This is a genomic window from Pseudoalteromonas sp. NC201 (assembly GCF_002850255.1).
Taxonomy (GTDB): Bacteria; Pseudomonadota; Gammaproteobacteria; order Enterobacterales; family Alteromonadaceae; genus Pseudoalteromonas.
Window position 1 is genome coordinate 573,872 of the sequence record NZ_CP022522.1, and the last position, 115,343, is coordinate 689,214.

The 115,343-nt window shown below is 42.4% G+C and carries 89 protein-coding genes, 1 tRNA gene and 1 pseudogene (2 of these 91 running past the window's edge); 75 read left to right on the plus strand and 16 right to left on the minus strand.

The window, feature by feature from the left end; all coding sequences use genetic code 11:
• The 6 genes from PNC201_RS02490 to PNC201_RS02515 form a co-directional block, all read right to left on the minus strand.
• Positions 1 to 48 carry the 5' end (the start) of a UTRA domain-containing protein gene (locus tag PNC201_RS02490; RefSeq protein ID WP_088531664.1) on the minus strand. Its footprint begins 645 nt before the window's first position, so 48 of the gene's 693 nt are visible here — the first part of the coding sequence; its start codon is at positions 46 to 48; its stop codon lies beyond the left edge, outside the window.
• A 92-nt stretch (positions 49 to 140) separates the two neighbouring features.
• The gene (locus tag PNC201_RS02495) at positions 141 to 689 is read right to left on the minus strand and encodes an HD domain-containing protein (RefSeq protein ID WP_102056067.1); all 549 of its coding nucleotides are present in this window, start codon (positions 687 to 689) and stop codon (positions 141 to 143) included.
• Positions 686 to 2,104 carry an FAD-dependent oxidoreductase gene (locus tag PNC201_RS02500; protein ID WP_102056068.1) on the minus strand — a complete coding sequence of 473 codons (1,419 nt, stop codon included), beginning with the start codon at positions 2,102 to 2,104 and terminating at the stop codon, positions 686 to 688. The genes PNC201_RS02495 and PNC201_RS02500 overlap by 4 nt, the downstream gene beginning before the upstream one ends.
• Entirely contained in the window at positions 2,104 to 2,913 is an 810-nt protein-coding gene (gene phnX, locus PNC201_RS02505; RefSeq protein ID WP_102056069.1) for a phosphonoacetaldehyde hydrolase, read from the minus strand. The genes PNC201_RS02500 and phnX overlap by 1 nt, the downstream gene beginning before the upstream one ends.
• 17 nt (positions 2,914 to 2,930) lie before the next feature.
• Entirely contained in the window at positions 2,931 to 4,277 is a 1,347-nt protein-coding gene (locus PNC201_RS02510) for a DUF5690 family protein (RefSeq protein ID WP_233525202.1), read from the minus strand.
• Between the two features lie 85 nt (positions 4,278 to 4,362).
• A complete protein-coding gene (locus PNC201_RS02515; protein WP_102056071.1) occupies positions 4,363 to 7,158 on the minus strand; it encodes a TonB-dependent receptor in 2,796 nt (931 codons plus the stop codon).
• Between the two features lie 242 nt (positions 7,159 to 7,400).
• Between PNC201_RS02515 and PNC201_RS02520 the strand changes: the two genes are divergently transcribed.
• Entirely contained in the window at positions 7,401 to 8,615 is a 1,215-nt protein-coding gene (locus PNC201_RS02520; RefSeq protein WP_010605810.1) for a cation:proton antiporter, read from the plus strand.
• Between the two features lie 175 nt (positions 8,616 to 8,790).
• Complete coding sequence (locus PNC201_RS02525; RefSeq protein ID WP_102056072.1) at positions 8,791 to 10,455, plus strand: alkaline phosphatase; 1,665 nt, start codon at positions 8,791 to 8,793, stop codon at positions 10,453 to 10,455.
• Positions 10,456 to 10,485: 30 nt separating this feature from the next.
• Here PNC201_RS02525 and PNC201_RS02530 read toward each other — a convergent pair whose 3' ends face one another.
• A complete protein-coding gene (locus tag PNC201_RS02530; protein WP_233525203.1) occupies positions 10,486 to 13,581 on the minus strand; it encodes a bifunctional diguanylate cyclase/phosphodiesterase in 3,096 nt (1,031 codons plus the stop codon).
• 327 nt (positions 13,582 to 13,908) lie between these two features.
• On the opposite strand from PNC201_RS02530, the gene mraZ reads away from it, so the two are divergent.
• The 16 genes from mraZ (at position 13,909) to lpxC (ending at position 31,573) form a co-directional block, all read left to right on the plus strand.
• On the plus strand, positions 13,909 to 14,367 hold the full coding sequence (gene mraZ / locus PNC201_RS02535) for a division/cell wall cluster transcriptional repressor MraZ (RefSeq protein WP_010368661.1): 459 nt from the start codon (positions 13,909 to 13,911) through the stop codon (positions 14,365 to 14,367).
• Positions 14,368 to 14,381: 14 nt separating this feature from the next.
• Complete coding sequence (gene rsmH, locus PNC201_RS02540; protein ID WP_039494187.1) at positions 14,382 to 15,314, plus strand: 16S rRNA (cytosine(1402)-N(4))-methyltransferase RsmH; 933 nt, start codon at positions 14,382 to 14,384, stop codon at positions 15,312 to 15,314.
• Positions 15,314 to 15,637, plus strand: a complete 324-nt coding sequence (gene ftsL, locus PNC201_RS02545; RefSeq protein WP_010368658.1) for a cell division protein FtsL — start codon at positions 15,314 to 15,316, stop codon at positions 15,635 to 15,637. Before rsmH ends, ftsL begins: the two co-directional genes overlap by 1 nt.
• Positions 15,634 to 17,448, plus strand: coding sequence for a peptidoglycan D,D-transpeptidase FtsI family protein (locus PNC201_RS02550; protein WP_102056074.1), 1,815 nt, complete (start codon positions 15,634 to 15,636; stop codon positions 17,446 to 17,448). The genes ftsL and PNC201_RS02550 overlap by 4 nt, the downstream gene beginning before the upstream one ends.
• Entirely contained in the window at positions 17,441 to 18,904 is a 1,464-nt protein-coding gene (gene murE / locus PNC201_RS02555) for a UDP-N-acetylmuramoyl-L-alanyl-D-glutamate--2,6-diaminopimelate ligase (protein WP_102056075.1), read from the plus strand. The genes PNC201_RS02550 and murE overlap by 8 nt, the downstream gene beginning before the upstream one ends.
• Positions 18,901 to 20,295 (plus strand): UDP-N-acetylmuramoyl-tripeptide--D-alanyl-D-alanine ligase, encoded by a 1,395-nt coding sequence (locus PNC201_RS02560; protein ID WP_102056076.1) that lies wholly within the window; start codon positions 18,901 to 18,903, stop codon positions 20,293 to 20,295. Before murE ends, PNC201_RS02560 begins: the two co-directional genes overlap by 4 nt.
• On the plus strand, positions 20,289 to 21,371 hold the full coding sequence (mraY, locus tag PNC201_RS02565; RefSeq protein WP_010368649.1) for a phospho-N-acetylmuramoyl-pentapeptide-transferase: 1,083 nt from the start codon (positions 20,289 to 20,291) through the stop codon (positions 21,369 to 21,371). The genes PNC201_RS02560 and mraY overlap by 7 nt, the downstream gene beginning before the upstream one ends.
• Positions 21,371 to 22,693, plus strand: a complete 1,323-nt coding sequence (murD, locus tag PNC201_RS02570) for a UDP-N-acetylmuramoyl-L-alanine--D-glutamate ligase (protein WP_102056077.1) — start codon at positions 21,371 to 21,373, stop codon at positions 22,691 to 22,693. The genes mraY and murD overlap by 1 nt, the downstream gene beginning before the upstream one ends.
• Positions 22,690 to 23,865, plus strand: a complete 1,176-nt coding sequence (gene ftsW / locus PNC201_RS02575; protein ID WP_010368646.1) for a cell division protein FtsW — start codon at positions 22,690 to 22,692, stop codon at positions 23,863 to 23,865. Before murD ends, ftsW begins: the two co-directional genes overlap by 4 nt.
• Positions 23,862 to 24,929, plus strand: coding sequence for an undecaprenyldiphospho-muramoylpentapeptide beta-N-acetylglucosaminyltransferase (gene murG, locus PNC201_RS02580; RefSeq protein WP_010605802.1), 1,068 nt, complete (start codon positions 23,862 to 23,864; stop codon positions 24,927 to 24,929). The genes ftsW and murG overlap by 4 nt, the downstream gene beginning before the upstream one ends.
• A gap of 8 nt (positions 24,930 to 24,937) precedes the next feature.
• Positions 24,938 to 26,371, plus strand: a complete 1,434-nt coding sequence (gene murC / locus PNC201_RS02585; RefSeq protein WP_102056078.1) for a UDP-N-acetylmuramate--L-alanine ligase — start codon at positions 24,938 to 24,940, stop codon at positions 26,369 to 26,371.
• Positions 26,368 to 27,279, plus strand: a complete 912-nt coding sequence (locus PNC201_RS02590) for a D-alanine--D-alanine ligase (RefSeq protein WP_102056079.1) — start codon at positions 26,368 to 26,370, stop codon at positions 27,277 to 27,279. Before murC ends, PNC201_RS02590 begins: the two co-directional genes overlap by 4 nt.
• A 1-nt stretch (position 27,280) precedes the next feature.
• The gene (locus PNC201_RS02595; RefSeq protein ID WP_010368642.1) at positions 27,281 to 28,066 is read left to right on the plus strand and encodes a cell division protein FtsQ/DivIB; all 786 of its coding nucleotides are present in this window, start codon (positions 27,281 to 27,283) and stop codon (positions 28,064 to 28,066) included.
• Complete coding sequence (ftsA, locus tag PNC201_RS02600) at positions 28,063 to 29,295, plus strand: cell division protein FtsA (protein WP_010605798.1); 1,233 nt, start codon at positions 28,063 to 28,065, stop codon at positions 29,293 to 29,295. Before PNC201_RS02595 ends, ftsA begins: the two co-directional genes overlap by 4 nt.
• A 21-nt stretch (positions 29,296 to 29,316) precedes the next feature.
• On the plus strand, positions 29,317 to 30,561 hold the full coding sequence (gene ftsZ / locus PNC201_RS02605; RefSeq protein ID WP_010605797.1) for a cell division protein FtsZ: 1,245 nt from the start codon (positions 29,317 to 29,319) through the stop codon (positions 30,559 to 30,561).
• A gap of 88 nt (positions 30,562 to 30,649) precedes the next feature.
• Positions 30,650 to 31,573, plus strand: a complete 924-nt coding sequence (gene lpxC / locus PNC201_RS02610; protein ID WP_010368639.1) for a UDP-3-O-acyl-N-acetylglucosamine deacetylase — start codon at positions 30,650 to 30,652, stop codon at positions 31,571 to 31,573.
• Positions 31,574 to 31,617: 44 nt separating this feature from the next.
• Here the strand turns inward: lpxC and PNC201_RS02615 are convergent, their stop codons facing one another.
• Complete coding sequence (locus PNC201_RS02615) at positions 31,618 to 32,103, minus strand: DUF721 domain-containing protein (RefSeq protein WP_227387496.1); 486 nt, start codon at positions 32,101 to 32,103, stop codon at positions 31,618 to 31,620.
• A 483-nt stretch (positions 32,104 to 32,586) separates the two neighbouring features.
• On the opposite strand from PNC201_RS02615, the gene secA reads away from it, so the two are divergent.
• The 5 genes from secA to nagP all read left to right on the plus strand — a co-directional run bounded on the left by secA (position 32,587) and on the right by nagP (position 42,506).
• The gene (gene secA / locus PNC201_RS02620) at positions 32,587 to 35,295 is read left to right on the plus strand and encodes a preprotein translocase subunit SecA (protein ID WP_102056081.1); all 2,709 of its coding nucleotides are present in this window, start codon (positions 32,587 to 32,589) and stop codon (positions 35,293 to 35,295) included.
• 63 nt (positions 35,296 to 35,358) lie between these two features.
• Positions 35,359 to 35,757 carry an 8-oxo-dGTP diphosphatase MutT gene (gene mutT / locus PNC201_RS02625; RefSeq protein ID WP_010605794.1) on the plus strand — a complete coding sequence of 133 codons (399 nt, stop codon included), beginning with the start codon at positions 35,359 to 35,361 and terminating at the stop codon, positions 35,755 to 35,757.
• Between the two features lie 271 nt (positions 35,758 to 36,028).
• The gene (locus PNC201_RS02630) at positions 36,029 to 38,101 is read left to right on the plus strand and encodes a M13 family metallopeptidase (RefSeq protein ID WP_102056082.1); all 2,073 of its coding nucleotides are present in this window, start codon (positions 36,029 to 36,031) and stop codon (positions 38,099 to 38,101) included.
• Between the two features lie 325 nt (positions 38,102 to 38,426).
• Entirely contained in the window at positions 38,427 to 41,018 is a 2,592-nt protein-coding gene (locus PNC201_RS02635) for a family 20 glycosylhydrolase (RefSeq protein WP_102056083.1), read from the plus strand.
• 198 nt (positions 41,019 to 41,216) lie between these two features.
• On the plus strand, positions 41,217 to 42,506 hold the full coding sequence (gene nagP / locus PNC201_RS02645) for an N-acetylglucosamine MFS transporter NagP (protein WP_353477787.1): 1,290 nt from the start codon (positions 41,217 to 41,219) through the stop codon (positions 42,504 to 42,506).
• A gap of 1,013 nt (positions 42,507 to 43,519) precedes the next feature.
• On the opposite strand, the gene PNC201_RS02650 is transcribed toward nagP, so the two are convergent.
• Positions 43,520 to 43,595 (minus strand) — tRNA-His (locus tag PNC201_RS02650).
• A 201-nt stretch (positions 43,596 to 43,796) separates the two neighbouring features.
• On the opposite strand from PNC201_RS02650, the gene PNC201_RS02655 reads away from it, so the two are divergent.
• The 17 genes and pseudogenes from PNC201_RS02655 (at position 43,797) to PNC201_RS02730 (ending at position 60,833) form a co-directional block, all read left to right on the plus strand.
• Entirely contained in the window at positions 43,797 to 44,615 is an 819-nt protein-coding gene (locus tag PNC201_RS02655) for a mechanosensitive ion channel family protein (protein ID WP_010605790.1), read from the plus strand.
• Positions 44,616 to 44,630: 15 nt separating this feature from the next.
• Positions 44,631 to 45,422 carry a DUF481 domain-containing protein gene (locus tag PNC201_RS02660; RefSeq protein WP_010605789.1) on the plus strand — a complete coding sequence of 264 codons (792 nt, stop codon included), beginning with the start codon at positions 44,631 to 44,633 and terminating at the stop codon, positions 45,420 to 45,422.
• A gap of 85 nt (positions 45,423 to 45,507) precedes the next feature.
• Complete coding sequence (locus tag PNC201_RS02665) at positions 45,508 to 48,180, plus strand: SLBB domain-containing protein (RefSeq protein ID WP_199539675.1); 2,673 nt, start codon at positions 45,508 to 45,510, stop codon at positions 48,178 to 48,180.
• 422 nt (positions 48,181 to 48,602) lie between these two features.
• Positions 48,603 to 50,420 (plus strand): hypothetical protein, encoded by a 1,818-nt coding sequence (locus PNC201_RS02670; protein ID WP_102056085.1) that lies wholly within the window; start codon positions 48,603 to 48,605, stop codon positions 50,418 to 50,420.
• Between the two features lie 65 nt (positions 50,421 to 50,485).
• Positions 50,486 to 51,202 carry a thioredoxin domain-containing protein gene (locus PNC201_RS02675; protein WP_010605786.1) on the plus strand — a complete coding sequence of 239 codons (717 nt, stop codon included), beginning with the start codon at positions 50,486 to 50,488 and terminating at the stop codon, positions 51,200 to 51,202.
• Between the two features lie 65 nt (positions 51,203 to 51,267).
• The gene (gene gspG / locus PNC201_RS02680; RefSeq protein WP_010605785.1) at positions 51,268 to 51,678 is read left to right on the plus strand and encodes a type II secretion system major pseudopilin GspG; all 411 of its coding nucleotides are present in this window, start codon (positions 51,268 to 51,270) and stop codon (positions 51,676 to 51,678) included.
• Positions 51,659 to 53,323 carry a GspE/PulE family protein gene (locus tag PNC201_RS02685; RefSeq protein WP_102056086.1) on the plus strand — a complete coding sequence of 555 codons (1,665 nt, stop codon included), beginning with the start codon at positions 51,659 to 51,661 and terminating at the stop codon, positions 53,321 to 53,323. Before gspG ends, PNC201_RS02685 begins: the two co-directional genes overlap by 20 nt.
• Positions 53,320 to 54,510, plus strand: coding sequence for a type II secretion system F family protein (locus PNC201_RS02690; RefSeq protein ID WP_010605783.1), 1,191 nt, complete (start codon positions 53,320 to 53,322; stop codon positions 54,508 to 54,510). Before PNC201_RS02685 ends, PNC201_RS02690 begins: the two co-directional genes overlap by 4 nt.
• Before the next feature lie 19 nt (positions 54,511 to 54,529).
• The gene (locus tag PNC201_RS02695) at positions 54,530 to 54,964 is read left to right on the plus strand and encodes a pilus assembly FimT family protein (protein WP_158299098.1); all 435 of its coding nucleotides are present in this window, start codon (positions 54,530 to 54,532) and stop codon (positions 54,962 to 54,964) included.
• A complete protein-coding gene (locus PNC201_RS02700; RefSeq protein WP_102056088.1) occupies positions 54,951 to 55,355 on the plus strand; it encodes a prepilin-type N-terminal cleavage/methylation domain-containing protein in 405 nt (134 codons plus the stop codon). Before PNC201_RS02695 ends, PNC201_RS02700 begins: the two co-directional genes overlap by 14 nt.
• Positions 55,336 to 55,398 (plus strand): annotated as a pseudogene (locus tag PNC201_RS23705) (type II secretion system protein); the annotation flags it as partial. The gene PNC201_RS02700 and the pseudogene PNC201_RS23705, both read left to right, overlap by 20 nt.
• Complete coding sequence (locus tag PNC201_RS02705; protein ID WP_233525204.1) at positions 55,399 to 56,037, plus strand: hypothetical protein; 639 nt, start codon at positions 55,399 to 55,401, stop codon at positions 56,035 to 56,037. It abuts the pseudogene before it with no gap.
• A complete protein-coding gene (locus PNC201_RS02710) occupies positions 56,021 to 56,860 on the plus strand; it encodes a type II secretion system protein GspK (RefSeq protein WP_102056089.1) in 840 nt (279 codons plus the stop codon). Before PNC201_RS02705 ends, PNC201_RS02710 begins: the two co-directional genes overlap by 17 nt.
• Before the next feature lie 2 nt (positions 56,861 to 56,862).
• Positions 56,863 to 57,819: a hypothetical protein gene (locus PNC201_RS02715; RefSeq protein ID WP_102056090.1), complete on the plus strand. Its 957-nt coding sequence runs from the start codon at positions 56,863 to 56,865 to the stop codon at positions 57,817 to 57,819.
• A 59-nt stretch (positions 57,820 to 57,878) separates the two neighbouring features.
• Positions 57,879 to 58,358, plus strand: a complete 480-nt coding sequence (locus tag PNC201_RS02720; protein ID WP_158299099.1) for a hypothetical protein — start codon at positions 57,879 to 57,881, stop codon at positions 58,356 to 58,358.
• Positions 58,355 to 58,834 (plus strand): hypothetical protein, encoded by a 480-nt coding sequence (locus tag PNC201_RS02725; protein WP_010605776.1) that lies wholly within the window; start codon positions 58,355 to 58,357, stop codon positions 58,832 to 58,834. The genes PNC201_RS02720 and PNC201_RS02725 overlap by 4 nt, the downstream gene beginning before the upstream one ends.
• A 1-nt stretch (position 58,835) precedes the next feature.
• Positions 58,836 to 60,833 carry a secretin N-terminal domain-containing protein gene (locus tag PNC201_RS02730; RefSeq protein WP_010605775.1) on the plus strand — a complete coding sequence of 666 codons (1,998 nt, stop codon included), beginning with the start codon at positions 58,836 to 58,838 and terminating at the stop codon, positions 60,831 to 60,833.
• A gap of 603 nt (positions 60,834 to 61,436) precedes the next feature.
• Here PNC201_RS02730 and PNC201_RS02740 read toward each other — a convergent pair.
• The 3 genes from PNC201_RS02740 to PNC201_RS02750 all read right to left on the minus strand — a co-directional run bounded on the left by PNC201_RS02740 (position 61,437) and on the right by PNC201_RS02750 (position 64,399).
• Positions 61,437 to 62,690, minus strand: coding sequence for an O-antigen ligase family protein (locus tag PNC201_RS02740; RefSeq protein ID WP_102056093.1), 1,254 nt, complete (start codon positions 62,688 to 62,690; stop codon positions 61,437 to 61,439).
• A gap of 3 nt (positions 62,691 to 62,693) precedes the next feature.
• Positions 62,694 to 63,407, minus strand: a complete 714-nt coding sequence (locus PNC201_RS02745) for a WecB/TagA/CpsF family glycosyltransferase (RefSeq protein WP_010605772.1) — start codon at positions 63,405 to 63,407, stop codon at positions 62,694 to 62,696.
• 164 nt (positions 63,408 to 63,571) lie between these two features.
• Positions 63,572 to 64,399, minus strand: a complete 828-nt coding sequence (locus PNC201_RS02750; RefSeq protein WP_158299100.1) for an LPS O-antigen length regulator — start codon at positions 64,397 to 64,399, stop codon at positions 63,572 to 63,574.
• 551 nt (positions 64,400 to 64,950) lie between these two features.
• On the opposite strand from PNC201_RS02750, the gene wecA reads away from it, so the two are divergent.
• From wecA to PNC201_RS02865, 23 genes are all read left to right on the plus strand, one after another.
• Complete coding sequence (gene wecA, locus PNC201_RS02755; RefSeq protein ID WP_039841210.1) at positions 64,951 to 65,988, plus strand: UDP-N-acetylglucosamine--undecaprenyl-phosphate N-acetylglucosaminephosphotransferase; 1,038 nt, start codon at positions 64,951 to 64,953, stop codon at positions 65,986 to 65,988.
• Positions 65,989 to 66,826: 838 nt separating this feature from the next.
• Positions 66,827 to 67,306 (plus strand): transcription/translation regulatory transformer protein RfaH, encoded by a 480-nt coding sequence (gene rfaH, locus PNC201_RS02760; protein ID WP_010605769.1) that lies wholly within the window; start codon positions 66,827 to 66,829, stop codon positions 67,304 to 67,306.
• A 753-nt stretch (positions 67,307 to 68,059) separates the two neighbouring features.
• On the plus strand, positions 68,060 to 69,175 hold the full coding sequence (locus PNC201_RS02765; RefSeq protein WP_010605768.1) for a polysaccharide export protein: 1,116 nt from the start codon (positions 68,060 to 68,062) through the stop codon (positions 69,173 to 69,175).
• A gap of 12 nt (positions 69,176 to 69,187) precedes the next feature.
• Positions 69,188 to 69,622, plus strand: coding sequence for a low molecular weight protein-tyrosine-phosphatase (locus PNC201_RS02770; RefSeq protein ID WP_010605767.1), 435 nt, complete (start codon positions 69,188 to 69,190; stop codon positions 69,620 to 69,622).
• A 14-nt stretch (positions 69,623 to 69,636) separates the two neighbouring features.
• Positions 69,637 to 71,871, plus strand: coding sequence for a polysaccharide biosynthesis tyrosine autokinase (locus PNC201_RS02775; RefSeq protein ID WP_102056095.1), 2,235 nt, complete (start codon positions 69,637 to 69,639; stop codon positions 71,869 to 71,871).
• Between the two features lie 697 nt (positions 71,872 to 72,568).
• Positions 72,569 to 73,843, plus strand: coding sequence for a Vi polysaccharide biosynthesis UDP-N-acetylglucosamine C-6 dehydrogenase TviB (tviB, locus tag PNC201_RS02780; RefSeq protein WP_199539676.1), 1,275 nt, complete (start codon positions 72,569 to 72,571; stop codon positions 73,841 to 73,843).
• A gap of 79 nt (positions 73,844 to 73,922) precedes the next feature.
• Complete coding sequence (locus PNC201_RS02785) at positions 73,923 to 74,945, plus strand: NAD-dependent epimerase/dehydratase family protein (RefSeq protein WP_102056097.1); 1,023 nt, start codon at positions 73,923 to 73,925, stop codon at positions 74,943 to 74,945.
• Positions 74,946 to 76,217, plus strand: coding sequence for a flippase (locus PNC201_RS02790; RefSeq protein ID WP_102056098.1), 1,272 nt, complete (start codon positions 74,946 to 74,948; stop codon positions 76,215 to 76,217).
• On the plus strand, positions 76,214 to 77,251 hold the full coding sequence (locus PNC201_RS02795) for an ATP-grasp domain-containing protein (protein WP_102056099.1): 1,038 nt from the start codon (positions 76,214 to 76,216) through the stop codon (positions 77,249 to 77,251). Before PNC201_RS02790 ends, PNC201_RS02795 begins: the two co-directional genes overlap by 4 nt.
• Complete coding sequence (locus tag PNC201_RS02800; RefSeq protein ID WP_158299101.1) at positions 77,241 to 78,440, plus strand: EpsG family protein; 1,200 nt, start codon at positions 77,241 to 77,243, stop codon at positions 78,438 to 78,440. The genes PNC201_RS02795 and PNC201_RS02800 overlap by 11 nt, the downstream gene beginning before the upstream one ends.
• A gap of 75 nt (positions 78,441 to 78,515) precedes the next feature.
• Positions 78,516 to 79,616, plus strand: coding sequence for a glycosyltransferase (locus PNC201_RS02805; RefSeq protein ID WP_102056101.1), 1,101 nt, complete (start codon positions 78,516 to 78,518; stop codon positions 79,614 to 79,616).
• 187 nt (positions 79,617 to 79,803) lie between these two features.
• A complete protein-coding gene (locus tag PNC201_RS02810) occupies positions 79,804 to 80,940 on the plus strand; it encodes a glycosyltransferase family 4 protein (RefSeq protein ID WP_102056102.1) in 1,137 nt (378 codons plus the stop codon).
• A 5-nt stretch (positions 80,941 to 80,945) separates the two neighbouring features.
• Entirely contained in the window at positions 80,946 to 81,509 is a 564-nt protein-coding gene (locus tag PNC201_RS02815) for an acyltransferase (RefSeq protein ID WP_199539677.1), read from the plus strand.
• Entirely contained in the window at positions 81,506 to 82,642 is a 1,137-nt protein-coding gene (locus PNC201_RS02820) for a glycosyltransferase (RefSeq protein ID WP_102056104.1), read from the plus strand. The genes PNC201_RS02815 and PNC201_RS02820 overlap by 4 nt, the downstream gene beginning before the upstream one ends.
• Positions 82,639 to 83,235, plus strand: a complete 597-nt coding sequence (locus tag PNC201_RS02825; RefSeq protein WP_102056105.1) for a sugar transferase — start codon at positions 82,639 to 82,641, stop codon at positions 83,233 to 83,235. Before PNC201_RS02820 ends, PNC201_RS02825 begins: the two co-directional genes overlap by 4 nt.
• Positions 83,232 to 83,867 (plus strand): acetyltransferase, encoded by a 636-nt coding sequence (locus PNC201_RS02830; RefSeq protein ID WP_102056106.1) that lies wholly within the window; start codon positions 83,232 to 83,234, stop codon positions 83,865 to 83,867. Before PNC201_RS02825 ends, PNC201_RS02830 begins: the two co-directional genes overlap by 4 nt.
• Positions 83,867 to 84,712, plus strand: coding sequence for a 3-hydroxyacyl-CoA dehydrogenase family protein (locus PNC201_RS02835; protein ID WP_102056107.1), 846 nt, complete (start codon positions 83,867 to 83,869; stop codon positions 84,710 to 84,712). The genes PNC201_RS02830 and PNC201_RS02835 overlap by 1 nt, the downstream gene beginning before the upstream one ends.
• Positions 84,713 to 84,715: 3 nt before the next feature.
• On the plus strand, positions 84,716 to 85,891 hold the full coding sequence (locus PNC201_RS02840) for a DegT/DnrJ/EryC1/StrS family aminotransferase (protein ID WP_102056108.1): 1,176 nt from the start codon (positions 84,716 to 84,718) through the stop codon (positions 85,889 to 85,891).
• 130 nt (positions 85,892 to 86,021) lie between these two features.
• On the plus strand, positions 86,022 to 87,983 hold the full coding sequence (locus PNC201_RS02845; RefSeq protein ID WP_102056109.1) for a polysaccharide biosynthesis protein: 1,962 nt from the start codon (positions 86,022 to 86,024) through the stop codon (positions 87,981 to 87,983).
• 824 nt (positions 87,984 to 88,807) lie between these two features.
• Positions 88,808 to 90,928: a YjbH domain-containing protein gene (locus PNC201_RS02850; RefSeq protein ID WP_199539678.1), complete on the plus strand. Its 2,121-nt coding sequence runs from the start codon at positions 88,808 to 88,810 to the stop codon at positions 90,926 to 90,928.
• A gap of 1,463 nt (positions 90,929 to 92,391) precedes the next feature.
• Entirely contained in the window at positions 92,392 to 94,002 is a 1,611-nt protein-coding gene (locus tag PNC201_RS02855) for a hypothetical protein (protein ID WP_010605746.1), read from the plus strand.
• Between the two features lie 322 nt (positions 94,003 to 94,324).
• Positions 94,325 to 95,938, plus strand: a complete 1,614-nt coding sequence (locus PNC201_RS02860; protein ID WP_010605745.1) for a hypothetical protein — start codon at positions 94,325 to 94,327, stop codon at positions 95,936 to 95,938.
• A gap of 632 nt (positions 95,939 to 96,570) precedes the next feature.
• Complete coding sequence (locus PNC201_RS02865; protein ID WP_174170382.1) at positions 96,571 to 97,248, plus strand: hypothetical protein; 678 nt, start codon at positions 96,571 to 96,573, stop codon at positions 97,246 to 97,248.
• 10 nt (positions 97,249 to 97,258) lie between these two features.
• Here the strand turns inward: PNC201_RS02865 and PNC201_RS02870 are convergent, their stop codons facing one another.
• Positions 97,259 to 97,549, minus strand: a complete 291-nt coding sequence (locus tag PNC201_RS02870; protein WP_102056111.1) for a ribbon-helix-helix domain-containing protein — start codon at positions 97,547 to 97,549, stop codon at positions 97,259 to 97,261.
• Between the two features lie 21 nt (positions 97,550 to 97,570).
• Between PNC201_RS02870 and PNC201_RS02875 the strand changes: the two genes are divergently transcribed.
• On the plus strand, positions 97,571 to 97,963 hold the full coding sequence (locus tag PNC201_RS02875) for a VOC family protein (protein WP_102056112.1): 393 nt from the start codon (positions 97,571 to 97,573) through the stop codon (positions 97,961 to 97,963).
• Positions 97,964 to 98,294: 331 nt separating this feature from the next.
• Positions 98,295 to 98,741, plus strand: a complete 447-nt coding sequence (locus tag PNC201_RS02880; RefSeq protein ID WP_102056113.1) for an REP-associated tyrosine transposase — start codon at positions 98,295 to 98,297, stop codon at positions 98,739 to 98,741.
• A 940-nt stretch (positions 98,742 to 99,681) separates the two neighbouring features.
• Here the strand turns inward: PNC201_RS02880 and galU are convergent.
• Together galU and PNC201_RS02895 are read right to left on the minus strand one after the other, a co-directional pair.
• Positions 99,682 to 100,578 (minus strand): UTP--glucose-1-phosphate uridylyltransferase GalU, encoded by an 897-nt coding sequence (gene galU, locus PNC201_RS02885; protein ID WP_102056114.1) that lies wholly within the window; start codon positions 100,576 to 100,578, stop codon positions 99,682 to 99,684.
• A 602-nt stretch (positions 100,579 to 101,180) separates the two neighbouring features.
• A complete protein-coding gene (locus tag PNC201_RS02895) occupies positions 101,181 to 103,679 on the minus strand; it encodes a S8 family serine peptidase (protein ID WP_325050967.1) in 2,499 nt (832 codons plus the stop codon).
• Positions 103,680 to 104,306: 627 nt separating this feature from the next.
• On the opposite strand from PNC201_RS02895, the gene PNC201_RS02900 reads away from it, so the two are divergent.
• The 9 genes from PNC201_RS02900 (at position 104,307) to trmB (ending at position 112,248) form a co-directional block, all read left to right on the plus strand.
• Complete coding sequence (locus tag PNC201_RS02900; protein ID WP_102056117.1) at positions 104,307 to 105,830, plus strand: curlin; 1,524 nt, start codon at positions 104,307 to 104,309, stop codon at positions 105,828 to 105,830.
• Positions 105,831 to 105,957: 127 nt separating this feature from the next.
• Positions 105,958 to 106,347 (plus strand): CsgE family curli-type amyloid fiber assembly protein, encoded by a 390-nt coding sequence (locus tag PNC201_RS02905; protein ID WP_029215819.1) that lies wholly within the window; start codon positions 105,958 to 105,960, stop codon positions 106,345 to 106,347.
• A 1-nt stretch (position 106,348) separates the two neighbouring features.
• A complete protein-coding gene (locus PNC201_RS02910) occupies positions 106,349 to 106,798 on the plus strand; it encodes a curli assembly protein CsgF (protein ID WP_010605736.1) in 450 nt (149 codons plus the stop codon).
• A complete protein-coding gene (locus PNC201_RS02915) occupies positions 106,799 to 107,584 on the plus strand; it encodes a CsgG/HfaB family protein (protein WP_010605735.1) in 786 nt (261 codons plus the stop codon). It begins immediately after the preceding gene.
• A 234-nt stretch (positions 107,585 to 107,818) separates the two neighbouring features.
• On the plus strand, positions 107,819 to 109,162 hold the full coding sequence (mpl, locus tag PNC201_RS02920) for a UDP-N-acetylmuramate:L-alanyl-gamma-D-glutamyl-meso-diaminopimelate ligase (protein ID WP_102056118.1): 1,344 nt from the start codon (positions 107,819 to 107,821) through the stop codon (positions 109,160 to 109,162).
• A 5-nt stretch (positions 109,163 to 109,167) separates the two neighbouring features.
• Positions 109,168 to 109,791 carry a flavin prenyltransferase UbiX gene (locus PNC201_RS02925; protein WP_010605733.1) on the plus strand — a complete coding sequence of 208 codons (624 nt, stop codon included), beginning with the start codon at positions 109,168 to 109,170 and terminating at the stop codon, positions 109,789 to 109,791.
• Between the two features lie 6 nt (positions 109,792 to 109,797).
• Entirely contained in the window at positions 109,798 to 110,718 is a 921-nt protein-coding gene (locus PNC201_RS02930) for an ABC transporter ATP-binding protein (protein WP_102056119.1), read from the plus strand.
• A gap of 2 nt (positions 110,719 to 110,720) precedes the next feature.
• Positions 110,721 to 111,488 carry an ABC transporter permease gene (locus PNC201_RS02935; RefSeq protein WP_010605731.1) on the plus strand — a complete coding sequence of 256 codons (768 nt, stop codon included), beginning with the start codon at positions 110,721 to 110,723 and terminating at the stop codon, positions 111,486 to 111,488.
• Positions 111,489 to 111,582: 94 nt separating this feature from the next.
• Entirely contained in the window at positions 111,583 to 112,248 is a 666-nt protein-coding gene (gene trmB, locus PNC201_RS02940) for a tRNA (guanine(46)-N(7))-methyltransferase TrmB (protein ID WP_102056120.1), read from the plus strand.
• A gap of 42 nt (positions 112,249 to 112,290) precedes the next feature.
• On the opposite strand, the gene PNC201_RS02945 is transcribed toward trmB, so the two are convergent.
• Positions 112,291 to 114,213: an EAL domain-containing protein gene (locus PNC201_RS02945; protein WP_102056121.1), complete on the minus strand. Its 1,923-nt coding sequence runs from the start codon at positions 114,211 to 114,213 to the stop codon at positions 112,291 to 112,293.
• Positions 114,214 to 114,672: 459 nt separating this feature from the next.
• On the opposite strand from PNC201_RS02945, the gene panP reads away from it, so the two are divergent.
• Positions 114,673 to 115,343, plus strand: the 5' end (the start) of a protein-coding gene (panP, locus tag PNC201_RS02950; RefSeq protein WP_102056122.1) for a pyridoxal-dependent aspartate 1-decarboxylase PanP. The gene runs 958 nt beyond the window's last position; 671 of the gene's 1,629 nt are visible here — the first part of the coding sequence; its start codon is at positions 114,673 to 114,675; the stop codon falls past the right edge of the window.

Below are 115,343 nucleotides of genomic sequence, written 5' to 3' on the forward strand. Positions count from 1 at the left end.
GGCTAGCAGCGCTTGGATATGGTTTCGAATACGTTGATAAAGCAGCATAATAGAGTCGATAAAACCTTTTGTGACAAGCTTACTATCGTTTTATGACAGGATAAATATTTATAATCATAGACTTGTAAACTCAGACTGGCCTAACTCGCCAAATAGGCTTCTATCTGGCTAAACCAATAGCTACTCGGCAAAACGGCTAAACTCGGATCTTTCCCTAAATCATCAAAACGACGCAGCGCGATAATAGCGTCCAATTCAGGTAGCTTGGAGAATGCCGCAAGTTCTACGCTGCTCATTTTTCCACCTTGTCTTGTTAGCGTTAATTGGCTGGCAGGAGAGAGCGTTTGGTAATACTCCTCATCAATACTGACCAGATAGCGTTTCGCATCTACGTGTTTGCGCACTAGCATTGTCACCGCGCGATCAAAGCCAAGCTGAGTTAAATGATCTGCCCCTAAATCGCCATGATTGCTATATCCTTGTGGGGTAAAGTCCGGGTTATTCTGAGATTGAGCAACAAAATGGCCAATATCATGTAAAAATGCAGCGATTTGAGTCGCTTGATCATAACCATTTTCTTTCGCGAGGGTGGCGCATTGCTCGGCATGATAAATTTGGCTGCATGCCTCGTCATAGGTGGCGTGACCATATTGCTCGAATAGCTGTTTTATTTGTGCAATGGCATTCACTTTATATACTCCTGCTTCACGTTCGGATCTAATTTTGCTGCGCTGCCACTAAGCTTGCTTAGCCAAACATCGAGTTTATGCGGTGGCGTGTTGTTATCCTCTGCGCTTTCTTTACGGCGAATGGCATTTCTCACCATTAAGGCCCCCGCGGTGCGAAATGGCTCGACGGGAAACTGTTTAAGCGTTTGGTTGACCAAGGCGCAGTGACGCCAGTCGTTATGTTGATTAAGCAGTAGACTCGCTAAGATTTGTCCACCTAAATAGGATTGCACCACGCCGTTGCCTGAGTAACCGCTGCCATAAAACACATTAGCTTGACCATTTAAATGACCAAAGAAAGGCATGCCAGAGACACTTCGGTCTGAGGGGCCGGTCCAAGTTCTGTCTATCTCGAGTTGGTGATGTGCAAAAAAATGGCTAAATGAGCGTTCAAGAATCGCTTGATAACGGCTAGCACGGTGAAAGGTGTTTCTCACTTGGTTATTGAAACTAAAATAATTCCCACCTTTGCCAAGCATTAATCGACCGCTTGAGGTGGTGCGGTAGTAATTCACAAAAATGCGTGCATCAATCACCGGAGCACCGTGGTTCAGCTTCATTGCTGCAAGCTTTTCAGGCGCTGGGGAGGTGATCGCCATATCGCTCGAAACCAACACCACGCTGCGAGAAAACTGCGGCAATAAGCTTGGTAGCCAAGCGTTAACGGCAAATACCAGCTGATTGGCTCTGATCTCGCCTTTGTCTGTGGTAATGGTTAGCGTGTCTTGGCCTTGGTGCTTTAGGTAGCGGGTGTGTTCAAATACTTTGACCCCAAGGGTTTTTGCCACCTTCATCAGTCCACGCACAAGCTTGGCGGGTTGAACACTACCGGCATGGGGGGAGTAAATTCCAGCAAGGTTGGCATTAGAGCCGGTTGCTTGCAACTGCGCTTCATCCAGTGTTTGCCACGCATTAAGCTGGTGTTGCTCGAGTAGGGTGGTAATGGGGCCAAAGGCATTACGCTGGCTGTGATTAGAAGCCGTATAGTAAGTACCATCAACGCGGCAATCACATTCAATCCCGTGTTTACTGGTAAAGGCTTTAATGTCATGAACGGCCTGCTCCGACTGGCGCACTAAAAAGCAGGCTTGTTCTAAGCCAAACTCTTTAATTAAGCTGGCAAACTTAGTCGACCATGTCAGCATAGCTCCGCCATTACGACCCGAAGCACCTTGTCCACAGAGGTCCTTTTCAATGATGGCGATATTCAGCTCAGGTTTTTGCTTTTTCAGCGTTATGGCTGTCCAAAGGCCAGTAAAGCCGCCACCTATGATACAAACTTGGGTATCTAACGCGCCATGAGACGGCGCGCTTGCTGCGGCTTCAATATCGGCTTGAGTGATTGCTTCATCAAACCAAAAAGGCTGAAAGCGCATTACGGGCGCTCTCCACGGGCAATACGAGCAGAAATATCCACCAAGACCATTTCGATGTCGGCTAGTGAGTCAATCACATAATGCGCACCGGCCTCGCCAAGCTGCTGATAAGCACTAAGGGAACGTGCACTTTGCTCTTCGTGACCGAGCGCAGTCCATTCTTCTTCGCTAAGCCCCACGGCATTACCCGTTAACGCAAGTCCTACGGTCCACATGCCGGCATTTAATCCCTCGCTAATTCCCGGCGCGGAATCATCGACTTTTACGCATCCTGACACGCGATTAATCCCAAGTCGTTGTACGTTTTCTAACGCCATCCAAGGGCCAGGGCGCGAACCTGCCGCACATTCATCACTGGCAACCACACTATCTGGCTGATAACCATAGTCGGCAGCGGCAGGCACTAGTACGTCCATCACAGGCTTGGGATACCCAGAACAACTACCAATCTTAACGCCTTGTTGTTGCAAGCGTTTGATCACCGCAAGCACGCCCGGAATGGGGGCTGCTCGGTCGGCGACTTTTGCCTGTTGAAGTGGCATAAAGGTTTGATAAATATGGTCAACATCTGCCGTACTCGGTGGCTGACCAAATTGGTTTATCCAGCGGGTGCGGACGCTGTCCATTTGTAGCAAGGTATTAATGTGATCCCATTTGCCCATTCCCATCGGGCCGCGCGCTTCAGCCAAGGAAATATCAAATTGATATGTTTGCTTAAATGCTTCAACAAAAATACTGGTAGGGGCAATCGAACCGTAGTCGACCACAGTACCAGCCCAATCCAAAATTAACGCTTCAATGTGTTTCATGTTGTTATGACTCCTAGCTAGGAAATATGTGATGAAAGTGCCGTGGCGCGTAGTTGCGTTGACGCCTTACGTGGTCGCTTTAATTTCACGGCAAAATAAATAATTGAACTCACTACGAGGGCGCTTGCGATAAACGCTACCCAATAGCAAGCCATGGTAAAGAAGTGCAGCCAGCTGAGCTCAGGTGTGGCAAAAGTTTTATAGAGCAAAATGCCAACTGAACCGATGTAGCCCGCCGAATCCGCCAGATAAATCAAAAACCCGGCGTTCGCAGTCGAACCAACCGCTGAGATCATGCGGTCAAACAAAAAGCAGTTATAGGGGATATAACTGATATAAAGACCAGCCCCGAGCAGTACCATCCAAGTTTTAGGATCGAGACTTTGGGTTTGGTATAAATACGTACTACCAGCCAGCAGTGAAGCCCCGAGTAAGACAAAGCCATGATTGGCAAAAAATGCGATGCGGTTATTTTTAATTAACACCAATGCGGCAAGCGCAATGAGTACGATAAAGGCGATGCGGATCCCGGCATAAGCAAAAATCGCGGGTTCTTGCCCATAACCTAAGGCCTGCCAGATCTCGGCTGAGAAGTTATCTCTAAAGTCACGAAAGCCGGTAAAGAGTAAAAAGCTAAGCACCAGTACGGTTATTCCAAACCAATACTGTTTAAAAAACGCTAGCCGTGCTTTGCCATCCATTGGCGCGCGCTTTTGTCGTAATTGTTCATCTTCTTGTGTAGGCTCAGGAATACTATTTAGACAAGCAACGCTAAGTACAAGCAGTGGTAGAAAAATCGCTCCGGTTGCCGCTGGCATCCACAGTTCAGGCACATTGAGTTCGGTTACCAGCCATTTGCCCACAGTTCTGACCAATCCAGAGGCAAGAATAAAAGTAACGCTGAGTACCGCACCTAAGATTTCGGTGGTTTTACGACCTTCTAAAAAGCTAAAAACCAAACCCCAGATCATGCCAAGGGAGAGGCCATTGGCAAACAGCCAAACCAGATTCCAGCCCGTAGGAGTGATGGCAAATAGCACCAGCGCGAGCTCGGCGGCTAAAATCATGGCCAAAATCGCACGACCGCGATAATGATGCTGCATTTCAGCAATCACTTTAACGCCGATAAATTTCGCGCATAGGTAGCCAAACACTTGCGAAAGGATCAGGGCAATTTTAAAGCTAACAACCCAGCTTGGGTCATCAAAGGCTTCATAGGTATTGACCGAAAATGGCTTACGAAAGGCGTACATACAAAAGTAAGTCATAAACGCACTGGTCGCGGCAAATAGTACAAAGCCGATACCTTGGGCGTCTTTTAGCCAGCGCGGGCGGGCGTTAAATAGGGTGATCTGCAACATCATAGGATCCTCGGTAATTCGAGGGCAATCCTTTGTGGATTGCCCGTCAACCGGTGTATACCAATCGGCTTAATCAAGTGAATTGGTATTAAAATTGGTAGTTAATGCCGACCATGCCGCGGATACCATAGTATTCCACCTGTAATGGACGACCCTGCTCACCTTGGTAGTACTGCAATGCTTCATTGGTGAGGTTACTTAGCTCTAGGTAAACTAACGTTTGTTCGTTAAGTTGGTATGACGTTGTAAAGTCCACGCTGGTATTGGCGCCATAGTAGCTATCCGATTGGCTATCGCCGCCGTGCTCTTCGATATAAGCACCTTTATGATTAAGTGCTATTCGAGCGGCAAAACGGGTGTCGTCGTAATACAGCGTAAAGTTGTAAAGCTCATTGGCCTGACGTGGAATGGCTACTTTTTCTGTGCGCTCTGGGATCTGCATTTCAGAGTCCATAAAGGTCGCATTGGTCATTACCCCAAAGTTGCTCAAACTGTCAGAAATAAAACCAAGGTCGCGGTTAAATGCCAGCTCAATGCCCGCAAGCCAAGCGCTATCGCCGTTTTCAGGACGGATGATGGTCACGCCTTGCTTGTTGTTGTAATTGCCAACGCTGGTGGCTTGGAAGATAGGGTCTTGGATATCTTTGTAGAATACCCCCGCAGAGACCAAGCCAACGCGGTCAAAATAATGTTCCACCATCAAGTCGAGATTATTTGAGTACGTAGGGTCGAGCGCTGGATTTCCTGAGTTAAGCTGATTGTCTTGCTCAAGGTAAGTTGCCCCTGGTGTTAATGAGCCAAAGTCAGGACGGGCAAAGGTGCGAGTTAGTGCAAGGCGATAATTGGTATCGTCATTGGCGCGATAGGTAACATGTAGTGCGGGTAATATTGACCAATAATCATTGCTGTTGGTGGTATCAACAACTTTGTCTTCGTCGGCTAAATAAGTGTAACCAGACACTTCGGTATCGGTGCGGGTAACGCGTAAGCCGCCTAATACTTCCCAGTTGTCGTTAGCTTGGTAAGTTGCCATACCGTAGAGCGAGGTGTGGGTTTCTTCAACATCGAAGTTTCTGCCCAGCGCTCCACCGTTGCTGATGAGTGCTGATTCACCCACATCTAGCTTGAACTTATTGCGATTTTGCGTCCAAAACTGGGCAAGAGCATCGGTGGAAGCCACCTGCGACAACTGCGTGCGATAATCAAACTTGGCTTCGCTTAAGTAATCGCTGCGACCGGGTTGATCGCTTAAGGCAAAGTCTGCAAGCGTTGGCGCTGCGCCATATTGTTCGCTGTCCCACGCGTAAAACTCGTCGGCAAAGTCAGCTTTACGGACTTTGTCACGGTATTTTGCCCCAAATTTAACGGCTAGCTGGTTATTGTATTGCCAGTCAAAGTCGGCATTGGCTACCAGTCTGTCTTTTTCGTTGACGTAGACTTTGTATAGCTCAACCCAAGACAAACCCATTTTGCTTGGATCGAGTGTAAAGCCCGAGGGGAAGTGATTGCTAATGGCGTTCCAAGGGTCACTGCCGCCGTCTACTTGGTTGTAGGCATAATTTTTACCGGTATCGCGGTCTTCAAGTCCAACATATCCAACCTCTTTTTGATCAAAACGGGCGACAAAATAGCTATTGTCTTCACTGTTGGGTTTGTCGCCATAGCGAAACTCATTTTCGTACGTGGCTAGTTGCCAAGAGAGCGTTTTATCAAAGCCAAAGTCATGTTCACCTGCAATTTCAAAGCCTTGCATTTCGGTGATGAGTTCGTTGCGAATATGCTGCAGCTCAGCACGGTCTTTATCAAAACGCAGCCTGTGCTTATAGTGGGTTTCATCATCAATCAGTGTGCCATATAGCGCGCTGGCGCTGAGCGTGCCGCTTTCAAGTTGATATTCCAGCGAGCCATTTAAGCCGTAAGTTTCACGGGTTCCGGTATAATCACGCAGCTCTAAACGGTAAATGCCTAAGCCATCGTTACCCCGGCGCGGCTCATAATTATCGGTTGCCCAATCACGCTGCCACGCTGTGGCGTTAATGATAAAACCTAGCTTGTCGTCGAGTAGACGGTCGCCATACACCACATTGGCAGAATAATTTGTACCATCGGCCAGTTCGTTTTGGCCCACAGCAAAGTTGGTTTTGAGGATAAAATCATCAGCGCCTTTTTTGGTCACGAAATTAACATTACCGCCAATCGCATCGCCTTCCATGTCGGGAGTGATAGCTTTAGACACTTCCACAAACTCAATCAATTCGCTTGGAAAAAAGTCGAACGCAGTGGCGCGGCTGGTGGTTTCCTCTTCTGCGGTTGGAAGGCGGTTACCGTTGATGCTGGCCGAACTCCATTGTGACGGTAAACCACGCACTGCAACAAAGCGGCCTTCACCTTGGTCACGCTCTATCGACACACCTGGAATACGTTGTACGGCTTCAGCGGCATTTCTATCTGGTAACTTACCAATCCCATCGGCAGAAATGATACTTTTGATATTACTGGCATTTTTTTGGTTATTTGCAGCGGCCATTGCGCCACGGAAGATTTGCCCAACCGTGACCACTTCTTCCATCGCTTGTTGATGGTTTAATAAGATTGGAGACAACGTAGTGACTTTGCCATCAGTTACTTCAACCTGTAGTTCTGTTTCCTGATAACCCATATATTTCACGACTAAGGTGTAGCGACCGGCATCCAGTTTTGGTAGTTCAAAGCGACCACGATAATCAGATACTGTGGATACATCTTGGCCTTTTACTGAGATAACAGCGCCAGAAAGATTACTTTGTGGGTCTTTTACAACACCAACGAGTTTACCTGTTGCAGCATATAAGCTGGGACTGGTGGCGAGTAACACGGCAGCAGCGATTTGGGTTAGTTTTTTCATTGCTCTTTTCTCAAAAGTTTGGGTTAAATTTCTGGTCTAGTCCAGTTTGTTGCAGATAGAGTAATGACGGTTTTTTACATTCCGATGACACAAAGGTGAAAAATTAACTAGCGCCTACTGCTCTTTGTTGTTTGATTCGCTTTAAAGGAGATAGGAGGATGTTGTTAGATGTTTGGCTTAACTGAATAAGATTTGTCATACTCGCGTTATCAGCGACAGGTTTTCAGTAAAGGAATGGCAACGTGATTTATGCTTTGATTGCGGCGATTGGACTTTCTCTTTTTATTTATAGCATTACAGCTCGACAACTAGATAGGGCGGAGCTCACCGCACCTATGTGGTTTGTGCTAACGGGCGGGGCGATAGGCTTTGTGCTTGGTAATATTGAAGGAGGGCAACAAGCTTTAGCGGTAGATATTAATGGCCTACAAACTTGGTTGCCGATTATTGAGTTGACGCTTGCGATTTATTTATTTTCCGATGCTGCAAAAACGCGATTACGGGTGTTATCTCACAGCTTTCAGTTACCGGTTAAATTATTACTCGGGCTGCCATTAACCATGGTATTTGGCGCGTGGGTGGCCCATGAGCTGTTCCAGTTATCTTGGTTGGCTTGCTTTTTAATTGCGGTGATCATCACCCCAACCGATGCCACTTTATGCAAAACCTTCATTCAGGATAAGTCTGTGCCCACCAGATTACGTGAGGCAATTAATGTGGAAAGTGGCTTGAATGATGGCCTATGTATTCCGGTATTTCTGTTTTTACTGGGAGTATTAGCTGAGCGAATGCAAGCGACGACCGAATCATTTGCTTGGATTTTTATACGCGAAGTGGGGATTGCACTCGTTGTCGCGGGGTTACTGACTGGGGTGATCATTTGGTTACTTAAACGCGCCTATCAACATCATTACTTTGCGTCTAAAACCAGCCCTTTTCTCTTTGTTGGCATCGCTTTTTTAGTTTTCTCGGTAACTCAAGCTTTGCATGGCAGTGGCTTTATTGCTGCATTTGTCAGCGGTTTGCTGTTTGATAAATATTATCGTGATGAGTTTAAAGATCAGCTTATCGAAGAAGGTGAGCACCTCGCCGAATTTGCGGCTTTTATGATCTGGATTGTGTTTGGTTTGTCGGCCAGTGTAGTGCTGCTAAACGTTACCCAATGGCAGGTTTGGGTGTACGCAGTGTTAGCAACTGCCATGTTTAGATTGATCCCGGTATTCCTCTGTTTGTTAGGTGGTGCACTGACAACCAAAGAGCGCTTTACGTTAGCTTGGTTTGGCCCCAAGGGATTGGCTTCGGTGGTGCTAACCTTAATGCTACTCAGCGAAGAGTTGCCAAATGGTTTGCAAATTACTCAAGTGGCAATGGCAACGGTGCTGTTGAGCATTTTTGTGTTTGGATTATCTAGTCGACCCATTTCTAAATTATTTACCAGTGCTTCTGGTCGAGAGTGATTACTCTAAATAACAATTGGTATAGCGTATGATTTCGTATCTGAATTGTACTGTTATATTGTAACTTGTTGTGAAATAAAATATTTTTTGTCACTTTGCTGAAATAAAAAAGTCATGTAACGCGCCTAGACTGTGCCCGCCTTACAGACAAATATTACGTTTCAGGAACAGTACAATGAATAAAAAGTTACTTACAGTTGCTATCTCTGCAATTCTACTTACCGCGTGTGATGACGATACAAAAACCGTTGAGGTGATCAAAGAAGTTGAAGTCATCAAAGAAGTACCAGTGCAAGAAGTGACACAAGTAAAAAATGTGATCCTTATGATCGGTGACGGTATGGGACCACAGCAAGTTGGCTTACTTGAAGAGTATGCTCAGCGCGCGCCAAACTCAACTTATAAAAACAAAGGCAATCAAACAGCGCTGTCTAAACTTGCTGCGGGTGGTCATTTAGGCCTTTCCATGAACGCACCACATGGCGCGACTGGCAGTCTAGTAACTGACTCTGCTTGTTCGGCAACTCAATTAGCAACCGGCCTTGCAGCAGGCTCAGAAATGATAGGCCTTGATGCCGATGGCAATAAAGTAGCGACTATCTTAGAAAAAGCCAAAGCCGCGGGTAAAGCGACGGGTCTTGTTTCAGATACGCGTATTACGCACGCGACGCCAGCGGCATTTGCTGCCCATATGCCGCATCGTTCATACGAAGCTGAAATCGCTGAGCAATTAGTTCGCTCTGGCAGCGTTGATGTGATGTTATCTGGTGGTGCTCGCGTATTTGTACCAAAGAGCACGCCTGACAATGCTGAAGTACAAGCACAACTCGACGCGCTTGGCATGCCTAGTAGCGTATATAAAAGCTCAAAGCGTGGAGATGAAACTAACCTAGTTGTTGAAGCAAAAGAGCAACATGGTTATGGCCTTGCTTTTGATAAAGCACAATTAAGCAGTTTTGAAGGCGAAAAAGTACTAGGTCTATTCGCAAACTCTGGTATGAGTGACGCAATTGCTTACAAAGCTTGTCAACAAAGCAACAGCTGTACTCAGCCTTCATTAAAAGAAATGACGGTGAAAGCGCTTGATATCTTGTCTAAAGATGAAGATGGCTTTTTCTTGATGATTGAAGGTGGTCAAATTGACTGGGCGGGTCATGCAAACGATGCAGGTTGGATGCTAAATGAGCTGCTTAAATTTGATGAAGCCGTTGAAGCTGTGCATGAATGGGTAAAAGACCGTAACGATACGCTAGTCGTTGTGACTGCAGACCATGAAACGGGTAGTTTTGGCTTTAGTTATTCAAAGCATGAGCGTCCTGAAGCACAAACGCTGTCTGGCGATGGTATGTATGTAAATGGTGTTGCTAAAGAATACCATCCTAAATTTAACTTTGGTCCACTTGCGCAACTAGACAAGCTTTACGCGCAAACAGGCACTTTCTTCGATATCCTTGCAGAAGCTGCGCCTGATGAAGCCTATGAAAATGTATCGGGTCCAACTTGGAAAGCGACCATTGAAGATATGACGGCTTACACGGTGACGCTAGATAATGCCGCAAAAGTCGGTCAGAGTGTATACGATGAAAATAGCGCAGATATGATCCCAGCGTTTGAAGACTTTAGTGACTTCTATGTATACGCCAAAGAGGATTACACCGGAAAAATTGCTCGCGCGATTGCCTCAGAGCAAAGTGTAGTGTGGGGTACTGGTACACATACGGCAGCGCCAGTACCGGTTTATACTTTTGGTCCTGCGGGCGTAACTAAGCAGTTCTCAACCATGCAGCACCATGTGGACGTTGCAAACAAAATGATGACTGCGCTTGGTTTAACTGAATAAGCCAAGCACCTAGATTTTAAGTAACTTCAGTTAAGCCACAGCAATGTGGCTTTTTTCTGTCATTAAGGTCAGAAATTCGCGTTGTGGTAGCGGCTTTGAATAGTAATAACCCTGACCAAAATCACATCCAGCCTGTTTTAATAGCTGATGCTGAGTCGCGGTCTCAACGCCTTCAGCGATGACTTTTAAGCCTAGGCGGTGAGCCATCAAAATAATGGTTTCACATAGGGTTAAATCGTCTGCATTGGTTGCAATGCCATCGACGAAGCGTTTATCAATTTTCACAAAGTGACAATCTAATTGTTTTAGATACGCGAGTGATGAGTAACCCGTGCCAAAGTCATCTAACGCAAATTGAAAACCTTGCTGCTTTAAGCGTTCAACTCGTTGTTTAGTGCGGCTATCATTGTGCATCATCATTCCCTCCGTAACTTCTAAAACCACGTGCTCAGGGGGGATCGCAAGCGTTGTGAGTTTGTCACTCCAGCTTGCTAAGGTGCAATTTTTAGCGGCAAATTGGACCGGTGACACATTGATGCTAATTTGTGTTGTATGGCCTAAGTGCTGTAGTTGTGTCAATGTATCAACAGACTGCGAAAATGCTAAATCGCCAATATGATGAATGAGCTGGGTTTCTTCGGCTAACGGAATAAACTCTGCGGGACTCACCATACCTTGCTCTGGGTGTCGCCAGCGGATCAAGGCCTCGGCTTTGGCGACGCGATTATCGTCAAGTGATACGATAGGCTGGTAGTGCATTTCAAATTGATTGTTATGCAGTGCAGTACGAATACCTTTGAGCATGTGCATTCTAGATTCTGCGACTTTGCGTAAAGCGTCATCAAAAATCACATAGCCGTTACGACCTTGCTGCTTTGCTCGATACATAGCTTGATCGGCAGCCTTTAATAGGGCTTCTGCACCATTACCATCTGTTGGTGCGGTGGCAATCCCCATACTTGCAGTGATATGGCATTGCTCATCTTGGATCTCAAAAGGCTGTTTGAATGCGGACTGGATCTGAGCTGCTAGTGCTTTGCACTTTGCTTTATGTTCGTCATCCTCCAACACAAAGACAAACTCATCACCTCCAATGCGGGATAAAAACGCATGCGGAGCCATACTCTTTAAACGTTGTGCGACTAACTTCAAGAGTAAGTCGCCGTAATAATGGCCTAATGTGTCGTTAATATCTTTAAAATTGTCGAGATCGAGTAATAACACGGCGGTTTGTTGTTGTCCGCTGGCAACCTGTTTTTTTAAGTGTTTTTTAAGTCCCACACGATTATGGAGATCGGTTAATTCGTCAAAATGTGCTTGTTTCCAGATCAGCGCATCTTTACGCTTTACTTCGGTAATATCGGTGAAGATCGCGACGCGGCGGTAGATCTCACGGTTGCTATCGTAAACGCTATCAATAGTCAGCCATTCGGTGTAAAGCTCGCCATTTTTCTTACGGTTGACAATCTCACCTTGCCAACGGCCGTGTTCGTTGAGCTGCTGCCACATCAATTCGTAAAAGCTACGGTCATGTTGACCCGATCCTAACATGGCAGTGGACTTACCCAGCACCTCTGAGCGTGAGTAACCAGTTACACGCGTAAAGGCAAGGTTGACGTCCAAGATAAAGCCATTGGCATCCGTGATGATCATACATTCGCTGCTATTGTTGTACACCAATGCTGCAAGGTTTAGTGCTTCTTCTTGATGCTTACGTTGGCTAATATCACGGAAAATCAACAACGCCTGTGGATGTGACTCAATGGCACATAGGCGACATTCAACCACTTGATTACTGGTTGGTGAAAACTCAAGTTGCACATAGGTTTTGTCATTCAACAGCGCAAGCTCTGCGCGGATCCGTTTATAGATATGTTCTGGGAGCAATTCCCTAAGCGTTTGTGCTTTGTCTGTGTAATCGCCATAACGAGATAAGATCTGAGCCTGTTGATCTAAGCGCACATAGCTATCGGGGAGTGCATTAATCAGGGCTTTTACAACGGCAAGTCTATGATTTGCATTGTCTTCAGCGGCTAAGCGTGTTTGCGCCATATGAGCAAAACGCTCGGCGATATGCTCAAATTCACTGGGCACTTTGGTTGCGTTAAAACGGCGATCTTGCTTGCCCGATTCAAGTTGTGCAATAGCATGCTTGAGTGCGCCTAGCGGTTTTAAAAGTTGTTGCTTTAATTGCCAATGTGTTTGCCAAAACAAAATAGACACAAGCGCCAAAAATATTCCTAGAAAGAGTGCAAAACGCTTATCTATGCTGCTCAACTGGGACTCAAAATCGAAACTAAAGTAGATTTGTAACGCTCGGTTGCTGTTATTGAGTGATTGCTTTACATACACCAAGCGATTGCCTTCTGGGGTGTTTAGTAGCGTCGCCTGTGTGCCTAAATTGCTTGGCCAAGAACTGCTAACAGCACGGCCAAGTTCTGCATTTGCTGCTGGGTATTGCGCAATGATTTGCGCTTTAGCGTCGGCAATCATTACCCGAGTACCAACAGGAAGAGGCAGTTTTGCAAGGGTCTGGCTCCAATGCGTTAAGCCTTTGACCGCGACAAGCATAAATAAAAATTGCTGTTTATCATCGTAAATTGGTAGCGCGAAGTTGACTGTTGCACGCTGCATGCTGCGGTCAATTTGATACTCACCAATACTAAACTGGGCAGTGCGCATTGCGGTTTTAAAGTAACCACGATCGGCAATATTGATCTCGCGTTGATCTGCTTGATGCGTAGTACAAAGTACGTTCCCTTGTGCGTCAACTATGCCAAGGTTAGCTAGGTTGGGGCTGAGCAGCATCGCGTGATAAAGCAGCGGCGGGCATTTGCCGTGCTCTACGGTAAGATGATCAATACGGGTCGACAGTTGCTGTAAGACTTGTTCTGTATCTGCGAGCTCTACCTGCTGGATCGCCGCAACTTGTTTGGCGTAATGCAGCGCCTGTTGTGACTGTTGTGTTAATGCCTGCTGACGTTGCTCACATAATAGAAATAAAATAATGATCAGACATGGCAAGCACAGTAGAACGAGTAAGCGATAAAATCGAAACTGTATTGAAGATTTCAGAATAATCCCACCTATGGAGCTGATCAGAGAGCGCGAATGATACCGAATCAAGTTAGGACAACCAAGCAAATTTGCATAAATAATTCAGCTGCAAAAGCATCACTGAGCAAGGGCTAACAGATAGAATTTTTAATTTCTAAATTGAAAGTATGATGTGATTATCCGGTCAAAAAAAATGGCATTTTTTCATCTCTCCACTTTTTTCCACAAAATTCATGATCTTCCACAAATCCCGCGATTTTTCTGGCTTTCAAAGGTGTTAAAGGTACCGACTGAGCTTGACAAAAGTGCTTGTCAAGCCCTAGACTGTTCTTCTGTGGTAAAAAGTGGGTTTTAGTGGATCAAACTGGATCAACTAACTTAGAAATAGGATCACGCATGTTTCGAGGTGCAAGTTCGCTAGCTTTGGATGACAAAGGGCGTTTTGCGGTGCCGACTAAGTACCGTCAACCGCTGCTGTCTGAAGATCAGGGAACCGTTATTTGTACTATTGCGATCAACGAACCGTGCTTATGGCTCTACCCACTCTCCGAATGGCTAGAAATTGAGACCAAACTAAGTCGCATCTCTAACACCAATCCCAGGGTGAGACGCTGGCAACGGATGTTGCTAGGTCATGCTACAGAATACCAACTAGACAAAAATGGCCGGATTTTACTGGCGCCTTCATTGCGGTCCCATGCGCAATTAGGCAAAAAGATCATGCTAGTTGGGTTACTCAATAAATTTGAAATTTGGGACGAAGAACGCTGGTATCAGCAAATGCAGGCAGATACCGAAATTGAACACTCAGGAAACTTTGAGGAAAGCCCTGAATTGGAAAACTTTTCCTTGTAGGGGTAAACAAATTAATGAGCGAAGAGTTTAAGCATATTTCGGTATTAATGACCGAAACCCTAGATGCCCTAGCAATTAACCCTGAAGGTATATATATCGATGGGACGTTTGGTCGTGGTGGGCATTCAGGTGAAATCCTCAAAAGGTTGTCGACTGGGCGTTTACAAGCCATAGATCAAGACCCTCAAGCGATTAAAGCGGCTGAAAAGTTTGCTGATGATACACGTTTCTCTATAGCGCGAAGCCGCTTCTCGCAAATTAAATCTGTCGCGGAACAAGCCGGTATCTTAGGTCAGGTTGATGGCATCTTGTTGGACATTGGTGTGTCTTCACCTCAGCTTGATGATGCAGACCGTGGCTTTAGCTTTATGAAAGACGGGCCACTGGATATGCGTATGGATCCCGACTCAGGTCGCAGCGCTGCACAGTGGCTAGCTGAAGCAGAGCTTGAAGAAATGGTGTTTGTGATCAAAAAGTATGGCGAAGAAAAGTTTGCCACTCGTATTGCTCGTAAAGTCATTGAAGTACGTGAGCACACCGCGATTACAACGACGGCGCAATTAGCGCAACTGATAGATGAAGCTGTGCCTGTCAAGGACAAACATAAGCATCCTGCAACTCGTACTTTCCAAGCTATTCGTATTTATATTAACAGCGAGTTAGAAGAAATTCAGACTGCATTGCAAGCGTCACTTGAGGTGTTAAAACCTGGTGGTCGGTTAGTGGTGATCTCGTTTCATTCTCTAGAAGATCGCATTGTAAAGCAGTTTATCAAGAAGCAGAGTAAGGGAGAGGCGATACCCAGAGGTCTGCCTTTAACGGATGAACAACTTAAACAAAATCTCACCTTAAAGGCAGTGGGTAAAGCCATTAAGCCTAGCGATGCAGAGATTGCACAAAATCCACGCTCGCGAAGCTCAGTATTAAGAGTGGCGGAGAAGCTCTAATGAATGCAAGTAAGCAACGTCAACCAAATCTATTTGTAGAAATAGGCTATTACATCATTGCTAATAAGTTGACGGCATTCTTGCTACTTACGATTTTGATTTCTGCACTCGCGGTAGTGCAAATTACCCATTTAACTCGCCAGCAATTGATACAGCAGGATGAGCTATTACAACAGCGCGATGAGTTAGACCTACAATGGCGTTACCTCGTTGTGGAAGAAGAGTTTTACTCTCAGCATGCAAGGATAGAAGAGATAGCCAAGATGCAGTTAGAGATGAAACGCCCAACCAGTAAAGATGAACAGGTGATTGTGCTGCCATGAATAAACAAAAGCAAAAAACTCAATCTATTATCACCTGGCGCTTTGCTCTAGTTTGCGGCGTGATGCTCACCGTTTTTATGACGCTTGTTGCACGCGCTGCATTTTTGCAAGTAATTGAGCCTGATAAGGCAATTGAAGAAAATGATAAGCGCACCGTACGGGTTGAGAAACTCAATGTCCAACGAGGCATGATCTTCGACCGCAATGGCAAAGAGCTGGCAGTGAGTGTGCCGGTTGTGAGCGTTTATGCAGATCCCCTTGCCATTGATAAGGCACTTGCCAAAAAAGTGTTACGTAAAGCCCGTAAAGAAGGTGAAGATTATAAAGCGTTAGAGCAAAATGATGCTGAGCTGAAAATACGGAAACAAGCTTGGTACGATGATGAGCTCAGGTGGAAAGAGCTTGCAGATGTACTCAGACTCAAACCAGAAAATGTCGATGAACGGCTTAGGGGAGACCCAAGCCGTCGTTTTGTCTATTTGAAGCGTCAAGTGACGGCGGTTGTTGCCAACTATATTCGTCAAATGCGCCTGCCGGGCGTGCACTTGCTTGACGAGTCCAAACGTTTTTACCCAAGCGGCGAAGTAACAGCGCACATGATTGGTGTAACCGATATTGATGGCAAAGGTATTGAAGGCGTCGAGCGTATGTTCGACTCTGCATTAACCGGTACGGCTGGTAAACGCACCATTCGAAAAGATGCGCAAGGTCGTGAAGTACAAGTACTTTCAGAAGAACAGCGTGTCGAGCCAGAAGATGTTTACCTGAGTATTGATTTACGGATCCAAGCCATTGCCTACCGCGCGTTAAAGTCGGCGGTACTGAGCTATAAAGCTACCTCTGGTTCGGCGATAGTTGTTGATGTACACACTGGCGAAATTTTAGCTTTGGTGAATAGCCCAAGCTTTAATCCTAACGATCTAAGTACTGCCGCACCTTATAAACGTCGCAATCGTGCTATGACTGACCTATTTGAACCCGGTTCAACCTTAAAGCCTTTAGCGGTATTGGCTGGTTTAAATTATGGTGCAGTTAAGGCAACAGACACGATAGATACTTATCCGGGCTGGATGAACTTAAGCGGTGGCTTAGTGAAAGACACTCGCAACAATGGTGAGCTGAGCTTAAGAGAGATCCTTAAAATCTCCAGTAACATGGGAGTTGCGAAGATCTCGCAGATGCTGCCAAAAGAGTATTTTATCAATCTATACCAACAAGTGGGTTTTGGTGAGCCAACGGGCTCAAACATGATTGGTGAAAGCGCAGGTCTATTTTATCCAAACCGCCGTTGGTCTAATTTTGAAATCGCAACACTCTCTTACGGTTATGCGGTATCAGTAAGCACCGCACAAATGGCAAGACTTTACGCCATGTTTGGAGCCGGTGGTATCTTGCGACCACTTACAATAGTGAAGCAGGATGAAATTCCTGAAGGTAAGCGTATTTTTAGCGAGCAAGATACGCATGCTGTGGTAGAGATGATGGAATCTGTGTTCGAACGTGGTGGTACCGCTCGTAATGTTAAAGTTGATGGTTATCGTGCCGCTGGTAAAACAGGTACTTCAGAAAAAGCCGTGGCGGGTGGCTATGGTGATGAGTACGTTGGTTACTTTGCGGGCGTTGCACCAGTAAGCGACCCAAGGCTTGCGGTTGTGGTGATGGTCAATGAACCAGCGGGAGACGTTTACTATGGCGGTCAAACCGCAGGACCTGCTTTTGCTGAAATCATGTCTAATGCATTGAGAATTCTAAACGTAGCACCTGATAAAGAGCGTGTGGCTTATATTTCTGGAGCAGATAACGATGCGTGATCTGGCTCAGGTACTCAGTGATTACGGTGTCAATATTGCCCCAATTGAGGTTGAGCATCTACGTATAGATAGCCGAGCGGTTGAGCCGGGTGATTGTTTTGTTGCATTACAAGGTCATGCCCAAAACGGTGCTAAATATGCCGCCAGTGCCGTTGCGCAAGGCGCTAAATGTGTGCTTGCAGAAACGGGAAGTGAGCTTAATATTGCACCAGAGCAAGCGATTTTTATCGATAATCTTGCTGATAAGTTGGCAGCAATTGCAGCGCAGTTTTATGCATACCCGAGTAAAAAGCTCAAACTCACAGGCGTTACTGGCACCAATGGTAAATCTACCACGACAGCGATGATTGCCAATTTAGCCAGCCTAATCGGTAGTGCCGGGGCTGTGATAGGTACGCTTGGTTATGGCCAGCCAGAGAGTCTTATTCCGCTGGCAAACACCACGCCGTCAAACGTAGATTTACAACGTATTTTGGCGTTTTTACAGCAACAGTATGATCAAGTCGCGATGGAGGTCTCTTCCCATGGCTTGGTGCAAGGTCGAGTTGACGAATGCGACTTTGATGTGGCTGTTTTCACCAACTTGACGCGCGATCACTTAGATTATCACGGTGATATGCAAAGCTATGCAGAAGCTAAGAAACTGCTATTCACTCGCTGTGCGCCAAATCACAAAGTCATCAATATTGACGATGAAGTGGGTGCAAGTTGGGCCGCTGAGTTTAATGACGATACAGTGGTTGTTTACGGTCGCTGGACTGAAAAAAATAGCTACCAACAATATGTATTCTTTGATGCCGTGTCGGCACACCCAAATGGTTTGACGGCGACATTAAAAACCAGCTGGGGTGAATGTGAAGTCAGTGTGCCACTGTATGGTGAGTTTAATCTTTATAATTTAGCTGCTGCGATTGCGACTTTACTATTGCAAGGCGCAAGTCTTGAAGCATTAAGCGAAGCTTGCAGCCAGCTCGCGCCAGTTGCAGGCCGCATGCAGCCATTTAGTGCCCCTGAAAAGCCTACGTGTATTGTTGATTATGCCCATACCCCAGACGCTTTGGCACTTGCACTACAAGCCTTGCGAGCACATGTTCCGGGCAATCTTATCTGTGTGTTTGGTTGCGGTGGTGATAGAGATAAAGGTAAGCGTCCTGAAATGGCGCGAGCTGCAGAGAAATATGCAGATAAACTGGTGATCACCAGTGATAATCCACGAAGCGAAGATCCCAATTTAATCATTGACGACGTTAAGGCAGGACTCATCCACCCTGAGTATGCTGTCTGCCAGCCAGATAGAGGGCTAGCCATTCAACACGCGATAGACCTAGCTGATGAAAACAGCGTGGTGCTGATTGCGGGGAAAGGGCACGAGGATTATCAAATTATAGGTACTGAGCGCATTGATTTTTGTGATAGGCAATGCGTTGCAGCGATTTTACGAGGGGAAAAGGCATGATCAAGATGGATTTTTCTTGGCTTGCAGCAGTCTTAAAAACCCCTTACGACGGGGAGAATTTGGCAGTCGCCAATATTAATACTGATACCAGAACAATACAGTCTGGAGAGGTATTTCTAGCACTTAAAGGGCCTAACTTTGACGGCCACCGTTTCTTGGGGGTGGCCAAAGCACACGGTGCTATCGCAGCTATTGTTTCTGAGCACGATGAAGATATCGATTTACCACAGTTTGTTGTTACAGATACGCGCATTGCTTTAGGCCAAATTGGCCGAGCAGTGATTGAAACTGTCGCCCCTAAAACCATTGCAATTACCGGCAGTGTCGGTAAAACCACAGTGAAAGAAATGTGTGCGGCGATTTTGGCGCAAAAAGGCAAAGTCCTTGCGACGAAAGGTAATTTTAATAACGACATCGGGGTACCGTTGACGTTATTGCGCTTAAGTGAAGATGATGAATATGCGGTGATAGAACTCGGCGCTAACCACTTGGGTGAAATTGCTTATACCACTGCATTAGTAAGTCCAGACGTGGCGACAGTATGTAACGTCGCACCAGCCCACATCGAAGGGTTTGGTTCAATTGATGGCGTAGGAAAAGCGAAAGGTGAGATTTTCTCAGGCCTAAAAGCTGACGGTGTCGCAGTCATCAATGCGGATAGCGATTATGCTCAGATGTGGCAGGAAAGCTTAGCTGTTTCTAAAGTGAAACGTTATAGCTTAAATGCTCAGCTTGATATTTGGGTGGAAGCAATTGAGTTGGATGAGCTAGCTCGCCCTACCTTCACGCTATGCCTGGGAGAAGAGCGTACCACCATTAGTTTACCGCTTAGTGGCCAGCACAACGTTGGCAATGCGTTGATTGCGGCTGCATTGACAACCGAGCTTGGCGCAAGCTTAAGTGAGGTGGCAACGGGTCTTGGAAAAATGGCTGAAGTAAAGGGCCGTGTCAACATGATCCAAGTCTCGGACACGTTGCGTGTCGTCGATGACACCTACAATGCAAACGTGAAATCTGTCAACGCGGCGATTGATTTACTGGCGTCTATGTCTGGCTATAAAGTATTGGCGTTGGGTGATATGGCAGAACTGGGTGAAGATGCTCGCGAATATCACCGTGAAGTCGGCGAGTATGCTAAGCAGCAAGGCATTGATGAATTGTTTTCATTGGGGGTGCTGAGTAGCAGCGCTAGCAATGTATTTGAAAAGCCAAATCGTCATTTCTCGACTCGCGAGAACTTAATGAAGGCGTTACGGGTTGTATTGGCCGAGCAATCAGGACAATGCACCGTTATCGTTAAAGGATCACGTAGTGCGCGGATGGAACTGCTCGTTGAAGAATTAGTAAACGCTGGCCAGTCGGATAGCGAGACAGGAGAAGTATCATGTTAGTTTGGCTAGCCGAGTATCTTACCCAATATTATTCTGGGTTTAACGTATTTTCTTACCTTACGTTGAGGGCGATTTTAGGCATTTTAACGGCCTTAATGATTTCGTTGTATTTTGGCCCTAAACTCATCGCTGCATTACAGCGCATGCAGATTGGTCAGACCGTACGTGATGATGGCCCTGAATCGCACTTGTCTAAGTCGGGTACCCCAACTATGGGTGGACTGTTAATTCTGGCTGCGATCTTTACCAGTACGCTACTGTGGGGCGACCTTAGCAACAAATATGTATGGGTGACGTTATTTGTCATTGGCAGCTTAGGTATTGTTGGGTTTGTGGATGATTACCGCAAGGTGATCAGAAAAGACAGTAAAGGCCTAATTGCACGTTGGAAATACTTTTGGCAGTCGGTTATTGCGATATCTACGGCGGCATTTTTGTACTTTACGTCTACCAGCGCTGCGGAAACCACGCTAGTCGTGCCATTTTTGAAAGATGTATTACCACAACTTGGTTTGTTCTATTTGGTCATGAGTTACTTTGTGATTGTGGGTACGTCAAACGCAGTTAACCTGACTGATGGTTTGGATGGTCTTGCCATTGTTCCGACCATTTTGGTTGCCTCAGCACTCGCGATTATTGCTTACGTTACTGGTAACGCGAATTTCTCAAGCTATCTGCATATTCCTCATTTACCACTCACGAGTGAACTGGTTGTGGTATGTACGGCGATTGTTGGTGCAGGCCTTGGTTTCTTATGGTTTAACACCTATCCGGCACAAGTTTTTATGGGCGATGTGGGTTCATTGGCGTTGGGTGGTGCACTCGGGATCATCGCTATTTTAGTACGCCAAGAGTTAGTGCTTATCATTATGGGCGGTGTATTTGTGATGGAGGCATTATCCGTGATTTTACAGGTAGGGTCTTACAAACTCAGAGGTCAGCGGATCTTTAGAATGGCCCCGATTCACCACCATTACGAATTAAAAGGATGGCCTGAGCCGCGCGTGATAGTCCGTTTTTGGATCATCTCGATTATCTTGGTTTTGGCCGGTCTTGCGACGTTGAAGATTAGATAATGACGTATATTGAGCAATTACAGAAAAAACATGTCACGGTACTGGGACTTGGAGTCACAGGACAGGGGATTGTGCGTTTTCTGCTGTCGCACGGTATAAATCCAAAAGTGGTTGATAGTCGTCCAGTACCTCCGGGCTCGGACTGGCTAAGTCACAACGCACCTGAATGTGAAGCGGTATTTGGCAATCTTGCTGATGCCGCTTTGGCGCAAACGGATCTGATTATCATCAGCCCAGGGATCCCGTTATTTGAACAAAGCGTTGCCGCTGCCATTGCCGAAGGCGTTGAAGTCATCGGCGATATTGAGCTATTTGCACGCCTCAATACCCGTCCAGTGATTGCCGTTACGGGCTCTAACGGTAAGTCCACCGTTGTTACGCTCGCGACAGAAGTATTGAAAGCCGCTGGCTTAAAAGTTGGGCTTGGCGGCAATATTGGCACGTCTGTGCTGTCGTTGTTAGAGCAGCCGCATGATGTTTATGTGCTTGAGCTGTCTAGTTTTCAGCTTGAAACCACTCATAGCTTGGCTTGTTTGTCGGCAATGATCCTCAATATTACTGAAGATCACATGGATCGCTATCCTGATTTTCAAGCTTATATTGAAGCGAAGCAACGTATTTACCAGCATGTTGAACATATTGTCTTTAATGCTGAAGATCATTATACCTTTGCGCAGCATGGGCAAGGCAGCAGTGTATCTCTCACTGAGGGGGATTATCACTTAATGACCTTTGACGGTGAGGCGTATTTCGCACACAAACAAACACCACTGCTAGCGGTAAAAACGTTGGCGATGGTGGGGCGACATAATCAATTTAACGCCTTGGCGGTATTAGCATTATTAGCGCCGATGCAATTGCCTATGCAGGTATTTGCCAGCGCGTTTGCGAGTTTCACGGGGTTACCTCATCGTTGTCAGTTGGTTGCCGATGTTGCTGGGGTTCGTTACTTCAACGATTCGAAGGCAACGAATGTTGGCTCGACGGTCGCCGCTATTGATTCTTTAGCTTCAGGTCGCAAAAATATTATTTTGATCGTGGGTGGTGATGCGAAAGGGGCAGATCTTTCACCACTCAAGACGCCACTCACTACGCATTGCAAAGCGCTATTTTGTTTCGGACAAGACGGCGCACAGTTTATGCCACTGCTGCGCAATAGCCATCAAGTCAACAATTTGGAAGAAGCCGTGTTGGCGGCAAAAACGATAGCGACTAATGGTGATATTGTATTATTAGCACCAGCCTGCGCCAGCATAGACATGTATCCAAACTATATGGCGCGTGGGGATGAGTTCGTCCGTTTAGTGGGGGAACATGCTTGATTAACGTCGCTGATATCAAAGAGGCGCTAACGCCTCGCCAGTCCGAGAGCTTATTTGACGTACCTTTGATGTACTGCATGCTCATGCTCATTGGAGTGGGATTTGTGATGGTGACAAGTGCTTCTATGCCGGTTGCCGAGCGACTATTTGATAACCCTTTTCACTTTACCATTCGCCACGTTATCTTTTTAGTGGGCTCGTTTATTCTCTTTTGGTTCGCGACAAGTGTGCCAATGACTTGGTGGAAACGCAGTAATCCATATTTGCTGCTTTTTGGCTTGGTACTGTTAGTGGCGGTACTTATTATTGGTCGCGAAGTAAATGGTGCAAGACGCTGGATCCCGCTTGGTCCTTTTGGTTTGCAAGTAGCAGAGGCATCTAAGCTATTTTTCTTCAGCTATATTGCCGGCTACTTGGTACGTAAACGCGATGAAGTACAAGAAAACATCAAAGGCTTCGCCAAACCAATGATTGTGTTTGCGGTGTATGCGTTCTTAATTTTGATGCAACCAGATTTAGGTACTGTGGTAGTCATGTTTGTGACGACCGTTGGCCTGTTGTTTTTAGCCGGTGCAAGGCTTTGGCAGTTTTTTACCTTAATGCTTACCGGTGTCTCTTTGGTGGTACTGCTTATCATCATTGAGCCATATCGTATGAAGCGTGTCGTGGGCTTTTTAAACCCTTGGGAAGATCCATTTGGCGCCGGTTATCAATTGGTACAATCCCTAATGGCATACGGCCAAGGTGGCTGGTTTGGTCAAGGCTTGGGTAATAGCATACAAAAGCTACAGTATTTGCCGGAAGCACATAATGACTTTATTTTTGCTGTAATAGCGGAAGAACTGGGCTTTATTGGGGTATTTAGCATTATTATTGTACTCGGCGTATTGGTTACTCGAGCGCTTTTTATCGGGCAAAAGGCCCTTAAAGCAGGTAAAGAATACGAAGGGTATTTTGCCTTGGGCATTGGTATTTGGTTTGCCTTTCAGGCAGTCGTTAATATTGGTGCGAGCGCTGGCATTTTACCCACTAAAGGTTTAACACTGCCATTTGTTTCTTACGGTGGCTCTAGCCTTTGGGTGATGACAATTGCGGCAGGCATTCTACAACGTATAGATTTTGAGACAAAAATGTCGACAAGGCAGGCAACATCCCGTGGAGGTAGGCGATGACAAAACGTCTTCTAGTGGTCGCGGGCGGTACAGGTGGACATATTTTTCCAGGTATTGCAGTGGCACAATTTTTACAGGCGCAGGCTTGGCAAGTGAGCTGGGTTGGCACTGCGGACCGAATGGAAGCCGATGTGGTGCCGCGTTACGGTTTTGAAATTGATTTTATTGCCATGAAAGGCGTCCGTGGTAACGGGGTCAAACGATTACTAACCGCACCATTTATGGTTTTAAAAGCGATACTTGCAGCAAAGCGTATTTTACAACAGCGCAAACCTGATGTGGTGTTAGCCATGGGCGGTTATGTAACTGGCCCTGTAGGTGTTGCTGCGAAACTGCTTGGGATCCCTTTGGTGATCCATGAGCAAAATGCGGTTGCGGGTATGAGCAATAAGTTGCTGGCGAAAATTGCAAGTCGCGTATTAGCGGGTTTTCCCGGCGCATTCAATGAAAAGCTCGCTCAGGTTGTGGGGAATCCGGTACGTGCAAGTGTTGCTGAGATTAGCGATAAACCCGTTTCAGTGCCGTTAAATCTATTAATTGTCGGTGGTTCATTGGGAGCAAAAGCACTGAATGAAACCGTGCCAGAAGGACTCAAGTTACTAAAGCTACAGGTGGCCAGTATCGGATTAAATATTCGCCATCAAAGCGGTAAACATAACCAAGACGATACACAACAACGATATGAAAGTGCAGGCATTAATGCTGAGGTCAGCGAGTTCATTCATGATATGGATGCCGCATACGCTTGGGCTGACTTGGTTATTTGCCGTGCCGGTGCGCTTACCGTGAGTGAAATAGCCGCAGCTGGGAAAACGGCGATTTTTGTGCCTTTCCCACATGCCGTTGACGATCACCAGACGGCTAACGCGCAATTTTTAGTGTCGGCTGGGGCTGCTTATATATTACAGCAAACTGCACTGACGCCAGAAACGCTAGCAACGACACTGCAGCCACTTGTTATTGAGCCGCAAAAAATTGCGACCATGGCAGCAAAAGCGAGACAATGCGGTAAGTCGGAGGCAACAGCGAAAGTTGCCCAAATTTGTACAGAATTATCGAACTAGGATATTAAATGGAAGCTTCAAGCAGAAGAGCAATGCGACGTATCAACACCATCCACTTTATCGGGATTGGTGGTGCTGGTATGGGTGGGATTGCAGAAGTGCTGGCCTTTGAAGGTTACCGAATTACAGGCTCAGATATCGCCAAAAGTACGATGACAGAGCGGTTAACAAATATGGGCGCCAAGATCTTTATCGGCCACCAAGCTGAAAATGTAAAAATGGCCGATGTGGTTGTGGTATCGAGTGCAATCAACGACCAAAACCCAGAGATCCAAGCGGCGAAGGCAAACCGTACGCCAATCGTTCGTCGCGCCGAAATGCTCGCCGAGTTGATGCGCTTTCGTCACGGGATTGCGGTAGCTGGAACACATGGTAAGACCACAACGACGAGCCTGATTGCGAGTATTTTTGCGCGGGCTGAGCTGGATCCAACCTTTATTATCGGTGGCTTGCTCAATAGTGCTGGTAGTAATGCCAAAGTGGGCAGCAGTGAATACCTTATCGCAGAAGCGGATGAGAGTGATGCATCGTTTTTGCATTTGCAGCCGATGGTGTCGGTGGTAACAAATATCGAAGAAGACCACATGGATACTTACGAGGGTGACTTCGAAAAAATGAAAGACACCTACATCGAGTTTATCCATAACTTACCATTTTATGGTCTGGCGGTGGTGTGTATCGATTCGCCAGTCGTGAGAGAATTATTGCCACGCTTTGCAAGGCCGACAATCACGTATGGTGAGGCTAACGATGCGGATTATCAGTTATTGGACTTCAAGCAAACACAAAGTGAATCACACTTTAAAGTCAGAACCAAAGACGGTGAGTTACTTGAAGTGAAGCTAAATATGCCAGGTAAGCACAACGCATTGAATGCGCTGGCATCTATTGCGGTTGCAAAAGATCACAATATTGAAAACGAAGCGATTTATCAGGCGCTAGCCAATTTTGAAGGTGTAGGACGTCGCTTCCAGCATTACGGCTCATTCAATAATGAAGTGGGTGAGGTGATGCTGGTTGATGATTATGGTCACCATCCGTCTGAAGTTGCGATGACGATAAAAGCCGCTAAGTCTGGTTGGCCTGATAAGCGTTTGGTTATGATTTATCAGCCACATCGCTATAGTCGAACACGCGATTTATATGAAGATTTCGTAAAAGTGCTTTGCGATGTTGATAAACTACTGCTGTTAGATGTATATAGTGCCGGTGAAGCGCCTATCGTTGGTGCGGATAGTAAAAGTTTGTGCCGTAGTCTCCGTCAACGTGGCGTTGAGCCGATCCATATCAGTGACCATGGTGAATTGGCGAAAGTGTTGGCAAGCACCATGGAAGATGGTGATTTAGTGTTGACGCAAGGGGCCGGCAATATAGGTCAAATCGTGAAGCAGTTAGCCGCCACCGGGCTATCGATAGCGCAGTTAAAACAGAGTGAATTATGAGTAGTCAGTTTGGAAAAGTAGCCGTATTACTTGGCGGTAGTTCAGCAGAGCGAGAGGTGTCGCTAAAGTCTGGTAATGCAGTGCTAAATGCCTTCGTTAATCAAGGTATAGATGCGATTGCTTTTGATCCAGCAGAACGTAATTTATGGCAACTTAAAGACCTAGGTGTGGATCGCGTATTCATTGCACTGCATGGCCGTGGCGGTGAAGATGGTACTATTCAAGGTGCGCTTGAGTTTATGGGAATACCATATACAGGAAGCGGTGTACTTGGTAGTGCGCTTGCGATGGATAAAGTCCGCTGTAAGCATCTATTTCAGTCTGCCAAGTTAAGTACGGCACCTTATGCTGTCGTAAGCAAAGAGACGGGTTTTGATGCTAAGGCGCTAATCGCTGAGTTTGGCAAAGTCATGGTAAAGCCAAGTCACGAAGGCTCAAGCATAGGTATGGCTCAGGCAGACAGCGAAGAAAACCTGACTGCGGCATTAAATAATGCCTTTAAGTTTGACGATCAAGTTCTCGTTGAACAATGGATCACTGGACGCGAGTTTACCGTGTCTATGCTCGCTAAAGAGGCATTGCCTGTTATTGAAATGCGTACGCCTCGTGGTTTTTACGATTATGAAGCGAAATACCAAGTCAACAGTACCGAGTATTATTGTCCGGCGGATATTAGCGCTGCACACACTGAGCAATTACAAGTGATGGCAAAGCACGCTTTTGAATTGGTTGGTGCCACTGGTTGGGGACGTGTTGACGCCATGCAAGATGAGCAAGGTCATTTCTATCTACTCGAGGTAAATACTGTACCTGGTATGACTGAAAAGTCGTTGGTGCCGATGGCAGCAAAAGCAACGGGTGTAAGTTTTGAACAATTAGTTGTTCGCATTTTGGAGCAAACGCTTTAATATGCGAGCATTTTTGGCAGGGTTGAAGCTGATCGGTTCAAGAGTGAACTGGCCCCTTTTTTGGGGACTTAGCTTCTTCTTTGTGGTGATTTTTACATTGGTAAGAGGAACATACTGGGTAAGTGATTGGTTAGTTGCACATCATGATGCGCAAATAAAAACACTCAAAGTGCTCGGTAAACCGCATTATACCAATGAAGATGACATTGTGGCGGCAATTAAAACCGCAGATTTAAATAGTTTTTTTGAGCTTGATGTAAAAGCAGTCCACAAGGCGGTAAAGTCTTTGCCTTGGATTGCGACAGTGTCAGTCAGAAAACAATGGCCGGATACGCTGCAAGTCTATGTAGTGGAACATCAGCCGGTTGCGCATTGGAATAGCGATTCATTACTCAATGATGATGGCGAAGTATTCCAAGCGAGTAGTAACAAATTGCCGCAAGGGCTGCCTGAATTATATGGCCCTGAAGGAAGTGCTGAAGAAGCATGGCAAACATTTAAGCAGTTTAAAGCCTTGTTGGCGGTAAATCAGTTTACGTTGGAAAGTTTAGCGCTTTCAGAACGATTTGCTTGGCAGCTATGGCTGGACAATGGGATCCGCTTAAATTTAGGGCGTGAAGATAAAGCCAAACGAGTACAACGTTTTATCGACGTGTATCCACGTATGGAACGCCCTGAAGGTAAAGTAATCGATGTCATTGATTTACGCTACGACACGGGACTGGCAGTGAGTTGGAAAGAACCTACTGAGCAGCAAGAACAACAAAATAACAAGAGTGAAGCATGACAAAGTCGGCAGAAAGAAACTTAGTGATTGGATTAGATGTTGGCACATCAAAGGTCGTCGCCACAGTTGGGGAGATCACTGTGGACAATCAACTTAGTATTGTCGGTGTCGGACGCCAAGAGTCTCACGGCATGGATAAGGGCGGGGTAAACGATTTAGACCTCGTTTCTGAGTCTATTAAACGCGCTGTAGATGAAGCAGAGCTAATGGCCGATTGCAGAATAAGCTCGGTTTATTTGGGGATCTCAGGCAAACATATTCAGTGTCAAAACGAAAGTGGCGTGGTGGCAATAAACAATGCTGAAGTCACAGACGATGATATTGCCAATGTTATTCACATTGCACGTTCTGTGCCTATGTCTGCCGAACGCAAAATGCTGCACTCATTGCCGCAAGAATATAGCATCGACATGCAAGAGGGGATCAAAAACCCTCTGGGTATGAGTGGCGTAAGGATGGAAGCGAAAGCACATATCATTACGTGTTCGAATGACATGGCAAAGAATATTGAAAAGTGTGTTGAACGCTGTGGTTTACAGGTAGACCAATTAACGTTTAACGCCTTGGCGTCATGTTACTCAGTGTTGACTGAAGATGAAAAAGAGCTAGGTGTTGCGGTATTAGATATCGGTGGTGGCACCATGGATATTGCGATTTATGTGAATGGAGCGTTGCGTCATACTGCCGTGATCCCAGTTGCGGGCAATCAGGTCACAGGCGATATAGCAAAAATATTTAGAACACCTATTTCGCATGCCGAGTCTCTGAAAGTACAATATGCCTTCGCGTCGAGCCAAATGGCATCAAGTGAAGAAACCATCGAAGTACCAAGTGTTGGTGGGCGTCCTGCTCGGGTAATGTCTCGTCATACTTTGTCTGAAGTGGTAGAGCCAAGATTTAGAGAACTGTTTGAGCTTGCACAAGAAGAATTACGTCGCTCAGGTTTTGAAGATCAAATTGCGGCAGGTCTTGTTATCACAGGCGGTAGCGCCAAGATGCAAGGTGCACAAGAAGTCGCAGAAGATATATTCCAAATGCCAGTAAGAATAGGGAAACCAATTGGCATTAAGGGATTAACAGATTATGTGGATGACCCTGCATATGCAACGGCGGTAGGTTTGTTACAATACGGCCGTTCACTACAATCGATGAATGCACAGAAGTCGAAAGTAGATGCAGAGGGGAGTTGGTGGAACCGTGTTACAAAATGGTTCCAAGGCGAGTTTTAATACTCAAGTCGGAGAGTGAAGATGTTTGATATTATGGAACAGCACAGCGAAGAAGCTGTCATTAAAGTCATCGGTGTCGGTGGCGGCGGCGGTAACGCCGTAGAGCACATGGTAAACCAAGAAATTGAAGGCGTACGTTTTATCGTAGCGAATACTGACGCACAAGCGTTACGCCGTTCGTCTGCGGATATTACCGTACAGCTGGGTACTCAGATTACCTCAGGTCTTGGAGCTGGCGCAAACCCAGAAGTGGGCCGCAGCGCAGCAGAAGAAGATCTAGAAACCATCAAGAGCAGCCTTGAAGGCGCAGACATGGTATTTATCGCAGCCGGTATGGGCGGCGGTACAGGTACCGGTGCCGCACCTGTTGTTGCACGCGCAGCAAAAGAACTAGGTATTTTGACTGTGGCTGTAGTAACGCGTCCTTTCGATCTCGAGGGTAAAAAGCGCATGGCTGCGGCTGAGCAAGGTATTGCTGAGTTGTCAGAAATTGTAGATTCACTTATTACAATTCCAAACAACAAATTGCTTAAAGTTCTTGGTAAAGGGACTACACTGCTAGATGCCTTCGCAAAAGCAAATGACGTGCTTTATGGCGCGGTACAAGGTATTGCAGAGTTGATCACACGTTCAGGTCTAATCAACGTTGACTTTGCGGATGTGAGAACTGTAATGTCAGCAATGGGTACTGCAATGATGGGGACGGCTTCGGCAACAGGTCCTGATCGTGCACAAGAAGCAGCGGAAGCCGCGATTTCTAGCCCGCTTTTAGAAGATGTTGATCTAACTGGCGCGAAAGGCATTTTGGTGAATATCACTGCTGGCATGGACATTACTATCGAAGAATTTGAGGTCGTTGGTAACCATGTTAAAGCGTTAGCGTCTGAGAACGCGACAGTGGTAGTGGGTGCTGTTATTGACCCTGAAATGAGCGAAGAGCTTAGAGTGACCGTGGTTGCTACAGGCTTAGGTGGTGACCGTCGTCCGCAATTTGGTATTGTAGACAATAGCTTTAGACAAGCCTCAGGCTCAGATGCGGTAGGTGGCACACAAACTAGCTCACAAACGAGCATGTATGTGCCAAGCTTTACACAGCCACAAACGTCAGCGGCAGAACCGGAGCAACCAACTGAAGCGCCAGCACCACAAGTGCAAGAACAGAAGCCACAACAAGCTTCTAGTTCAGCAAGCGCAAAAGGCAACGACAGTAAAGAAAAAGGTGACTACTTCGATATTCCGGCTTTTTTACGTAAGCAGTCAGACTAAAGTTTGTATAAAAAATAAACAAAGATTGGCAGTTTGGTGGAACTATGTTATACTCCGCCGCCTATCTAGAATTTAAGTGGGCGAATATATGATTAAACAACGTACGATTGCACAAGTCGTTAAAGCCACAGGTGTAGGTTTACACAAAGGTGAAAAGGTCACGATCACTCTCCGACCAGCTGGTGTGAATACAGGTGTTGTATTTCGCCGCGTTGATCTAGACCCTGTTGTTGATTTTGAAACAACACCGGAAGCTGTGGGCGACACGCAACTGTGTACGTGTTTAACAAATAAAGACGGCGTTCGCTTGTCTACTACCGAGCATTTGATTGCCGCGGTAGCTGCGCTTGGGATTGATAACCTCATCGTAGAGTTAGACAGCGCCGAAGTGCCTATTATGGATGGCAGTGCATTGCCATTCATCTACTTAATTCAAAAAGGCGGTATTGAAGAGCAAAACGCTGCCAAGCGCTTTATTCGCATCAAAGAAAAAGTGCGTGTTGAAGATGGCGACAAGTGGGCTGAAATTGAGCCTTACGATGGTTTCCACATCGACTTTGAAATCGACTTCAATCACCCTGCGATCAATGCTAGCCGCCAACGTATTGGATTAGACATTACCGCTCAAAGCTTTACGGAAGAGATCAGTCGTGCTCGTACTTTTGGTTTTATGCGTGATATCGAATACATGCATGCAAACAACCTAGCCTTAGGTGGCAGCATGGATAATGCGGTTGTTTTAGACCAGTTTAAAGTATTAAATCCTGATGGCCTGCGCTATGCGGATGAGTTTGTTAAACACAAGATCTTAGACTGTGTGGGTGATATGTTTATGGCAGGTCACAACATTTTAGGTAAGATCTCATGCTATAAATCAGGCCACGGCCTAAACAATATGTTGCTTCGTGAAATCATGGCAACTGAGTCAGCGTGGGAGTGGGCAACGTTCGAAGAGCCAGTCAGTATGCCAGCGCCAGGAATGGAAGCGGGTATCAATACCGCAACGGCATAAGCCTCTTAGGCTAATACAGTTTGATAAAAAATGACGCAAAGGCGTCATTTTTTTTGCGTTGTGTTTGCGTGTTTAGCGAGTCTTTCTAGTTTCGCCTTAAGCGATGGTGGAGCGGACTGCGCCAGCGCTAGCAAATGCTCGCCAGTGGCTTGGCTCATACTGCGATTGGCTTGATAGGTCGAAGATTGGGATTCCACCTTGTTGGTGAGACGCTGCTGAGCTTCTGGATTGGTGGTAATTTTAACCAATGCACAGTCATGTAATCCAACTTTTCTAAATGCACTGAGAATATCCATTTTCAAAAAGTTTAACCGAGTAGCAAGCGTTGCTGAAGCAGCTTCTATTGTTAGTGTCCCTTCTTTGTAGTGAGCGACACGGCATTTCTTACTCAGGATAGGGCCTAGAGTCTCTTCCAAGCAGCTCTGTAACTGTGCCGCTTGGGCGCTTTTTTGGCCATATTGATTGAGTTTATCTGACCACCCACCCATCACTTCATCAAGCGGCTTTGGATTGTAGCGATTTTTAGCCAATGACTTACTTCCCATAGGTTGAAAAATAAAAAATAACCGCCATATCGGGATAATACGGAGTCAATTTACTCCGTACTGGTGGTTTCTCAGTCTTCTAAGTATATCAGAGACAAATTTTTGAGAAATCCAAAAGTACCAACATTTGTTGTCGAAAGCGCTTAGCTCTGTACTCGAATAACTGAGTCGAGTTAGATGCTAACTAAACTTTATCACTTGCAACGGTACGCTTACGCCCAACAGTAAAGATTTCTTGCAATTGAACTTGGTATTATTTACCCAATAAGGTTTGCAGAAACAAAGAGTCTGGTATGATAGGGCATAATTTTAACTCGGCAAGATACAAAATGCTCACTCCTAAATTGGCAAAATGAAAACCGGAATTTAGGAACGCTTTTGTCGCCAACAGGACAAGCGCGACCCAGCCTTAACCACATTGGCTTAGAGAAATGGGTCAGCCAATACACAGAGTGAAACGGTTTAAACATGTTAGCAAATATTTTTACCAAAATTTTTGGTAGTCGTAATGATCGCACCATCAAAAACCTAAGAAAAACAGTCGCTTTAATCAATGCGTTAGAAGAGCAATATGGCAAATTAAGCGATGATGAACTAAAAGCAAAAACGGCTGAATTTAAACAGCGTATTGAGCAAGGTTCAAGTCTAGATGATTTATTACCAGAGGCGTTCGCTACGGTGCGTGAAGCATCTAAGCGCGTATTTGGAATGCGTCATTTCGATGTGCAGATGATTGGTGGTATGGTGCTGCACCAAGGTCGTATTTCAGAAATGAGAACGGGTGAAGGTAAAACACTAACAGCAACATTACCTGCGTATTTAAATGCGGTTTCAGGTAAGGGTGTTCACGTTATTACCGTCAACGACTACTTAGCTAAGCGTGATGCCGAGACAAACCGTCCACTCTTTGAATTCCTAGGCCTTACTGTAGGTTGTAACGTACCAGGCATGATGCCACAGCAGAAAAAGCAAGCCTATGCAGCGGATATCACTTACGGCACCAATAACGAGTTCGGCTTTGATTACTTGCGCGATAACATGGCGTTTAGTGTTGAAGAGCGTGTACAACGTCCACTTAACTATGCGGTTGTGGATGAAGTGGATTCAATCCTAATCGACGAAGCGCGTACACCACTGATCATTTCTGGTCCTGCTGAAGATAGCTCTGAGCTTTATGCCGAAATCAATAAAATTGTGCCTGATCTTGTACAGCAAGAAAAAGAAGACGAAGAAGGCGTGGAAGGCGATGGCGATTTCACCATTGATGAAAAAGGTAAACAAGTTCACCTTACCGAGCGTGGTCAAATCAAAGTTGAAGAGTTACTGACTGAGCGTGGTTTGATTGAAGAAGGTGACTCGCTTTACTCAGCAGGTAATATTTCATTACTAAGCCATGTTTACGCGGCACTTCGTGCTCACAAGTTATATCAAAAAGACGTTGATTATGTTGTAAAAGATAACGAAGTTATCATCGTTGACGAGCACACTGGCCGTACGATGGAAGGTCGTCGTTGGTCTGAGGGTCTTCACCAAGCCGTTGAAGCGAAAGAAGGGGTTCGTATTCAGAACGAAAACCAAACCTTGGCTTCAATCACATTCCAGAATTACTTCCGTTTATATAACAAGCTTGCAGGTATGACAGGTACAGCGGACACTGAAGCGTTCGAATTCCAGTCAATCTATGGCCTAGATACCGTAGTTATCCCAACCAACAAACCTATGGTTCGTGATGACCGTGCGGATCTTGTATATTTGACGCAAGAAGAGAAATTTGAAGCAATTCTTGAAGACATTCGTTCTTGCCAAGAACGTGGTCAGCCAGTGTTGGTGGGTACGGTGTCTATCGAAAGTTCTGAGTATCTTTCTCACTTCCTTCGCAAAGAAAAAATTGAACATAATGTACTGAATGCGAAATTCCACGCGCAAGAAGCGGATATTATCGCGGACGCGGGTCTACCGGGCAAGGTAACGATTGCGACGAATATGGCTGGTCGTGGTACGGATATCGTACTGGGTGGCAGCTGGCAGTCGGATGTTGAAAAATTAGAAAATCCGTCGGAAGAGCAAATAGCAGAAATTAAAGCCGCTTGGAAAGCGCGCCATGATGCAGTACTGGCTTCAGGTGGTTTACATATTATTGGTACTGAGCGTCACGAATCTCGCCGTATCGACAACCAGTTGCGTGGTCGTGCAGGTCGTCAAGGTGATGCTGGTTCAAGCCGCTTCTACCTATCGATGGATGACGCATTGATGCGTATCTTCGCAGGTGAGCGTATGACGAACATGATGCGCAAACTAGGTATGCAACGTGGTGAAGCTATTGAGCACCCATGGGTTAACCGTGCCATTGAAAATGCACAGCGTAAAGTAGAAGCGCGTAACTTTGATATTCGTAAACAATTACTTGAGTACGACGATGTTGCTAACGACCAGCGTAAAGTGGTTTACGAACAGCGTAACGAACTACTTGAAGAAGGCGATATCTCAGAGACTATCACCGCTATTCGTGAAGATGTATTGAATGCGACTATTGATCAGTATATTCCACCGCAAAGTCTGGCGGAAATGTGGGACATCCCAGCACTTGAAGAGCGCTTGAAAAATGACTTCCATGTTGAACTTCCGATTGCAAAATGGCTTGAAGAAGACAGTAAACTATATGAAGAAGTGCTACGCGATCGTATCGTAGAAGACGTTGATAAGGCGTACAAACAAAAAGAAGAGATGGTAGGCCCAGATGTATTACGCCACTTTGAAAAGGCAGTTATGCTACAAAGCCTAGATCAGCATTGGAAAGATCACTTAGCGGCAATGGATCATCTTCGTCAAGGTATTCATCTACGTGGTTATGCACAGAAGAATCCGAAGCAAGAATATAAGCGTGAGTCGTTTGAGTTATTCTCACAAATGCTTGAAAACTTAAAGATTGACGTTGTTAGCGTACTAAGTAAAGTTCAGGTTCGTGCTGAGGAAGATGTTGAGAAAGTTGAAGAGCAACATCGTAAGAGTGAGCAAGCACCACGTGAATATCAACACGAAGAGGTTGAGCGCGTAGGTGGTGATGCACCAGAAGGCGTGTCTGTTGCTCATAGAAATGAGCCAAAAGTAGGTCGTAATGATCCTTGTCCTTGCCAATCAGGCAAGAAGTTTAAGCAGTGTTGCGGAAAACTAAAATAACAGGCCCTAAATCTAAATTTGTATAAAAAGCGACGCTAAGTCGCTTTTTTTATGGAGTAAATGATGCAAAAAAAACGTGTTGAAGTCGCCGTTGGTGTGATTGAAAAAAATCAGAAAATCTTTGTATGCTTGAGAGGTGAAGATCAACATCAAGGTGGGCTTTGGGAATTCCCAGGCGGGAAAATGGAAGCCGGTGAAGATGTCTTTTCGGCATTGAAACGTGAGCTGCAAGAAGAGGTAGGCATTGAGATCTATAACTCATCTGAGCTAATGCGTATTGAGCATGACTATGCTGATAAAGCCGTATGCTTATACATTCATCATGTTGAGGACTTTTCTGGTGAAGCTCATGGCGCAGAAGGGCAGCCTTCTCAGTGGGTTGCAGTTGAACAGTTGCATGAGCTCACGTTTCCTGAGGCCAATAAGGCGATTGTTGAATTATTACAAACGCGCAAAAATTAGTGACAAACTTTGTTACTAAATTAAGCACTCAGAGTCATAGTCATTCACTATGTGCATCGGTAGACTAGTGAATGACCGCTTACGTGTAAATAAACATCAGCTAACGACTTTCGTTGCTCTGAAGTTTGAGAGGACACACAGTTAGAAGGAATTCTTTTCAAGCCATCAGGTTATGTCTATATTCAATTCATTTGTATGTAATTTGAGCATTATTTTATCTAGATGAATGGGATACGACGTTTACAAGCGAAACTCTATCAGGGGAATAAAAATGAAAAAACTATCATTGACCGCTGCAAGTGTTGCACTTGCATTGGGATTGATTGGTTGTAGCGAACAACCGCAAACACAACAACAAAAACCAGCGGAACAAGCCGAAGCACAAAAGGCGGTTTTGAATTCTGGTATCGAATTGGAAAATATTGATAAATCAGTGCGTGCACAAGATGATTTTTACTTTCACGTTAATGGTCATTGGTTAGAGAAAACCAAAATCCCAGCAGACAAATCAAATTATGGTTCTTTCTCTCAGCTTTATGATGAGTCACAAAAAGCGCTGCGTAAAGTGCTTGAGAATGCTGCTAGCAACGGCTCAGCTAAAGTAGGTAGCGATGAGCAAAAGTTGGGTGCGTTTTATCAAAGTTATATGGACGAGGGCGCGAGAAACGAGTTGGGCTTAAACCCTGTTAAGCCTTATCTGAAAGAAATTCTAGACTTGAAGAGTAAATCGGAGCTACCAGCTATCTTTGCTAAAATGCGTTTAACCGGTGCTAGCACTCCATTCGGTTGGTATGTTAATAATGACGCTAAAAACTCAAGTGAAAATGCACTCTACATGTTCCAGTCAGGGCTTGGTTTACCTGATCGCGACTACTACCTGAAAGATGACGAAAAGTTTAGTAAAATTCGCGAGCAGTATCAGCGCTATATCGAACAATTGTTAGCTAAGGCTGGTCATAAAAATCCAGGCCAAGCTGCACTAAATATTATTGAGTTAGAAAAGCAAATTGCCGAGGCGCAATGGACACGTGTTGAAAGCCGCGACGCGACTAAAACCTATAACAAGCTAAGCAATGATGCGTTTAATCAATTAATGCCTGACTTTGATACATCAGCATTTTTAAGCGCACTTGGTATTAAAACGGATTCTCTTATTGTAAGCCAACCAAGTTTTTTTGAAGCGCTGTCTAAAATCATTGCAGATTCAAAGCTAGAAGCATGGCAAGACTACTTAACATTCCACTTTACCAATGACTACGCCGAGTTACTAAGTAAAGATGTAGTTGACCTTAAGTTTGGTTTCTTTGGTAAAACATTGACGGGTGTAGAAGAACAAGCGCCAACATGGAAAAAGGCGGTGGATGCAAGTAATTCAGTACTTGGTGAAATGCTAGGCAAGATATACGTTAAGTCGTATTTCCCACCAGAAGCTAAGGCTAGAATGGAAGAATTAGTCGCAAACCTTATTAAAGGGTTTGATCAAGCGATTGATGGCCTTGAGTGGATGAGTGCTGAAACTAAGATAGCTGCAAAAGATAAGCTCAATAAGTTTACGCCAAAGATTGGTTATCCTGACAAATGGAAAGATTATTCCGCACTTGAGATCAATCCTGATGATCTAGTCGGTAACTACGTACGTTATAGTCAATTTGCGAATCAGGAGATGATCGATAAATTAGGCAAGCCTGTGGACCGTAGCGAGTGGTTGATGACACCACAAACGGTGAACGCGTACTATAACCCAGTGAATAACGAGATTGTATTCCCTGCTGCGATTTTACAGCCGCCATTCTTTAACCTAGAAGCGGATGATGCAGTAAATTACGGTGCAATCGGTGCGGTTATCGGTCACGAGTTAGGTCACGGCTTTGACGACCAAGGTGCGAAGTACGACGGTGATGGTAACCTACGTAATTGGTGGAGTGAGTCTGACCTTTCACAATTCGAAGCACGTAGCCAAAAGCTGGTTGAGCAGTTTAATGGTTTTAAACCGTTTGAAGATGCGGGTGTAAACGGTGAACTGACACTGGGTGAAAATATTGGTGATTTAGGCGGGTTAACTGTCGCTTATAAAGCGTACCAAATTTCACTAGGTGATCAAAAAGCGCCTGTTATTGACGGTTACACTGGGGAGCAGCGCTTCTTTATGGGCTGGTCACAAATTTGGCGTCGTAAGTATCGCGATGAAGAGCTGCGTAATCGTCTAATGACAGATCCGCATTCACCAAGTCATTATCGAGTGATTGGTGTGCTGCCGAATATGCCAGAGTTTTATAAGGCATTTGATGTGAAAGAAGGCGATAAGATGTATCTTAAACCAGAAGACAGAGTGAAAATCTGGTAATTTCACATTTTGAATTCGTGGCGGTTTTATTGTGTTCCTGCAGTAAATCCGCCGCTTTTACGACATCCAATTACAATCCTCTGAACTTCTCACAAAATACCACACTCAATTCAGCACTTTCTGCAAACACTCGCTATTTCCAAGGTTTAGTTCATCGCTATTTGATGGTATTTACAGCCAAATCAGAGTAGCTTCATTTTGTCTAACACAAGGATATGAAAAAATAATGATAGCGCTGTCATTTTAACTTTTATATGATGTTTAGGAACAATAAGTGATTAAATGATGTTCATTTAGAATTGAACATGAAGACTGGGAGCAAAAGATGAGAATAAAAACGACTTTGCTTGGGGCGATAATTGCTGGGTGCTCGTTCTATACACACGCATCATTTACGCAGCAGCAGTTAGCGCAATTTGCAAGTGACACGCATTTTGAATTTGCGGTAGAAAATAACTTCAGTAATGGTGCTGGGGGCTTTAGCGGTGCTATTACACTGACTAACAATTCAAAAGTTGATCTACCAAAAGGACAAAGTGATTGGCAAATCTATTTGCACTCAGTTCGTCATATTTCAACGGAAACCGCTGAAGGTTTGCGCTTTGAACATATTAATGGCGACCTTCATCGTATAACTCCTACCGATTCGTTTGCTGGCTTAAAAGCCGGTGAAAAGCTCAAGTTAGCTTTTGATGGTTCGGCTTGGGTTGCTGCATACAGCGATTTTATGCCGCGTGCCTTTATTGTGTCAGGTAAAAATAAGCCGGTCATTTTTGCAAATACTGATACAGAAGACATGACACAGTTCGTTGCGCCATTTGAGCGTGAGAACCAACTGAAAAGATACAATACACCTACCGATTACACGCAGATAGCGAATGCAGCGCTGCGTTTTGAACGTAATCAAAGCAATATTTCGGTCTCAAAAGAAGATGCGCTAAGACGTATCATTCCAAAGCCTGAGCACATCGACTTTAATCGTGGCGAAATCACCCTTAACAAAAACTGGCAGATCCGCTTTGCCGGACGCTTGAAGTCAGAAGTCGCCGTTTTTCAAGAAGACTTGTCAGAGTATGGACTGGATTTAAAAGCTGAAGCTAATCACGTGCCAGAAGGAAATATCCCGACGATCCGTCTTAAAGTTGCGAAAAGTCTAGGGCGCGATTATGACTACAACCAAGCCGGATCATATACATTAGATATTGATGATGATGTGATTGAAATCACGGGTATTGATAATGCTGGTGTGTTTTACGGTATTCAAAGTTTGCTTGCGCTATTTCCTGCCGATAGTAAAAATGAAATTACCTTGTCTCACGTAGAGATCAAAGACTCTCCGCGTTTTAGCTGGCGTGGTATGCATTACGACAATGCCCGTAACTATCATGGTAAAGATGCGTTATTTAAATTAATTGAGCAGATGGCGCGTTATAAGTTAAATAAGTTCCATTGGCACTTCTCAGATGATGAAGGCTGGCGACTAGAGATCCCTGGGCTCCCTGAGTTAACGGAAGTCGGCGCATTCCGTTGTTTTGATTTACAAGAGCGTGAGTGCCTACTGACTCAGTTGGGCACAGGTCCTTTCAAAACGGGAAGTGGAAATGGTTACCTGTCTCGCGAGGACTTTGTAGAGTTACTTAAATTTGCCACCGCGCGTCATATTGAGATCATTCCAGAAATCGAAAGCCCAGGACATGCTCGTGCTGCGATTAAGTCGATGGAAGCGCGTTATCACAAATTGATGGAAGCAGGTAAAGCACAAGAGGCCAAAGCCTATCTTCTGAACGATATTGATGACACTTCAAAGTATCTAACCGTGCAACTCTATACTGATAACTCTATTAATGTTTGCTTGGACTCAAGCTATGCCTTTATGGAGAAGGTGGTATATGAACTGCAGGAAATGTATCGCGATGCTGGCACTATGTTAACGACAGTCCATTTTGGTGGCGATGAGGTTGGAAAGGGCTCATGGACTGAATCACCAGCATGTAATGAGCTATTTGCGGTCGCCGACAACGGAGTGGCTGGACCTAATGATTTAAAACCATACTTTACTCAAAAAGTTGCAAAATTGCTTGCTAAGCGTGGGATCACCCCTGCCGCTTGGGAAGATGGTTTAATGTATAACACCACGACGACCTTTAAACGTGATGAATTCCCAAATCCACAGTTTTTGGTAAATACTTGGGATAACATTTGGGAGTGGGGCGTTGCAGACAGAGCCCACCGTTTTGCAAACAACAATTACCAAGTTATTTTGTCTCACGGTACACATTTGTACTTTGATCACCCTTATGAAGCGCACCCTGAAGAGCGCGGCTATTATTGGGCAACTCGTTACACAGATACGAAAAAAGCATTTTCGTATATGCCAGATAATATTTATGCGAATGCGGACTTCACGCGAAACCGTGAGCCTATCGTGAACCTAGAAGCCTTAGTTGGTCGAGAGTTGCCCGCGCTTAAAAAACCGCAAAATATCCTTGGTATGCAAGGGCAAATATGGAGTGAGACCATTCGCTCGGAAGACCAAGTGTTACGATTGATTTTCCCTCGTTTGCTTTCGCTTGCGGAGCGTGCTTGGCATAAAGCGGATTGGGAAGGGCGTCGTATTAACCAAAAAGAGTTAAACAAGGACTTCTCAACCTTTGCCGCAGCCTTGTCTTTAAAAGAGATTGCAAAGTTACAAAACGATGGCATTAAGCCAAACCTTCCAGTTCCTGGTGCCAAGGTGGTGCTGGGTAAACTTGAAGCGAATAGTGCGTTCCCTTATCTTACAATTGAAGTGAGCTTAGACAATGGCGAATCTTGGCAGCCTTATACTGATCAGATGAGTGTCTCAGATGAAAGTAAGGTATTGTTGAGAACGCGAGCCGGAGAAAAAAATACGAGCCGTGTCACAGGGTTGAAATAAACCCTCGTATTCAGTTTATCGCAAAAAAGGGCAATGGCCCTTTTTTGGTGATAATTTTGCTCAAATTCTAACTGGTAATGAAATAGATTTTAACGTAAAGTTAAATGTCAGCGCTGTCATTTTTGTAAAAAAGCAGTGAGCAAAGCAAAAAATAACAAGGCAAAAAGCCATACAAACAATAAACGATGAGTAATGTTTATGGAAGCTACCGTGTCGAATACAACAAAACGAAGTAACGCGATCCCTATGGCAATTGTCGCAGCCATGTTTTTTATTCTTGGCTTTGTGACTTGGCTTAATGGGTCACTAATGCCATATTTGGAGCAAGTACTAAAACTAACTCCTCTCCAATCTTCATTTATTCTTTTCTCTTTTTATATTGCGGTGACATTTACAGCGGTTCCTTCCGCTCTAGTTATCCGTAAGGTGGGTTATAAAAATGGTATGGCCATCGCAATTGCGATGATGATGTGTGCAGCGTTGCTATATATTCCAGCGGCTAAAACACAAATGTTTGCATTGTTCTTGTTTGCTCAATTTACTATGGGTATTGGGCAAACATTATTACAAACTGCTGTAAATCCTTATGTGGTGCGTATTGGACCTGAAGAGTCAGCAGCTGTGCGCGTAAGTATTATGGGTATACTGAATAAAGGTGCTGGTATTGTTGCGCCGCTTGTATTTACCGCGTTGGTGCTGAGTAACTTTACTGATATGGCAGGTAAAGAGCTGACTCAAGCTGATATCGATGCAATGGCAAACGGTCTTATCGGGCCATATTTAGGCTTGGCTGCATTTATTGGTATTTTTGCCTTGGGTATTAAGTTTGCACCACTACCTGAAATAGAAAAAGATGATGAAGAAGAACATGGCTCAGTGAGAGAAGCGCTATCTCATCCTAATCTAAAGCTTGGTGTGATCGCACTGTTTTTGTATGTTGCAGTTGAAGTGATTGCTGGTGATACGATTGGTTCATTTGCGTTAGCGCTGGGTGTTGAAAAATATAGTGTGATGACCTCTTATACTATGGCTTGTATGGTTACGGGCTATATTTTGGGTATTATATTGATCCCGAGAGTAATATCGCAGGAGAGGGCGTTAACAGCATCTGCCGTGCTTGGTGTGCTTCTCACGCTCGCAATTTCATTTGGCAGCCCAGACTCATTTGTCATTTCAAATCTATTTGGATTATCAGCGTTGCCTGATATTCTATTGATGGTCGCTATTTTAGGTTTAGCAAATGCCATTATGTGGCCTGCTATTTGGCCGCTCGCATTATCTGGACTTGGCAAGCTAACCAGTGTAGGCTCTGGTTTATTGGTTATGGGTATTGCCGGTGGTGCATTCGGTCCAGTATTCTTAGGTTTAGCTAAGGGCACATCTGGCACAGTGGAATCACAGCAAATTGCACACCTTGTAATGTTACCTTGTTATCTATTTATAATCTTCTACGCTGTGAAAGGTCATAAGATCAAAAAGAAAGCGTAGCAAGAAAATGTAAAGCATTTCTATGTATGTAGAAATAATCCCGTGTGTGATGCCACCTGAATAAGGTGGCATTTTTTTATGCCTAAATCACTCCCTTACCTGCAAAACCGGTTTAATGCTGAGATCTTTTTCGCGATATAAAATCGCTGCTACGCTGATGTCTGGTGCTTATTGTTTGGTGTTTGCCGTGTAGGAGCTACTTTATATAGCGAGGGTTTTATTCTTAAGTCGCGATATAAAATCGCTGCTACGCTGATGTCTGGTGCTTATTGTTTGGTGTTTGCCGTGTAGGAACTACTTTATATAGTGAGGGTTTTATTCTTAAGTCGCGATATAAAATCGCTGCTACGCTGGTGTCTGGTGCTTATTGTTTGGTGTTTGCCGTGTAGGAGCTACTTTATGTAGCGAGGGTTTTATTCTTAAGTCGCGATATAAAATCGCTGCTACGCTGGTGTCTGGTGCTTATTGTTTGGTGTTGGTCGTGTAGGAGCTACTTTATGTAGCGAGGGTTTTATTCTTAAGTCGCGATATAAAATCGCTGCTACGCAGATGTTTAGTGCTTGTTGTTTGGTGTTGGTCGTGTAGGAGCTACTTTATGTAGCGAGGGTTTTATTCTTAAGTCGCGATATAAAATCGCTGCTACGCAGATGTTTAGTGCTTGTTGTTTGGTGTTGGTCGTGTAGGAGCTACTTTATGTAGCGAGGGTTTTATTCTTAAGTCGCGATATAAAATTGCTGCTACGCAGATGTTTAGTGCTTGTTGTTTGGTGTTGGTCGTGTAGGAGCTACTTTATGTAGCGAGGGTTTTATTCTTAAGTCGCGATATAAAATCGCTGCTACGCAGATGTTTAGTGCTTGTTGTTTGGTGTTGGTCGTGTAGGAGCTACTTTATGTAGCGAGGGTTTTATTTTTAAGTTGCGATATAAAATCGCTGCTACGCAGATGTTTGGTGTTTATTGTGTAGGAGTGATGTGTGCGTAAAAATATAAAATGGGAATGAATTTATAAAAAGAGTGGGGCGACTGATGGGACTTGAACCCACGACAACCGGAATCACAATCCAGGGCTCTACCAACTGAGCTACAGCCGCCACAAAAGACTTGAACACCTTGTCTGGTGTGGCGCGCATAATACATAAGTTTTTTCCAAATGCAAAGGGAAATATCGAAAAAACTTAATAAAAGTTTTTTTTCGGAGATTATTTCCGCATACAGCAAATATTCATATATCCTATGTATGATCCAGCCGATCTAATGATAAATAACTGCTTAATATAAAAAGGGGGATGAGTATGGAAGCTGTTTGGAAATGGGTTAATGAGAACTCAGATTTAATCTTACACTATGTGCTTCAAGGCGTTATAGCACTAATAATTTTCTTCGTTGGCTTAAAACTAGCTAAGCTCAGTGCTGATCTCACTGAAAAAGCATTTGGTAAACGCAAAGTAGATAAAGCGGTAGGCTCATTCGTTGCCAATATTGCTTATGCGATTGTTTTTGCCGCGACGCTGCTTATGGCATTATCTCAGGTAGGTATCGAAACCACCTCATTCATTGCTATTTTAGGTGCCGCAGGCTTGGCTGTTGGTCTTGCCCTGCAAGGCTCACTTTCTAATTTTGCATCTGGCGTACTTATTATTATGCTGCGTCCGTTCAAGTCAGGAGACTATATTGAAGCTGGCGGCAAAGCCGGTAGTGTACAAAAGATAGAAATCTTCTCTACAGAGCTTCGTACTCCTGATAACAAAGTAATTGTAATGCCAAACTCTGCCATTATGTCCGGTGCGATCGTTAACTACTCACGCGAAAAAACACGTCGTATTGACCTTGTAATTGGTGTTGGCTATGACGCCGATCTACGAGAAGCAAAAGCGGTATTAAAGTCTGTACTAGACAATGAATCACGTATTTTGAAAGAGCCAGCTTATACGGTAGCAGTGCTGGAGCTTGCCGACTCAAGTGTTAACTTTGTTGTTCGTCCTTGGGTTAAAACAGAAGAGTACTGGCCAACGTATTTCACGCTTGTGGAAAATATTAAGATTGCGCTAGACGAAGCTAATATTACCATTCCATTCCCGCAAATGGATGTTCACCTACACAAAGATCAGTAAAAAGGTTAGTTAGAAATGAAATTGAAGGTTTTAACCTGTTGTATTCTTATGGCTGCCAGCGCTAATGCAGCAGCAGAAGGTAAAGCTAAGAAACCACAGAAAGTTTGGGATGTAACCAGTGAAGTTGGTGCGATAATCACCAGTGGTAACACTGAGACAACAACGCTTAAAGGCGGGATCAAAGCTAAACACAATCTAACTAACTGGAACAACGAGTACAAGTTAGATGGCTTCTATAAAGAAGACACGCGTGAAAACGATGCAGGTGTAGACATTACATCTCGTACCAATGAAAAATACTCCGCGTCAGTTCAAGGCAACTATAAGTTAAACGAAGATAATAGCCACCTATTTGTGTTTGGTTCGTATGTTTCAGATTATTTTGGTGCTTACCGTAGCGAAGCAGTTATTTCAGTGGGTTACGGTCAACGTTTATTCGAAAATGACGATATGTATCTTAACGCTGAAATCGGTCCTGGTGTAAAGCGCTTCGAGCACCAAGACGATAGCACTGAACTTGACGATGATGGTGAATTGTTAGCTGGTACTTCTGAAAGCGAGTTCATTGGTGTCGGTAAACTAGATTACCAGTGGCAAATTTCAGAAAATGCGCGTTTTACACAGCTTATCGCGATTGAATACGGTGATACAAATACTAAGACAACCTCTGAAACGGCGCTGTTAACCAAAATAAATGGTTCGCTTCAAATGAAAGTGGCATATAACATTATCCACAACTCTGACGTTGCGGATGGCAAAGAAAATACTGATACAGAAACTTCACTTACTTTGGTTTACAGTTTCTAACAAGTATCTTCCCAAAGGGCACTCATGTGCCCTTTTAATTCTTCCAAACTTCGGTAGAATGCTCAAAGTTTAACAAAAGTCTATAATGGAAGAGATTTCAGTGAAGTTCTTCAGAATAATATTGCTCTCAGTTTTTATTCTTATATCGCACCAATCAGTTGCGATGACACCAAGCAAACAGCAAATAGAACAGTTCAAAAAGCTCCCTAAAGCTCAGCAGGAAGCCCTTGCGAAGCGCTATGGCATCGATCTAAGTACTTTAGATAGCAAAACATTAGGCAATAAAGAGAAAGAAGAAAAAGATACTTCGATTCAACCTCGAAACAAAAATGGATTGCTGGAAGAGGAAGAAGAGGAAGATAAGTTTAAGCCGAAGCAGGAAGAGCTAAAGCCTTTTGGTTATGAGCTTTTTGCAGGTGAGCCTTTAACATTTATGCCTTCTGAGTTGGCTGCAATTCCTGATACTTATTTGTTGGGTATTGGCGATCTGGTGAAGATCAATTTGTATGGTAAAACCAACGAAGAACATGAAGTTCAAATTGACAGAGAAGGGCGTCTTGCAATTCCAAACCTGAGCCCGGTTCACGTTATTGGTTTGTCATTTAAAGAGCTAAAAGCACTGATCACAAAAAAAATATCAGAAGAAATGATCGGAGTTCAAGCTTTTGTCTCTATGGGTGAGCTAAACCCTATGCGCATTATGGTAGTGGGTGAAGCATACAAGCCTGGTAGTTATACGGTTTCACCGCTTGCGACAGTGACCCATGCGCTATTTGTTTCTGGCGGTGTAAGTGATAGTGGTTCGCTTAGAAAAATTCAAGTAAAGCGAGCGGGTAAGCTAGTTACCACATTTGATTTATACGACTTATTGCTGTTTGGTGATAGCTCTGATGATGTAGTCCTAAAGCCTGGCGATGTTGTATTTATCCCGCCTGCAGCTAAGAAGATTAAAGTAAAAGGTGAAGTTAACCGCCAAGCCATCTTTGAGCTTAAAGAGTCAGACACGCTTGAGAGTGTAATGGCCATGTCTGGTGGTTTCAAAGCGAACGCAAACAAGTCAAAAGTAGTCGTATCACGTTACAACGGTGATGGAAGGCGCATTACCCTGAACTACAACTTTACTGAAAATACGAGTTATAAGCCGCAGAACGGTGATGAAATATCCGTAAATGCCGCATCAACTCGTTTTCAAAACACTGTAACTGTGGTTGGTGCAGTAACTAGCCCAGGGCATTATGAATGGCACCAAGGTAAGACGCTAAAGGATGTATTTAGTGCGCCAAGGGAAGATTTGTTATCTATCGCCGACTTCGGGTACTCACTGATTATCCGTGAAGTAAGCTTTGAAGGTGATATTGAGATCATTCAATTCTCTTTGCAAGATATTTTTAACGGTAAATCTGGAGATATTGAGCTGGTTTCTAACGACAGTATTGTTGTATTTAGCCGCTATCAACTGAAAGAAGAAGAAGAGCAGTTGCTGGAAGACCTTGCTTATAATAAAGAGCAGCTGAAATTGCGTGAAAACGTAAAGCTGTGGGAGCAGTTTGAGCGTGATGAATTTTTAAAATATATCGGCTTAAAAGAAGATGAGCTGTTCGAACTTGAGGAAGAAGTTGAGCTGATCACAAGTATCGATGCGCTGTTCCAAGAGCCAAAAGAAGTAGAAGACGAAGAGTATGCGGTTTTTAGTCGTCAAAAGCTATTAGCACCTATTCTAGCCAAGCTGCAAAGACAGGCAACACCAACAGAGCCAGCGCAATTATTTGCTGTAAATGGCCAAGTTAAGTTTCCTGGCGTGTATCCTTTATCAAAAAATGCTAATTTTCAAAAAGCGGTACAGGCTGGCGGTGGATTTCTTGAAGCGGCTTATCTTGAGCAAGTGGAGTTGACCCGTGTTGTATACGATGATGGTAAACAGGTTGAACATATCCAATTTAATGGTGTAAATGAACTGGCGAATCCAACACAGGCGCTAACCAGCAAAGATACTGTAAACATCTTCCCTAGACCTAATTGGCAGGAAAGGCTTCAAGTTAAAGTTGTGGGTGAAGTTAAATTTCCAGGTACGTATACTATCAAACGCGGTGAGACGCTTGATAGCCTGCTTGAAAGAGTGGGTGGCTTTAACCAATTTGCACACAAAGAAGCGGCTATTTTTACTCGTGAGTCCATTAAGCGTAAAGAAACTTCACAAATCCAACGTTTAACGCAAGAGCTAAGACGCGATATTATTACCAATACTTTCCAGAAGAGCGCGACTGCGAATACCTCAATGCCATATGAAGATATGGACAAGATTTTGAGAGATTTATCTAAAGTTGAAGCGTTAGGACGTCTTGTTATTGATTTAGACAAACGCTCGACACAAGCATTACAGCTAGAAGATGGAGATGCGCTATATATTCCTGCGGTACAAGACTCTGTCAGTGTTATTGGTGAGGTCAACTTGGCAGCAACGCACTTATTTGATTCGTCTAAATCAGTTGATGACTATATTAAAGCGAGTGGTGGTCTAAAACAAAAAGCGGATGATGAACGGATCTATATTATCAAAGCTAATGGTTCAGTAGAGCTCCCAGGCTCAGGGACTTGGTTTGCTGTGAGTAGTCATGCTAACCAACTAGCTCCTGGTGATACGATTGTTGTACCGCTTGATGCTCAACATATCGATAGCTTGACGCTTTGGAGTACTGCAACACAGATTATTTATCAATTAGGTCTAGCTGCTGCTTCAATTGCAACACTTAACAAGTAAAAAGTAACAACTAAATAATTGTCTTTAAGTCAAAGAACCTATTAACAATTATTTACGGAAAAACTGACTTTACTCATACAGGTATTGACAACCTCTGATGGTTGAGTAAAGTGGTGTGCGCTCAAGTGAACACTGGCTTAATTAAAGGTTATAAGCGCTTAAAGTTCACAAAATGAACAGTTTGTGGTTGATTGCAATTTATTGTGAGAAATTATTAACTTTGTAGAAATTTTAATTTATGATGGGGCTTGAATTAAATGTTAGTTCTTATCATAATGGTAGAGCCTAGATTTGATGCTACATGTTTGTGCAGTATCGGTCGGGCCCTTTAACTTATTTAACGTTTTGCTATACTCTGGTGTCCAGAGTGTGTAAATATTAACTGAAAACATAAAGTGTCCACCGGATACATGGAGATAAAAATGAAGCGTTTTAATAAAGTCGCTTTAGTTCCTGCTGCAGTTGCTGCTGTATTAGCAGGTAACGCTTACGCAGGTACAGAAGCTTGTTTCGAAATTTACGACACAACTGATGCTGCAGCTGTAGACCACATCAAAGCATTTGAAACACGTTATACTGGCGCAACTTGTATTGTAGAAAGCAAGCGTGGCGGTGCATCTGCTTCTGACCTTGAGCCAACAAAAGAATCAAAGGTAGCTTACGAGCTAACTGGTGATTTAGCGCTAGACTTTGACAATGTAAACTTATCAGCTGCTCCTGCTACTGAAAGAGACATTCAAATTGTTTACGTACCAACAACAAACATCCCTTCAAGTTCTAGATTAGTATTTAAACTAGATGGTGCGATTTTCCACGGTAACGCGAACAAAATCCACCTAGTTAAAGATAAAGACGGTGAAGCTGATGCTACTGGTGCTGATGACGGTTTCGAAGCGGTAGCGGATGCGGATGGCGTTTTTGACGGTTCTAACACGCTTACTTTCCTAACTAAAGACATCGAAATTCGCGCAGGAACCCGTTTAGTACTTTCTAGATCAGAAAATGCTGATACTACAACTGCAGCTACTCTAAAGCCTATCAGCATTAAGATTGAAAATGATGTATGTACATCAACAACTTCAACTAAATCTGTTACGCTTAAAGTAACTAGCGCAACTACTGATGGCGGTGGTTCAATCACTGGTGCAACGTCTGTTGCTCATAAGCTAGTTGATATTTCACCTCAGTTCTATGCACTACAAGATAGTGAGTCAACTGAAGTTAAAGTTAACGCTGAAAGTGAAGACTACGCAAACCAAGCTATCGTAGCTCGTACAGAGTTTGTTTACGAAAAAGGTACTTCAACTGTAAACAAGACACAAGCAATCTACCCAGCAGGTTTCTATGACCGCGCAACTCTGCTTGACCGTGCAATCACTCTTTCAACAGATGATCACCTAGAAACTAGCTTTGTTTCAAGTGGTGCTCCTGGCGCAAGTGTACAGTATGGTATCTACGATACTCGCACTGCAGCATCAGGTGTAGTTACTTCAGTAGCTGATGAAATCGCTGTAGAAACAGGCACTGCAAAAGGTGTTATCACTGTAGGTGATGCAACTAAGAAAGTGTATGATACTGAAGCTACAGACTTGTTTGTTAACGGTGCAGAAGCTAACCCTGCAGCTGCTACGGACCCACGTTTTGGCGCTCAATACAACCAAGCGTTCTACACAGTTGAAACTAAAGACTCAACTAAGATCATGAACTTCAACTATGAAGTTACTACTAACTACAAGCTTAACTTTGCTGATGACAAGTATCTTGATCACTGTGATATGAAGCCTGTTACTCACAAAGTTGGTGTAAATGGTGCGGTTCTTAAAGTTCCTTACACTGTTAACGCAGAAGGTAACTTTGTACGTGTAACTAACGAGCACGACAAATCAGCTGAAGTAACTGTTGACGTATTTGGTGAGTCTGCTGACGGTACTGAAGGTAAGCGCAGAGTACTAGCAGTTGACCTAGGTATGGTTCCTGCTCAGTCTTCAGTTGTTTACTTCGTTCCAGACGTAATCGCTCAAGCGGAAACGCAAAAAGGTTACACTGGTGCTGACGGTGGTTACGCTGCTAAGTCTCTAGGTGACAATGCATCTAACGCTGTATCAAGCAACGCTCGTCACACGCTAACATTCACTGTTACAGCTCCTAGAGATTCTGTACACGGTGTATCTGTACAGCGTATCACTGGCGGTGTTGACCGTGTAATGCCAGTTCTTGACCAAAACGAGTGGTCACAATAATTTAAACTAATTTAGTTTACTAAAAACCCTCGCGAATGCGGGGGTTTTTTTTTAAGGTTGAAGTAATGAAGAAGTTAATTTTACCAACATTTTTTATGGCTCTGGCAGGCTGCCAACCAGCGGATAATAGCGCTGAGCTGAGGCAAGAAATTGAAAAGCTAAAATCAAATCAGCAACAAATTGCTGTGCGTATTGGTATGGCCGAATTGGTTAAGCCTGACACTTTAGTTGTAGCAGAAGATGCAAAATGGATTGGTAATAAAGACGCAAATATTGTGGTAATGGAGTATACCGACTTACACTGTCCTTTCTGTAAAAAGTATCAACAGAATGTATGGCCTGAATTTAAAGAAACATTTGTAGATAGTGGTAAAGTGGCCTACGTTGCGCGGGAATTCCCATTAGCACAGATCCACCCTAACGCTCCATTTGCTGCTGTGGCACTCAAATGTGCAGATAAGCAAGGTCAATATGAAGAAGTAAAGAACTACTTATTCGAACTAGGCAATGACCTATCTAACGATACAACTGCAGAAATGGCAGAAAAGTTTGGTTTAGATAAAGAAAAGCTGGACGCATGCGTAGTTGATAAAGAAGTACATGCAGCAATTGATACTTCTTTACAAGAAGCTGCATTGTTAGGTTTAAAATCAACACCAACCTTTGTTATTGGTAAACAAGTAGACGGTAAAATTGAAGATTATCGAATTGTGGTTGGTGCTGGCGAAATTACAAAATTAAGCAGTGTGATCGACACTTTAAGCTCAGCAAAGCTGGACTAAAAAAATCACTATGGTAGATTGTGCGGGGGCTAATTGCCCCTGTTGTTATTTCTGGAGAATGCAAAGTGACTAATAAAAGTAAGGCCATTAAAGGCTTCACCCTAGTTGAATTGTTAATTGTAATGGTTATCCTCGGATTGCTGGCCTCAGTGATCGCGCCAAGGATGTTTAGTAAAGTAGATTCAGCTCGTGAGGCAAGTGCCAGAGCGCAGATGCAAGTATTATCCACCGCATTGGACGCATATAGACTCGATCTTGGCTACTATCCAAATAGTTTGGACGATCTCGTTCAAAGTGATTTACCTCAGTGGGACGGCCCTTACTTCTCTAAAGCTATTCCCAAAGATCCATGGAATAATGCCTATTTATACGAACGCAAAGCAAATGAGCAAGGCAGAGAAGATTTTCAGCTAAAAAGCTTAGGTCGTGATGGCAAGTTGGGCGGTGAAGGTGAAGATGCAGACGTGGAACTCTAAGGTTAAGTCTTGGGTAGAAAATAATGTTATCTTAGAGCCTGGAAGACTAGAACAGGCTGAACGATTTTTAATCGACACCGATGATAAGTTAGATACATTGTTGATTAACTCTGGATGGCTAGATGAAGAAAAAATTCCAAACCTTTATGCATCTTTGCTAGGTTGTAAAGTGTGGCAGGGGATCCCTGAGTACTCAGATGATGCACTAGCGGCATTAGAATCAATCAATGTTGAGTTTTTGTTGAATAATGACTTTATACCTTTAAATGCAAGTCAAAAATGTATAGAGGTTGGCTTTAGCAATCCACATTGTCCGCATGTCATCGACTATTTAAGATTACTAAATGCCGAAGTGGTTTTTTATGTGCTATCGAGCAAAGAGATTGAACTGCTCAAAGAGCATTGTAAAACGTTTATCTTTAAGCATGAAGTGACACCAGTAAATGCTGAAAACCTTAACGCGCTTAAAGAGCTTGCATTAGGCGCTCCTACTGTCAACTTGGTAAACAGTCTAATCAATAAAGGCGTTAGGCTTGGTGCATCGGATTTACATATTGAACCTGTCGATGGTCGATATCGAGCACGTTACAGAATTGACGGTATTTTAAAAGAAGCAGAACCGATCCCTAATAGCTTACAGCTTGCAGTTGTATCTAGGATAAAGATATTGTCGGGTATGGATATTGCTGAGAAGCGAAGACCACAAGACGGAAAGATTGCAATGAAGGCGGGGGCGACAGATTTAGATATCCGCTGTTCAACACTTCCTCTAGGGGAAGGCGAAAGTATAGTAATGCGGTTTTTGATTAAAAGTGCTGTACGCTTCAATTTGTCAAATCTAGGATATTCTGAAGATTTGATTGAAAAGATCAATGCTGATATCAAGAAGACGTCAGGAGTGATACTTATGACCGGTCCTACCGGTTCTGGTAAAACAACCTCTCTATACTCATTCCTAAGTCAGATAAATAGTCCTGATGTTAAAATTGTCACATTAGAGGATCCAATCGAATATCAGCTTCCCGGTGTTAATCAAGTTCAAGTCAATGCAGAGATTGGCTATGACTTCTCGACGGGTCTACGTAGTATTGTTCGTCAAGATCCAGACGTTATCATGGTTGGTGAAATACGGGACAATGAAACAGCAAAAATTGCGCTACAATCAGCTCTGACTGGTCACTTAGTATTTAGTACTGTGCATACCAACGACGCTCCGTCAGCCTACACGCGGTTGCTAGATTTAGGGATCCAAGAATATCTTTTAAATGCAGGCCTTGTTTCTATTATGGCGCAGCGTTTAGCGAGAAAGCTTTGCGAGCATTGTAAAGAACCTCTGTCTGCGCAAGAGTCTGAGTTTTTAGTATCAAAATATGGCTTAGATAAGTTAGGCGAGAAATCCATTTCTTTATTTAAACCGTCGGCTTGCTCCCATTGCGAGCAAACAGGTTATCAAGGGCGAGTAGCCTTTTTGGAGTATTTACCCTGCGATAGTGACGTAAAGAGAATGGCAAAAGATGAAAAGCTTTTAGACAACTTATATGAACTGATGAAACAAAAACATCTAAGAACGTTAAAGGAAGACGGCTTTCTCAAAGCAATCCAAGGGATCACGACAATTGATGAAGTGTTAAGGGTGGCTGGGTGAGTAAGTCCTTCAAATATAAAGTTGTTAATGAGTCAGGTATGGTGGAACAGGGTGAAGTCCATGCCACCAGTTTAGCTTCGGCGCAAGCTAAATTGGAAGAAGACTTTAAACTTGTGTTATCAGTAAAAGAAAATAGTACGCTTTTTGAACGTAACCGAGTCAGCTTGAAAGAACTTGAAGAAGCGACTAGTCAGCTTGCGACACTGTTACATAATGGCCTACGAATTGATAAAGCGATAGCCGTACTTGCTCAAGCAAGCAGTAGCTCAGCGATAGGGGGAGTTTGGCGTCAGGTATTATCTGATTTGAAGCATGGCGGTTCTCTTAGTGATTCGCTAGCAGATAAGCCTAATGTTTTTCCTAAGCTATTCGTTGAAATGACAAAGATTGGTGAAAGTACTGGAACACTACCCTTAGTATTTGAAAGATTGAGCCAGAATTTACGCTTTCAATATGAACTTAAAAGCAAGGTAATGCAGGCTGCTACCTATCCAATTTTTATTTTGATTGTTTGTATTTTAGCTATTTGGGGCATTTTTACTTTTGTAGTACCAAGTATGTCAGCAATGTTTGAAGGGGTGGATCAAGTTCCTGAGTACACTCAATTGCTGTTAAATATGTCGAGCTGGGTTATTCAATATCAAGGCGTTATATTTGTTGCACTCATTGGTATTCCAATCGGAGTTGCATTAGCCCTGCAAAAACATCAACTGAGAACTAAGCTACTAAACTTCTTAAGTGGTTTCCCGATAGCTAAAAGTCTAATTACGTTTTCAGATCGAATTAGATTTTCTACTGCCTTGCAGCTTACGTTGGAAAGTGGCGTTAGCCTTTCGTCCAGCCTTGAATTAGCAAGTGAGACAGTTATCAACCCTCAATTGAGCGATAAGTTGAAGAAAACAAAAGTCGAGGTTTCCAGTGGTGAAAGTATTTCTGGAGCGGTAGCTAAGCTGAAGCTTTTCGATGAAATTTCGCTTTCTCTGATCACTGTTGGTGAGGAGAGCGGCAATTTAGAAATGTCGTTTTCAGAAATATCACGGAGAAGTCGACAGTCTTTCGAGCAATGGTTAATGAAATTTACAGCGCTATTGGAGCCGCTTTTAATATTGATAATGGGTGGCATTGTTGGCTCAGTCGTTATCGTTATGTTATTAAGTATTGTGTCTATGAACGATGTCTCTTTCTAATAAAAAAGGTTTTACCTTGGTGGAGCTTTTGATTGTGCTTGCGCTTGTAGGGCTTGCAAGCTCCATTGTGTTGCCAAATCTATGGGGACAGTTAGATAAAATAAGATACTTGGCAGAGAAACGGCAAGTAACGGCTTTGCTTGAGTATGCGAGACTATACGCCTTTTACAACAACCAGAGTCTGTTGATTTCAAGCCAAGAGACTTCGTTAACCATTACCTTGCCTAAGCTTGAAACATCAGAGGTGAGCTCGGGTGAAGATGACAAGCCATCTAGCCTCGAGGACGATATTGACTCTGAAGTACCAAGTAGTCAGAGTGTTCGAATTGTAAAACAGGTGCACTTCAAACATGTAAAACTCAATGAAAAGGACTTTGAAATATCTCCTCTTTCCTATATCGCATTTAGCCATAGCAGCTTGGAACTAATAAAAGGGTCAAATGGTGAAAGCTAATAAAGGTATGACTCTAATTGAAGTTCTGATTGCGTCCATTTTACTATTCATCGCTATTACGAGCTTAACCTATGTTATGCGATCGTATTTCCTTTTTGAGAGTCGTCTGGATAGGAATCTTGTTCGCGCCAAAGTGGTTGAGCTAGCTTTGGACGAAATACAATACCAATATCAATATTTAAGCAAAAACAAAGGGGAGCTTGTTGTTGATGGTATGGTTTTCAACTGGGGAGTTGAAGTTTTAGAAAAGAAGAAAGCGCAGCGTGTGATTTCAGATGAGAATGGGCAGTCCTCCGAAGTGGGTGAAATCGTCCTGTATGAGGCCACGGTTTATGATGCTCTAGATGAATATGAGGTTGCGAAGTTTAAAGATGTATTTTGGCAATTTTAAACCAAAGCAAACAGCTTTCACGTTAGTTGAAGTACTTGTTGCGATGACTATTTTTAGTATTGTCATTGCTATATCCGTTTCTTCTTATCGGTTTGCGCTACAACAAATGGGTAAGAAGGTCGACAAGGCAGAGGTTCGAGCTTTAGCTTCTTTAAAAGTGTTGAGGCAGCAAATGAAAGGAGTGAAACCTTACTTCGTTAGCGTTTATGATAAGCCTAGCGATATGCCGTTTTTTGTGGGCAGTCAAAAAGAAATTACTTTTATTACCGAAGCTTCATTGCTCACAAAGTCCCCTCTTTCCATCGTTAGTTTGTTCTCTACGGATCAAGGGATAAGCTATTGCGAGTTGCCATTCGGCAGCGTAGGACTGCCGGATTATAGACAAGGGAATGATCGGTGCGAAAACCCTACTGTACTCTTTGAAGGGGAGAATGTACGTTTTCGCTATTTTGGTTGGAAAGACCAGTTTGAGTTTTATAACTACTTTTCTGAATATTTTGCACCTCCAACAAAACCTAAGCCAACATGGTATAGCAATTATGATGGAAGGGAGCGAGGGATAACTCCGATTTTTATTGAAATATTGTTTGATACAAACAACGGTGAAAGTGAGTCTTTTAAAGTACGACTACCAGAGTTTAACTACCTAGAGCGGAATACTCAAAATGCATTTGAAGGCTAAAAATGACGGTGCGGCACTGCTAATCGTTCTTATGATTTCAGCCTGCCTAGCAGCTATTATGATGTTTTTTTCTACTCAAGGGCAGTTAACCAATAATTATACTGAGATTTTGAAAAATAGAAGCAATGTTGAACTTGAGGTACACTCCATCCAGTCCGAGTTAGTATTTGAATTAATTACAACACCACTGAGTGTACTTGGGCCAACGAGTAGTTCGGGTGAGCAATTTACTGATAGTACATTTTTCGACAATATCAACGGTAAACCCTTTAAATATCGAGATTACGACATTGTAGTACAGGATCTGTTCGGTGTAGTTTCATTAATGCCATTTGATGAAAAGCGATTTCGGCAGCTTATTTTACGTGAAACAACGCCTGAAAATTTGCAAACTATTATGGACAGGCTTGACGATTGGCAGGATAAGGATGATTTAGTGAGGTTAGAGGGAGCTGAAAAGGGTGACTACGAGCAACCATTTCTGCCAGCAAACAAAACAATTCAAAGCAAGCAAGAATTACGTTATATCTTAGGTGATGAGTCGCTTTTTGAAAAAGTTGCAGGCAATCTTGTGATGTATGGTTCGCCGTACCTTGTTCGACAATTTGCACCAAGCAATTTATACTCCGTGCTTGGCTTTTCCAACAATAGCGACACCTCAGGCAGCGCAGAAAGTGGAAATGAGAGGGTATACCCTAGTGGTCGTTTTAAGATAAAAATTTTGTCTAGAACCAATTCAAATTATGCCAAGCAATTTGTTTTTTACAGAGGGGTTGGCTCGATACGCCCTTACTTTATTAGTAATGAGAAGTTAGTTTTTTAAATATGCATGAGAATCTGAAAAAGCTAGGCTCAGTCAACGCGTTACTGTGGTTGAAGTACACCATCAATGCGGCTGGAGAGTTGGAATCTACAGAACGAAAAAAGCCCTCGTTTGCGTTAGGGACAGCATGTGTTGTTGCTCGGCAGCAGCTTTGGGTAATTGAAAGAACATATGCGCTTAAGCTGCTTCCGGAATTAAAGAACCTTATCAACGCAGAGAAAGCGACTAAATTACCGCTGAAAGGTGAGGTATTTTGGCAATTTCGTCTGCTTAGTGACGCCAAAAAATTCAAGCTCACTTTTTTTGTCTTGCCGTCAGCGGCCAAAGAGCAAATTCCTGATGACTGTTTATATATTATACCTGAGCATGATCGGGTGGAAGATGAGTCGCCATTTGCACTCTTAAGTACTGAAGGAAGCACTCAAACTGAATTATTAAAGACTGCGGACACCCTATCTTATACTGACCTATTCAGTTTACGAACAAAAACTCAGGTCAGTAAAGCAACACAAAAAATGAGTAATAAAACGTTGGGGATTGCGCTGTCAGCGCTCGCAGGGGCCGCTCTGTTGTCTACTTCTCTCTATACTGAATACAAATTATCGACACTACAAGCACTGAAGTTAGCGAATGAACCAGTGGTTGATGAGGCATTATTAAAACGAAAGACCTTGGATGGTCGAGGGGCGCAAATTGAAGGATTAACAGTGTTTTTTGCAGAAAACCCGAATGTATTGAATAAGTTAGCTTTAATTGATACTGGGGATATAGAGGTGATGTACGATCAAGTTGTTATTATTCCAACAGGCGCACAGCTCCGAGGAAGGACTGCGAATGCCACTGCTTTGCTACAAAAGTATAGTGAAGCGGAACATGTATCAGAAGCAAAGTTTACTAGGGCGTTAATCAAACATAACTCAGGTAAAGAAATATTCTCAATACAGGTAGATTGGAAATGAGTGCGCAGTTAACACCAAAAGCAAAGTTAGGCTTAGTAGCGATCATAGGGATCCTTGTGTTGGAATTTTTTGTCTTTCCTTGGTGGGATTGGGTAGCTGATAAAAGAAGAGAAATTGATAGCCTTAATCAATTAATAAGCAAACAACAGAAGGTAATAACGTCCGTTGATCTATTAGACGAGAAACAAAAGCGCTTTGAAGCTGAACTGCAAACATTTGCCAACCTTCCCCGTTTGAAAAAAGACGATAATGTGAGCTTGATTTGGTTAAAAGCAATTGATGATGCAACTGCGGAACTCGAAATAGAAGTTAATAATAAATCTCCAAAGCGAGCGGTAAAAATAAATGATGGTTACTCAGCTTTTACAGGAAATTTGCACGTAGAAGGGCCGCTTAATCAGATCATTGCGCTGCTAGATAGTTTAGAAAACATAGAAAAAGGAAAAAAGGTGAGACAGGTATCTTTTTTCCAAGAAATTGCTAATCAAGGATTTGCAACGGCAAACATTGAATTTGTGCAGGTGTATTCAACATTATGAGAAACTTAGCCATTTTTTTTACGGCGTTAATTTTTGCCTGTTATTTGTTTATATCGTACATCATAAGCCTTCAAAGCTCGTATGAAGAGGTTAATTTAAACAACGAACTTGACCAAAACCAGAAAGCAAAAGTGACGTTTGAGAAGTTTGAACCAAAACGTTTCGCAGATTTTTTTAATGTTGAATACAAAAAAATCGAAAAAGTACAAAGTAATGAAAAGAAAGTCACAGAGGTAAAGGTTTCACCTATCGCAATATATGTAACCGGTGGAAAATCTCAGGCGCTGCTTAGGGTCACGGGTGACAATATTAATGAGATAAAACCAGTCTCAATTGGTGAATCATTTTTCCATTATACAGTTAATGATATTATTGCAGGTTCAGTTATTATATCTGATGGTAATAATATCAGCATTGAAATGTATAAAAGTGTTCTATTAGAGGTTGAAGTATCCCCACAAGCTGGAGACGTTTAAAGTGGTATTTTCAAAAATAAATCATAACGCCTTATTTTTTAGCGTGTTGTTGGTTTCCGGCTGTGCAGCCAACAACCCAAAGTTAAACAAGGAATTAAAAGTTACCCCTTCAATTATTAGCAGTGAGCGCGCTGCAATTGAAAGTGAAAATCTTGAAGAAAGCGGGAGTAAATCCGAACGCGTTTACAGTGAAACTGACATTAGTGACTGGGGCGGTGTATCGGCAGTAAATCAAGATTCTATTGATGTGCCTGCGTTAGAAGGGCCAAGTGTATCATTTGCCGCGGATGAACTGCCAATAAAAGAGTTTTCTAATCGTGCATTTCAAGAAATTTTGGGTATCAATTATGTACTATCTGCTGAATTAGCTGCATCTAGTAAAAAGCTGACATTAAATTTCTCTGAAGAAATTCCGCGTCCTGAGTTTTACCAGGCTGTTATTAAAACAATGCAAGAAAGTGGAATTAGCGCGTACTACAAAGACAAAATTATCTACCTTACTTTAGCGCAGGGTAGGGACAAGAAAAACACAATTTCTGTTGGTATAGGTAAAGCTGTAGAAGATGTTCCTGATGTTGGAGGAGCTATCACTCAAATAGTTCCATTTGTATATAGCAGCAGTAGAAATTTAACTAGCATTTTAGATAAGTTATCGACAGCGACGGTAACCGTTTATGGAGCTCAAAAGTTACTTATATTAGAGGGCGAGAAGAGTGAAATAATTAGAGCGGTTAACCTGATTAATATGCTTGATGTCCCAAGAGCATACGGAAGAGAAATCAGATTATTTGAGTTTGCCCACATTGCACCTGACGATGGTGTTAAGAAAATTAGAGAGCTGTTAACTGAAGATGGATTAGCTATGGGCTCTAGCGGCGATGTTTCCTTTGTTACCATTCCACGTATCAACTCTGTTGTTGTTTATGCCAGCAGTGCGGAAATTGTGGATAGAATGAGCTTCTGGGCACAAAAAATAGATGTGCCAATAGCTGGAGATGAGCGCCAATATTTTGTGTTTAAGCCGCTATATGCAAAAGCAGAAGATATGAAAACGGCATTAGCCCCATTATTGCAGAATTTCCAATCAGATAAAAACGGTGAGAGCAGCTCAGCTCAAGGCGGATCAACCCCTGATGGAAAGCTAAGCTTCTCTTTGAATAAGCAACAAAACTCATTGATATTCTATGCGACAAAAGACGAGTACCGCTTGGTCGAATCTCTACTTGAAAAGATGGATTCTTTACCGGGCCAGGTAATCCTTGATGTCACTATTTTAGAAGTCACATTGACAGACTCAGCAGCCACTGGAGTTGAATGGGCGTATAACAGCAAGGGGATGAAGAAACCTGGAAGTAGTTTTACCCTGAGTAGTGCTGAAGGTGCTATTGCTGGTACGGTAATATCAGGCAACTGGAAAGCTGAACCTCAATGGAAAGATAAGAGCGAAGATATTCGAGTATTATCGAGACCATATTTTATTGTCAGAGATGGCGAATCTGCAACAATCAACTCTGGGCTGCAGGTACCAATTATTACCCAAACGGTAGAAGATATAGGTAATAATAACTCGGTATCAAATTCCGTACAGTATCGTTCTACAGGGATTAGTGTAAGTATATCGCCAACGATTAACTCACAAGGAGTTATCTCGTTATCCGTTTCTATGTCAAATAGTAATGCAGAATCGAATGAGTTAGGTGGTTCAAATTCACCGGTGATTACAAACCGTTCAATTAGCACCGAAATATTATCGAGTGATGGGCAGACGGTTGCATTAGGGGGGCTTATCCAAGAGTCTAAAAATGATCAGGACAATAGCGTCCCCTTACTTTCAGAATTGCCATTACTAGGTAATCTATTTAAAAGTAAGTCTGACTCTGTAACCAAAACAGAGTTAATCATGTTGATAACAACCAAGATTGTAAAAGAGTCTACCGAAGTGGATGACTTCACAAATGCACTGTCAGAGCTTTACAGTACACCTATAACGATTAATTAGGTCGGGTTGAAGCGCTGCTCACTAAAGGTGAACAGCGCTTTTGAGTTGGTTCAGAGTTTTGTACCAGCCTAGTAATAATTGGCTCATCCTGAAACTAATTTGATTTATTGAATTACTTGAAGATCTAAACGATCTTACTATCCTCAAATTTCTGCTTTTTGAATCACACAAGCAAAAAAATTGCAATTCAAGTGTAAAAAATGAAACCAAAATCAACCATGCACACTCCACAAAAGCACCTGTTTTAAATCAAGCTGATTGATATTGTTTCACCGCGTTATGGGCTAGTGAAGCAGGTAAAACTCATTGATTGGTAGTGCTTTCTAAGTCGAGCAGATTCAGTTGCTAGGTGAGGTTTAGGCGACGCTTACAGCTTTTTTATGTTTAGCTATTAAAAGTGCAAAGCACTGTGCAATGGCAGTGACAGAAGTGCTGTTGACAAAGATAATGCTCAGTTTGGATTGATTTAGTGCAGCCAGTCTGAGCATCAAAACGCCAATATTCAGAATCGACAGTCGACTTCCTGTGGTAAAAATACGCCATAGCTTTTGCCGTGTTACGATATACATCGTCAGCAGTTAATGTTTCATTTTATGGAGGAGATTATGTGCTTTTGATATGGTCCTTACTCAGATAATCAAGATAAACCATCAGTGCGGCGACAAACGCAGACCAAAGCGCAGAGCGGTAGGCATCTAAGGGAGTGCCCGTAAAAGCATAAAGAATAGCTGCGGTAACAGACAAGTGAGCTGATACGGACAGTTTAAGGTGTGTAAAACCTAAAGTAGCAATATGCCTTCTTGAAGTAAAACATACCTTCAATGAATAAAAATAAAAAATAATCAATACAGATGTAATAGCAATAAGACCAAATAGACCATATCTAAATAAGTAATCTAAATAGGTATTCTCTATGATCACTCCGTCATAGGCGAGAGGGGAACCTGAATACCAGTATTCAAGACCTTGGCTCAAAGCGGTAATTGTTTGGGCTTTTCTAGTTGACGTTGAGCCATCCAATTCACCTGAACTCATCAACTCAATAAATTGGACAATATACTGTAAATTGATATCTAGCTGGAGGATGGCAAGTATAGCTAGGCCTATAAAACAGCCTTTTAAAATAAGCAGCTTTTTTGCTATTCCTAAATTCAATGCAACGGATAAAGCTGAGAAGTAAATGGCAATTATTGCGGTGGCTAGATATCCCGTCTTAGATTGAGAAAGAAAAATGGCTAAGAAGATAAAAGTAATGCTAATGCCAGCTGCTACTTTCCTTTTTCCTAGGAAAAACTCCATAATGCAGTAGACAAGGAAAAAACTGAGGACATAGCAGGTGATGTATACCCATTCAAAGGTTCCTGGAGCTCTAAATCCGAAGCCAGCATAAACTTGCCTTGAGTTGATGATTTTTAATGCTGGTATATCACCTAAAATGATCTGCAATGCGATAAAAACTAGCTGCAGAATCATCATTCCAAGCAGCACTTTAGTAAGTTTTGGTAAGTCTTGTAGTTGAAAGTGTGTGCGTAACAAAGAAAAGAATGCTGCAGTATAAAAAAACAGAAAAAATGGCTTAATTAATACGCCAAAGTGGAAGCTTGAAAAGTGTTGCCACTGAAATGGAAATGTAATCAGCATTGCTACTGTAGGTAATAAGTAGACATATGCCAAGCTAGGTAAAGCGAACTTTGTCCTCGTTGCTAAAATGCTGATAGTCAACATTCCAAGCATTACAATAAAGTAAGACTTTTGCATAACCGTTGGCGCAATTGACGGTATGAAGTACGTAGGCCAATAGAAAAGAAGAAATATGGCCGCAAAAGTTACAAATTGAGGAAAGCTAGCTCGTTGCATTGACTACTTCTTTTTTAGCATGTGATATAGGTAGCTAACAATAAACTTCGGATATTGGCGGATAACGCGATCCCGAACATGTTTGTGTTTAACCATACGTTGTAGCCACCGTAGTCCTAATTTCTTTATTATAGGGTGGTAATAATCTGGTTTTATTGAAGTCTGTGTTAGAAATCCACCACAAGTAATGAACAGCATAGGTAAGTGAATTTTGTTTTTAGCGGTTACGCAGAATTGCTCTTGATATGGAGTACCCATACCAACTAATACTACATCTACGTTGCGTTCTTCCAACTCTTTCAACACGGGGGCTGTATCATCAATATACCCGTCTCGAGCATAAACAATATGAATATTTGGATATTGTTGCTTGAGGACCTTTACTGCTTTTTCATTTTCGTCTGCAGTTGCACCAATAACAGCTAAATTTAAATGTTCGTCACTAATATGCTGAAGAAACGGTGCTGCAATTGAGCTATAGTCAAAACTTGCACGCGTTATTTTAGGTAGAAACAAGTTATTTAGCTTACAAAGTAGCGCACCATCTGAAAAAAAGTAATCAATATTTTCGACCAGCTCAGGCCGTTTTTGTACTTCATGGTAAGAAAATGGGTTAACGAATGAAATCGCAACAGGCTTGTCTGCCTTTAAGGCATTTGCTCGTATTGCATCAAACTGGTCGCCTGAGTAAATTTTTTTATTGAGAAGGTCTTTCATAAAAAGTGAATTTTATTACCGTAGATTAGTTTATTGGCTTTTTAATAGCCTTTTTGTATTCAGCTCACAAATAACAACATTGCTATCAAAAAGAGTAAATTACCAAAGTTGTAATTTGTATTCGTTGGTAACAACACTTTGATGTATTACCAACGTCTATGTGTTTATCTATTTCTTTGTGAGTAAAAGCGGACGAGATAGATAAAAGTTGCAAATAAACCACCTAAAATCGTTAAGATGATTACGATAAAAGCGCGCTTTGGTGCATACTTCTCTTCTTCGAAGCTTGGTGGATCAATTGTGGTAAAGATATATTCGTCTTCAATTTCAGTGAGCATTTTTTGCTTCGTTTGCTCTTCAATCAAACGATAAAAGACCACTTGCATATCTGCAATAGTTGTTTGTTCTAACTTTCTATTTAAATACTCAATACTTTTTTCAGCTTGCTTGATGTCGTAAGTTTGCATTGTTTGATTAATTTCGCTTATCAATGTGTCCAATATCTTCTGGGCAAAGTACGGCGAAAGGTGTTCAAACGAAATGGTAAACATCCCATTTCTTTGCTCTTCTACACTAAGCATTTTGGAAAAAGCTTTGTAGGTTTCCCACAGTTGTGCTCGTTCATCCAACTCAAGGAACTGAGTCGTCTTAGGGTCTATTATTGCCTCGTCAAGAGTGAGCGTATTAGTTTCAGCATCCCATGATTTGGATGCGATGAGTGGAATGATTAAGTTCTGTTCATCAAATAATCGGTATAAAAATTCTTTGCTTTGAAGTTTTGCCAGTGCGACTTCAGTTTTAAATCCACCGTTTTGGGCTGGTGAAATTCCAGCTAATGCAGCAAGTCCTCCTAAAGAACTACCTAAGTCAGCTGATGCATTTTTCAAGCTTTGTGTTGGTGCTAACACTACGCTCGAACGATATGTGTTTGGTAAGCTGAGCGCTAACATCACTCCGGCGATAGCAAATATAAAACTGATGCCTAATATCATTAGTTTTGCTGACCATAAAAACTTAGCTAATTCTGAAAATTCAGGTGGTTCATTCCGCGTGATTAGTGTCGACTCGGACATTAGGCAATTATTCCATGATGCTTAAAAAAAGATGCATTATACAGGATTTGAAAGATCAATAAACAGGTTGCTATGTAATCTTAATAGGCATGTAAAGTATGGCTAAGCTTGGATATTTTTACTGATAAAACATGTGATTATCATTAGTTTGGACAGCGGGGCTGCTTTTGTTTAAGACAAGAGCAATTCACGGGTTAACGTTAAATAACAAAAGATCACAACAAGAACGTTTTTATTCGTTTCAAATTTATGTAAAACATCTATTGAAGCGGTTGTTTGGGTAGTGCATTGGTGGTATCAATCGGCTATAATGCTCCAGTTTTAAAGAACACACCTGCATGCGCTCACTGAAGAGGTTGTAAACGACAAAGAGGTCATAGAGTGGTTTTATATTTTTACATTCACAGATTTTGTACTTCAAACTCGACTATTCAGGTGAATTCATTAATGGAGAATCTATAGTGGAGCTCATGTTAGCCTTATTGTTTTCGTTCGCAATGTCTTTAGCCGCAATTGGTGTCGTGCGGCCCATGGCGATCCGTTTTAATTTGGTTGATAAGCCGAACGAGAGAAAGAAGCATGAAGGACATATACCCCTAATCGGTGGAATTGCCGTTTTTAGTAGTATTTTCATTACATCTAGCCTCTTTTTTCCTTTTAGTATCGAATTAGGTTGTTACCTTTTAGCATCAGGCCTCATGGTGCTGATAGGAGTGATGGATGACAAGCATGATTTGAGTGTGCGCTTTAGAATATTTTTTCAAATTGTTGTTGCTTCCCTAATGATATTCTCGATAGATAGTTATATTCAAAATCTAGGGGATCTTTTCTCATTTGGAGACATTAATCTCGGCTGGTTTGGCGTGTTATTTACCTACGTCGCTGTGATCGGAATCATCAATGCTTTTAACATGGTTGACGGTATTGATGGACTTTTGGGGACGATGGCTATCATTACGCTGAGCGCGATATCTATTCTGTTGTTTTTGAGTGGACAAGAAAATTTACTGTCAGTTTTGTTGGTAGTCGCTCTAGTTCCTTATTTGATTTTCAACTTGGGTGCTTTTGGAACTCAGTATAAGAAAATTTTTATGGGCGATGCTGGCAGTATGTTCATTGGTTTTACCGTGGTGTGGTTACTTGCCATCAACACTCAAGGGGCGACAAGTTCTTTTAGGCCCGTAACAGCACTTTGGATAGTTGCTGTTCCTTTGATGGACATGGCGGCTATTATTATTCGTCGTATACGAAAAGGGAAATCACCATTTAGCCCTGATCGCGACCACCTGCATCACATATTTTTACGCGCCGGCTTTAACTCACGACAAGCCTTATTAGTAATCTCCCTGATTGGTGCTTTATTTGCGTCGATAGGCGTTGCGGGAGAGCTATTTGAGATTCCAGAATCTGTGATGTTTGTCGCTTTTATCGGAATTTTCTTAGTTTATAACTACGCAATTTTGCATGTATGGCGAATCCTAAAATGGTACAGAAAGCACCGCGCATAGGGTTCTCTTTGCTGAACAGTTAGCGCAGATCTGAGCAAGCTTAGGGTTGCGCTAATTCTTCAATCTAGATGATTAGTAGTTCAAAAATACAAGTAAATGGTGTGAATGCGCTTAAAGTTATTCATGTTTCAAAAACCATTCTCGGTCAGTGTTATCAAGTTTCAAAATCCTGCTAAAATTTCGCTATATAACCGGAACTCGGGATAAGAAGTTAGTTAAGCTATTAAAATACCTAAGTTCAAAAGCGCAATATCACGCTAGCCAGAAGTTACTTCTTAATACAAGGCAAATTTGTGCGCCAATAGCTGGTCTATTGCAAGCAAATTAACCAGTCCGCTCTTTTCTTTACTGTAAAATACGCTTTTAACGCGCACTCTAACATTTGAGAGATCCTCAACTAAGTTACTCCTAGTGGGTGAGTAATACTCCATATAGGAGGTAAGGTTGAAATTTTGTTCTTATTATTAACAACTATGCAACTGTAAGTGTGCTAGGTCTTTATCGTTTTGAGTCACTGGTTTCCAACAGTATTTTTGAAAAGCCATATCTGAAATAACAGTTTTTGGACGAAGAGAACGAGTAGAAAGTGTTATCTATCTTTATTAGAACATAAGAGATCATGAGGTTCTACCTCACTTTAGTTTGTAGGGAGTATTCATTTATGTGCTTAAAATTAATGTTGTGTAATCGCACTTAACTAAATAGCTTGGCGTTACAAAGCGTTGCTAAAAAAGCTGCTGTTTGCGTTTTATTGGCACTGTTTTAGGGTGGACGCAATTGAGAATATACGTATAATAGTGAGCCTAAACCGTCAGGCTTATTTATAGGAACGCAACGCATGGAATGCTGGTATTTGCTCTACTGTAAACCAAAACAGGAATTCAGAGCACAGTCAAATCTTCAAAGTCAAGGGATCGTATCTTGCTTCCCGACTTTCATAAAACAAAAAAACTCAAGTGCGAAAGCGGTAACACAACCTCTTTTTCCACGGTATTTATTTGTTCGTCTTGATCCACATTCTTCACACTTTTCTGCGGTAAAAAACACTCGAGGTGTTGCTAATTTCATTCGATATGGAATGGATCTGCAAATAGTACCGGATGAACTAGTTAATGAGCTCATGCAATCTTGCAATGTTGAGGTGCAATGCGACTTGAAAGAGGGCGATCTGGTTCAGTTGACAGACGGTTGCTATAAGGATATTCACGCAATATTTCAACAACCTGACGGAGAAGTTCGAAGCATTTTATTAATTAAATTGCTTAATCAGTATACGAGAATAGTTGTTGATAACAGTACAATCAAAAAGGTACAATGAAAAATCAATCCTTTATTCTTATTTATTTGTAATATTAAAGGTGTACTGTGTTGTCGGTTAAGTTATCTGAAGTTGAAATTTAAACCTTCTCTACTCAAAAGAGCAAAAACAGAACGGTGTGAGTGGATTTGGCCCCTGTAGGCTGGATTTACTCTGCAACTTTGATTCTACTAAGAATAGTAAATTAGCTGGATAACACAGCAGCAAGCTACTGTAAAAGCACAAAGCTATGGCTGTTAGCTGAGCGGCACTTTATTTGGGTGCGTTAAGTTAAGTGTAGATACATCATCTTGAGATATATTTGCGGCCGAAGCACAACAAATAAAAACTAGAACAGCATTTAGGAGCTGCAACCTAAGGGCGGAAGCGTGCCTAAATATATTGAGAAGGGTTGAGTCAGGCAGTTGTGTCCCTAGATGGTAGATGAATAGACGTTCTATCTTAGTGAGACTGTATTAATTAGCTCTTCGTTCTATATTTAGTGTGTTAGTTGCGAAATGGTGAATAAAACGGGTTGTGCTAAATAAAGGGCTCAGGTGAAAATTTGCGGGATTAAGACACAAATTCTTATCACATAGCAGATAAAACACGGAACTAAGAGTGAGAACAGCTGCAAAACCTAGTACTCACTTGCGATTAACAATCGTGCATGCTTTAATTAGCCCACGAAATTTCTGTTGTCTATACGTTATTAAGTAAAAGGCAATAAAAGTAATTAAAAGAAAAGACTATAAACACTTTTGGGAAGATACAATGGCGCTACGCTGTAAAACTATCATTGCTTCAACTGTATTACTTGCAATGAGTGGCTGTACACTCGTTCCAGGTGGCCATTTCGAAGGAATAGGTTCTGGTGAACAAACTGCAAACCTTGAGCGAGATCTTGAAAAAGTAAATATTCATATTATCGACTCGCAATTGGTGCAAGAACATAAAATCAAACGAGCGAAACAAATTGATCACTCGTCGCTCGCGGGTATTGATGTTTCAAATTATGAATATCGTCTTGGCGTAGGTGATGTAATCACCATTGGTGTGTGGGATCATCCTGAACTCACCATTCCAGCAGCTGTACAACGAACAGCAGAGTTTGACGGTTTCCGTGTTCAAGCCGATGGTACAATCAACTTTGCTTATGCGCCAAAGGTTCCTGCTGCTGGTCGCACAGTAACCGAGCTTAGAACTGACCTTGCAAAAAGGCTAAGTCGTGTTATTGAAGAGCCGCAAATCGACGTAAAAGTGGTTGGTTTTAAAAGCCAAAAAGCATATGTAACTGGTGAAGTTACAAAACCTGGTGTGTATCCAATCACAGAAACTCCAGTGACACTCATTGATGCTATCAACCAAGCCGGCGGTTTAACAGAAAGCGCAGATTGGGAAACGGTAACCTTTACACGTGGTGACAAAACTGAAGTTATTCAACTCGATGATTTTTATGCCGAAGGTGATATTTCACAAAACCGCTTACTTAGACACGGTGATATTGTACACGTAAGTCGTAATGATAAACGCAACGTGTATGTGTTGGGTGATGTGATTAAAGCGGGCAAAGTAGACGTAAACCGCTATGGTTTAAGCCTAGCTGAAGCGCTAACGGATGTTGGTGGCTTTAACGAGCGTACAGCAGACGCAAACGGTGTTTTTGTCTTGCGTAAGCGCGACCTGCAAAAAGATGGTGTGCTTGCAGATGTATATCAGCTACATGCTAAAAACGTAGCCTCTTTAGTACTTGCTGAACAGTTTGAACTTGAGCCACAAGATATTGTGTATGTGACTAGCGCGCCACTTGCTCGTTGGAACAAAGTTATCAGTTTATTATTGCCTTCACTGTCTACAGTGGATGCGATTCAAGATATAGAAAATCAGTAATTGTGAGTACTCATGTTTGATAGTGTTTTAATGGTTTGTGCAGGTAACATCTGCCGCAGTCCTACGGCAGAGTATCTGCTAAAAAACAAACTAAGTGGCAAAAATGTAGCTGTTTCGTCAGCTGGATTAACCGCCCTAGAAGGAAAAGCCGCTGATGCATTAGCGCAGGAGTTGGCGAAAGAACAAGGAATCGACATGAGTGAGCACCAAGGTCGCCAGTTAACTGGTACCTTGGTCGCACAAAATAGTCTCATCCTCGTAATGGAGCAAAGGCATTTAACTGACCTATGCAGCCGTTACCCTCAAGCTCGTGGCAAAACCTTTTTACTTGGTAAATGGATTGGCGATAAAGAAATTCCAGATCCGTATCGCCAATCACGTGAAGCGTTTGAGCATGTTTATGAGCTTATCGATAGCGCCTGTGGCGCTTGGCAACAGTATTTATAAGGATCCGTGAGTATATGAATGCTCAGCCAAATCTTATCTCTAACCAAAAGTCATCAAAAGAAGAGACGCAAGAAATCGATTTAATGGCGCTAGTTGGCGCATTATTAGATGCTAAGTTTTTTATCGCAGGCATTACTGCACTATTTATGCTGTTAGGTATAGCCTACGCAATATTTAGCACGCCAATCTACCAAGCAACTGCAATGGTACAGGTAGAGGAAAAGGGCGGTTCTGTTCCCGGTTTTGATGATATGTCTGGTATGTTTGAAAGTACCTCTGCCGCAGTAACCGAAATTGAGCTACTAAAATCTAGAAGCGTCATTGGTGAAGCGGTCGATACATTAAATTTAGATACCGTTGTTGAGCCAAAACTATTTCCACTATTTGGTGGCCGCAGCTTCCGTAAATTTGTTGCACAAAGTGAAGGCGAAGTAGCAGAGTCAAGCCTTGGCGCAAGCTCTTATGCGTGGGGCGGTGAGCAAGTTGAAATACACCGATTTAAAGTGCCAAGTAGTGCCATAGGTACTTCTTTTATTTTACAAGCTAGGGCTGAAGAGTCATTTGCATTATTAACTAGTGATGGTGACGAAGTACTTGCAGGTAAAGTGGGCGAAGAAGTAAAGCAAGGTCAATTTGAGCTGACCATTAAGACTTTGATAGCACGTCCAGAGACCGAGTTTTCAATCGTTAAACGTAACCGTCTTCAGACGATTTTAGATCTGCAAAGTGCAATATCAGCGTCTGAGAAGGGGAAGGACTCAGGTATTATTAACTTGGCACTTCAGAGTGCTAGTCCTGAATATGCAGAAAAAGTGTTAGATAAAGTGGCTGGTATTTATGTGCGTCGCAACGTAGAGCGTAATAGCGCGGAGGCGCAGCAGTCTCTTGAGTTTTTAGAGGTGCAGCTTCCAGAAGTTAAACGTAACCTAGAGCGTGCAGAAAAAGCCTTTAATGACTACCAAATTCGCCAAGAATCTATTGATATTAGCCTAGAAACACAGGGCGTTTTAGAACAAATTGTAAAACTAGAAACTAAACTACAAGAGTTAGAGCTAAAGCGTTTAGAACTTGGCCGTAAATTTAAACGTGAACACCCCTCTTACCGCGGTGTGGTAGAGCAAATTGATACCGTAAAGCGCCAACGCAACGAATTAGCTGGTGAAGTACAAGGCTTACCAGAGACTCAGCGCGAGCTGCTACGCTTAAAGCGTGATGTAGAAGTAAATAACGAAATCTACACGCTGCTTTTGGGTAAAACGCAAGAGTTAGATATTGTGCGTGCGGGTACGGTAGGTAACGTTCGCATAGTGGACTACGCAGAGGTAAATACTACTCAGCCAGTCAAACCTCAAAAAGCACTAATCGTTGTGATGGCAACCATGTTGGGTGGAATGTTAGCCGTTGCGATTGTACTGGTGCAAAAAGCGCTGCATAAAGGTATTGAAGACCCAGCGGAAATAGAAGCATTAGGTTTGCCAGTATACGCCAGCGTGCCATTCTCAGAGTACCAAGTAAAACTCACAGGTTTTGCAAAGGCGCGCAAGGGCAAAGTGGCAAAGGCAAAATCGATACTTGCCATGGATAACCCTGCAGACCTTTCCGTTGAGGCGCTACGTAGCCTCCGTACTAGCTTGCACTTTGCTATGCTAGAAGCAAAAAACAATGTTATTGCTATCTCAGGCCCAAGTCCTGGCGTGGGTAAATCCTTTATTACCGTAAACCTTGCCACTGTGCTGGCACAAAGTGGCAAACGCATTCTTGTTATTGACGCTGATATGCGTAAAGGCTACCTGCAAACTCAGTTTGGCATGAAATGGGATGACGGTTTAAGTGATTACCTCTCTGGCCGATTGAATTTAGCGCAGGTGATTAAGCCAAGCCAAGTTGAAGGCTTGCAAGTAATGACCCGAGGCCAAATACCGCCTAACCCTTCAGAGCTACTAATGCATGAAAACTTTAGCAAGTTGATTGGTGAAGTGAGCAAAATGTACGACTTAGTTATTGTTGATACCCCTCCAATCTTAGCGGTAACAGACCCTGCTATTGTGAGTGCGCATGCAGGCACAACATTACTAGTAACCCGTTTTGGTCAAAACCATGCAAAAGAGCTAGAAATTACACGAAATCGTTTTGAGCAAAATGGTATTGATGTAAAAGGGGTGGTATTCAACGGTGTTGTTCGTAAATCAACTAATGCCTATGGTTACTACGGCTACTACAACTACGAGTACAAATCAGATAAAGCATAGCAGGTTATGTCGCTGCAACCCGTAGCAGCGACTTTACGTCGCGACCCGTAGCAACGACTTTATGTTACGACCGTAGCAGCGGCTTTACGTTACGACTCGTATAAGCGACTTTATGTCGCGACTCGTAGCAACGACTTTACATTACGACTCGTAGCTGCGACTTTATGTCGCGACCCGTAGCAACGACTTTACATTACGACTCGTAGCAGCGACTTTATGTCGCGACCCGTAGCAACGGCTTTACGTTACGACTCGTAGCAGCGGCTTTACGTTACGACTCGTAGCAGCGGCTTTATGCTGCGACCCGTAGAACGACTTTACGTTACGACTCGTAGCAGCGACTTTATGTCGCGACCCGTAGAACGGCTTTATGTCGCGACTCGTAGAACGGCTTTACGTTACGATTCGTAGCAGCGACTTTACGTCGCGACTCGTGGCAACGACTTTATGTCGCGACTTGTAGCAACGATTTTATGTTACGACTCGTAGCAGCGACTTTACGTTACGACTCGTAGCAACGACTTTACGTTACGACTCGTAGAACGGCTTTACGTTACGACCCGTAGCAGCGACTTTACGTCGCGACTCGTAACAAAAATTAAAATTGCGGCCAAATAAAACGACAAGAGCGGTCGGACATATTCCTTAACTTTCTTCTAAAGAAATCAAAATTAAACATTCACCAAGCGAGATGTATATGGATTTAAATAAAGTAAAAATTGGTGTTATAGGGCTAGGCTACGTCGGCCTTCCTCTAGCGGTAGAATTTGGAAAAAAATATGCAACACTTGGTTTTGATATTAACCAAAACCGAGTAAATGAATTACTTGCAGGGCATGACTCAACGCTAGAAGTCAGTGATGAAGAGCTAAAAGAAGCACCACACTTGCAATACTCTTATAACGTAGGCGATCTTAAAGCGTGCAATCTATACATCGTAACTGTACCTACTCCAATAGATAATCACAAACAGCCTGACTTAACACCACTAATTAAAGCCAGTGAAATGCTAGGAAAGGTCGTCGACAAGGGCGATATCATTGTTTATGAGTCCACTGTATATCCTGGTGCAACAGAAGAAGCATGCTTACCTGTTGTAGAGCAAGTTTCTGGTCTTAAGTTTAATCAAGACTTTTTTGCTGGGTACTCACCTGAGCGAATTAATCCAGGTGATAAAGAGCACCGAGTAACCAATATTTTAAAAGTAACTAGTGGTTCAACACCTGACGTTGCCGAGTTTGTAGATCAGTTGTACAAGTCAATTATTACAGCAGGTACACATAAAGCGAGCTCAATTAAAGTTGCAGAGGCGGCCAAGGTAATAGAAAACACTCAACGTGATGTAAACATTGCCTTGATAAACGAGCTTTCTATTATTTTTAATAAACTCAATATCGACACTCTTGAAGTACTTGAAGCGGCAGGTACTAAATGGAACTTTTTACCATTCCGCCCAGGTTTAGTGGGTGGACACTGCATTGGCGTTGACCCATATTATTTAACCCATAAAGCACAAAGTGTTGGTTATCATCCTGAGATGATCTTGGCCGGGCGTCGTCTAAATGATGGTATGGGTAAACATGTTGTATCTGAGCTAGTCAAAAAAATGCTGAAAAGACGCATTCAGGTAGAAGGTGCAAATGTTTTGGTGATGGGATTAACCTTTAAGGAAAACTGCCCAGATCTTAGAAATACCAAAGTAGTGGATATTATTACAGAGCTTAGTGAATACAATATCAACGTAGATATTGTAGACCCTTGGTGTTCAAATGAAGAAGCACAACATGAATATGGTCTCTCATTGACTTCTGAACACAAGCAAGGCCACTACGATGCGATTATTCTCGCTGTAGGTCACAATGAGTTTAAAGAGCTTGGTGCTGAGGAAATCAAAAAACTAGGCAAAAAGGAGCACGTATTGTACGACTTAAAATATGTGCTACCAAAACAAGCCGTGGATATCCGCCTATAAAAAGCGGACCTTAGCCGAGAAAAAGGGTTTGTTAATAACCCTTTTTAATTTTTTGAACTGAAAACCCGAAGAGTTTCTCATGTCTCGTTACGAAGAAGTTAAAGCTGAACTACAAAACAATCCAAAAGTCTGGCTAGTCACTGGTGTGGCTGGATTTATAGGCTCCAATCTACTTGAAACGCTATTAAAGCTAGGCCAAAAAGTAATAGGACTAGATAACTTTGCCACGGGCCACCAACATAATTTAGATGAAGTACAAAGCCTAGTGACTACAGAGCAGTGGCAGCGGTTTACTTTTATTGAAGGTGATATTAGAGATTACGCCACTTGTGAAACTGCTGTAAGTAACGTTGATTACGTTTTACACCAAGCCGCACTGGGTTCAGTGCCCAGATCAATCGCAGATCCAATTACCAGCAACGCTGCCAATATCACGGGCTTTTTGAATATGCTCCAAGCTGCGAAAGAAGCCAACGTGGAAAGCTTTACCTATGCAGCAAGCAGCTCGACTTACGGTGATCATCCAGCTTTACCTAAAGTGGAAGAGAACATAGGTAATCCACTATCGCCTTATGCTGTAACTAAATATGTAAACGAACTTTACGCAGGTGTTTACGCTAGAACCTACGGCTTTAAATCAATTGGCTTACGTTATTTTAATGTATTTGGTCAACGACAGGATCCCAATGGCGCTTATGCAGCGGTTATTCCTAAATGGACTGCGGCCATGATAAAAGGGGAAGATGTTTACATTAATGGCGATGGTGAAACTAGTCGTGACTTTTGCTTTATAGAAAACACAGTGCAAATGAATATTCTTGCAGCCACTGCACCTGATGAAGCTAAAGATAATGTTTATAATGTAGCTGTGGGTGACAGAACAACACTTAATGATTTATATAAATCAATACAGACGGCACTTAAAGAGAGTGATGTAGAGCACACTCAAGAGCCAATTTATCGTGATTTTAGAGCCGGGGATGTTCGCCATTCTCAGGCTGATGTCGGTAAAGCAGTTAATAATTTGGGGTATGTTCCTGAGTACAAAATTTTACAAGGTATTAGTAAAGCAATGCCTTGGTATGTAGGTTTTTTAAATTAAATGCTAAACCAAATCAAAAGCTTTAAAAAAAAATTAGATAAGAGTAAGGATGGCCAAGTTTTAGCTAGCAATTTTAAGTATATGATATTACTTCAGTTTACTAGCTATATATTCCCACTACTAACCATCCCATATCTTGCAAAGGTTGTTGGTGTCGAAGGCTTTGGTAAAATTGCTTTCGCGGCCGCAGTAATGGTTTGGTTTAAAACGATTACTGACTGGGGATTTAATTATACGGCAACACGGGATGTTTCTAGAAATAGAGAGGACCTAGATAAAGTATCTGAAATTTTTTCAAATGTCCTTTGGGCAAGAGTTTTCTTAAGTCTTATGTCTCTGTTGCTCTTGTTGTTATTAATCGAAGTTGTACCTTATTTTACTGAAAATGAAAAAATTCTTTTTGTCACATTTTTAATTGTCCCAGGGCAAATATTCTTCCCTGAATGGTTCTTTCAAGCAATGGAAAGAATGAAGTTTATTACAATATTTAACATTGCGTCTAAAACATTGTTTACTGCGTTAGTTTTTGTTTTTATAAAAGAGAAATCTGATTTTATTTTACAGCCGTTATTCATATCTTTAGGGTACATGGTCTCTGGTTTGGGGGCTATGTACCTAATTACTGTGAGATGGGAAATTAAAGTACGCCGACCAAATTTTCCAGTTATATTAAAAACAATAAAAGACAGTACGGATGTTTTTGTTAATAATCTTATGCCTAATTTGTATAACAGTTTTTCAGTAGTCTTGCTTGGCTTCTTTGGTGGAACTGTAGCAAATGGCCTGCTTGATGCGGGTAGTAAATTTGTAAATATTAGTCAGCAGTTCATGAATGTAATTTCTCGTGTGTTTTTTCCTTTCTTATCACGGAAAATTAATAAGCATGATATATATACAAAGTTGCATTTACTTGTCTCTGTAGTGGCTGTTTTACTATTGCTTTTGTTAGCTCCAACTATTATTGGTTTCTTTTTCACCGAGGAGTTTTATGAGGCAGTGCCGGTATTGCAAATAATGTCCCTCTCGATAATTTTTACATCATTGATAAGTATATATGGAACAAACTACATGCTTATAAAGGGTTATGAAAGGGAGTTAAGGAATTTAACGATTGCAAGTTCAATAATTGGTTTTATTATCTCTTTCCCATTGATTTATTACCATGGGTTCATTGGGGCTGCTATAACCATTACTGTAACTAGAGCTATTCTCGGTTTAGCAATAACTTATAAATCATATCTATTGAGAAAAAATAATAAGAGGGCTATATGAAAATAGCTATACACCATAGAAAGGGAAGTTTTTCTGAACGCTGGATTGATTACTGTGAAAAAAATAATGTTAGCTATAAAGTTGTAAACGCTTTTGAGTCTAATGTTATAGAGCAGATTAAAGGCTGCGCAGCATTTATGTGGCATCATCATCATGGTGATGCAAAAGATGTAATTGCGGCAAAGAAGATTCTCTTTGCGTTGGAGCATGCCGGTATCAAAGTATTTCCAAATTTTCGTACTGGATGGCACTTTGATGATAAAGTAGCGCAAAAGTATTTATTTGAAGCAATAGGCGCACCTGTTGTACCAAGTTACGTTTTTTACGATAAAGCTAATGCTCTAGCTTGGGCTAAAAGTATCAATTACCCAAAAGTATTTAAACTTAAGGGAGGGGCGGGCTCCGCGAACGTACGGCTTATTAATAATAAGCGTGAGGCATATAAAGTTATAAATAAATCCTTTGGTCGAGGCTTTTCCCAGTTTGATAAGTTAAATAATCTTAAAGATAAACTTGCAAAATATCTATCAAAACAGGAGAGTGGAAAAGAGCTATTAAAAGCATTTGCTAAACTATTTATATCAAGTAGTTTTGCAAGAAAGCATCATCGTGAAAGCGGTTATGTATATTTTCAAGATTTTATAGAAAATAATGATTCTGACTTAAGAGTTATTGTTATTGATAATAAAGCTTTCGCAGTTAAAAGAATGGTACGTGAGGGCGATTTTCGAGCTTCAGGTAGTGGAGTGAAAGTCTTTGATAAAGAAAGTATTGATATTAACTGTATAAAGATTGCGTTTGAAGTTAATGAACGGCTATGTTCGCAATCTGCTGCTTTTGATTTTATTTGGGATAATAATGGTAAACCATATTTGGTTGAAGTAAGTTATGGGTTTGCTATTGATTTTTATGACCCTTGCCCAGGGTATTGGGATAATAATTTGCAATGGCAAATAGGGGAGTTCAACCCTCAAGAGTGGATGGTTGAAAGTTTAATTGATAGTTTGAATAATAATGAAGCCCGTGATAATTAATAAAAACACATTAATAACCTATATATTTTTTATATTCTCACCTATTTTTTCTATTCCATTGATATTGATTCAGTTGTTTAATAATGTCAATAAAGGGATGGTGTTGTTGATTTCAGCTCTTTATGCCTTGCTGAGTTTTAAGTATATACCTAATATAACTAATGATAAAAAAAGGTATATTGAAAGGTTTGATTTGTTTTCTGGTTACGATTTTAAAGAGTTGATAAACTATTTCGTAACTGTGAAAAGGCCTGATTTTGTTTTTGATGGTATTAACTTTGCGTTTTCAAAGTTGGGTCTTGGTGTTAATTATTTTTTCTTTTTTATAACTTTTGTTACGATTTATTTGTATTTTTGTTTTATTAAATTGCAGTGCTCAAAAATGTCTAACAAAAAGTTTTTGTTTGGTATTTTTACTGTTCTCTTTGTTGTTTTTTCTGTTTCATTGCCCAGTATATTTTCTGGGGTGCGTTTCCTTTTTGCTGGCAGTATTTTTGTTTGGGGAGTGTATTTTTTATTTGCAGATGACAGAAGGTTGTGGCTAGTTTTTTGTTTATTTTTAACTTCAGCGCTTACGCATTATAGTTTCATTCTTTTAATATTTGCGGCTCTTTTTTCGGTGGTAAATTACAAAAGAGTTGTTATATCTTTAATTTTGTTTGTTTCATTGCTTTTGCTTTTTGGGACATCAGTGGCAAAAGAATCATTTGAAAGTATTTTAAGTTTTTTAACTTTGCCTGAAAGTTACTTAAATAAAGCAAGCTTATATATGCAGGAAGATATAGAAAGTAGTTTTAATGCAAAAATTCTAAGTTTTTTAAGGCATTTGTGGTTGTTTTATTTGATGGTGTTTTTGTTTTTTAACTATGAGAGAAATAGTAAGTATTATGCGTTTATAGTTAATCTTGTTTTTGTTGTTTGCTTTGTGTCATTTATAGATACAGCATTTTATCGATATGCTCTGTTTCTAAAGATATTGTTTGTACCTTATGTGTTCTATTTATCTACCAAAAGAGAAAGTGCGGGCACTAATGTTAATTTTTTGCTTTTTTCTGTTTTTTATTTTTTAGGATTCGTGGTAGATATTGTCGTTATAAGGGATAATATAGCAGCATCATATAGTTCAGGTGTCTGGTCATTGTATGAAATTTTGACGACTTCAAATGCTGATATATCTTTAGTTGAGTGATTTTAGGGGGTAGTAACTTTTTCTCTTTAATATGTTTTTCTTATGCTGTCGTATTAGCCATATGGATATAAATTTATGAGAATTAAAAATGTAATTTTTTTTGTTTCTACTCTTGATAGTGGGGGGTTGGAAAACTATCTCTTGCGCTTTCTATATGAAAAGCATAGCAGTTTTGATGGTGTTTATGTTTATTGTAAAAGTGGAAATGCAGGGCAACTTGAAGAAAAATACCGAAAAATAAATAATGTTCACATTGTCCTAGGTAAGTTAGGAGCTCTTAATTTATTTTCACATATAAAATTAGCTTTTTTCATAAAGAAAAATAGAATCGATGCAGTTTGTGATTTTACAGGGAATTTCTCAGCATTACCTCTTTTGTTTTCTCGTTTTGCAGGGGTGAAAAAGCGTGTTGCTTCTTACCGAAACTCATCTGACCGATTTAAGAAAGGTCTTTTAAAAAACACCTTTAGTAACTTTTTGAAATTTACTGTAAATAAAAGTGCTACTAATATAATCGCGAATTCTGAAGCGGGTCTAAATTATTTTTATACCAATAAGTGGAAAAGCGACAAGCGTTTTTCTGTAATTCGCAACGGTTTAAACTCTTATGAATTACTTGCAGAAAGTGGAAATTTAAGAAAGGATTTTGGCATATCTGACCAAGCATTTGTCATTGGCCACACAGGCCGTTTTAATGAGGCTAAGAACCATTCTACAATCTTAGCCGTTGCCGAGATTTTACTGAAAAAGTATCAAGATATATATTTTATTTTATGCGGAAATGGTGTCTTGGAGAACCTTCGGTCATCAGTAGTTTCAAAACAGCTTAATGAAAGAATATTTTTATTTGAAAATCGTAACGATGTCCCTCGTTTTTTGAATACTATGAATTGTTATTTTTTCCCATCAATTACAGAAGGGCAGCCTAACGCTCTTATTGAGGCTATGGTTTTAGGGCTGCCATATGTTGCTTCAGATATTGCTTCAATTCGAGAGACAGCCAGCGAACACTATAAGCTTTATGACCCATTAGATGTAGAAGGTCTTTCTGAAGCGCTTGAAAAGCTTTACTTAAATAACACTCCGAGAGACATAAGTTTACAAAAGGAAACTTGCGAAAGGTTTGAACACACAAAGAGGTTTGACGACTTTTATCGCGTGCTTTCAGGTATGTAATAAAATAGATTAGTTTTTGGTTTGCTTTGCAGTGATTGGCTTGCAGGAAGCTTTATATGGCTTTTGTTTTCATAGTCATATATTTTTTGTGAAGACTTTGCTTTATAAAATTTTTGTTTATGCAGTGTGTATTCTTTATCTATGTTGTTATATTTGATTTTTATTAATTGGTTTTGGTGTGTTAAAAATGAATGTTAAAGTAGTCCGGGTAAGTTTAGAGCATCGTTTTTACCTCTATAATGGGGAGTATTATACTCGGTTAGCGTTTCCTTATCTGTATTGGAAAGATTATCTAAGATACTTTGATAAAGTTGAAGTGATAGCTAGAGTTAAGAATTTAGAATCGATAAATCAAGATTACAAAAGAGTTGATGGAGAAAATGTCGATGTAATACCTATGCCATATTATGTTGGATTAAAAAATTTTATTTTTAAGCTCCCAAGTTTATTGTTTCGGGCATCTAATTTAGTTAATTCAAAAGATTACTTTATTCTTAGAAGCGGCAATGTTTCAAATGTATTATGGGTTTTTATTGTTCTATATAGAAAGCAGTACCTTAGAGAATATCCAGGGAATGTATATGAAGGAGTAACAGGGTTTGCAGGGAAAGGCATTCATATAAAGTTACTTGCTTATTTCTTGGATGGTTTGGCTAAAAAACAGGCTTTGCTGTCTAAGGCAAATAGTTTTGTCAGTGAAGATTGCAAAGCAATTTATTCCACAAGGAAGCCAAGTTATGTATTTTCAAGTTTCAATATCGATGAAATAAATGTTCAAAAAGAAAATTATAGCTATGGAGGGGAGTTTAATCTTGTTTCTGTAGGACGTTTAGAAGGAGAAAAAGGCCACAAAGATCTTATAAGTGCATTATCTAAAATTAAAATAAAGACTAAGCTAAAGATTATTGGTGACGGTAGCCAGCTAGGTGCTCTTCGTCAACAAGCTGCCTACTTAGATGTAGATGTCGATTTTTTAGGTGCTATTACGGACCGGGACAAGCTTTTTAAAATTATTGCTGATTCAGATCTTTACATAATCCCATCTCATACTGAGGGGATGCCACGCTCTCTCCTTGAGTCTATGGCAATAGGCATGCCTTGTATAGGTACTTTTGTCGGTGGTATACCAGAGGTACTAAATTCTGATTATTTAGTGCAAGCAAAAAAAATAGAAGCTTTATCTGATTTAATCTTAAAAGTATCTAAGGATGAGAAGCTTAGAATAAATATGGGTAGAGAGAATCGTTTATTTATAAGAGAAAAATATTCCAGAGAAAATATGGATAAACAAAAATTAAAATTTTGGGGTGAGTTATATAAATGAATTTAATGAAAGAAATTAAATATCAGCTTAGATATGCACTTCCTGTATGGTTTATGCAGCTTCTTACTTCTTGGTTGCCCGATATTTCCGTTTGTATCAGGATTAGAGGCTTGTTGGTTTCAATTTTTTTACCCGGAATGCCAAGGAAGTTAACATTAGGTCGAGATGTGACCTTACTTGCTATTAACCGCTTTAAAATAGGAGATAATGTATATATTGCGAAAGGCTGTTGGATTAATGCTATCGGAGGTGTAACTTTTGAAGATGAAGTGGTTTTGGCCCCCTATGTAGTAATGTCTTCAAATAATCATGGTTTTAAAGATGGCTCAGTAAAAAGAGGTGGCGCACATCCCGGGCCAATACAAGTTGGCTTTGGTACATGGGTTGCCGCGCACTCTGTAATTGCAGCAAACGTAAATATAGGTAAAGGAAACTTAGTTGCCGCTAACAGCGTGGTGACTAAGTCAACATCAGATAATAGTGTTCAAGCTGGTGTACCTGCAAAGCACATAAAAACACGACTAGACAATCCGTCAACAATAAACAGTAAGCACGACATTAATCTATGAAAAAGAAAATATGCATTATTGTTACTGATGCGGTTTCATTCAACTATTTAATGAAAGGGCAATTAGAATATTTATCTAATTCTGGTAAGTATGAAATAACATTAATTTCAGGAGGTGATGAAAAGCAAATAGCTATTTTGGAGCATAGAAATGTTGGTAGGTATGTCTACTTGCCATTTAGTCGTGAAATTGATATTAAAAAAGATATTTTTTGTGTAATTAGGCTTTTTGCTTTTTTTATTTTTAATCGGTTTGATGTTGTAGTTTACTCAACCCCTAAGGCCCTTTTGTTAGGTTCTATAAGTTCAGCTTTGACGCTTCAAAAAAAGCGAATAGCAATTGTCAGAGGGCGAGTTTATGAGAACTACTTAGGAAAAAAGCGTAAATTCTTTGAGTTTTTAGATAGACTTTCTTTATCTATTAGTAGTAAGTGTATTTTTATTTCTAAATCTCTTATGCAAAACTTTATCGCAGAAAGAATTGTAGACTCTAGAAAATCTGCGGTTTTACTAAATGGTTCATCTAACGGCTTAGATTTTGACTGGGTAAATTCACCTTCAGTGAAAGATGAGCTATTAAAACTTAAAAAAGAAATTGGCTATAATGAGTCTGATTTCATAGCTGTATGTGTCGGTCGTATTTGTATTGATAAAGGTGTTGTTGAGCTTGAAGCAATTTTTAATAATTTAAAGCACTACTCTGAATTTAAGTTAGTTCTTGTTGGGCGCATAGAGAATGAGCTCGCGAAAGATATCATAGCTCGGCTCTCGGGCTTTGATAACTTTTTTCACTTTGACCAAGTTTCTGATGTTAGGTGTTTTTTCAAGTTGGCTAATTTACATTTATTTCTATCGCACAGAGAAGGTTTTGGTAATGTGGCGCTAGAAGCTGCAGGGTTTTGTGTTCCCACTTTTGGTTACGATGTGGTTGGAGTTAGGGATAGTGTATGTAATGGAGTAAGTGGTAAATTATTTCCTTTCCAAGAAGTGGAACTAATAGTTAAGGAAATTGAAGGTTATATTCACTCAAAAGAAAAATTAAAAGATGAATATTCTGAAAGTGCCATTTGGGCCAAGAGAAATTTTAAGTCAGCCACTGTTTGGGAAGCCTATGAAAAGGAATTTTACAAATGAAACGCATCTTTGATTTTTTAGTTGCTTTGTGTGCAATACTCATTTTAATGCCAATTATTGTGATTGTTGCAGTGTTGATACATTTTAAATTAGGTTCTCCTATTTTATTTACTCAAGCTCGGCCTGGCCTCAATGGCAAAATATTCAAGATGATGAAATTCAGAACCATGCTCGATACAAAAGATGAGCACGGGAATTTATTGTCAGATGACCAGCGTATGACCAAGTTTGGTGGTTTTTTACGTTCAACTAGCTTAGACGAGCTACCAGGGCTGTTAAATGTGATTAAAGGTGATATGAGTCTTGTTGGCCCAAGACCTCTACTTATTCAGTACTTGCCTCTTTATAGTCAAGAGCAAGCTCGGCGCCATGATGTACGACCCGGTATTACAGGATGGGCGCAAGTTAACGGACGTAATGCAATTAGCTGGGAAGAAAAGTTTAAGCTTGATGTTTGGTATGTGGAAAACCAAAGCTTTTTACTAGATATAAAAATACTCTTTTTGACCGTAAAAAAAGTATTTGTACGTGAAGGTATCAGCGCTGATGGTGAGGCGACAATGTCTCTTTTTAAAGGGAGCGATAAGAAATGAAAGAAATTATAATTATAGGTGGTGGAGGGTTTGCTAAAGAGGTTGTTTGGCTTGCTCAAGATTGTAATCGTAAGGTAAGAGGTGTGTTAGATGATAATGCTTCGACACATGGTACCGACGTCCAAGGTGCAATCGTTTTAGGTTCAGTTGACTCTTGGGTAGATTACTCTTTAGATTGTGAGTTTATAATAGCTATCGGTAATCCTAGAACACGTAAGGCTGTTTCAGATAAAATGCATCTATTAGGAAAGCCGAATTTTGCAACACTGATCCATCCTAGTGTTAGATATTCCAATACTGTTTGTATCGGTAAAGGCAGTATTATTTGTGCAGGCTCAATATTAACTGCTGACATAGAGATGGGGACTCACAATATATTAAATCTTAATGTGACGGTTGGACATGAGTGCAATTTTGGTGATTTTATAACTGTCGCCCCCATGGCTGCTGTTTCTGGAAATGTATTATTAGATGATTTAGTTGAAATTGGTACGGGTGCAACAATTAGGCAAGGTTTAAACCTTCAGAAAGGCTCTATGCTTGGTATGGGAGGAGTCTTGACTAAAAATATCCCTGAAAGAACGATTTTTGCAGGTAACCCTGCAAAGAAATTAAAGGAGATAGCTGAGTAATGGAAGTGTCAATAGTTGGCTCAGGCACAATGGCTACAGGTATAGCTCAAGTATTATGTTTAAGTAATGAGGTTTCAAGAGTAAATTTAATTGCAAGAACAGAAGATAAAGCTATTGCTTCAAAAAGTACATGTGAAAAAAACATATCTAGACTTGCTCGCAAAGGGAAAGTTTCAGTAGAGCAGTCAAGTATGGCAATAGAAAAGGTATTCTGTTTTACAGAGCTTGCCACAGTATGTAATTCAGATTTAATTATTGAGGCGATTGCTGAGGATTTCATTGCTAAAATGGAGCTATTTTCCAAACTTGCCCAATTTATAAGTGAGTCAGTAATTGTTGCTTCTAATACTTCATCTCTCTCTATAACTGCTTTTGGTAGCGTTTTACCAAACCCTCAAAATGTAATTGGATTGCACTTCTTCAACCCAGCGCCGGTTATGGAACTAGTTGAAATTGTCGTTGGTCATGAAACTAGCCCTGAAGTAGTTGGTAAACTTCAAGTTCTGACTAAATCATTAGGGAAATCTCCTGTTGTAGTACAAGAAGCACCAGGTTTTGTTGTGAACCGAATGCTGATCCCAATGATTAACGAAGCTGTGAGTATTTTAGCTGAAGGTGTTGCTTCAGCTGAAGATATTGATAAGGCAATGAAATTAGGAGCCCATCATCCAATGGGACCATTAGCTCTGGCAGATTTAATCGGCAACGATGTAAATTTATCAATAATGGAGTCACTCTATAAAGAGACTGGAGATCCTAAGTACAGAGCACATCCTCTTTTGAGGAAAATGGTACGAGCAAATTGTCTTGGGCGTAAAACAAAAAGAGGCTTTTTTGAGTATTAATCTATGTTAAATTCCCCGTTTTCCCCTTGGCCTAGCTTTACTCAGCAAGAAGCAGACGCAGTAAGTAAAGTTGTACTTTCTAACAAAGTGAATTACTGGACTGGTACAGAAGGGCGTGAATTTGAAAAAGAGTTTGCAGCTTGGACTGGTGCTGAATATGCGATTGCACTTGGTAATGGCACATTAGCGTTAGATATTGCGTTGAAAGCATTGAACGTTGGTGAAGGAGATGAGGTTATTACTACTCCTCGTACTTTCTTAGCTTCTGCAAGTAGTATTGTTACAGCGGGAGCTGCACCTGTATTTGCCGACGTTGACTTAAATAGCCAAGCTATTACTGCTGAGTCTATTAAAGCGGTTTTAACACCTCAAACAAAAGCAGTTATTGTGGTGCATTTAGCTGGAATGCCTGCTGAAATGGATGCGATCATGGCCCTCAGTAAAGAGCATGGCTTCTATGTCATAGAAGACTGTGCTCAGGCACATGGTGCTAAGTATAAGGGTCGTTCAGTTGGTTCTATAGGCCATATAGGTGCTTGGTCATTTTGCCAAGATAAAATTATGACCACTGGTGGTGAAGGTGGAATGGTTACTACAAACTCCAAAGACCTATGGTCAAAAATGTGGAGTTATAAAGACCACGGTAAAAGCTTTGATGCCATTTACAATCGTGAACACCCTCCTGGATTTCGCTGGTTGCATGAGAGTTTTGGCACTAATTGGCGTATGACAGAAATGCAAGCAGTGATTGGGCGTATTCAACTTACTCGTATGTCAGACTGGACGGCTAAAAGGCAAAGCAATGCTCAAGCGATAGATCAAGTTGCAAAAGCATTCAATGTGGTACGTACAGTGCGCGTGCCGGATTATATTGAGCATGCAGAGTATAAACATTATTTGTTTGTAAACTCTGCGGCGCTTAGGGAAGGTTGGACAAGAGATCGCATAGTCGACGAAATCAACACGCTTGGCGTGCCCTGTTTTCAAGGTAGCTGCTCAGAAGTTTACCTAGAAAAAGCCTTTGATAGTACGCCTTGGCGACCAAAAGAGCGCTTAACAAATGCAGTAGAGTTAGGTGAAACATCTTTAATGTTTTTGGTGCACCCAACGCTTACCACTGAAGAAATCAGCAAAACTTGTGAGGTAGTAAAGCAAGTACTTCACAAAGCATCACTATAAATAGGAAGGGTGCGCACGCATCCTCCATATTTTCCTCATACATTTTTGCTACTTTTGTGTATACTGCAACATGTACTATGCTTTAGTTCGTCTGCGGTTTTAATTCGGATTGGAATAAAAAGGGAACACAATGGATAGTTGGTTTCGCGCCTTACTTGGCGCTTCTCGTAGCCAAAAACGACTTCTCACGCTCGTATTAGATTCAGTTTTTATAGTCTCAGCCTTTTGGTTAGCGCTTATTGTTCGCCTCGATAGCCTAGCACCACTGGCTAATCTTAATAATTGGCTAATCCTCGCCTTGTTACTCCCAATTAGCTTGGTGATATTTGTAAAACTTGGTTTATATCGCGCTGTGCTCCGTTACGTTGGGGCAAATGCCGTAGGTGCTGTTGTACTTGGTACGGTTATTAGTACCGTGATTTTAGTGTTGTCTTCATTTTTTACGCAAACCGCTATCCCTCGTACTATGCCCTTTATTTATGCGTGGTTGATGATACTTTCTGTGGGTGGCTCGCGTATTTTGGTAAGAGCACTTATTTGGCGATTAACCTCATTTACTAAAACCCCAGTGGTTATTTATGGCGCTGGAGATGCTGGTCGGCAGTTAGCTACTGCGCTAGCAACAGGGCCAGACTATTACGTTACGGCGTATCTAGACGATGACGCTACCAAACATAATGCTATTATCCAAGGGATCCCCGTTATTGCCTTTGACGAAATCTATAATTTGATAGATAAAAAGCGAGTGCATAAGGTTTTGCTTGCATTACCAAGCGTATCGCGCTCACGCCGTAAAGAAATACTCACGAAGTTAGAAAAACTGCCGCTCGAGGTGATGACGGTGCCAGGTATGGCAGACGTTATTGACGGTAAAGCGCAGCTTAATGAGATAAAAGAAGTCGAAATTGAAGACTTATTGGGCAGAGACCCAGTAGCGCCACAAGCAGAGCTGATGGCTGCAAATATAAAAGATAAAGTCATTATGGTAACCGGTGCCGGCGGTTCTATAGGCTCCGAACTATGCAGGCAAATTATATTAAATGGACCTAAAAAGCTGGTGCTTTTTGAGGTGTCTGAGTTTGGTTTATATAGCATTGAAAAGGAGCTGAATCAGCTTGCATTGAATAAAGGCGTATCATTGGAAATAGTACCAGTGATGGGGTCGGTGCAACGTATCAACCGTATTGAAACTTGCATGAAAGCCTTTGGGGTGCAAACTGTCTATCATGCCGCGGCCTACAAGCATGTACCGCTTGTAGAGCAAAATGTTGTTGAGGGTGTTCGTAATAATGTATTTGGTACTTATTACACGGCTAAAGCCGCTATTAACGCAGGAGTAGAGACCTTTGTATTAATCTCTACAGATAAAGCGGTGCGCCCTACCAATGTGATGGGTGCAACCAAGCGTATGGCAGAGTTAGTGTTACAAGCCTTGGCTGAAAGTAAAGCAACGTCTAAAAATACCCGTTTTTGCATGGTACGTTTTGGTAATGTGCTTGGTTCTAGTGGTTCAGTTGTGCCTCTATTCCGTAAGCAGATTAAAGAAGGTGGACCAATTACCTTAACGCATAAAGATATCACCCGGTTTTTTATGACCATACCGGAAGCTGCGCAGTTAGTTATTCAGGCGGGTGCCATGGGTAAGGGTGGTGACGTATTTGTGTTAGATATGGGTGAATCTGTTAAGATCAAAGACTTAGCGACCAAAATGGTGCATCTTTCTGGCTTAGAAGTTAAATCAGAGTCAAACCCTCATGGCGATATTGAAATTGAATGCACAGGATTGCGCCCAGGTGAAAAGTTATATGAAGAGTTATTGATTGGTGACAATGTAGAAGAAACTTCTCATCCACGGATCATGACGGCCAACGAGGTAAAACTGCCAATGGCAGAGCTAGAGTCTTTTATGAGTGCAATGGACACGGCTTGTCATAATTTTGATCATGAGCTTATTCGTAAATTGTTGCTAGAGGCGCCTACAGGCTTTAATCCTACAGACGGTATTTGTGATTTGGTGTGGAATGAAAAACGCCAAGTGCTTGAAGCGCAACGTGAGTCCGAGCAGAAAGTGGTTAATTTAAGAAACGTGTAACGATCTTATCGCGGAGTTATGTATTCGTAGCAGCGACTTTATGTCGCGATTTTTTATCTCGGGGTAAATCCGCGGTTACGGGGATGGTGTTCGGAACCCTTGTCGCGGGATAAACCCGCTGCTACGGGTGGTGTTTCGATGCTGTTGTCGCGATGCTCTTATCTCGGGGTAAACCTGTTGCTACGGGGTTGGTGTTTGGAACCCTTGTCGCGGGGTAAACCCGCCGCTACGGGGTCGGTGTTTCGGTGCTGTTGTCGCGGGGTTATGTATTCGTAGCTGCGACTTTATGTCGCGATTTTTTATCTCGGGGTAAACCCGTCGCTACGTGGTTGGCGTTTGGAACCCTTGTCGCGGGGTAAACCCGCTGCTACGGGGTTGGTGTTTCGGTGCTGCTGTCGCGATGCGCTTATCTAGGGATAAACCCGCTGCTACGAGGTTGGTGTTTCGGTGCTGTTGTCGCGATGCGCTTATCTCGGGGTAAACCTGCCGCTACGGGGTTGGCGTTTGGAACCCTTGTCGCGGGATAAACCCGCTGCTACGGGGTCGGTGTTTCGATGCTGCTGTCGCGGAGTTATGTATCCGTAGCCGCGACTTTATGTCGCGACGCTTTTATCTCGGGATAAACCCGCTGCTACGGGGTTGGCGTTTCGTTGCTGCTGTCGCGATGCGCTTATCTCGGGATAAACCCGCTGCTACGAGGTTGGGTTTTTCTATACTTCATTGTACGATGTCTACATAATACTTATAACTAACGGTGGCTGAGCTGGTTAATTTGCTCTGCCACATTTAATTCAAGAATTGAAAATAAAAATCGGTCTGCGCACATGTCAAAAATAAATACGATTCTTGCAGGTAGCATTGCACTTGCAAGCATACCTGTTTTAGCTGATACCCAAATAAATAACTACACTGCATTTGCGGGGTACACTGGTATTTTTAATACCCCTACTGCTGAGGTACTTGAAAAGGGAAGTATAGATATTGGTTACAATAACCAACTTGATCACAGTGGCAATGGCTACTTCGATGGTCACAACTATATTTTCTCAGCGGGTGTGTTTGACGGTTTAGAGGTAAGCGGTATGATTGCTTCTAATACAATGCACGACAATCTTTTTACTACTGTAGCTAATGGTGAAAATCAAACTCGCGACCTTTCATTTAACTTAAAATACCAACTCCCTTTTGTGCCTAAAGAGTGGTTTAACTTAGCTGTAGGTGGTAAAGACCTTGGCGGTGCCGCTAATAATTATGAAACCTATTATTTGGCAGGTTCTCGTGAATGGAACGACTTTAGATTTTCAGCGGGTTTTGCGGTAAGCGATCGCGCAACCGGGCAAATGGATGGCGCATTTGCGGGTATTGAGTGGCAGCCACTAGACTGGCTAGCTGTGCAAGTGGAACATGATGCTGATGCGGTTAATGCCGGTTTGCGTCTAACAGTACCAAAAGCATGGATTTATGATGTGGGTACTTTAACGCTTACCAGTAAGTTTTACAGTAATACTGATCACGCTGAAAAAGACACCTTTTGGGGTGTAAACTTCTCCATGCCTTTGTTTGAGCAGGCAACATTAAATGACCCACTAGAAGCAGCTCCAGCGCCAACGCTTGACGCAGACGCCAAGCGAGAAGCGGCATTTAAAGCTCATTATGAGGAGCAGCGCCGTCTCGCCCGTAAACCTCTTCCTGAAGCGAAAAAAGAAGTCACAGAGCGTGATGAATATAAAAAATCTCTAACAATGCAAACGCGCGCTTTAAAAGCGGCGCTCTTGGAAGACGGCTTTGAGTCGGTAAGTGTTGGCTTCAATCGAGACCCTCATGTTGTCGTGAGTTTTGAAAACTATGTTTTTAATCGCAACGACATAGATGCAATTGGTTTAGTATTAGGTCGTATTGCTGAACATGTGAACGAGCCGAACGCGCAGTTTACTGTTCAATTGCTAAATCGTGGTATTCCAATGTTAGCATTGCGAGGCCACATTAATAATTATAGAGAGTTCGTAAATACTGGCACTACACCTGATATGGATATTCGTCGAGGCGAAATGGACCCGATTGGTAGTGTGTCTTGGGTTGGTATGCCAAAGGCAAATAGCGCGTACTTTAAACCAAGATTAACCGTTGGTCCTGCACTGGACTCAAGGTTGGCAACGGAGCTGGGAGTTTATGATTTTTCACTCGCCTTAAAAGCAGATGTTGATGTACCAATGTGGTATGGCGGTGGTATTAATTTAAGTGCCGAAACCGAAGTTGCGAATACGAGTGACTACGATGATGGAAAAGCATTTGGTCGTTTGGCTAAACAAAGTGGCTTAACACAAGCGACTATCTATCAAACATTTGCACTGCCTTATGGTATTTATAACCAAACACATATCGGCTTTTTTAAAGAGTTTAATGATTACACAGGTATTAAGAACGAAACAACTTGGTTGAGTGGCAATGGTCGTCATCAATTTTCAGCAGAGCTTGGATACTTTGAGTACGATGATTATGACTTAGATAAGGATTATCAAACCTTGTCTTATCGTTATAACTGGGTTGAGCAAGATGTTAGTTTTCATGCCACAGCAGGTAAGTTCTTTTATGAGGATAGTGGCGTTAAGCTAGAAACGCGCTTTTGGTTTGGTGATAGTTACGTGTCCATATTTGCGCAAGATACAGATGTGCAAATCGCTGGTATATCTTTTAGCATTCCACTTACACCTAGAAAAGACATGGCACCAACACGTTATGGTCAAATTAAAGGAAATGAGGCGTGGCGTCATGCTGCAAGCTCTCGAATAAGTGAGTCAAAAAATGCCATTGCGATTGGTCGAGGCCATTTAGTTAATACGCCGGTTAATATTGATAAAACATTCCTCAATCAAGGTCGTTTATCGAGCAGCTATGTATATAGTAACTTGGCTCGACTAAGAGAAGTGTATTTGACCTATAAATAAGAGATGGTCACGGTAAGCCTGCTGCTATGGGGTCGGTGTTTCGGTGCTGCTGTCGCGGGATAAACCCGCTGCTACGGGGGTGGTGTTTCGCTGCTGCTGTCGCGGGATAAACCCGCTGCTACGGGTGTGGTGTTTCGCTGCTGCTGTCGCGGGATAAACCCGCTGCTACGAGGTTGGAGTTTGGAACCTTGTCGCGAGGCTATGTATTCGTAGCAGCGACTTTATGTCGCGATGCTGTTATCTCGGGGTAAATCCGCTGCTATGGGGTCGGTGTTTCGGTGCTGCTGTCGCGGGATAAACCCGCTGCCACGAGGTTGGAGTGCTTGTCGCGGGGCTATGTATTCGTAGCAGCGACTTTATGTCGCGATGCTGTTATCTCGGGGTAAATCCGCAGCTTTAGGTGTGGTGTTTCGGTGCTGCTGTCGCGGGATAAATCCGCAGCTTTAGGTGTGGTGTTTCGGTGCTGCTGTCGCGGGATAAACCCGCTGCTACGAGGTTGGAGTTTGGAACCTTGTCGCGAGGCTATGTATTCGTAGCAGCGACTTTATGTCGCGATGCTGTTATCTCGGGGTAAATCCGCTGCTATGGGGTCGGTGTTTCGGTGCTGCTGTCGCGGGATAAACCCGCTGCCACGAGGTTGGAGTGCTTGTCGCGGGGCTATGTATTCGTAGCAGCGACTTTATGTCGCGATGCTGTTATCTCGGGGTAAATCCGCAGCTTTAGGTGTGGCGTTTCGTTGCTGCTGCCGCGGGATAAACCCGCTGCAACGAGGTTGGAGTTTGGAACCTTGTCGCGGGGTTATGTATTCGTAGCAGCGACTTTATGTCGCGATGCTGTTATCTCGGGGTAAATCCGCAGCTTTAGGTGTGGCGTTTCGTTGCTGCTGTCGCGGGATAAACCCGCTGCTACGAGGTTGGAGTTTGGAACCTTGTCGCGGGATAAACCCGCTGCTACGAGGTTGGAGTTTGGAACCTTGTCGCGGGGCTATGTATTCGTAGCAGCGACTTTATGTCGCGACGCTCTTATTACGGGATAAATCCCGGTTACGGATCGCGATTCTTTTTTTTATTTTATCTCGTGACGATAGCTGCACTGAAGCTATCGCTACACATTTACAATTTATACCTCGTTAATAAACAACCATTATGTTGCAATTATTTACGATAAATTTAACTTCATTCATTGTGTATTTAGTGTACCAACGGTATCCTACTTTCAAACTAAATCAAGCGGTTGGATCTAACGCTTTACTGTGATAAATTAGCGGGGTCATCGTGGGCTGTTTCTATCTTGGTCATAGTTTTGACTACAAAGCTCGCGTTGAATCGGGTCAGGGAGTGACTTAGTCCCTGTCTACCATACAAATTTTTAATTTAAAGCTTTCATTGCTAGCAATGAAGCTTTTTTTGTGTGTTAACACGCTAACGTGGCGTTGTTAATAAAAAAGAAAACAAGGACTAATCATGATTGCAAACAAAAAATCTCTTCTTGCGCTGTCAGTCGCATCTGCGTTGACGCTTTCAGGCTGTTTCAGCGACGATGACAATAACACAACAACTCCACCACCAGAGCCTACAGATCCTGTAGTTGTAGCACCTGATGCTCCTAATGCTCTTTCTCTAGTTGTGAATGGTAGCGTTGTTGACAAAAATAGCACTAACGTTGTTCCTGCAACAATCGCATTCCTAGAAAATGGTGAAGCTTCTGAAAACATCGTAAATACCAAAGGCGAAGTAACTGCAACAGTTGAAACTGGTGATGCTGGTAATTTTGTATTTACTGTTAAAGAAGGTGCTGAGCTTTCTCAAGTAACAGCCGTTGTTACAGCGAACGGTTACTTCTCAAAGAGTTTCAACATTGATCTAACTACGGAAGAAGATGTTGCTGAAGTTGCAGTTCAACTAGCACTTGTTTCTAAAAATACAGATTCAACTGTTGAAGAAGTTGTAGAAACTGAAGTTGAAGGCGGTGTTGTAGACGCTGCAATCACAGCAACAGCAGCTAAAGGCAAAGCTGGTGCTAACGTGGTAATTCCTGCTGGCGTTGTACTTCGTGACGCAAATGGTGAAGCTATCACTGGTACAAAAGTATCACTAAACGTTGGTTCTGCAGATCCTACATCTTCAGCTGCCGGTGCAGTGCTTCCTGAAGGACTGAATGCAGATAGCGCTGCGACTTTAGCAGCTCCAGTTGGTGTTGCTAACGTAACAATGACTGATGAGAATGGCGTTAAGATCAAAAAGTTCAGCAACCCAATCTCTATCTCAATCTCTATTCCAAAAGATACTGTACTAGCATCTGAAGGCCGCGCTGTTGAAACTGGTGATGTATTAGGCCTTTCATCTCATAACGAAGATACAGGCGTTTGGACTAAAGAGACTAATAATGAAGTTACTGTTGGTGCTTTAAACGAAGCAGGAACTGCGTACAAAGCTTCGTTTATGACCGACCACCTTACATTCTTCACCGCAACTGATGAAGTTGCTGTATGTAATAATGATGTTTCTGTAAACATCACTGGTGACGTACCTGCAGGCGGCTTATTTGTTGATGTGCAATCATCTGATATCAATGCAACTAAGTTCATTGCTTCAGGAGCAACTTCTAAAGTTATTTACACTGCGGAAAACGCGGGTAAAAATAACGTAAGTGCAGACGCGACAGCACGTATTGTACTTCGTGATGCTGAAGGTACAGTTTGGTTTGATACTGAAAATGAAGTAGCTGTATGTGGTGAAGCTGTTGCAGCAACGTTAGAAGCGCCAGCGGTTGAGTACACAACAGCATCATTTGACTTAACGGGTGTTTGTTCTAATGATGAGTCGGTTTCTGTTCCAGTACAAAACTCAGTGATTACTTACCGTCGTGCTGACAAAGCAACATACCTTGCTGCAAATGCTGAAGGTACATATTCGTTAAATAACCTAGTTGTTGGCGAGACGTACACTGTGAGCATTGATCCATTATCACTAGAAGTTGCAGAAGGCCAAGCTACATCGTTTACTTTTGAAGCGGGTGCTGAAGTTGCAGACCAAGAGCTAAAAATGGCTTGTGAGACAGTAACTGGTTCTTAATAACGTCTGTTATTAAGCCTTAAAAAAGCCGCTGAATAGCGGCTTTTTTTGTTGTCAAAAAAGTTACAAACATCCTAACATAAGTACACTTAGCAAAGTTTGGACGTCATAAATGTTATTAAAGTAATATTACAGTTGTTATACACTTGCTTCTATTAAAGGGACTTGAAGTAACTTTGTATACGAAAATCTTTAAAAATTATTAAAAACTTATACTATCAAGCTGGACAATCTTAAAACCTTCTCTATATTTAAACTTCGATGTATTAAAACGCGCGACGGTGCCGCCTGGCGCTTTCAAAAAAGGGAACAAGGACCAATCATGATTTCGAACAAAAAATCTTTACTCGCTTTGTCTGTAGCTTCAGCTCTAGCATTATCTGGCTGTTTTAGCGATGATGATGATAATGTAGTTGTTAAGCCACCAGAACCAACAGATCCTGTGATTGTGGCGCCAGAAACGCCAGCTGCTCTAGCATTTGCTGTAAGCGGTAACGTAGTTGATATTGATACTGTTGATATCGTTGCACCGGCAACAATTGCCTTTTTTGAGGATGGAGAGCCTGCCTCAAACTTGGTTAACGTCAATGGTGATGCAATAACACAGATTGCAACAGAAGATGGTAGCTACACCTTTACCGTAAAAGAAGGTGCAGACGTTGGGATCGTAACTGCGGTTGTAACTGCTGACGGCTATTTTTCAAAAAGCTTTGAAATTGATTTAAGTAACGAAGACTCTGAGGCAACTTTAGAAGCTGAATTGGCGCTCGTGTCAAAAAGCGGTGATGAAGTTGTTGAAGCAAGCGTTTCTGAAAGTGTAGCTAATGCAACAACTGCATCTGCTGTTACTGCTGCGGCAGCAAAAGGTAATGCAGGCTCTGATGTCACTATTCCAGCCGGCGTGCAATTAAGAGATGCAAACGGTAATGCAGTTACAGGTACTTCTGTTTCATTAACTGTTGGCTCTGCGGATCCTACATCCAGCAAGATCTCCGCTGTTTTGCCAGCTGGATTGAGTGCAGATAGTACAACCAGCGTTAAAAAGCCAGTTGGTGTAAGCAATATCGTGATGCAAGATAACAATGGAACTAAGATCAAGCAATTTAGTCAAGAGATTGATGTTTCTGTTTCACTTCCTGTCGCAACCTTAGCACCATCTGGTGATAGAACAATTCAAACGGGAGACCTGTTTGATGTTTCTTCGAATAATGAAGATACAGGTAAATGGCAGTCAGAAACGAATAAAGCAACTGTTGGTGCGTTAAATGCTGAAGGTACGGCTTATAAAGCATCTTTCAAAACCGATCACCTTACGTTCTTTACATTGTCTCGTTCAGTTCCAATCTGTACGCAAGGTATTACTGTTAATGTGACTGGTGATACTGTTCCGAGCTCAGGTCTATATGTAAGTATGACTTCAGCAGATGCAAGCGTATCAAGTTATTTACGTGGTGGTAGTACGTCAAAAACAGTCGTTTCTGCAAGCACTTCAGCTCGTTACGGTATTAGCTCAACGGCATCAGCACGTGTAGTTATTCGTGACGCAGCAGGTAACGTGTGGGGGAATGCTTCTGCAACGAATGCTGAAGTTCCGGTATGTGATGGCCCAATTTCGATCGCGCTAGCAAATCCAATTCAAACCACAGTTAATGAAAATGTAACTGTTAGAGCAGTTTGTTCTAACGATACAACGGTAACAGAAGTTATCCCAGGTGCGATTGTAAAGTATAGAGCTAGTACTACTAAGCCATTCCGCACAGCAGCAAATAATGGTGACGGTACTTTTGCACTTTCTGCACTTAACGGTGATATCGCATCATATGCTGTTAGCGTAGATCCTCGAATTTCGGCACCATTCACAACGTCTATTACGCCTGATGGAACAGATGAGACCATCGATGTTTCAGTAGCGTGTGACACTGTAACGGGTAGCTAAGAAAAGAATGATTAGTCCAATCAGTTAAGCCGCGGAGACGCGGCTTTTTTCTTTTCTCAATTAAATATATACATGTAGGTATTACTTGTTATCACTTTTTCGCGGGATAAACCCGCTGCTACAAACTTGGCGTAGCAGCGACTTTAGGTCGCGACTCTTTTATGGCTTTAGGTCGCGAGTCTTTTTTATTATTTTATGCCACAACTCTTTTCTTGACGCGCTTGTCACGGAATAAGCCCGAAGCTACAAACTTGGCGTAGCAGCGACTTTAGGTCGCGACTCTTTTATGGCTTTAGGTCGCGACTCTTTTATGGCTTTAGATCGCGACTCTTTTATGACTTTAGGTCGCGAGTCTTTTTTATTATTTTATGCCACAACTCTTTTCCTTACGCGCTTATCGCGGGATAAACCCGCTGCTACAAACTTGGCGTAGCAGCGACTTTAGGTCGCGACTCTTTTATGGCTTTAGATCGCGACTCTTTTTTATGACTTTATGCCACAACTCTTTTCTTTACGCGCTTGTCGCGGGATAAACAGGCTGCTTTGAGGAGAAGATAACTATCAAACTTCCGAAAAAGACTAAAAACCGTTAAACTTAAGATCTTTAGTATACTCAATACGTTGACTACAGTATGAAATCTCATTTAGGCCGAAGAGCGTTTTCCTCTATGGAACTTCATACTTTGTTCAATGGCTATATATACTCGGATGAAAAGTTGAAGCGTGAGCAACCCAAGCATTGGCATTTTTGGTTACCTTTGCTGAGCTATTATACGGGGGCTTACAGTGATGAAATTGGTTCTCTTACACTTGATGATATTCATTATGAAGATCATGTTCATGTGTTTCATTTTAATACTCATGGTAAAATTCAACCACGTATTGTGCCCATCCATTCTGCTTTATGGCAAAGCGGGTTAGAGCAGTATTTAGCACTAGTCAAACAACAAGCTCATCATCGCATACTATTTGATTTACCAGCTAAGACTGGGCGCTATAGTGAGAAAGTCAGAATTTGGTTTTCTGGTGAAGGGGAAAGGCAAGGGTACTTGCAGAAGTGTGGTCTACCTAATGTTGACCAGCAAGGCATGAAAACTGCGATCAGTAGTCTGCGTTTGAATTTTGAGCAGCAAGTTAGAATTTCAGCTATACAGCTCGGTACAAAAAGCAGCTTCCAATATTTGCTGGGTCTCAAGCAAGATGGCCATGAAGTGAAACGTCCTCCTCTTTGCTTACTGAAGCAGGTCATTTCACCAATCCGAGTTATCAATCCGAATATTACATGGCAACGCTTTTTAGAGCGACAGTAAAGTGTAGTATTCAGCTACTACCACTGTGTAGATCGTTTGCTTTATTATTTGCAAGGTAAGTTAAGCAGGTAATACGCAACATTGACGCCAAATTTTTAATCTCACCATGGCGTTCAATTACTTCTTGATAAAGAGTTGAAATAAACTCAGCTAAAGTAAGCTGTTCATTCTTAGCTATGTTTTCTAGCAGGTGCCAAATTTCGTTCTCTAAAGCAAGGCTAGTAACAGCACCTTGAATTCGGATAGAGCGCTTATCTACTTCGTAGCAGTGAGGGGGGGTTGATGCGTAGAGCTCACACATATAAATTCCATAGGTAAAGTAATGGCAAAAATGATCCATTCAATGATCAGAGTGAAAGATGCTGATCGTTCAACTAAATTTTATCATGATGTATTTGCATTGACAGTGAAGCGACGACTAGATTTTAGTGGCTTTTCTCTTATCTATCTTGGCAATGAAGAAACGTCCTTTGAATTAGAGCTGACTTGGAATCATGAGGCTGTAGGTTATACCATCGGTAATGGCTATGGGCATCTTGCATTTGCTGTAGATAATTTGGAAGTAATTTACGATAAAGCCCAAAAAAGTAACTACAATCCTCAAGCAGTCAAGGACTTTTATAATCACGATGTATTGGTAGCAAGGTTCTTTTTTATCAAAGATCCTGATGGGTATGATATTGAAGTGATTGAAAAAAGTGAGGTATATCGGTAGAAACGGGGTACTCCGCGTCAAAGGTTGTAAATCTCAACATAAAATCGTTAAATAAGTCGCGACCTAAAGTCGCTGCTACGAATGTGTGCAAACCGGTAGCAGCGGGTTTATCCCGCGACCAGGGTTGGTGTGAGTCGTGATATTAAATCTTAAAAGCGTCGCGACCTAAAGCCATAAAAGCGTCGCGACCTAAAGTCGCTGCTACGAATGTGCAAAAACCGGTAGCAGCGGGTTAATTCCGCGACCAAGGTTGATTCCTATATACTTTTCAAGTTTGCTCTCTTTCAAATCTGCTCTATTCTTTATGTACGTAGAGTTATAAGGATATAACATGTACAAAAGTCAAAACTTGAGGAATAAGCGGGTCTCACTCGTAAATCATTTCTATGCAATTACCGTCACGTGCAAAGATAGAAAGTCGTACTTTAACTCCTTTTCGATTTGTGCTGAGGCCGCTAAGACAATCATGGCTTGCGAAAAGGAACGCCTTTTTAAAGTTATTGCTTTCGTTTTAATGCCTGATCATCTGCACTTAATCATACAGCTAAATGGCTCCCTTAGCTTGTCAGATGCAATTCGCGCCGTAAAGGGTCGAATTACGACTCGTTTACGCTCATTTGGTGTCTTTAGCTTATGGCAAAAAGGTTATTATGAACACTTGATTCGAAGCGAAGATGATTTAAAAGAGCAAGCAAGGTATATAATTCAGAACCCAATAAGGGCTAACCTTGTTACGCGGGTATGTGAATATCCATATTGGTTTTGTATATGGGTGTGATTTATTAAGGTGATTGAAAGTCATTACAAGCGTCACGACTTAAAGTCATAAAAGAATCGCGACCTAAAGTCGCTGCTACGAATGTGCAAACCGATAGCAGCGGGTTTATCCCGCGACCAGGGTTGGTGTGAGTCGTGATATTAAATCTTACAAGCGTCGCGACCTAAAGTCATAAAAGCGTCGCGACCTAAAGTCGCTGCTACGAATGTGCAAACCGGTAGCAGCGGGTTTATCCCGCGACCAGGGTTGGTGTGAGTCGTGATATTAAATCTTAAAAGCGTCGCGACCTAAAGCCATAAGAGAGTCGCGACCTAAAGTCGCTGCGACGAATGTGCAAACCAGTAGCAGCGGGTTTATCCCGCGACCAAGGTTGGTGTGAGTCGTGATATTAAATCTTACAAGCGTCGCGACCTAAAGTCATAAAAGAATCGCGACCTAAAGTCGTTGCTACGAATGTGCAAACCGGTAGCAGCGGGTTTATCCCGCGACCAAGGTTGGTGTGAGTCGTGATATTAAATCTTAAAAGCGTCGCGACCTAAAGCCATAAAAGAGTCGCGACCTGAAGTCGCTGCTACGAATGTGCAAACCGGTAGCAGCGGGTTTATCCCGCGACCAAGGTTGGTGTAAGTCGTGATATTAAATCTTAAAAGCGTCGCGACCTAAAGTCATAAAAGAATCGCGACCTAAAGTCGCTGCTACGAATGTGCAAACAGGTAGCAGCGGGTTTATCCCGCGACCAAGGTTGGTGTGAGTCGTGATATTAAATCTTAAAAGCGTCGCGACTTAAAGTCGCTGCTACGAATGTGCAAACCGGTAGCAGCGGGTTTATCCCGCGACCAAGGTTGGTGTGAGTCGTGATATTAAATCTTAAAAGCGTCGCAACCTAAAGTCGCTGCGACGAATGTGCAAACCGGTAGCAGCGGGTTTATCCCGCGACGAACTAAGAAGCTAGGCTTAATTGATGAAAGCGTTTTAAGAATTGTGAAAATTCTTCACCTAACTGCTCGTCACGAATAGCATATTCAACGATAGCTTTAAGATAACCCAGCTTATCTCCGCAGTCATGTGAGCGTCCACTCATATGAAAAGCTTCAACGGTTTCTTTTTCCATCAACATATCGATTGCATCTGTTAACTGGATCTCGCCACCGGCACCGACAGGTGTTTTCCTTAATAGGGGCCAAATATTTTTAGAAAGTACATAGCGACCAACCACTGCTAGGTTAGAAGGAGCCTCTTCAATGCTTGGCTTTTCGATCATATGCTTTATCGCGCTACTCTCGCCAGCGCTAAGTTGAATGCCATTAACATCAGCGATACCGTACTTACATACGTCCTGCTGTGGAACCGGTTCTAGCATAATTTGGCTAGTTTTGGTTTGGTTAAAACGAGAAAGCATTGCAGCAAGGTTTTCTTTGCTTTGATCCGCAGAATATTCGTCTAAAACTACGTCAGGTAATACAACAACAAAGTCATTGTCACCAACAATGGGCTGCGCACATAACACAGCATGTCCAAGGCCCTTAGCTTCACCCTGACGAACATGCATAATAGTGACGTCGTCAGGACAAATTGAGCGCACTTCATCCAATAACTTGCGCTTTACGCGCTTTTCTAATGTAGCTTCCAGCTCAAAGCTAGTATCAAAATGGTTTTCAATTGCATTTTTGGACGAGTGAGTCACTAATACGATTTCTTTGATACCTGCTGCAACGCACTCTTTGACTATGTACTGAATCAGAGGTTTATCTACCAAAGGCAGCATTTCTTTTGGAATTGCTTTGGTCATTGGTAGCATCCTAGTTCCCAAACCTGCCACAGGAATCACTGCTTTCATATCATCTCCGGTTTAATTCTTGCTGCCTTTTTTCGACATAGCCCGCAATTTTAACCATTATAAGCTAAGTTGCAAACAAATTTATGTTGCAATATGTACGGTTGGTAATTGAAGTTTGGTTTTTAACTCTAGCGAATGATGTTCCATCGCGATGTAATAACGAATGATTATTAGTTCTTTCTGTTGCAAGTATATAATACCAATTAATCTTAATACTTGTTCAATTTGACGGAGCAAAACTGACGCTATCTGCGTTAAAAATTTCTTATTTAGAACAACTGAATAGCAAACTTTTCTCTTGTTTACATGGATGTAGGTACTTTGGCGATAGCAGGACGCGGTAGCGGTATTATCGACAATATTTTCTCGCCTCAAAATAGATCACTTAATTAAGAGAATTGGTATAAATCCATATTTATCCGCTTATTTAAAGGACTTATGTGGTTAGTACTTCGAGTTGAAGTGGTTATAACGGTTGGGTAGTCAGGTGTTGTATGACGTGTTATTGGGTTTCTAGGTATTAAAATAAGCCTATGTGGCAATATCTTATGGCCCAAAAAAGCCCCTTCCGGGGCTTAGATTATTTTTTGGGGATAGAGTGATTAAAAGTTCACTGTGATTTCATTTGAACAGATTTCACTAGATTGACACACTTTATACGTGTAGCTGGTAGCTTCTAAATCACGAGAGAAGTCTCTGAATTTACCAGTATTTGAGACAGATTCAATCGCTTGTCCATCACGGTAAATCGTTACTTCATCTGCACTGCTGCCTTGCCATGAAAGTTCTACGCGGATAAAGCCTAAGCGAGACTTATTTGCGCGAACTAGCGATAGCTCAATTTCATCAGTACTAACAATAACAGATTGGGTTGTTGTGTGGCTGTTGCCTTCACTATCAGTAACAGTCAGAGAAACGCTGTACTCACCAGATGCTGCAAACTCATGGATCGGGCTTGCGTCAGTACTGATGCTGCCATCACCAAAGTCCCATGCCCAACTAACGATGTCATCGTTCGGGTCGCGGCTTTCATCAGTGAATGTCACGGCTAAGCCTGAAGCTGCAAAACTGAAGCCCGCAACTGGAGGTTGAGGAGATGTTTCACCAAGGCCTGTTAGGTTCAGAGTCCAACTGTTCAATGTTCCAGTATCGATACCTGCATTATCTGAGACAGACAATGTCCAATCACCTGTTGCAACTTCACCATTAAATGCAGCTGAGTTAAAGGTTTGGTTAATGTCGTCTGCGGCACCACCTTGACGGTTATGCAGTGTTGCTACTGTTCCAGCTGGAGAGGTAAGTGTAACAATTAAGTCGCCAATGTAGGTGTGTGTAATATCCACTAGGGTATTACTATCAAACACAGTAACCGTATCAGCTACAGTGATCACAGAAGTAATACCAGAAGCATCGTTATCAGGGATGTCTACCGCGGTAGTATTTTCATAGCTGAAATCGCTTAACCCTTGAGGTAATACATATAGTCCTACCTGCTCTTGATCTGCAAGTTCACCTGATGTTGCATTGAGTGTAAAGCTATATTCGCCCCATTGAGTCGAAGCCGTAGTTGGTACTGAAAGTGTTACAGCATCGCCAGGCATTGCGGTAGTCGCAGACAATGTCGCACCAGCAATTGGTGAGGTAACAGACAAGTCTATAGTACCCTGCCAGTCAGCGACCGAAGCAAAAGTAAATTCGTATGTTGCAGTATCGCCCGCCGTGATTTCCTGATTAGCAGGACGAGCTGACACTCTAAAGCCAGGCTCTGGGTCTGCATCGATTACTGCTTGATTCACATTTAAGCGCTTACCAGATACTGTTTTATCTGTAAGGTCAGCATTAACATCACCACTTTGCATCAGTAGGTTTTTAAGCTCGATAGCACTTAGTGTAGGATTGATAGAAAGTACCAGAGCAGCAGCACCTGCAACGTGAGGTGTCGCCATTGAAGTACCTGAGTAACTTGAATAACCACCACCTGGAACGGTAGATAAAATTGCGCTACCTGGTGCGCCCATGTCAACAGACGTTAAACCCCATTGAGAAAATGAAGACATCGCATCGGTATGTGTTGTACTTGCAATAGAGAATACACTGTCGTGTTCATAGCTTGAAGGATAGTGAGGGTTTACGTCGTTATCTACCGCACTGTTACCAGCTGCGGCAACAAATAAGATATCCGCATTTTCACTGGCTGTGATTGCATCAGAAAGTGCTTGGCTGAAGCCGCCGCCACCCCAACTATTATTAGTAACACGAACGTTATGACCCGCGTTTTTAAGCGCAACCATATAGTCAATACACTCAATCGCATCTGAGGTTGAGCCTGAGCCTGATGCATCGAGGAATTTACAGCCTACGATAGACACCTCATGGTTTACACCAGCAACGCCCGTTGCATCGTTGCCTGAAGCACCGATAGTACCCGAAACGTGCGTACCGTGGCCTTGGTCATCCATCGGATCGCCACTACCAGTAATCGCGTTGATACCGTGAACGTCATCAATATAACCGTTACCGTCGTTATCAATACCATCCCCAGCTATTTCACCCGGGTTGTACCATGCATTTGCGGCTAGATCTGGGTGAGTATAATCAACACCGGTATCGATCACACCGACGATAACATCACGTGAGCCAACCGTAATATCCCACGCTTCAGGAGCGTCAATGTCGGCATCTGCTGTACCACCAGTTTGACCTGTGTTGTGCATACCCCACAATTCGTCAAAACGACTGTCATCGGGAATGCCAAGTGCTTTTACTTGATAGTCAGGCTCAACATATGCAACCGCTGGATGATTAGCCAGTTTTTCAATCGCTTGTTTTGCTGTAATGCTATCTAGCTTAAAGTTTGCTAAACGACCTTTCAAAACATGACGGTATTTATCATCAACACCGTCAGCATTTAAATCTGCCATTTTTGCTTTTACTAGGTTTCTTGCATTTGCACGAAGTGCCGCAGAGGTATTTTCTTTAAATACAACTAGGATGCTGTCGTCTGCAGTCGCGGTTGTTGTTTCAATTTGAACTGCCGCTTGAGCCGTGAAAGCAAGTGCTGGTAGCAAAGCCAAAGACAATGCAGAAAGTTTAGATCTCATATTAATAACCTTTTTAATTTCAAGCGTATCCATCGATACACGATTTTTGAGTTGGTAATTTTTCTGGTAGTGGCTGTGGTCTTTTTGGCAACGTCTTAAAACCTAGACGCAGATATTCAGCAGTGCAATGTAAAAAAAGCGTTAATTAATAAAATCAGGATTTTTTACTGGGTAGGAGGTTTCGGAATGAATTATTTGGTTCTTTTTTATGGGATGTATGGAAATGGGTGCGTTTGAACTTTAACCATACTTTTTTTGTATCTCCATTTTTTGTTCGTAATTTTATGTAAGTTTAGCTTTGTATTGTAATGAAAAATAAAGGATATTTTTTTCATAAAATCTTCTTATTTATCTTCGGTTGTTCCCATCTTAGAGTTAAAGATGACTAGACGTAATAAAATATATTATTTCATCATATTGATTTGCTGACTTTGATATAGATTACGTTTTTCATTAAAAATGTAACACTCTGGTAACTGGCACAGGTGGGAGCGACTCAAGAGTAATGAGTCATAACAGGACGTTAGTTAAGTGAAAGGTTGCAGTTGGCTGAGTTCGGCAACAGCTCAAAGCCTGCACTAAGCACTTAATTGAAAAATAATATAATAAATCTCTAAGGAGAACAGTGTGAAGTTTTCAAAATCAATTGTGAGTTGCGCTATCGCACTTGCGCTAACACATTCTATTACAGCACATGCTGAGGCAAAATCAGATAATAAACCACTTTCAACTTCTGCACTTTCACAAGTAGAGCGTGTAAGTGGAACAAGTAATGAGCTTAAGCTTTCACAAACTTCAGGTAGTCAAGGTGGCAACGAGTTAGCTTCTGTGCAACTGGGAACATCTAATCTGACAGATGTGACTACGGTTGGCGACAACAACATTACAGAAGCCGATCAAAATGGTACTGGTAACGTCGCTATTATAACAACAACCGGTAACAACAATAACCAAGTATATAGCCAAGATGGTGAATCTAACGGCGCATTAACGGAAGTTACTGGCGACGATAACGCGATTGACATTCAGCAGTCAGGTAGCGGGATCCTTGGGATTAACAACGAAGCCATCAATATCATTAATGGCGATCAAAATACTATTACGGTATCTCAAGGTTCTGGCGGTCAATGGTTCTACAACCTAAATATGCAAGGTAGCCAAAACGAGGTATCAGCGACACAATCAGGTATGTGGAACGAAGCCACACTTGAGTCTGTACAAGGTGATATGAACCAAATTACTTTGGACCAAGATGGTGTGTATAACCAATATAAAGTGGTTAGTCTACAGGGTAATGAAAACGAAATTGAATCGAGCCAAAGCGGCAATTTCAATGTTATCGCCGTAGAGACAGTGATTGGGGATGACAACCAAGTTGAGATTGAGCAGTCGGAAGGTGATAGCAATACGGTTAACGTATTTGAAATTACTGGAGACAATAACGAGCTTAGTATCGATCAGGAAGGCTCAACTAACACCTTTGCGTCAGATTTATTAGTTGGTAGTGATAATGAAGTGACGGCTGAACAGCGTGGTGATGAGAACAAAGTTCAAGCTGACGTTGTTGGTGATAATAACGAATTTACCGCGATGCAAATTGGCAATGGCAACGAGATGTACCTTGGCGTTGCTGGTGAAAACAATGAATTTTCAGCGACTCAAGTGGGTGATGCGAATATCGCACATGTTGCGAATTTCAACGGTAGTGATAACGATGTTGATGTTACCCAAACGGGTGATGAAAACGAGGTGGTGGTGCAATCATCTTACCCCGACGTTAGCCTTGCAAGCAATGACAACGCCGTTGATATCTCACAAAGTGGCACTGGCAATGGTGTTGTTGTGACGATGAGCAGTGTGTTCGATAGCAGTTCAAACCAAGTAGATATTGCGCAATCAGGCGAATTTAACGCGATAGATTTAATGCTTGAAGGCAGCCGTAATATGTTAGACATCACACAAAATGGTAGCAACAACTTTGTGATGGGTATGGGCTCAGAAGCATTCATTATCAACGGTGATGATAATGCATTTACAGTAAGCCAAATTGGTGATGGCAACTTAGTTCAAGGTGGAATTACAGGTAGTGGTCAAAACATTACCGTAACTCAGGTTGGTGACAACAACGTTGCGACTATCACTCAGCAATAACTAAGTAATAGCTAAGCAATTTAGACAGGGGGCAACACCGGCCCCCGTATTTTGTACTATTCAGCTAACCAAAATATCAATGTGAATCTCGTCAGTAAAGACATTCTATGCCGTGAGTAAACAAATAATGATAAGAATAATAACATTCTTGAGCGCCATGCTCGTTTCTACGTTTTCACTGAGTGCACAAGAAGATGTAGAAATTGATGGTTTAGTGATGGATCAGAGTATTAGCCGATTTGGTCATCAGTTTTACTTTCAATTTTCACAGCTTTGGAGAGATGTTCCTAACACCTCGGGAATTAATATCACGGTTAAAGAAACGGTTTTACCAAGAGCAGGCACTCGGTTAGAAGTTTTAATGAATAATCGCGCAGTCTACGCAACAGCGATGGGAAGGAGAGGTGGCTCTGTTGATGAGCGAGTTGAGACTGCCATCTTTACTATTATGGATGCGATGGCGAGAGAACAATATCAACAGAATGGCTCAGAAGATTTAGCAGCAAGTGGGTGGTAACATGGCAACAATAAAAACAACAATCGTGTGTGCTGGTTTAATGCTACTTAGCGGTGCTCATGTGGCAGCAACGGAGCTGGTATATAAACCAATTAACCCCGCATTTGGTGGTAACCCGTTAAACGCCAATATGTTATTGAGTAAAGCGCAATCTCAAAATAAACACAGAGCGCCAATTATAGAAAAGACCTATGATGAAAAGTTTCAAGAATCACTCGAGCGTACGTATCTCAACCGCTTGGTAAGAGAAATTACGGATGTAGCGTTTGGTGATGACATCAAAGACAGTATTTTTGATCAAGACGCGACGTTTATGAGTGGCGACTATCAAATCCAAGTGATCACCAGTACACCCGACACCATTACGGTTAGAATAACAAATACAGCATCGGGTGAAGAAACCATTCTTGAAGTACCCAGGTTTGCCGCTTCGGCTGGTGGAGGATACTAAATGCTCCGTGTAACTTTATTGGTATTGTTGTTACTACTTGGTGGTTGTTCTAGCATGTCACGTGTGTTGCCACCGGCGCAAAGTGTGGCTATTGAGCTGACCGATACCGAAACCTTTGCAGAACTAAAAAATTTACCCACACCTAAAGGGCGAATTCCTGTCTCGGTTTATTCATTTCGCGACCAAACAGGGCAATATAAACCACAAGATAATGTGAGTTCATTTTCAACAGCGGTGACTCAAGGCGCTAACTCGATTTTAATGCAGGCACTACACGAAACGGATTGGTTTATTCCGGTAGAACGTGAAGGGCTGCAAAACCTGCTGACTGAGCGCAAAATTATTCGTGCAGCAAGTGATGATAATGATACAAGCGCTTTGCCACCATTAATGACCGCAAAGATTATTTTAGAAGGTGGGATCATCAGCTATGACTCTAATATCCGCACAGGCGGTTTGGGGATGGAATATTTTGGCATAGGTGCATCTGAGCTTTATCGTGAGGATGTTATCTCTATTTATATGCGCGCAGTTGATGTTCGTACCGGGCAAGTGCTGCTTTCTGTCGCGAGTAGTAAAAAGGTGCTATCCATGGAGGTTCGGGCAGGGTTTTTCCGATATGTGAGTTATAAACGATTGGCTGAAGCCGAAGCGGGTTTTAGCGATAACGAACCGATGCACATTTGTGTAACTCAAGCGATAGAAAAAGCGCTGACTTTGATGGTACAACAGGGTATCGAAAAAGGCGTGTGGTCGGCAGCTACCGCATCGCAGGTCGCGCTTTAGCGCGACAAACCTTTACCACAACGCTCCCTTTTGCGTGGCACGCACCACTAACCGTAGGTCGTGCTTTAGCGCGACAAAAATTTTAAGAACGATACAACCTTGAGCACGTTCTCACACTACCCACTTTAAAATAAAGAATAATACTGGTGCATGAGATTCAACAATAAAGTCAGCCACCAATAAGCTGAGTATGTTAATCTAAATGGCAATGAAATAATAAAGAATGCTAACATCATGCACGTACATATTTTAGGGATTTGCGGTACCTTTATGGGCGGGATCGCAGCCATCGCTCAATCATTGGGGCACAAAGTCACAGGTTCAGATCTCAATGTTTACCCGCCGATGAGTACACAACTTGAATCACTCGGAATTGAACTAACTCAAGGGTACGACCCTAAGCAACTCATCGATGTTGAGCCTGATGTGGTGATCATCGGCAATGCCATGAGCCGTGGTAATCCGTGCGTTGAATATGTTTTAGAAAAGGGTATGCGTTATACCTCAGGCCCTGAATGGTTAAAAGACCATGTATTACGCCAGTCATGGGTGTTGGCTGTGGCCGGTACGCATGGCAAAACGACCACTGCAAGTATGTTAGCTTGGTTACTCGAATACGCAGGATTACGCCCGGGCTTTTTGATCGGTGGCATAGTGCAAAATTTTGGTGTGTCGGCGCGCACTTCAGATACGCCATTCTTTGTTATCGAAGCCGACGAATACGATACGGCGTTTTTCGATAAACGCAGCAAGTTTGTCCATTACTTACCTCGCACGTTAATACTCAACAATCTTGAATATGATCACGCTGATATTTTTCCAGATTTAAATGCCATTCAAACCCAGTTTCATCATTTAATTCGCACGCTACCCAGCCAAGGTAAAGCCGTATATCCAGCAGATGATGCTGCGTTACAAAACGTTATTGAACGCGGTTTTTGGAGCGAGCAGGAATCGCTTGGCAAAGAATGGTCGTATAACCTGCTCAAGGCGGACGGTTCTCGCTTTACAGTGTTATTTGAAGGCGAAGAAAAAGGCGAAGTAAATTGGCAGGCGATTGGTGTGCATAATGTCAAAAATGCCATGATGGCGATTGCGGCAGCAAGACATGTGGGCATTCCAATCGAGGTAAGTATCGAAGCGCTGGGGCAATTTATTTCTCCCAAACGCCGTATGGAAATTAAAGGGGAGGTCAATGGCGTTACTGTCTATGATGACTTTGCACATCACCCCACGGCAATAGCAACGACCCTCGCAGGTCTTAGAGCAAAAGTTGGAGATGCACCTATCATTGCTATTTTAGAGCCACGCTCAAATACGATGAAGCTTGGCATTCATCAAGAAACCTTATTGCAATCCCTTGATATGGCAGATGAAGTGTATCTATTCGAACCAGATGGCCTATCTTGGTCTCTTAAAGCACAAGCTGAAGCCGCGGGTCGTCAGTGTTTTGCAAGCGTAGATGAGATTGTTGCACAGGTTGTGACAAATCAAGCACCAAACCAGCATGTGTTGATTATGAGTAATGGTGGTTTTGGTGGCATCCACGACAAACTTTTAACTGCATTGAAAAAGTAATCATTATGTCAGAACAAACATTTAATGGGCCAATTACGCTGGCCTTTAGTGGTGCGTCGGGCGCCCCTTACGGACTGAGATTACTCGAGGTATTGGTGTCGTTAAACTATCAAGTTTACGTGCTAATCTCGAGCGCAGCCAGAGTGGTGCTGGATACTGAGTCGAATTTAAAACTCTCAGGAAATGAACAAAAAGCAACAGAGCAACTACAGACGCTTTTCTGTGCTAAAGATAAGCAAATTCAGGTATTTGGTAAAGATAACTGGTTTAGCCCTGTGGCATCTGGCTCGGCCGCACCAAAGCAGATGGTGGTGTGTCCGTGTAGCGCAGGAAGCGTGTCAGCCATTGCACTTGGGGCATCTGACAATTTGCTTGAGCGCGCAGCAGATGTGGTGATCAAAGAACGTGGCCAATTAATATTAGTGCCGCGTGAGACGCCCTTTAGTCCAATTCATCTTGAAAACATGCTCAAGCTTAGCCGCTTGGGGGTGACTATCATGCCTGCAGCACCTGGTTTTTATCATCAGCCACAAAGTATCGACGATTTGGTCGACTTTATGGTGGCCCGCATTTTAGATCATCTACACATCGAGCATACCTTAGCTAAGCGCTGGGGTTATGGAGAATAATAAAATATGACAATAGCACTGAACATCAAAGGGTTAAAAAAAGTTTATAGTAACGGCGTCGAAGCCGTTAAAGGCATTGATCTCGAAGTTCAAGAAGGGGACTTCTTTGCGCTACTTGGTCCAAACGGGGCTGGTAAATCTACCACAATAGGGGTTATTGCCTCACTGGTGAATAAAAGCCAAGGCAGCGTAGAGGTTTTTGGTCATAGTATTGATACTCATTTGGAAGACGCTAAGTCGAACTTAGGTTTAGTACCACAGGAGTTCAACTTTAGCCAATTCGAGACGCTAAACCAAATTCTTGTGACTCAGGCGGGCTATTATGGTGTGCCAAGAGACGTTGCCCATCAGCGAGCCGAGAAGTATCTCAAGCAGCTGGGATTATTTGATAAAAAAGATAAGCAAGCTCGCACGTTATCCGGCGGTATGAAACGTCGCTTGATGATTGCAAGAGCATTGATGCATGAGCCTAAGCTCCTTATTTTAGATGAACCTACGGCTGGTGTGGATATAGAACTACGCCGTTCTATGTGGGATTTTTTGCGTGAAATTAATAAGCAAGGCGTAACGATTATACTCACAACGCATTACTTAGAAGAAGCAGAGCTGTTGTGCCGTAATATTGCGATTATTGATAAAGGCACGATTGTTGAGCACACGACCATCAAGACATTACTCTCAAAGTTGGATAAAGAAACGTTTGTACTTGATCTTAAGCCGCCCATGCTGCCTGTGGCACTCGATGGTTACCAATTTACCACCGTAGATGACCATACTATTGAGGTAGAAGTAGCTAAGTCGCAAGGGCTCAATGGGGTGTTCACACAGCTCACAGAGCAAGGTAATCAAGTATTAAGTATGCGTAACAAAGCTAACCGTTTAGAAGAGTTGTTTGTTGGCTTACTGGAGCAGGGGAGAGGGGCATAATCGTGTTGAAATATGGCGTCGCGTTAAAAAGTATTTGGATAAAAGAGTGTATTCGGTTTTTACGTATTTGGGTGCAAACCTTAGTACCGCCAGCGATCACCATGACACTTTATTTTGTGATATTTGGCAGTTTAATCGGCTCGCGCATTGGTGATATGGGTGGCTTTAGTTACATGGAGTTTATTGTACCTGGCTTAATCATGATGTCGGTGATCACCAACTCCTATTCTAATGTTGCCTCGAGTTTTTATTCCACCAAGTTTCAAAAGAGCATTGAAGAACTACTCGTTGCACCTGTGCCTAACTATATTATTGTACTTGGCTATATGGGCGGTGGTATGGCGCGAGGCATGCTCGTTGGGCTTATTGTTACTATCGTCAGTCTGTTTTTTGTGGATATTCAAATTCACAATCTAGCGGTTATCGTTATTACGGTTATTTTAACGTCAGCTGTGTTTGCATTAGGTGGTTTGATCAATGCGGTGTTTGCCAACAGCTTTGACGATATTAGTATTATTCCGACTTTTGTGCTTACACCCCTGACTTACCTAGGCGGCGTATTTTACTCAATCACATTGCTGCCGGAGTTTTGGCAAGGTGTGTCACAGGTAAATCCAATCATCTATATGGTAAATGCCTTCCGTTTTGGCTTTTTAGGTGTTTCGGACGTTGATATTGGCGTTGCCTTTACGGTATTAGGTGTATTTATATGTGGTCTATTTTGGTTGTCACTGCACTTAATTAAACGCGGTGTTGGGCTAAGACACTAACCGCAGGATAAAGAATGAGCGCTGCTATCAATTGCAGCGCTCTTGCGTTATTTCAGGTAAAATCCTTACCATTCCCCCTTAATAATGACTGGTTATGACAGAAGCAAACTCTCGTAGTATCACCACTAATCAACAAGGGCTACACGAAAAGCTCGATGAAATCGTTACTAAGCATCTAACCGCTGAGTTTAAAAAACCCATTGCGGCACATACACAAAGCGCTTTCGATGAGGTTAATGTGCGAGTACAGGCCTTTAATGGACCGATTATTTTGGACTCATGTTGTGGTGTTGGTGAAAGTACGGCAAATTTGGCGAAGCGACACCCTGATGCGTTGGTAATTGGCATCGACAAGTCTGCGCATCGACTAGATAAACATGATGTTGAATATAAACAAACGGAACAAGGCCAATATATTTTGGTGCAAGCCGATCTCAATGACTTTTGGCGATTAGCGCTGGAAGCCAATTGGCAGCCGAGTCACCATTATTTGCTGTATCCTAATCCGTGGCCGAAAGCTAAACATATTCAAAGACGCTGGCATGGTAGCGCGGTGTTTCCTTTTATCGTCAAGTTAGGCGGCAAGTTGGAGCTGCGCAGTAATTGGGATATCTATGTAAAAGAGTTTGCCAGAGCTTTGGCGCTTAGCGGCGTTGATGTTGAAGTGGAAGCCTATGAAAGTGATGAGGCTATTACGCCCTTTGAGCGTAAGTATTGGGCAAGTGGTCAATCAAGCACCCGCCTCGTCGTAACGCTTTGAGCTAACCCATTACAAGTCTGACTTCAGATTGATAAAAGCGGCTTAAAGATGGCCGCTTGCTTTGCCTATCCAGCTACCTTCTAATCTTGCAACGCCTGCAGCTTCCAGTTGTTTTGCCTGCTTGCTGGTGGCAACACAGGGTACAATCAAGTCGATCCGCTTGGCATTGCAATGGCTTGCAAGATATTCAATGGAGCTCAGCAGCATCTCATCTTCATCCAAGTTTTCACAAATACTGGCTTCTAAACAAATGGCATCAAGTGGGAGTTTTAAGATCCGATTGATGGTAAGAAAGCCGCTATTCACACCCGTTACCGCAACATTTGCACCTTTTGCTTTTAACGACTGCATCATTAAGCTCATATCACTAAAGTTTTTGAGCACATCCGTTTCATTAAACTCAAATGTGATGAGTTGTGGCTGCGGGTAACGGCGTAGGATCTGGCTGATATATTCAAAATATTCTGCATCCGCGATTTCACTGTGGCTCAATTGCATGCTCCAAGCATGGTTCGATTTACGAAAACGGGTGATGCATAACTCAAGTAGCTTCATGCTAATTTGTGCGCGGAGTTTTGGTTGCTTCATCACTGGATAAAAATGTTCGGCATCGATGATAGCGCCGCGCTCGTTAAGGACGCGTGCCGTGCAGTGGTACTGAATGTCAGCATGGTCGTGACAAGATTTACGCGGCGTAAAAAAAGGAATGATGCGGTCTGATTCACACGCGCTTTGCAGTAAACGGGTGAGGTGGAGATTTTTTGATTGTTGCTGGGGGTTTATTTGCAGCTGAGAATCAAAATAACACACTTGGGTATTTTGCTGTTGGGCCTGACGTAGCGCGAGAAAGGCATTTTCAAGTAACAACGCGCAATTGCCTTTAGCAACACCCGCACACAAATTAACGTATAAATGCGGCGCGTCGTATATGGGTTTTGCACAAGGGAATGACTCGGTTAAGTTCGCCAAATAATGCTCACCATTTTCGATGCTGGTAACTAGCGCAATTTTAGAGGTGGTAAGGCGGTAAACCTCAAACGGATGGGTAAACTCGCTAAAGTAGCTCATGACTTTTGCCATAACGTTATCGCCGACTTCCGTGCCATAGAAGCTAATGATATCCTCAAGCTCCTTCACCCATACTACGCTTAAGCATAGGTGTTGCGATTTAGAATATTTAAGTGCTTGCTCAAGGGCGATACGGTTGCCAAATCCGGTGCGGCTATCCGTTGTTAAGGTCTTCTTGTAGTACATAAAGTACAAGCTCACGACAACCAAAAACATCACAAAGAAGAAGCTAGCGTCAATGGCGGCATCCATTACACTTTCTTGTAACCGACTTTCTAAATCGTGAATGGTTAAGTCTGCACCTGCTATATAAGTAGTGCCATCGGGTAGCACAAAAGGAATAAACACACTTTTAAAGTGGCCCCATTTGTCTTTGGCTATTTCAAACACAGGTTCGGTAGAGTGAAAGGCGCTTTTTAGGGTAATCGAAGCCTCGGAATAAACATCTTGATAACGTGTTAGTCGGTTGAGTTTAAGATCTTCTCGGGTGTAACTGGACGCGGTAAAGTGCACGTAAGGTGGTTTAAGCACCATGGTATAGACGTATTCAACATTTAAAGCACGGGCAAGCTCGGTGAGGGCATGGCTTTTTTGTTTAAACTCGGCTGGGGTTATTTGCTCTGGTGACTCGTGATACTTTTTGCCTACAATGACGTTGGCGCTGGTGGCTGCATTGATTAGCTGGGCGTCGATCCTCGCCATGATATCGCGACGCGTATCATAATAGTTGGCGATAACATAAATCGATAGGGCAGCTAAAAAGATAAAAGAGGCTAAAACGAGCCAAGCAACGGGGAGTCGGGAAGTATAACCTGTGAGCCCTAAAAGCGGCGTTGCTTTTGTCGTAGGCTGCTTAGATTTAGCTTTGAGAGGTTGAGCTATACTCCGAGTATTCATGATAATCCTTTATCCACAATATCGCGATTTAACGACGATCAAAATGCCTAACTAGCGTAAGCGTGGCAGCTGCTTTGTTACATAATATAAACAATACAACATAAATTGATGACTTGAGAAGAAATAAAGCAAAAAATTTCCTCACCAATGATCAATAAAATGCATTGTTGCGAGCAAGTCGGTAATATACCGTTTTGTTGGGTTTATGTCCCCATTTTATACCTTATTTTTGACGAGAATGTAAAATAGAAACTAAGGTATTTTTCACTGAACTTTCGTTGGGTTTTCATAAAATTGTCAATGTTTCATGAATTTTAACTAGACAATAGAAGACAATTCCCTTTCTTTACAGTAAAGTTAGCCATTTCATGTATCACAATCTCTTGTGCAATTTGTATCTACTCAATCTCTAAAATGGGTAGGTAAGCTACTGCACCGTTTGATGTTTAGGTAGTATTGATGGGTCCAAAGCGTTGCGCCGTTGCGTCTGAAGAAAGCTTAATGCGTATATTTACCGTGCCTGAGGCGCCTGATTCAACTTTAAGCAGAATCGAGCAAGAAATCTCGAGCAATTTGGCTGGCTTTTTAAATGAGAATATTGCGGCAGTTGAAAAGCCACTGCACGAAGTTGAAAAAGACTTTCAGTCGGCGGTGATCCCCGAAGTGCCGATGTTTGTCTCCGACTATGCGCAAGATATCATGGAGCAATTAGTTGCCCACTCAGTGCATACCGCAGCCCCAAGCTTTATCGGGCATATGACCTCAGCTTTACCGCATTTTGTGTTGCCACTGTCGAAGTTGATGGTGGGACTCAATCAGAACCTAGTCAAAATTGAAACGTCAAAAGCCTTTACTCCGCTTGAACGTCAAGTATTGGGAATGATGCATCACTTGGTTTACGGCAGCGATGATGCTTTCTACGATAAGTGGATGCACAGCGCAAAAACGTCACTAGGTGCTTTTTGTTCGGGTGGCACAATTGCGAATATAACCGCGCTTTGGATTGCAAGAAACCGCTTATTAAAAGCGGATGGTGAATTTAAAGGTATTGGTGCATCGGGTATTGTGGCTGCAATGCTACATTATGGTTACCGAGGCTTAGCGGTATTGGTTTCTGAAAGAGGCCATTA

Excerpts from the sequence above, each read along its gene's own strand:
- murD (WP_102056077.1), top strand. The coding sequence starts at position 21,371 with ATGACGTATATTGAGCAATTACAGAAAAAACATGTCACGGTACTGGGA.
- PNC201_RS02590 (WP_102056079.1), top strand. The coding sequence starts at position 26,368 with ATGAGTAGTCAGTTTGGAAAAGTAGCCGTATTACTTGGCGGTAGTTCA.
- PNC201_RS02765 (WP_010605768.1), top strand. The coding sequence starts at position 68,060 with ATGGCGCTACGCTGTAAAACTATCATTGCTTCAACTGTATTACTTGCA.
- PNC201_RS02550 (WP_102056074.1), top strand. The coding sequence starts at position 15,634 with ATGAATAAACAAAAGCAAAAAACTCAATCTATTATCACCTGGCGCTTT.
- rsmH (WP_039494187.1), top strand. The coding sequence starts at position 14,382 with ATGAGCGAAGAGTTTAAGCATATTTCGGTATTAATGACCGAAACCCTA.
- PNC201_RS02795 (WP_102056099.1), top strand. The coding sequence starts at position 76,214 with ATGAAAATAGCTATACACCATAGAAAGGGAAGTTTTTCTGAACGCTGG.
- phnX (WP_102056069.1), bottom strand. The coding sequence starts at position 2,913 with ATGAAACACATTGAAGCGTTAATTTTGGATTGGGCTGGTACTGTGGTC.
- lpxC (WP_010368639.1), top strand. The coding sequence starts at position 30,650 with ATGATTAAACAACGTACGATTGCACAAGTCGTTAAAGCCACAGGTGTA.
- PNC201_RS02775 (WP_102056095.1), top strand. The coding sequence starts at position 69,637 with ATGAATGCTCAGCCAAATCTTATCTCTAACCAAAAGTCATCAAAAGAA.
- rfaH (WP_010605769.1), top strand. The coding sequence starts at position 66,827 with ATGGAATGCTGGTATTTGCTCTACTGTAAACCAAAACAGGAATTCAGA.
- PNC201_RS02500 (WP_102056068.1), bottom strand. The coding sequence starts at position 2,104 with ATGCGCTTTCAGCCTTTTTGGTTTGATGAAGCAATCACTCAAGCCGAT.
- PNC201_RS02745 (WP_010605772.1), bottom strand. The coding sequence starts at position 63,407 with ATGAAAGACCTTCTCAATAAAAAAATTTACTCAGGCGACCAGTTTGAT.
- PNC201_RS02705 (WP_233525204.1), top strand. The coding sequence starts at position 55,399 with ATGACTATTTTTAGTATTGTCATTGCTATATCCGTTTCTTCTTATCGG.
- PNC201_RS02835 (WP_102056107.1), top strand. The coding sequence starts at position 83,867 with ATGGAAGTGTCAATAGTTGGCTCAGGCACAATGGCTACAGGTATAGCT.
- murE (WP_102056075.1), top strand. The coding sequence starts at position 17,441 with ATGCGTGATCTGGCTCAGGTACTCAGTGATTACGGTGTCAATATTGCC.
- PNC201_RS02725 (WP_010605776.1), top strand. The coding sequence starts at position 58,355 with ATGAGAAACTTAGCCATTTTTTTTACGGCGTTAATTTTTGCCTGTTAT.
- mraZ (WP_010368661.1), top strand. The coding sequence starts at position 13,909 with ATGTTTCGAGGTGCAAGTTCGCTAGCTTTGGATGACAAAGGGCGTTTT.
- PNC201_RS02595 (WP_010368642.1), top strand. The coding sequence starts at position 27,281 with ATGCGAGCATTTTTGGCAGGGTTGAAGCTGATCGGTTCAAGAGTGAAC.
- PNC201_RS02945 (WP_102056121.1), bottom strand. The coding sequence starts at position 114,213 with ATGAATACTCGGAGTATAGCTCAACCTCTCAAAGCTAAATCTAAGCAG.
- PNC201_RS02740 (WP_102056093.1), bottom strand. The coding sequence starts at position 62,690 with ATGCAACGAGCTAGCTTTCCTCAATTTGTAACTTTTGCGGCCATATTT.
- PNC201_RS02660 (WP_010605789.1), top strand. The coding sequence starts at position 44,631 with ATGAAATTGAAGGTTTTAACCTGTTGTATTCTTATGGCTGCCAGCGCT.
- PNC201_RS02905 (WP_029215819.1), top strand. The coding sequence starts at position 105,958 with ATGATAAGAATAATAACATTCTTGAGCGCCATGCTCGTTTCTACGTTT.
- trmB (WP_102056120.1), top strand. The coding sequence starts at position 111,583 with ATGACAGAAGCAAACTCTCGTAGTATCACCACTAATCAACAAGGGCTA.
- PNC201_RS02700 (WP_102056088.1), top strand. The coding sequence starts at position 54,951 with ATGGTGAAAGCTAATAAAGGTATGACTCTAATTGAAGTTCTGATTGCG.
- PNC201_RS02790 (WP_102056098.1), top strand. The coding sequence starts at position 74,946 with ATGCTAAACCAAATCAAAAGCTTTAAAAAAAAATTAGATAAGAGTAAG.
- PNC201_RS02770 (WP_010605767.1), top strand. The coding sequence starts at position 69,188 with ATGTTTGATAGTGTTTTAATGGTTTGTGCAGGTAACATCTGCCGCAGT.
- PNC201_RS02925 (WP_010605733.1), top strand. The coding sequence starts at position 109,168 with ATGTCAGAACAAACATTTAATGGGCCAATTACGCTGGCCTTTAGTGGT.
- PNC201_RS02810 (WP_102056102.1), top strand. The coding sequence starts at position 79,804 with ATGAATGTTAAAGTAGTCCGGGTAAGTTTAGAGCATCGTTTTTACCTC.
- PNC201_RS02515 (WP_102056071.1), bottom strand. The coding sequence starts at position 7,158 with ATGAAAAAACTAACCCAAATCGCTGCTGCCGTGTTACTCGCCACCAGT.
- PNC201_RS02850 (WP_199539678.1), top strand. The coding sequence starts at position 88,808 with ATGTCAAAAATAAATACGATTCTTGCAGGTAGCATTGCACTTGCAAGC.
- mraY (WP_010368649.1), top strand. The coding sequence starts at position 20,289 with ATGTTAGTTTGGCTAGCCGAGTATCTTACCCAATATTATTCTGGGTTT.
- tviB (WP_199539676.1), top strand. The coding sequence starts at position 72,569 with ATGGATTTAAATAAAGTAAAAATTGGTGTTATAGGGCTAGGCTACGTC.
- PNC201_RS02895 (WP_325050967.1), bottom strand. The coding sequence starts at position 103,679 with ATGAGATCTAAACTTTCTGCATTGTCTTTGGCTTTGCTACCAGCACTT.
- PNC201_RS02675 (WP_010605786.1), top strand. The coding sequence starts at position 50,486 with ATGAAGAAGTTAATTTTACCAACATTTTTTATGGCTCTGGCAGGCTGC.
- PNC201_RS02670 (WP_102056085.1), top strand. The coding sequence starts at position 48,603 with ATGAAGCGTTTTAATAAAGTCGCTTTAGTTCCTGCTGCAGTTGCTGCT.
- PNC201_RS02560 (WP_102056076.1), top strand. The coding sequence starts at position 18,901 with ATGATCAAGATGGATTTTTCTTGGCTTGCAGCAGTCTTAAAAACCCCT.
- PNC201_RS02685 (WP_102056086.1), top strand. The coding sequence starts at position 51,659 with ATGCAGACGTGGAACTCTAAGGTTAAGTCTTGGGTAGAAAATAATGTT.
- nagP (WP_353477787.1), top strand. The coding sequence starts at position 41,217 with ATGGAAGCTACCGTGTCGAATACAACAAAACGAAGTAACGCGATCCCT.
- PNC201_RS02855 (WP_010605746.1), top strand. The coding sequence starts at position 92,392 with ATGATTGCAAACAAAAAATCTCTTCTTGCGCTGTCAGTCGCATCTGCG.
- wecA (WP_039841210.1), top strand. The coding sequence starts at position 64,951 with ATGTTAGCCTTATTGTTTTCGTTCGCAATGTCTTTAGCCGCAATTGGT.
- PNC201_RS02875 (WP_102056112.1), top strand. The coding sequence starts at position 97,571 with ATGGCAAAAATGATCCATTCAATGATCAGAGTGAAAGATGCTGATCGT.
- mpl (WP_102056118.1), top strand. The coding sequence starts at position 107,819 with ATGCACGTACATATTTTAGGGATTTGCGGTACCTTTATGGGCGGGATC.
- ftsZ (WP_010605797.1), top strand. The coding sequence starts at position 29,317 with ATGTTTGATATTATGGAACAGCACAGCGAAGAAGCTGTCATTAAAGTC.
- PNC201_RS02870 (WP_102056111.1), bottom strand. The coding sequence starts at position 97,549 with ATGTGTGAGCTCTACGCATCAACCCCCCCTCACTGCTACGAAGTAGAT.
- PNC201_RS02820 (WP_102056104.1), top strand. The coding sequence starts at position 81,506 with ATGAAAAAGAAAATATGCATTATTGTTACTGATGCGGTTTCATTCAAC.
- PNC201_RS02655 (WP_010605790.1), top strand. The coding sequence starts at position 43,797 with ATGGAAGCTGTTTGGAAATGGGTTAATGAGAACTCAGATTTAATCTTA.
- ftsL (WP_010368658.1), top strand. The coding sequence starts at position 15,314 with ATGAATGCAAGTAAGCAACGTCAACCAAATCTATTTGTAGAAATAGGC.
- PNC201_RS02665 (WP_199539675.1), top strand. The coding sequence starts at position 45,508 with ATGGAAGAGATTTCAGTGAAGTTCTTCAGAATAATATTGCTCTCAGTT.
- PNC201_RS02825 (WP_102056105.1), top strand. The coding sequence starts at position 82,639 with ATGAAACGCATCTTTGATTTTTTAGTTGCTTTGTGTGCAATACTCATT.
- mutT (WP_010605794.1), top strand. The coding sequence starts at position 35,359 with ATGCAAAAAAAACGTGTTGAAGTCGCCGTTGGTGTGATTGAAAAAAAT.
- murG (WP_010605802.1), top strand. The coding sequence starts at position 23,862 with ATGACAAAACGTCTTCTAGTGGTCGCGGGCGGTACAGGTGGACATATT.
- PNC201_RS02630 (WP_102056082.1), top strand. The coding sequence starts at position 36,029 with ATGAAAAAACTATCATTGACCGCTGCAAGTGTTGCACTTGCATTGGGA.
- PNC201_RS02880 (WP_102056113.1), top strand. The coding sequence starts at position 98,295 with ATGTACAAAAGTCAAAACTTGAGGAATAAGCGGGTCTCACTCGTAAAT.
- secA (WP_102056081.1), top strand. The coding sequence starts at position 32,587 with ATGTTAGCAAATATTTTTACCAAAATTTTTGGTAGTCGTAATGATCGC.
- PNC201_RS02510 (WP_233525202.1), bottom strand. The coding sequence starts at position 4,277 with ATGATGTTGCAGATCACCCTATTTAACGCCCGCCCGCGCTGGCTAAAA.
- PNC201_RS02915 (WP_010605735.1), top strand. The coding sequence starts at position 106,799 with ATGCTCCGTGTAACTTTATTGGTATTGTTGTTACTACTTGGTGGTTGT.
- PNC201_RS02865 (WP_174170382.1), top strand. The coding sequence starts at position 96,571 with ATGAAATCTCATTTAGGCCGAAGAGCGTTTTCCTCTATGGAACTTCAT.
- PNC201_RS02785 (WP_102056097.1), top strand. The coding sequence starts at position 73,923 with ATGTCTCGTTACGAAGAAGTTAAAGCTGAACTACAAAACAATCCAAAA.
- murC (WP_102056078.1), top strand. The coding sequence starts at position 24,938 with ATGGAAGCTTCAAGCAGAAGAGCAATGCGACGTATCAACACCATCCAC.
- PNC201_RS02715 (WP_102056090.1), top strand. The coding sequence starts at position 56,863 with ATGCATGAGAATCTGAAAAAGCTAGGCTCAGTCAACGCGTTACTGTGG.
- galU (WP_102056114.1), bottom strand. The coding sequence starts at position 100,578 with ATGAAAGCAGTGATTCCTGTGGCAGGTTTGGGAACTAGGATGCTACCA.
- PNC201_RS02635 (WP_102056083.1), top strand. The coding sequence starts at position 38,427 with ATGAGAATAAAAACGACTTTGCTTGGGGCGATAATTGCTGGGTGCTCG.
- PNC201_RS02860 (WP_010605745.1), top strand. The coding sequence starts at position 94,325 with ATGATTTCGAACAAAAAATCTTTACTCGCTTTGTCTGTAGCTTCAGCT.
- PNC201_RS02830 (WP_102056106.1), top strand. The coding sequence starts at position 83,232 with ATGAAAGAAATTATAATTATAGGTGGTGGAGGGTTTGCTAAAGAGGTT.
- PNC201_RS02710 (WP_102056089.1), top strand. The coding sequence starts at position 56,021 with ATGCATTTGAAGGCTAAAAATGACGGTGCGGCACTGCTAATCGTTCTT.
- ftsA (WP_010605798.1), top strand. The coding sequence starts at position 28,063 with ATGACAAAGTCGGCAGAAAGAAACTTAGTGATTGGATTAGATGTTGGC.
- PNC201_RS02930 (WP_102056119.1), top strand. The coding sequence starts at position 109,798 with ATGACAATAGCACTGAACATCAAAGGGTTAAAAAAAGTTTATAGTAAC.
- PNC201_RS02845 (WP_102056109.1), top strand. The coding sequence starts at position 86,022 with ATGGATAGTTGGTTTCGCGCCTTACTTGGCGCTTCTCGTAGCCAAAAA.
- PNC201_RS02840 (WP_102056108.1), top strand. The coding sequence starts at position 84,716 with ATGTTAAATTCCCCGTTTTCCCCTTGGCCTAGCTTTACTCAGCAAGAA.
- PNC201_RS02750 (WP_158299100.1), bottom strand. The coding sequence starts at position 64,399 with ATGATATTAGGCATCAGTTTTATATTTGCTATCGCCGGAGTGATGTTA.
- PNC201_RS02910 (WP_010605736.1), top strand. The coding sequence starts at position 106,349 with ATGGCAACAATAAAAACAACAATCGTGTGTGCTGGTTTAATGCTACTT.
- PNC201_RS02805 (WP_102056101.1), top strand. The coding sequence starts at position 78,516 with ATGAGAATTAAAAATGTAATTTTTTTTGTTTCTACTCTTGATAGTGGG.
- PNC201_RS02815 (WP_199539677.1), top strand. The coding sequence starts at position 80,946 with ATGAAAGAAATTAAATATCAGCTTAGATATGCACTTCCTGTATGGTTT.
- PNC201_RS02525 (WP_102056072.1), top strand. The coding sequence starts at position 8,791 with ATGAATAAAAAGTTACTTACAGTTGCTATCTCTGCAATTCTACTTACC.